This is a genomic window from Buttiauxella noackiae, from assembly GCF_000737905.1.
GTDB lineage: Bacteria > Pseudomonadota > Gammaproteobacteria > Enterobacterales > Enterobacteriaceae > Buttiauxella > Buttiauxella noackiae.
In genome coordinates, this window is the sequence record NZ_JPRU01000002.1 from 1 (window position 1) to 115,343 (window position 115,343).

A 115,343-nucleotide genomic window follows, 5' to 3' on the forward strand; every position below is an offset into this window, starting at 1 on the left:
ATTTGAGTTTTAACCTTGCGGCCGTACTCCCCAGGCGGTCGACTTAACGCGTTAGCTCCGGAAGCCACTCCTCAAGGGAACAACCTCCAAGTCGACATCGTTTACGGCGTGGACTACCAGGGTATCTAATCCTGTTTGCTCCCCACGCTTTCGCACCTGAGCGTCAGTCTTTGTCCAGGGGGCCGCCTTCGCCACCGGTATTCCTCCAGATCTCTACGCATTTCACCGCTACACCTGGAATTCTACCCCCCTCTACAAGACTCTAGCCTGCCAGTTTCGAATGCAGTTCCCAGGTTGAGCCCGGGGATTTCACATCCGACTTGACAGACCGCCTGCGTGCGCTTTACGCCCAGTAATTCCGATTAACGCTTGCACCCTCCGTATTACCGCGGCTGCTGGCACGGAGTTAGCCGGTGCTTCTTCTGCGAGTAACGTCAATCACTGCGGTTATTAACCACAATGCCTTCCTCCTCGCTGAAAGTACTTTACAACCCGAAGGCCTTCTTCATACACGCGGCATGGCTGCATCAGGCTTGCGCCCATTGTGCAATATTCCCCACTGCTGCCTCCCGTAGGAGTCTGGACCGTGTCTCAGTTCCAGTGTGGCTGGTCATCCTCTCAGACCAGCTAGGGATCGTCGCCTAGGTGAGCCATTACCTCACCTACTAGCTAATCCCATCTGGGCACATCTGATGGCAAGAGGCCCGAAGGTCCCCCTCTTTGGTCCGAAGACGTTATGCGGTATTAGCTACCGTTTCCAGTAGTTATCCCCCTCCATCAGGCAGTTTCCCAGACATTACTCACCCGTCCGCCGCTCGTCACCCARGAGCAAGCTCCCTGTGCTACCGCTCGACTTGCATGTGTTAGGCCTGCCGCCAGCGTTCAATCTGAGCCATGATCAAACTCTTCAATTAAAAGCTTGATTTGCTTCAACTCGTGAAGCGGTGCTCAAAAATTAACTTTCGTAATAATTCAACTAAATGAATTACTGCTTGGTCACTCTTCAAGACTTGATATTTTTTGTGATACCCGAAGGTATCTGAGATATCAATCCTGCGAGTGCCCACACAGATTGTCTGATAAATTGTTAAAGAGCAGTGAGTTRSGCGCTTTCGCTTGCTAACTCGAGGTGGCGTATATTACGCTTTCCTCTTTCAGAGTCAAGCGATTATTTCGCGCTTTTCTCCAACTAACCAGCCGGTTTGTAAGCCGTTGTGCCGTGTCAGTGGAGGCGCAGTATAGGGATTTTCTGGAAGCTGACAAGTATAAAATTCAAAAAACTTATCGATTGACTATTTTTCATTCAAAATACATATCGAGGACTCGCTATCGCCTGGTTTTTAAACAAAAACGAGCCCCTCAGGGCCCGTTTTTGTCTTTTCTGTGACTTACTGCACTGCCACAATATGATTATCTTTTACTTCAAGGTGTACCGTTTTCCCAGGAATCAGCTCTCCAGAGAGGATTTGCTGAGCCAGCGGGTTCTCTATTTGCTGCTGGATAGCGCGTTTCAACGGTCTTGCACCATATACCGGATCGTAACCATTCTCGCTAAGCAGCTTCAACGCATCTTCAGAGATAGTGACTTCATAGCCACGCTCTTCAAGACGTTTATACAAACGCTGCAACTGAATCTGCGCAATAGAAGCAATGTGTTTCTCACCTAATGGGTGGAACACCACGACTTCATCTATACGGTTGACGAACTCCGGTCGGAAGTTCTGGCTAACAACACCAAGAATCAGATCCTTCATATGACCGTAGTCCAGCTCGCCGAAGCGCTCCTGAATTAAGTCAGAACCCAGGTTAGACGTCATAATCACAACCGTATTACGGAAGTCGACCGTTCTCCCCTGTCCATCAGTCAGACGTCCGTCGTCCAGCACTTGTAATAAGATGTTGAACACATCCGGGTGTGCCTTCTCAACTTCATCCAACAGAATGACAGAGTAAGGGCGACGACGAACAGCTTCCGTCAGATAACCACCCTCTTCATAACCAACATATCCTGGAGGCGCACCGACCAAACGAGAGACCGAGTGTTTTTCCATAAACTCGGACATATCGATACGCACCATTGCGTCATCGCTATCAAACATAAAGTTTGCCAGCGTTTTGCACAGCTCAGTTTTACCCACACCGGTTGGACCAAGGAACAGGAACGAACCAATCGGACGATTTGGGTCAGACAAACCAGCACGGCTACGACGAATTGCGTTTGATACTGCTTCCACAGCTTCATTCTGCCCGATAACACGAGTATGAAGTTGTTGCTCCATTCTCAGCAGTTTGTCTCGTTCACCTTCCAGCATTCGAGCCACAGGGATCCCAGTCCAGCGTGCCAGTACTTCCGCAATTTCTGCGTCAGTCACTTTGTTACGCAGAAGCCGCATGGTTTTGCCTTCACTCTGGGTTGCCGCCGCGAGCTGTTTCTCAAGCTCTGGAATCTTCCCATACTGCAATTCAGACATACGTGCCAGATCGCCTACGCGACGAGCCTGCTCAATGGCAATTTTTGCCTGTTCCAGTTCTGCTTTAATGGTCTGCTCACCAGAAAGTGAAGCTTTCTCAGCTTTCCACTCTTCTTCCAGCACTGAATATTCACGTTCTTTCTGCCCTAATTCTTCCTCAAGCATACTCAAACGTTTTTGGCTCGCTTCGTCAGACTCTTTCTTCAATGCCTGCTGTTCCAGTTTTAGCTGGATGATTCGGCGATCAAGACGGTCTAACTCTTCTGGCTTCGAGTCAATCTGCATACGAATGCTGGAAGCAGCTTCATCTATAAGGTCGATGGCTTTATCCGGCAACTGACGATCGGCAATATATCGATGCGATAAAGTCGCAGCCGCAACAATAGCCGGGTCAGTAATCTGCACATGGTGATGCAATTCGTAACGCTCTTTCAGCCCACGCAAAATTGCGATGGTGTCTTCGACTGAAGGCTCGGCAACAAACACTTTCTGGAAGCGTCGCTCGAGCGCGGCATCCTTCTCTATATATTGACGATATTCATCAAGCGTTGTGGCGCCAACGCAGTGCAACTCACCGCGTGCCAGTGCAGGCTTAAGCATGTTACCTGCATCCATTGCACCATCGGCTTTACCTGCGCCCACCATAGTGTGCAGCTCGTCAATAAATAGAATGACGTTACCTTCCTGCTTAGAAAGGTCGTTCAGCACACCTTTAAGACGCTCTTCAAATTCACCACGATATTTCGCGCCCGCCACCAGCGAACCCATATCAAGCGCCAGTACGCGACGCCCTTTCAACCCTTCAGGCACTTCACCATTAATAATGCGTTGCGCCAGGCCTTCAACAATGGCTGTTTTACCAACACCTGGTTCACCGATGAGTACCGGGTTGTTTTTGGTACGCCGTTGCAATACTTGAATAGTGCGGCGAATTTCTTCATCACGGCCAATCACTGGATCAAGCTTGCCCTGTTCTGCACGCTCAGTCAGATCGACGGTATATTTTTTCAATGCCTGACGTTGGTCTTCAGCACCCTGGTCATTCACGTTTTCGCCTCCACGCATTTGTTCAATTGCTGCTGTCACATTTGCCGTGGTAGCACCTGCTGATTTCAATAAATCAGTTAATGTTCCGCGCGATTCAAGTGCTGCCAGAACAAATAACTCAGACGAAATGAAGTTGTCATTTCGTTTTTGCGCCAGTTTGTCACACAGGTTTAATGCACGGACTAAATCCTGCGAAGGCTGGACGTCACCGCCCGTTCCTTCAACTTGTGGTAAACGGCTTAAAGCTTGCTCGATATCCGTACGTAGCTTGCCAGCATTAACGCCCGCAGAGGTCAGTAACGGACGCACAGATCCGCCTTCCTGATTAAGCAGTGCGCTCATCAAGTGAAGGGGGTCGATAAATTGGTTGTCTTGCCCGAGAGCTAAGGATTGGGCATCAGCGAGAGCAAGCTGGAATTTATTAGTAAGACGATCCAGACGCATAACTCCTCCCATATACAGGTCAAATTTGCTACTGGAGATTAAATGAGGTCATCCCTCAATTATTCAAGGTTAATGACCTGAAATATTTGGAGCGTTAGTTACCCGCACTGGATCGTCTTGATTCGATAGGTTATATCAGCCAAATGAAACTTGCCATACGGCCTGTGGTTCTGTCGCGCCGATATGAGAAAAAATCACCCGCTTCGCTGTAAGTGCAACGGTCGCCACCATAAATATGGTTAATGCCCGCGGCAGACAAGCGTTGGCGTGCCAACGTGTAGATGTCAGCGAGGTATTTTTCCCCTGACGGACGAAATGCGCTATCAGCCTGAAGGTCTTTAGCCATAAACGCTTCACGCACTTCCAGGCCAACTTCAAATGCTTCAGGGCCGATAGCCGGGCCAAGCCACGCGAGGATATTTTCTGGTGCATCTTTAAAGCAGGCAATGGTTTCTTCAAGCACACCTTCACACAAACCACGCCATCCCGCATGAGCAGCAGCAACCTCAGTTCCTGCCTTATTACAGAATAGCACTGGCAAACAATCTGCAGTCATTACTGCACAAACTGTGCCCGGCGTTGAGCTATAAGAAGCATCAGCGCGCTTAGACAAATATGGCCCGCCCGTGAGTTTCAACACTTCTTTGCCGTGAACTTGCTCTAACCAAACAGGTTTCGAGGGCAACGACGCAGCAGCGTAAAAAAGACGGCGATTTTCTTCGACATCATCCAGGTTATCACCACAGTGGGCTCCCAGATTAAGCGAATCGTAAGGCGGTTGACTCACACCGCCAATACGTGTCGAACTGCAAGCAGCCACTCCTTCAGGAAGCGGCCAATGCGGGACGATCAATTTGCTCATAGCCAGTCCAGTTGATCCTTATGGATTTCTGTATCAGCACGTAATGCTTCAATCAGCTCAACCATATCCTGAGGAATCGGCGCATGCCACTCCATCAACATACCGCTGATCGGATGGTGAAGACGCAGCATAGTTGCATGAAGAGCCTGACGGTCAAACTTACGCAGCACGCTAACAAACTCTTCCGACGCACCTTTTGGCGGGCGTGGACGTCCACCATAAAGCTGATCGCCAACTAATGGATGAGTGATATGCGCCATGTGCACACGAATCTGGTGAGTACGACCTGTTTCCAGACGCAAGCGCAGACGAGTGTGCACGCGGAAATGTTCCATGATTCGATAATGCGTGACCGCTGGCTTACCCATCGGATGCACAGCCATATGGGTGCGCTTGGTAGAATGGCGGCTGATTGGCTCGTCTACCGTTCCCCCCGCGGTCATATGACCAATCGCAACGGCTTCATACTCACGCGTGATTTCACGTAATTGCAAAGCCTCAACCAAGTGAGTTTGCGCAGGAACAGTTTTCGCAACGACCATCAAACCAGTCGTGTCTTTATCCAGACGATGCACGATACCCGCACGCGGTACATCAGCAATCGGTGGGTAGTAATGCAATAGTGCATTCAGGACGGTCCCGTCAGGGTTACCCGCACCAGGATGCACAACGAAATCACGCGGTTTGTTAATCACCAGAATATCGTCATCTTCATAGACGATATTGAGCGGGATATCTTGTGGTTCCCAGCGCGCTTCCTCTTCGATTTCAGCATTGATAGTGACGCTTTCGCCACCCAATACTTTCTCTTTCGGCTTGTCGCTGATAGTGCCATTGACCAGCACACGCTGATCAAGAATCCATTCTTTTATACGCGAACGTGAATAATCCGGGAACAATTCGGCCAAAGCTTGATCTAAGCGTTGACCGAGTTGAGATTCGGAGACAGTTGCGGTGAGTTGTACTAGTTGTGCCATAGACAGCTTCTTCGTTAACGTTGGGTTTTACGGCAATGCCGTTTAATATAGTGTGCTATTGTAGCTGGTCTTTATCGGGAGCTGGTACTGCGAGCCTCCCGGATAACATTCTGAGGAAAGTCAAAACGTCATGACGCGTATGAAATATCTGGTGGCAGCAGCCACGTTGAGCCTGGCTTTGGCTGGTTGCTCCAGTTCCAAGGATGAGGTTCCTGATAATCCACCTTCTGAGATCTATGCGACTGCGCAGCAAAAGTTGCAGGACGGTAACTTTAAAGCGGCGATAACGCAACTGGAAGCGCTGGATAACCGTTATCCGTTCGGGCCTTACTCGCAGCAAGTGCAGTTAGATCTTATTTACGCTTATTATAAGAACGCTGATTTGCCACTGGCTCAGGCAGCGATTGACCGCTTTATGCGCCTTAATCCTACCCATCCAAACATTGACTACGTACTTTACATGCGTGGTCTGACGGACATGGCGTTGGATGATAGCGCATTACAAGGCTTCTTTGGCGTCGATCGTTCAGACCGAGATCCAGCTCATGCACGTGATGCTTTCAACGATTTCTCTAAGCTGGTTCGTGGTTATCCGAACAGCCAGTATGTCACCGATGCCACCAAGCGTCTGGTGTTCCTGAAAGATCGTTTAGCGAAATATGAGCTTTCAGTGGCGCAATACTACACTAAACGCGGCGCGTGGGTTGCAGTAGTTAACCGTGTCGAAGGAATGTTGCGTGATTTCCCTGATACTCAGGCCACTCGTGATGGTCTGAAGCTGATGGAAAATGCTTACCGTGAAATGCAAATGCCAGCCCAGGCTGACAAAGTTGCAAAAATTATCGCGACTAATAGCAACAACACCTGATTCGCCAATTCATCAAAACAAAATGGCAGCCCTATGGCTGCCATTTTTATTGCCTGAAATACGTAAACTGAAACGGTTTAGCGTCAGGTCATCCAATCAAATATGGACGCTATTTCTCACTTCCACAAGCTTTAAAAACAGAGATCCTGTCCTGCCTCACAAAAAGGGTTTACTGACAAAAAGTGACAAAATAATGTGATTTGCATCACACATTTTGACATTCAGAAAGGTATGCTGGAGTTACCAAGACGGGAATGACAAGAGGTAACTTTATGACAATGAACATTACCAGCAAACAAATGGAAATCACCCCAGCTATTCGTCAGCACGTCGCAGACCGTCTAACAAAACTGGACAAGTGGCAAACTCATCTAATTAATCCACACATTGTTTTGTCCAAAGAACCGAAAGGTTTCGTGGCTGATGCCACCATTAATACGCCAAATGGCCAGCTCGTAGCGAGCGCCAAACACGATGATATGTATACGGCTATCAACGATTTGATCAACAAACTGGAGCGGCAGTTGAATAAAGTGCAACACAAGGGTGAAGCGCGTCGCACAGCAGGTTCAGTGAAAGACGTTGCTATCGCGGAAATTGAAGAAGAGTAATCAGTTCGCTTTATCAAACTCAACGCGCCTCCGGGCGCGTTTTTTATTGACAGAGCGAAAACAGACCGAGTACCTTACTTGTCTGACTTATCAGGAATCACCCATGAAACTATTTCCGTTTTTCTTCGCATTCTTTTTTACCTTCCCCTGAATGGGAGGCAATTCGTCGTGTGATAAAGAATGCGAAGACGAACAAACAAGCCTCCCGAAACCCGGGAGGCTTTTTTTATGGAATTCGAAAAGGTAGCGATATGAGTGAGACAAACCCATTGCTGGCACTGCGCGACAAAATTAGCGCCCTGGATGTAAAACTGCTGGCATTGCTGGCGGAGCGTCGCTTATTAGCTGTAGAAGTCGGAAAAGCTAAACTTGCCACTCACCGCCCGGTACGAGATATTGACCGCGAGCGTGATTTACTGGAGCGCCTGATTACTCTTGGCAAAACGCATAATCTGGACGCTCATTACATTACTCGCTTGTTCCAGTTGATCATTGAAGATTCGGTTCTGACTCAGCAAACGCTACTTCAGCAGCATCTGAATAAAACCAATCCGCAATCTGCCCGAATTGCTTTCCTTGGCCCTAAAGGCTCTTATTCTCACCTTGCTGCTCGTCAGTATGCCGCCAGACACTTTGAACAATTTATTGAAAGCGGCTGTGCAAAATTTCATGACATCTTTAATCAGGTCGAAACCGGTCAAGCCGATTACGCAGTCGTGCCACTAGAGAACACCAGTTCTGGTGCAATTAACGATGTCTATGATTTGTTGCAGCACACCAGTTTATCCATCGTTGCCGAGATGACTGTGCCCATAGATCACTGTGTGTTGGTTAAAGGTACGACGGATTTAGACACTATCCACACGGTGTATAGCCATCCGCAGCCTTTCCAGCAATGTAGCCAGTTCATCAATCGCTACCCAAACTGGAAAATTGAATATTGTGAGAGTACTTCTGCAGCGATGGAGAAGGTTGCTCAGGCGAACTCACCTCATGTCGCGGCATTAGGTAGCGAAGCAGGTGGCGCGCTGTATGGCTTACAAGTTCTGGAACGAAACCTGGCAAATCAGACGCAAAACATTACTCGCTTCATCGTACTGGCTCGCAAAGCCATTGAAGTAACAGACCAGGTTCCGGCGAAAACCACTCTGCTGATGGCGACAGGCCAACAAGCCGGTGCGCTGGTTGAAGCCCTGCTGGTGCTGCGAAACCACAACCTGATCATGACAAAACTGGAATCGAGGCCGATTAACGGTAACCCGTGGGAAGAGATGTTTTATCTGGATGTTCAGGCAAACCTGAACGATGAAGCAATGCATAAAGCCCTTCGCGAGCTGGGCGAAATCACCCGCTCAATGAAAGTACTTGGCTGTTATCCGAGTGAGAACGTGGTGCCTGTCGATCCGGTGTAATACTGGCAGTAAGCCAGCGTTATGCTGGCTTACTGACTTTCTTTAAACTTCAGTTTTGGCATTCCCGCCACTGCGACTTTAATCGTAAAAATCGCGCCGGACAGTGGCCTTTCCGCGACTTCCGCATCTTCCATATTTTCTCGCGTAGTCGTGATGAATAACGTTTTCATATCATCGCCACCAAAACAGACCATCGTAGGGCAACGTACAGGCAGCTGATACTCTTCCAGTACATTTCCCGTTGGTGACAAGCGTGCAATACGGTAGCCATCAAATAACGCTGTCCAGTAACAACCTTCTTCGTCAATTGCAGCACCGTCAGGAATCCCCTCCCCCAATTCAAAACGTTTAAACACTTCACGCTTGCCCGGTTCACCTTGTTCATCTAACGGAGTTCTGTAAATCACACGGTTAGGTGTGTCTGATGTGAACATCCATTTTTTATCTGCACTAAACGCCAGGCCATTGGCTCCATGAATATCATGCTGAATGACGTGCGGCGTCAAATCGTTATCCACGCGGCACAATAAAGCCCCGTTGTAATCACCCGGTCCCCAAAATGTTCCGGCATAAAAACGCCCATCCCGGTCAGTTCCCCCATCATTAAAACGAGCTAATGCCGGGTTATTAGGGTTGTCACAGACTTTGCGAGTAATAAGCCCAGTGCGGTTAGTCAGATAAATTCCGCTTCGCAGCGCGACAATAAAACCGCCAGTTTCGCACAATGCAAAACATCCAACCTCTTCGGAAAACTGAATCACATCGTGTTTTTTGCTTTCGATGTTGTAGCGATGCATTTCATTTTCGAGAATATCCGTCCAGTAGAGGCAATTTTCTTCCGCACTCCAGGTGGGGCATTCCGGTAAGTGACCGGTGTAATCGAGCAGAACTTGCGGCTGAGCCATTTTTCTATCCTTCATTGCAAATAAAAAAAGCCATTAGGTTTCCCTGATGGCTTTAGATTATAAGACTATTTTGCAATTACGGTCGGCTATCATTCGCCTGGCGTAATAAAGTGCGGCTTTCACTCTGGAAGCGCTGCGCGTAATCACCAAACCAATGTTCGACTTTACGGAAGCTGTCGATGAACGCTTGTTTATCACCATGCTCAAGCAAGCCAATTGCCTCACCGAATCGCTTGTAGTAGCGCTTGATCAGCTCCAGATTGCTTTCGGAGGACATAATAATGTCAGCGTAAAGCTGTGGGTCCTGAGCGAATAAGCGCCCGACCATTGCCAACTCCAGGCGATAAATCGGTGAAGAAAGCGCCAGCAACTGCTCAAGCTGAACATTCTCTTCGGCCAGGTGAAGACCATATGCAAAAGTTGCAAAGTGGCGCAACGCCTGAATGAACGCCATATTCTGGTCGTGTTCAACTGCCGTGGAGCGATGCAAACGCGCGCCCCAAACCTGAATTTGTTCCAGGAACCACTGATAGGCTTCCGGCTGGCGACCATCGCAATACACCACAACTTGCTTCGCAAGGCTGCCACTATCAGGCCCAAACATTGGGTGCAACCCGAGAACCGGGCCCTGATGTGCTGCCAGCATAGCTTGCAACGGACCGTTTTTTACCGAAGCCAGATCGACCAAAATACAGTCATTTGGCAATGGTGGGAGCTGCGCAATCACCTGTTCGGTGATATGAATCGGGACGCTGACAATCACCATGCCCGCATCAGCCATCAACTCTGGTGCTTTAGCCCAGTCTTCTTTTTCAAGAATTCGAACCTGATAGCCAGACAGCGTAAGCATTTTTTCAAACAAGCGCCCCATTTGCCCACCACCACCGACGATTACAACCGGGCGCAATGCAGGAAATAGCGTTTTAAAGCCTTTGTCATTCTCGCTTGAGTAAGACTCTCGCATTACGCGGCGCAGTACGTCTTCAATCAGATCTGGTGGAACACCTAACGCTTCAGCTTCTTTGCGGCGAGAAGCCAGCATCGCCGCTTCACGTTCCGGAACATAAATCGGTAACCCATACTGGCTTTTGACTTCGCCAACTTCCGCTACAAGTTCCAGGCGGCGTGCCAGTAGTCCCAGCAACGCCTTATCCACTTCATCGATTTGATCGCGCAGCGCGGTCAATTCAGCCACCATAGTAAAACCTCTTATGCCTGACGCGCCGCAAGCGTACCGTTCAAATCCTGATGAATCTCACGCAGTAAAGTCTCTGTCGTTTCCCAATCGATGCAAGCATCAGTTACAGATACGCCATACTTCATTTCGCTGCGAGGTTGTTCTGAAGATTGATTACCCTCATGGATATTACTTTCAATCATCAGACCAATAATCGAACGGTTACCATCTTTAATTTGAGCGACAGCTGATTCAGCTACACCCGGCTGGCGGCGGTAATCTTTGTTTGAGTTGCCATGGCTGCAATCTATCATCAAGGCCGGGCGGAGTCCTGCCTGTTCCATCTCTTTTTCACACTGCGCGACATCTGCCGGGCTGTAGTTAGGTGCTTTGCCACCACGTAAAATCACATGGCCATCAGGGTTACCTTGCGTCTGCAACAGGCAGACCTGGCCTGCCTGGTTGATACCGACAAAACGGTGTGGCATAGAAGCCGCGCGCATTGCATTAATTGCGGTGCCCAGGCTGCCATCAGTACCATTTTTAAAACCAACTGGCATTGAAAGACCAGAAGCCATTTCACGGTGAGTCTGGGACTCAGTGGTGCGCGCACCGATTGCAGACCAGCTGAACAGATCGCCCAAGTATTGCGGACTATTAGGATCAAGCGCTTCGGTTGCCAGGGGCAGTCCCATGCTCACCAACTCTACAAGCAATTGACGAGCAATTTTCAAGCCGCCTTCGACATCAAACGAGCCATCCATATGTGGATCGTTGATAAGCCCTTTCCAGCCCACAGTAGTACGTGGCTTTTCAAAATAGACGCGCATCACGAGGTACAGACTATCGCTAACTTGTTCAGACAAGGTTTTAAAACGACGAGCATATTCAATCGCGGTTTCCGGGTCGTGGATTGAGCAAGGTCCACACACCACTAACAGACGAGGATCGCGGCCAGCGATAATGTTGGAAATCGTCTGACGGGACTGTTCGATCTGCGCTTCCTGAGCGGCGGTCAGCGGGAATTCCGCTTTCAGTTGATCCGGAGTGATTAATACCTGTTCGTCAGAAATATGAACGTTGTTCAGCGCGTCTTTTTGCATGATGGCGATCCTGTTAGCTCGTTTGCGATAGTCGTTTCCTCAGTGAGGATGGCACTACATTACCAGCTTTAGTAAAGATTGCAATCCATATTACGTAAACAATACGTTACATATCCAAAATAATTGCCGTTTAAGGCACATCGACACACATTAAACGTAAACAAAAATATACATCGCGCATAAACAAGCCAGTTTCCTGCACATTCATGCATTCTTTAAAAAATAACGTCATGGGGAACCATAACCACTCTATGCTCAGAGAATACCCTTTGAAATGGATATCGCCAGAATGCGTTACTTAGCTTTGATTCCTGTCTTGTTATTAACTGGCTGCTATGTCGACCCCTATACCCATGCCCCAACGCCCGCCCCCACCGACTGGTATCAGGCTGGATGGGATGATGCGATGTCGGGACAACCTATAAGAAGTAATACTGTCATTGCGCATTTGCATAACGATGAAAATGTTGACCGTGAAGAATGGTTAAAAGGTTATGCCGGTGGCCAGGAGCGGATTTGTGATCCTAAATTCTTAGAGATCCTTGGAGAAAGTGGAAAGTCGTTCCCAGCCAGCTGCGAAACACTTCCAGATGTAGCCGAGCGGCAAGCGCAATGGGAAAAAGCGAGTCGTAAAGGCTTTCAGGAATCCTTCATGCATTAAGCAAAAAAGGGCTGCCAGATGGCAGCCCTTGATATGGATGTCGCGCTAGCGAAATCTTACTTAGTCAGACGCTCTTTAATACGAGCAGACTTACCAGTACGCTCACGCAGGTAGTAAAGTTTAGCTTTACGAACGGCACCACGACGTTTAACAGTAATGCTGTCGATTACTGGGGAGTGAGTCTGGAATACACGCTCAACACCTTCGCCGTTGGAAATTTTACGAACAGTGAATGCAGAGTGCAGACCGCGGTTACGGATAGCGATAACCACGCCCTCAAATGCCTGCAGACGTTTTTTAGAACCTTCAACGACCCATACTTTCACTTCCACGGAATCACCCGGACGGAATGAAGGTACATCCTGTTTCATCTGTTCTTGTTCAATTTGCTTAATAATGTTGCTCATAATTTTGTCTCTTATCCTGGGTAAACTGATAATCGGGGGCTTACGCCATCCCATCATGTTTATGTTGCTGTATTTGCGTGTTCCCGTTGGAACTCCGCCAGCAACCTTGCTTGCTCTTCAGTCAGAGCCAGGTTTTCCAGAAGTTCAGGTCTTCTAAGCCAGGTACGGCCCAGCGACTGTTTCAGGCGCCACCGGCGAATCTGTTCATGGTTTCCCGACAGTAAAACTGGCGGAACCTCCATGCCTTCTAACACTTCAGGACGGGTATAGTGTGGGCAGTCCAACAATCCATCGGCAAACGAATCTTCGATTGCTGATGACTGATGCCCCAGGACTCCCGGAATAAACCGAGAAACTGAGTCAATCAGTACCATTGCTGGTAATTCACCACCACTGAGAACGTAATCGCCGATTGACCATTCTTCATCAATTTCGGTTTGGATTACGCGCTCATCTATCCCTTCGTAACGACCACAAACCAGAATTAACTTCTCATTTGTTGCCAGTTCACTGACGCCTGCTTGATCAAGCTTGCGTCCCTGAGGTGACAGATAGATAACCTTAGCACCTTCCCCTGCCGCTGCTTTCGCTGCGTGGATGGCTTCCCGCAAAGGATTTACCATCATGAGCATACCCGGTCCGCCGCCGTAAGGACGATCGTCCACGGTACGGTGCCGGTCATAAGTGAAGTCACGTGGACTCCAACTCTGGATGCTCAGCAGGCCATTTTTTACAGCCCGGCCAGTTACCCCGAAGTCGGTAATTGCGCGGAACATCTCTGGAAACAGGCTAACTACACCAATAAACACAAGCCAATCCCCATTACGCCGTCTTTTACCGTTTATCCGGAGGTTTTAAAAACCAGGATCCCAATCTACTTCAATCGTTTGAGTAGCGAGATCGACTTTCTTGATAACCTGCCCATCGAGGAACGGAACCAGCCGCTCCTTGATACCGAACGCATCTTTCAGGTTTGCCTTAATGACGAGAACGTCATTTGAGCCGGTTTCCATCATGTCGATGACTTTACCGAGCTGATACCCTTCAGTAGTGACAACCTGGCAACCCATAAGGTCTTTCCAGTAGTAGTCACCCTCTTCGAGATGAGGCAATTGCGTTGAATCGACGACAATTTCGCAATTAGTCAGAAGATTCGCAGCATCCCGATCGTCAATACCTTTCAGTTTGATGACCAGATCCTGATTGTGGTGCTTCCAGCTTTCCAGCTGTACTTGCTGCCACTGACCCGCCTTCTGGATAAACCAGGGCTGATAGTCAAAAATGCTATCGGCGTCTTCGGTGGAGGAAAACACTCTGAGCCAACCACGAATCCCATAGCAGGAACCCATCTTGCCCAACACGATTGGGTTAACAGGAGCCTTTGCAGCGAGTTGATTGCTCATCATGACCACCGTGACAGATTAAGCTGCTTTTTTTGCTGCTTTGATCAGCGCAGATACGCGATCAGAAACGGTTGCGCCTTGGCCAACCCAATGCTCGATACGATCCAGATCCAGGCGAGTTGCCTCGTCTTTTTCACCAGCGATAGGGTTGAAGAAACCAACACGCTCGATGAAACGACCGTTACGTGCATTACGGCTGTCAGTAACAACAACCTGGTAGAACGGACGCTTTTTAGCGCCGTGACGTGCTAAACGAATAGTTACCATAACATCCTCTTTAGTGAATAAAACATCGGGCCCCATCGAGGGATGGAGCCCGGTGTCATATTAAAAGCCCGAAAATTTTACTCATTTCGGCGCAAAATGCAATCTAAATGAGCTTAACGACCTGGGAAACCTGGTGGCATCATACCTTTCATGCCACGCATCATTTTCGCCATTCCGCCTTTCTTCATCTTTTTCATCATGCGTTGCATGTCGTCAAACTGCTTGAGCAGACGGTTGACATCTTGCACCTGCATACCCGCACCCATCGCGATACGACGTTTACGTGAACCTTTGATAATCTCTGGCTGCGCACGCTCTTTGAGCGTCATGGAATTAATAATGGCTTCCATACGTACCAGGACTTTGTCATCCATTTGCGACTTAACGTTATCCGGCAATTGCCCCATTCCTGGCAATTTGCTCATCATACTCGCCATGCCGCCCATGTTTTTCATCTGCTTGAGCTGCTCAAGGAAATCGTTGAGATCAAACCCATCGCCCTTTTTCAGCTTGCTGGCTAATTTCTCAGCCTGAGCACGGTCAACTTTGCTCTCAATATCTTCGATAAGCGACAGAACATCGCCCATTCCCAGAATACGGGAAGCAATACGATCCGGGTGGAAAGGCTCCAGCGCTTCCGTTTTCTCACCCACACCGAGGAATTTAATCGGCTTGCCAGTGATATGACGGATAGACAGTGCCGCACCGCCACGCGCATCACCATCGACTTTCGTCAGTACGACGCCGGTCAGTGGCAATGCTTCGTTAAAGGCTTTAGCTGTATTTGCCGCATCCTGGCCGGTCATTGCGTCAACAACAAACAGGGTTTCAACTGGGTTAATCGCAGCATGAACCTGTTTGATTTCGTCCATCATCGCTTCATCGACGTGTAAGCGACCGGCGGTATCCACCAGCAGTACGTCGAAGAATTTCAGCTTCGCTTCTTTCAGCGCCGCATTTACGATATCAACTGGCTTTTGCCCGACATCGGACGGGAAGAAATCGACACCAACTTGTTCAGCCAGCGTTTCCAACTGTTTGATCGCCGCAGGGCGATAAACGTCGGCAGAAACCACCAGCACTTTTTTCTTGTGCTTCTCACGAAGGAATTTACCTAACTTACCTACGCTTGTGGTTTTACCCGCACCTTGCAAACCCGCCATCAGCACAACGGCTGGCGGCTGTGCTGCAAGATTCAGGCTCGCATTCTCTTCGCCCATCGCTGCAACAAGTTCGGCGCGAACGATTTTGACGAACTCCTGCCCCGGAGTCAGGCTTTTGTTAACTTCATGACCAACCGCTTTTTCTTTTACGCGGCTGATAAAGTCACGCACAACCGGTAGCGCAACGTCCGCTTCCAGCAATGCCATGCGCACTTCGCGCAGTGTTTCTTTTACATTCTCTTCAGTCAGCCGCCCGCGGCCGCTGATATTGCGCAGTGTGCGCGACAGACGGTCAGTTAAATTATCAAACATTGTCTTTTGCCTAACGTGGTAACTTAGGGCCGCGGTACGCGACACAAAACAGAATTTGGCGGATTATACCATGAAGCCGCGTTTGGTGTGATGCAACGGTTAGAGTTGGAGCAGGCGGCAGGTAACGTTATACTGTTTTTTTTCTTCTCTGGCTAATTGACCGACACTTTATATGCCTGTTTTCGCAATCCTTGCGCTTGTAGCCTATTCCTGCAGCCTCGCGCTGATCGTCCCTGGCCTGCTGACAAAAAACAGCGGGTGGCGCCGTTTCGCCATTATATCGGCCGTTATAGCGCTGGTAAGCCACGGCGTGGCCCTTGAAGCACGTATTTTTAATGCCGATGGAGGTCAGAACCTCAGCTTGCTCAACGTCGGTTCGCTTGTCAGTTTGATGATATGTACCGTGATGACCATTGTGGCATCACGCAATCGCGGCTGGCTGCTGTTACCAATTGTTTACGCTTTCGCCTTAATCAATCTGGCACTTGCCACCTTTATGCCTAACGAATTCATCACACACCTTGAAGCTACACCAGGTATGATGGTGCATATTGGTTTGTCACTCTTTGCCTATGCCACGCTGATTATCGCCGCTCTTTACGCGTTGCAACTCGCCTGGATTGATTATCAGCTCAAGAACAAAAAACTCGCCTTCCGTGCTGAAATGCCGCCGTTGATGAGTATTGAGCGCAAAATGTTTCACATCACTCAAGTCGGTGTTGTACTGCTGACGTTAACCCTATGTACCGGTCTGTTTTATCTGAAAAATCTTTTCAGCCTGGAAAATGTCGACAAGGCGGTATTGTCGATTCTCGCGTGGTTTGTCTACATCGTTTTACTTTGGGGACACTACCATGAAGGTTGGAGAGGCCGTCGTGTAGTCTGGTTTAACGTCGCTGGTGCTGCAATTTTGACACTCGCCTATTTTGGTAGCCGCGTCCTGCAACAATTTGTCGGCTAATGTTATCTTTTTAAAGGAACACCCTTTTGGAACAGATCTCAACGACTACGTTGATTGTCACATTGATCATCATGGTAGTCGTTTCAGCGTACTTCTCCGGCTCTGAAACCGGCATGATGACGCTTAACCGTTATAAGTTGCGTCATCTTGCCAAACAAGGCAATCGTGCAGCTAAACGGGTGGAAAAACTTCTTCGTAAACCAGATCGCCTGATAAGTCTGGTGTTAATTGGTAATAACCTCGTCAATATCCTCGCCTCAGCCATCGGCACCATTGTGGGTATGCGTTTATACGGTGATGCCGGTGTTGCTATCGCCACCGGTATTCTCACCTTTGTGGTGCTGGTTTTCGCCGAAGTATTGCCGAAAACCATTGCTGCTCTGTATCCGGAAAAAGTGGCTTTCCCAAGTAGTTTCCTACTCGGGCCATTGCAAATACTGATGATGCCGTTGGTTTGGTTACTTAACGTCATCACTCGCATGCTAATGCGTCTTATGGGGATCAAAAACGTCAGCACCGTAAGTAGCGCACTTAACAAAGACGAATTACGTACCCTGGTGCATGAATCACATTCTAAGATTTCTCGCCGCAATCAGGACATGCTGCTTTCCGTGCTCGATCTGGAAAAAATCAGTGTCGATGACATCATGGTTCCGCGAAATGAAATTGTTGGTATCAACATCAACGACGACTGGAAATCTATTGTTCGCCAACTGACACACTCCCCACACGGGCGCATCGTGCTGTACCGCGACACACTGGATGATGCCATCAGTATGCTGCGTGTGCGTGAAGCCTACCGTTTGATGACAGAAAAGCAGGAGTTCACCAAAGAAACTCTGCTACGTGCCTCTGACGAGATTTATTTCGTTCCCGAAGGGACACCGCTCAGCGTGCAGCTGGTTAAATTCCAGCGTAATAAAAAGAAAGTCGGTCTGGTCGTCGACGAATACGGTGATATTCAGGGTCTGGTCACAGTGGAAGACATTCTTGAAGAGATTGTCGGTGATTTCACTACTTCCATGTCACCAACGCTTGCTGAAGAAGTGACGCCGCAAAATGATGGTTCCGTGATTATTGAAGGCGGCGCTAACGTTCGTGAAATAAACAAAGCCTTCAACTGGACGCTGCCAGAAGACGAAGCCCGCACCGTAAACGGTATGCTACTTGAAGAGCTGCAGGAGATACCGGCTATCGACACTCGCGTGCGCTTAAGCAACTACGATATTGATATTCTTGATGTGCAAGACAACATGATTAAGCAAGTGCGGGTGACCCCGGTGACGCCACTGCGACAAAGTGTTGAACAAAAGTAGATACAAAAAAGCCAGCCTCGAAGGCTGGCTTTTTATTTAAAGCAATTGAGCGAGTTACGCTTTTGCTTTCGCAACAGAAACCATTGCAGCACGCAGTGTGCGACCATTCAGGGTATAACCCTTCTGCATCACCATTAGCACATGGTTTGGTGCCACATCTTCAGATTCAACCATCGCAATTGCCTGATGCACATCCGGGTTGAACGGCACGTTGGTTTCGCCAACCACATCCACACCAAATTTACGCACCACATCCAGCATCGATTTCTGAGTTAGTTCGATGCCTTCAATCATAGCGGCCAAATCAGTGTTGGACTTGTCAGCCACTTCCAGAGCACGGTCAAGGCTGTCGATAACAGGCAGCAGTTCGTTGACGAATTTGTCTAAAGCGAACTTGTGCGCCTTTTCAATATCGAGCTCAGTGCGTCGACGGAGGTTTTCCATTTCCGCTTTGTTGCGTAACGCAAGGTCACGCTCGCGCTGCTGAACTTCTTCCAGTTGCGCTGTTAAATCGGCAATTTGTTCATCGCGCGGATCAACCACTTCGGCACCCTCTACGGCCTCGACTTCTTCGTGGCTTTCCATTGCAATTTCGTCCGAGACTTGCTCGTCTGGTGTTTTTTGATCTTTACTACTCATGAATTTCTCCGCGTTTTTAGCATTCATCTCGCTGGTTCGCTTATTATGGGGATCAGTTTCCTGGATTCAAGGGAACGTGACATATTGTCATAAATGACTGCATCTTTGCGTATAAGGACCATCGGCATAATGAACAAACATTTCAACTGCATTGGTATTGTCGGGCACCCTCGTCACCCCACAGCCCTCACCACGCATGAAATGCTGTATCGCTGGCTATGCACCAAAGGCTACGATGTCATTGTCGAGTCGCAAATTGCCCAGGAACTTAACCTCAAGAACGTGAAAACCGGCACATTGGCAGAAATTGGTCAGCAGGCCGATCTCGCCGTTGTGGTTGGTGGTGATGGCAATATGCTTGGCGCAGCTCGCGTTCTTGCTCGCTATGATATTAAAGTTATTGGCATCAACCGTGGCAACCTGGGTTTTCTAACCGACCTTGATCCGGATAATGCTCAGCAACAACTGGCGGATGTTCTTGAGGGGCATTACATCGCAGAACGTCGTTTCTTGCTTGAAGCCCAGGTTTGCCAACAAGATACTCCAACGCGCCTTAGCACAGCCATCAACGAAGTCGTTCTGCATCCCGGCAAAGTGGCGCACATGATTGAATTCGAAGTCTATATCGATGAGATCTTTGCTTTCTCACAACGTTCTGACGGGCTAATCATCTCTACGCCAACAGGTTCGACGGCCTATTCGCTCTCTGCTGGCGGGCCAATTCTGACTCCATCGCTTGATGCCATCACGCTTGTGCCAATGTTCCCACACACGCTGTCTGCTCGCCCGCTGGTCATCAACAGTAGCAGCACTATTCGCCTACGTTTTTCACACATGGGTAGTGATCTGGAAATCAGTTGCGATAGCCAGATTGCTCTTCCTATACAGGAAGGCGAGGACGTATTGATTCGCCGCTGCGATTACCACCTCAATCTAATACACCCAAAAGATTACAATTATTTCAATACATTAAGCTCAAAGCTCGGCTGGTCGAAAAAATTGTTCTAAAAAATCACTCAGGCTCTTTACTGTATATAAAACCAGTTTATACTGTATGAAAACACAGTCATGTCTTTTCATACAGGAAAGCTATTATGCTGGCACAACTCACCATCAGTAACTTCGCAATCGTTCGTGAACTGGAAATTGATTTTCACCACGGCATGACCGCCATTACCGGTGAGACAGGTGCCGGTAAATCTATTGCGATTGATGCCCTGGGGTTGTGCCTCGGCGGCCGTGCTGAAGCAGACATGGTGCGCCGAGGTGCCAGCCGTGCCGACCTCTGTGCCCGCTTCTCCCTGAAAGATACCCCCGCAGCTTTGCGCTGGCTGGAAGAAAACCAGCTTGATGATGGACGTGAATGCTTGTTGCGTCGAGTTATCAGCAGTGATGGTCGTTCACGCGGCTTTATTAATGGCACTGCCGTTCCCCTTTCGCAGCTGCGTGATCTCGGCCAGATGCTGATTCAAATTCACGGACAGCACGCGCACCAACTTTTGTTGAAACCTGAGCATCAAAAAAATCTGCTCGATGGTTATGCCGGGGAAACTGCCCTCTTGCAGCAAATGGCAGAACGCTACCGCGAATGGCATCAAAGCTGCCGAACTCTTGCACAGTATCAGCAGCTTGCCCAGGAACGCGCATCACGTACTGAACTGCTTAATTACCAGCTAAAAGAACTCAATGAATTCTCACCTGTCGCCGGTGAATTCGAACAAATCGATGAAGAGTACAAAAGGTTGGCAAACAGCGGGCAACTGATTTCCACCAGCCAACAAGCGCTGGCAATTCTTGCAGATGGGGAAGACAACAATCTGCAAAGCCAACTGTATACCGTGCGCCATCTGATGGAAGAATTAGCCGGAATGGACCCAAAACTATCTGGCGTATTGAATATGCTTGAAGAGGCCAACATTCAGATTTCAGAAGCCAGCGATGAGTTACGCCACTATTGCGACCGACTGGATCTGGACCCAAACCGTTTGTATGAGCTGGAGCAGCGGATCTCCAGGCAAATCTCTCTGGCGCGCAAGCACCATATTGCACCTGAAGAATTGCCGGTTTTCCACCAACAACTGCTAGAAGAGTTGCAGCAACTCGATGAGCAGGCCAGCTCTCAGGATGAACTGATGCAAGCTGTCACTCTCCATCATCAGCAAGCACTGAGTATCGCGCATGAATTGCATCAACGCCGTGCACATTACGCAGCCGAACTTTGCGAATTGATTACCGAGAGCATGCATTCGCTATCAATGCCACACGGCAAACTGGCTATCGACGTAGAGTTTAATGAAAATCACCTAACCGCCGAAGGTGCAGACCGCATTGATTTCCGTGTAACGACTAACCCTGGCCAACCATTACAACCACTGGCAAAAGTAGCCTCCGGTGGTGAACTTTCACGTATTGCTCTGGCCATTCAGGTCATCACCGCGCGTAAAATGGAAACTCCGGCCTTAATCTTCGATGAAGTCGATGTCGGTATCAGCGGCCCAACCGCAGCAGTGGTAGGCAAATTACTCCGCCAGTTGGGTGAGTCCACGCAAGTCATGTGCGTAACCCACCTGCCACAAGTTGCTGGCTGTGGGCATCATCACTTCTTTGTCAGCAAAGAAACCGATGGTGAAATGACGGAAACTCATATGCAGCCTTTGGATAAGCGCTCACGCCTGCAAGAGCTGGCTCGTTTGCTCGGTGGCAGCGAAGTCACACGCAATACACTTGCGAACGCAAAAGAGTTACTGGCAGCTTAACGGCTCTTGTCGATACACATTATGCAGTGCATGATATGCATCGTTCAAAAAACAAGCATTCCGCTAGCATATTGTTAATTGAGCAGGTTTTAAGCCAACTTTTTTGCCGAACCAGGGTCAGAGTTAAGCGCCTTAATGTTTTAAACTGCGTAAAGGTTTATTATCATCGGCATATTATGAATGAGCCATGTGCTGCTCGGGCCCGAAAAGGAATCAAATCACTATGCGCTGTAAAACGCTGACTGCTGCCGCAGCGGTTCTTCTTATGCTGACCGCAGGCTGTTCCACTCTGGAGCGAGTGGTTTACCGCCCCGACATTAACCAGGGGAACTACCTGACACAAAACGATGTGTCAAAGATTCGTACTGGCATGACTCAACAGCAAGTTGCGTATGCTCTGGGTACGCCAATGATGACCGATCCATTCGGTACAAGTACCTGGTTCTATGTTTTCCGCCAGCAGCCGGGGCATGAAAATGTCACTCAGCAAACGCTGACGCTGACCTTCAACAGCAGCGGTGTGTTGACTAACATCGACAATAAGCCAAAGCTGGAAAAAGAATAACCAATAAAAAAGGTGCCAATCGGCACCTTTTTTTTGGCTACTTCTGAGCAGCTTTTTCAGCTCTCTGGCGTCTGAGTTCTTTCGGATCAGCGAGCAGAGGTCGATAAATTTCCACCCTGTCACCATCATTAACCGTATCGGTGAGTTTTACCGGTCGGCTAAAAACTCCTACTTTGTTCTTTGCCAAATCGATATCGGTGCGCAGTTCGAGAATGCCCGACGCGGCAATTGCCTGTTCAACAGTGCTGTCCTGTGCCAGTCGAACCTTGAGCAAGTACTGCTTTTCCGGTAGCGCGTAAACCACTTCGACCTTAATTTCAGGCGACACTGTAGACCTCTTTGGCGCGAACGGTAAACGCCTGAACCATATTCCCCGCAAGTTCCTTGAAGATACGGCCAAACGCCAGTTCGATCAGTTTGTTAGTAAATTCAAAATCAAGCTGGAACTCGATTCGGCATGCTTCGGCGCTCAGCGGCGTAAACTTCCAGCCCCCCATCAATGACTTGAATGGCCCATCGACAAGATGCATCAGAATGCTTTGATTGCTGGTAAGTGTATTTCGCGTAGTGAAGGTCTTGCTGATACCAGCCTTAGAAACATCGACCGCTGCCGTCATCTGATCATGCGACGCATCAATCACCCGGCTGCCAGTGCAACCCGGTAAAAAATCTGGGTAAGATTTCACATCGTTCACTAATTGATACATCTGCTCCGCGCTGTAAGGCACTAGCGCAGTACGGGTAATCTGAGGCATAGCATTTCCTGAGAGTCACAAAACGGGCAAATAATAACATTTATCATCACGCAAAGAAAAACTCTTAGGCCAGAGCCGTGCTAAGATATGCCTTCATCCTCGCAGCGAAGCGGGGTGTATTTGAACTCCTGGATTACTTATACTGAGCAGCACTATGACAAAGAAAAAAGCATTCAAACCAGGTTCAGCCACCATTGCGCAAAACAAACGCGCCCGCCATGAATACTTTATCGAAGATGAGTTTGAAGCGGGTCTCGTGCTACAAGGCTGGGAAGTAAAATCGCTACGTGCAGGGAAAGCCAACATCGGTGACAGCTACGTCATTTTGATCGATGGCGAAGCCTTCCTGTTTGGCGCAAACTTTACCCCGTTAAACGTGGCATCAAGCCATGTGGTCTGTGACCCTACGCGTACCCGTAAACTCCTGCTTAACCAACGTGAACTGGATAATCTTTACGGCCGTATTAACCGAGATGGTTATACCGTCGTGGCGCTGTCGATGTACTGGAAAAATGCCTGGTGCAAAGTGAAAATCGGCGTTGCAAAAGGTAAGAAACAACACGACAAGCGTAATGACCTGAAAGACAAAGAATGGGCGGTGGATAAAGCGCGCATTATGAAACATGCAGGTCGATAAGCACGTCTATAACTTCCTGAAATCTTTACTGGCCCTTGCTGCAAAGGGCCAGCACTGTTAAACCTTGCTAATGCTTCATTAATAGTTCATCTGAAATACATCTTCTTAATGCTAAATTAGTTTCGTTAAGTAATTATCTTTAAAAATAGATTTCTTCATCTTATTAGAAATGTGCTACTCAGTAAAAAACCTCATTATATATTTCATATTCTCCCTTTCTGTTTTATATATAAATTATAAAAAACCCATTCCCATTAACATCTTTTACTTCACCAAAGAAAACAATTAATTACCCTCGCCAGAATAACCACCCAAATACAATGGATATTATATTATTGATGACGGGACATTCAAAAATAGACAGAAAAACCTTCAATAACTTGAATAAATACATAAAAATCAAACAGATAACACGGTAACCATCTATTTTTAACTATAACAAAAACTCATGGATTATTGGCATCTCGTTAAAAAACTCTCTTATTAACCGATTCTAAAACATTTACTTAGGGTCCCTTAATTTGCGCTTTCATGTTTTCCTGTCTATATCTTCATTATCCCCGAAAAGAAATGATACAAAAGTATGAATTTTACATTTAAATAAAGTGACACTCCGGTAGAAAGTAAACACATATCAATAATGTTAGTCGTCAATATTCTGATGTCCGGATTCGTTCGCTTTAAATTTTATAAATGCGTGAGATTGCTATAACAATTTGTTCCGGGGAAATTATTCGCAAGATTAAGCATTTCTAAAGACTACCCCTGTTCACACCGACTGGAGTGATAACAATGCGTTCAATATCAATCATCTCAAAACTTACTGGCGTAACGAACAATGTTGAAGCCTCTGAAATTACGCTAACAGCTCCTTCTATTGTCGAACTTAAAGCCGAACGCTCTGATATCGCCAGCATCGCTCGAACTAACCAGGATATGGTTATCACTCTTCGTGACGGCGAAGTCATTACCGTTAAAAATTTCTATGCTTATGCCGATCAAGGTGGCAACCAACTGGTGCTCGAAGACAGCAAAGGCGCATTGTGGTGGGTGCAGGATACAGATTCAGTTTTTCACTTCGAGCATATCAACAATATTGATGATCTGATGGTTGCCACTGGAGCAGAAAACCACGGCGGCGCAGCTATTTGGCCGTGGGTTTTAGGTGGCGTAGCCATTGCCGGGGGCATTGCGCTAGCCGCAGGTGGTGGCGGCGGCGGCGGTGGCAGTGATAACTCGAACAATGGTGGTAATTCAGCAGGTACACCAAATCCACCACCTCCAACAGGTGATACCACGCCTCCTACGGCGCCGACAAATTTGAATGTTTCAGCAGACGGTAAAACGATCACCGGCAAAGCGGAACCCGGCAGCACGGTGACAATCACAGATCCCAATGGTCAAATTATCGGAAAAGGGACCGCTGGCAGCGATGGCACTTTCACTATCCCGCTAAAGAAACCACAAATCAGCGGTGAAGATCTGACAGCTCATGCTACCGATCCCTCCGGAAACACTGGCCCTGATGCCACGGTCATTGCACCTAATATTCCATTACCGGATGCACCTACACTCACCAATGTAGTGGATGACGTCGCACCAGTACTCGGCACCGTCCCGAAAACTCAATCCACTAACGATAATACCCCAACGCTTCAGGGCACTGGCCAGGCCGGAACAACCGTTCATATTTATGATGGCGACAAAGAAATTGGCACCGCAGTCGTTGATGTTAGCGGCAACTGGAGCTATACCCCAACTACCGCGCTATCTGATGGCTCTCATTCATTTAGTGTTACGGCAACCAATGCCAAAGGTGAAAGTACTCACTCGGCAAGTTACACGGTTACCATCGACACCGTTGCACCCGAGGCTCCCGCAATCAATCAGCTACAAGATGATGTCGGTAGCATCAAAGGGTCCATTGTTAGCGGTACATATACCGATGAAACAGCCCCAGTAATCCACGGTACCGGAGAGGCCGGTGACAAAGTCACCATCTTTGATAACGGTATTCAGATCGCTCAGATCATGGTTGGCAGTGATGGAAAATGGAGTTTCACACCTTCCCAACCGCTCGCTGACGGCAGTCACACCATCACTCTGATTCAAACCGATGCTGCAGGTAACGTAAGTAAAACAACGACCAGTCCGACATTTATCGTCGACCACACCCCTCCTGATGCTGCCAAAATCACTAATGTGAGCGAGGATGGCACCAAAGTGACGGGAACTGCCGAGCCAGGAACAACAGTTACTATCACAGGTGCCAATAACGTTGTGCTTGGAACCTCAGTAGTGGGTGCCAATGGCAGCTTTACTATTATCCTCACCCCTGCTCAGACGCACGGTGAATCATTAACCGCAAACATTCACGATCGCGCTGGTAATGTCGGGCCAGATACCAACTTTGATGCATCTAACTCTAATTTTCCAACCGTACCGGTACTTGCTACCGTGGCTGACAATGCCGGAACAATTACCGGCAACCTAACAAACGGCCAGGCTACAGACGATAAAACTCCGACGCTAAGCGGAACGGCTGAAGCTGGAACGACAGTCACTATCTATGACAAAGGTATATCGATAGGAAGTGTAACGGCTGACGGCACGGGGCACTGGACATTCACTCCTACTGCGTTGCCTGACGGCCAACACGTCTTTACCTTAACCGCGACCAACAGCAGTGGCACCAGCGGAACCTCGTCTGGGTTCACCGTTGCAGTTGATACAGCAGCCCCCACAGCTCCAACAGGTCTGGTTGTTTCAGACGACGGTTCGCATGTCACTGGTAGTGCCGAAGCTGGCAGTACCGTCACCATTACCGATAGCAATGGAGATCCTATTGGCAGTGCTATAACCGGTGCTGATGGCAAATTTAATGTCACCATCAACCCACCACAGGTCAACGGTGAAACACTGGAAGCGACGGCTACCGATCCTGCGGGCAACACCAGTGGGCAAAGCTCCGTCATAGCACCCGATCACACCCCGCCGAGCATCCCGATCATTACCGAGCTATTGGATGATGTGGGCACAATTACGGGGCCCATCGCCAATAATGGCGTGACTAATGATGCCCAACCCATGCTTACCGGTACGGGGGAAGCGGGCGACACCATTACGATCTTCGACAAAGGAACACAGATTGGTCAGGTTACGGTAGGCAATGATGGTAAATGGAGTTTCACCCCAGGTACGCCACTGACAGAAAGCGAGCATGTACTGACAGTGCAGCAAAGCGATGCTGCGGGCAATAAAAGCCCCCTCGTCATCGGCCCAACGTTTACGGTTGACCTCACACCACCAACAGCCGCAGTTATCGACAGCATTAGCCTGAACGGGACAACGGTTAGCGGGCATGCCGAATCGGGCAGCACAATCACTATTTTTGATGCCAGTAATAAGTTACTGGGTACGGCTTTGGTCGGCGCTGATGGCAAATTTACTGTCAATATTTCTCCTGCGCAGACACACGCTGAATCACTGAGCGCACATATTCAGGACGCTGCAGGTAATGCAGGCCCTAATACGCCTTTTACTGCTTCTAACTCTCAATTCCCAACTGTGCCTGAACTGGACACCGTTACCGACGATGCGGGAACAATAACTGGCACGCTAAACAACGGGCAATCAACCGATGATAAAACCCCGACGTTAAGCGGTTTGGCTGAAATAGGAAGTACCGTAACTATATATGACAATGGCATTCTCTCCGGAACCGCTACAGTTGACGGAACTGGCCACTGGAATTACACACCACCAGCAATACTCGATGGCCAACACGTCTTTACTTTAACCGCGACAAATAGCAGCGGTACCAGCGGCGTATCCCCTGCGTTTACCGTCGTCGTAGATACCCAGGCGCCACTAGCACCAAATGGTCTGGATGTCTCGGCTGATGGCACTATCGTCACCGGTAGCGCAGAAGCTGGCAGTACAGTCACCATAACTGACAGTAACGGTGACCCTATTGGTAGTGCTACAGCCGGCAATGATGGCAAATTTAGCGTTACCATTGATCCGCCGCAGCTTAACGGAGAAACGCTCGGTGCTACAGCAACCGACGCGGCTGGAAATAAAAGTCCTAATGCCACGGTTGTTGCAGAAGATCACACTGCTCCACTCGCACCAACCAATTTATTGGTTTCAGCCGATGGCGAACATGTCACAGGTAATGCTGAACCAGGCAGCACGGTAACCGTCACAGACAGTAAAGGCGTGGTTTTGGGTACGGGCACGGCTGATGTCAACGGAGACTTTGATGTTACTCCGCTCGCACCTGCACAACTCAACGGCCAACCGCTGCTGGTTACTGCTGCTGATGCCGCTCATAACACCAGCCCAAGTGCTACCGTCGTGGCACAAGACCACACCGCACCTGATGCCCCAACAAATTTACATGTAAATGAAGAAGGGACAGTCGTTACCGGGAGTGCCGAACCAGGCAGTACCGTTAAGGTTACCGATGCTAACAATGTTGAATTGGGAAGTGGTACTGCGGGAGGTGACGGTACGTTTATCGTATCGATTACCCCTCCACAAACCAACGGTGAAATACTCGGCGTTTCAGCAACAGATAACGCGGGTAACCTCGGGCCTAAAGCACCTGTTGACGCCCCAGATACAACAGCACCATTAGTACCTGTTATCACTCATGTCATTGATGATGTTACCGCTCATACGGGCGATTTGACCAACGGCCAGACCACCAACGACAGCAAACCAGAAATTCAGGGCACTGCCGAAGAAGGCTCGACGGTAAAAATTTATGACAACGGCGTATTCCTGGGCAGCACAATTGTGGGGGCTGGCGGGGTCTGGAGCTATACTCCAACAACGGTTCTTGGCCAGGGCTTGCACAACCTGACGGCTACCGCGACCGACGCCGCCAATAACACCAGCCCGTCCGCCTCGTTCAGTGTGGTTGTTGACACGATTGCACCGCAGGCTCCAGCCATCACGCTGGTTAACGACGACGCAAGCCCGATTACCGGCCCAGTCCAGAACAACGGCTCGACAAACGATCAAACCCCGACCATTCACGGCACTGGCGAACCCGGTTCAGTCCTCACGCTTCTGGATGGCACAACAACACTCACCACGCTGACGATAGACTCGTCCGGCACCTGGAGTTTTACCCCAACAAGTCCGCTGCCCGTTGGTGGTCACACTTTCACTGTCGTTGCCGAAGATGCGGCGGGTAATATCACGACTCCATCAGCCGGATTCACCATCACCGTTGATATCGCGCCCCCCGCCACTCCCGTCATTACTTCGGTTCAGGACAACATCGGCACGGTTACCGTACCAGTGGCACAAAATAGCGCTACAGATGACACTAAACCTCAGGTTAACGGCACCGCAGATGTGGGTTCAACGGTCACCTTGTATGATGGAACAACGCCTGTCGGTAGCGTCGTTGTGGGCAGCGATGGCACCTGGAGCATCACACCTGCCCAGCCATTGAGCGAAGGGCCGCATACGCTTAATGCTATCGCCACCGATGCGGCCGGTAACGCAAGTCCTGCCGCCACTTATAACCTGACGGTGGATACAACACCGCCTGACGCGCCGTTTATCCTTTCCGCAGAAGGTGAAGTCGGTGGAAATACCGCCACACTAACCAGCGGCGGCAGCACACAAAGCGGCAGCCCAACACTCACCGGTACTGGCGAGGTCGGGGCCACAATCACTATTTATGATAACGGCGGTACCACGCCGATTGGCACGGTGAAGGTTCCCGCGGGTGGAACCTGGACATTTACCCCAACGCTTGGCGAAGGCGACCATACGCTAACCGCCGTAGCGACAGACCCTGCGGGTAACGTCGGCCTGCCGTCTGCCGGATTTGTCCTGACCGTTGATTCTCTTGCTCCAACCGCACCGGGCATCCCAACAGTTACCGATGACCAGGCTCCGGTGCTGGGCGCAATCAGCAATAACGGCAGCACCAACGACACCACGCCGACCATCTCCGGAACAGGCGGCACGGCTGGCGATACCATTACAATACTGGATAAAAACTCGCCAATCGGCACCACCGTTGTGAGAGCAGATGGGAGCTGGAGCTTTACACCCACTACGCCAATCAGCGGGCCAGCTCATTCTATTAGCGTGACTGAAACCGACCTGGCCGGTAACACCAGTCCGAAATCCGGCGCGGTGGCTTTCACCCTGGACACCACCCTACCCGATGCGCCAACCATTACCTCCGCAGATGATAACGTCGGCGCAGTGCAGTTGCCGCTGGGAACAGGAAGTACCACCGATGACAACACGCCGACATTCCATGGCACTGGCGTAAATGGCGATACCATTACGTTGTATAGCGGTAGCACAGTTATCGGGACTGCAACGGTATCTGGTGGAACATGGGCGATCACCACAACAACACTGCTTGACGGTGCGCAGACAATTACGGCAAAAGCCACCGATGCTGCGGGTAACGTCAGCGATCCTTCAGCCAACTTTACGTTGACGGTTTACACCACGCCGCTCGCCGCCCCGGTTGTGACAGAAGTTGTTGATAATGTCGGTGTGATTCAAACACCGTTGGTGAATGGCAGTTACACCGACGACACAACGCCGACATTCAACGGCACAGGCACCGTTGGCAGCACCGTGTCTGTTTACGACAATGGCGGAACTACGCCGATTGGTACTGCAATCGTCAAGGCGGATGGCACCTGGACCATCACGCCAACGACCGCGCTCCCAACAGGCGTAAGCGATCATGCGTTTACCTTTAGCGCTACCGATGCTGTCGGGAACACGGTGGCATCACCGAATCCCATTCTTTTACATATTGATACGGTTGCGCCAAATCCGCCGCAGGTTAATGCGCCAGATCCAACGGGTACGCTGGTGAGCGGGACTGCCGAACCTGGCTGCACGGTGATTATCAGAGATGCGGGTGGTGTCGAAATCGGCAGAGGACTTGCCGATGGCACAACAGGAGCATTTACCGTAACCGTTTCTCCGGCACAAACCAGCGGCCTGCAGCTCTCCGCCATTGCGCAGGATCCAGCGGGTAACCAAAGCCTGGAAACCGACTTTACCGCTTCCAACTCTGGCCTGCCGCAGCCACCGGTTATTACCCAAGTGGTGGACGATGTACAACCAGGAACAAGCGATCTGTTGTCAGGGCAAAGCACCAACGATAACCAGCCGACGATCCACGGAACGGCGGCGAACGGTGCCCTGGTGACTATCTACCTGGATGGAGAAGAGTTTAGTGAAGCTATCGCTGATGCCACCGGGAACTGGAGCTTTACCCCCAACGAGGCATTGAGCGACGGGCCACATACCTTCGAAGTGATCCAGACAACCACGGACGATCAGACCAGCGGTCGGTCGCCAGGCTTTACGCTTAACATCGACACCGCCGCGCCGACGATCCCGGAAATCACCTCCGTCACTGACGATGTGGCCCCAATAACGGGCAACGTCACTAGCGGCCAGGCGACTAACGATCCGCGCCCAACTATCACCGGATCGGGCGAAGCCGGTTCAACTATCACGATCCTTGATAACGGCGCTTCAATCGGCACCGCTGTAGTCGGTGCTGGCGGCACATGGACGTTTACGCCGTCAAACGATCTGACTAACGGCTTGCATCCAATAACCGTCACCTCAACAGATGCCGCCGGAAACGTAAGTGTCCCTTCTGCCGGTTTCACAGTCAATGTTGATACCGTCACAACTGCGCCAGTCATCACGACGGTGACAGATGACGCAGGCACACCAGGCCCGGTGGTGTCCGGCGTACCGACCAATGACAGCACGCCGACCTTTACCGGCACGGCGGAGGCAAATTCCACCGTAACCATCCGCGACAACGGCACGGTCATCGGCACAGCCACGGTTGATGGCACGGGTAACTGGACTTATACCCCGACCCCACCGCTAACGAATGGCAGCCATACCCTGACTATTACTGCCACCGATTCAGCAGGTAATGTCAGCCCGGCAACCACATTTAATGCCGTTGTCGATACTATCGCGCCCGTCGTCCCAGCCATTACGCTGGTTGTGGATGACCAAACGCAGCCGGGCACTGACCTGACATTAACCAACGGTCAGTTGACCAAAGACACCCTCCCCACCATCAGCGGCACCAGCGAGGCCAATGCCACCATCACCCTGTACGATGGGACAAACGCCGTCGGCACCGTCCAGGCAGATGGCACTGGCGCATGGTCATTAGTCCCTAATGCACCACTGCTTCAGGGCAGTAATACTTTGACCGTTACCGCTACCGACGCTGCGGGCAACATCAGTAATCCGTCGTCGCCATTCGTTGTACAGGTGGATTCTGTCGCACCAATCGCGCCAGTCATTTTGACCGTGACTGACAACACCGCACCGAATATTGGGCCAATCACTAGTGGGCAGCCGACTAATGAAACGCGACCAGCGATAACCGGTTCAGGCGAAGTCGGTTCTACCATCACCGTTTACGATGGCAACACGGCACTTGGCACGGCAACTGTTGGTGCCGGTGGAAACTGGAGCTTTACACCGCAGACTGCACTGAGTAGCGGCCCGCATAATCTGACCGTCACAGCCACGGATGCAGCAGGGAATATTAGTGCGCCATCTGCTGGCTTTAACGTGCTGGTCGATACCTCTACGCCTGTCGCGCCAGCCATAACTACTGTTGCTGACGACGTGGGTTCAGCTACCGGTAATTTAACCAGCGGGCAAGTTACGGACGACACACGTCCATTGATTAGCGGAACAGCGGAAGCGGGGTCGACGGTCAATATCTACGACAACGGCACGTTAATTGGCACCGCAGTTGCAACAGGAGGCGCATGGAGCTTCACACCACCAGCAGGGGCACCATTAGGTAACGGAAACCACACCTTAACGGTCACTGCCACCAACTCCGCAGGCAATGTCAGCCCACCATCTGCTGCATTCAATATCGTTATTGATACAGCGGCTCCTACCGCACCGATTGTTATTCAGGCTTTTGATGATGTTGGCCCGGTCACTGGGCCATTGGTCAGTGGGCAATCCACTAACGACAACAAACCGACATTGAGCGGAACGGCGGAAGCTAATTCCACGGTCAAGATTTACGATAACGGAATCTTCCTTGGCACCACAACCGCCACAGCAACCGGCACATGGAGCTTTACACCGACGAATCCACTGCCGGATCTCGTTCATGTTTTCACTGCCACCTCTACCGATGCGGCAGGCAACCTTGGGGCTGTATCAGGCAGTTTCACACTGACTATCGACACTGGAACGCCAAACACGCCAGTGCTGACGTCAGTGGTTGACGACGTTGCCGGCGGGGTATTTAACAACCCGCTGAACAACGGACAGGTCACCAACGATGCCCGCCCAACGCTGAACGGCACTGCCGAAGCGGGCAGCAACGTCGCCATCTTTGACGGGGCGACACAAATTGGCACCGTGACAGTTCCTGCGGGCGGCAACTGGACATTCACGCCAACCACCCCACTTACCACTGGCCTGCATACGTTCACCATTACTGCAACGGACGCAGCGGGTAACGCCAGCACCGCATCCACCGGCTTTGCCATTACGGTAGATACCACCGCGCCAACGCAGCCGGTTATCACGTCGATTGTTGACGATACTGGAACCGTCACCGGCCCGGTCGCCAATAACCAGGCGACTAACGATACCCTGCCAACGCTTAACGGCACGGCAGAAGCGGGCTCGACCGTGGCTATTTATGACAACGGCACATTTGTGACCAACGTTACCGCCAGCGGCACAGGTGCCTGGACTTACACCCCAACCGTGCCTCTGCCAGAGGGCAGCCACTCATTCACCGTTACCGCAACAGATCTGGCGGGCAATACCAGCGCCCCTTCTCTGGCTGCGGCGATTTTGGTGGACACCACACCACCAGCATTACCGACCGGAATGACGGTAAACGCAACCGGGACAACCGTCACGGGGACAGCCGAAGCGGGCAGCACCGTGACGATTACCACCAGCACCGGAACAGTTCTCGGCACTGCAACGGCTGACGGTACAGGCATTTTCAGCGCGACAATAACGCCTGCGCAAACCAACTCCCAGGCGCTGCTCGCCTACGCCACGGACAGCGCAGGTAACCAGGGGCTTTCCGCAGGATTTACCGCACCATCAACCGCGCTTCCAGGTGTGCCGGTCATCACCAGCGTTGTGGATGATACGGCTCCTGTAACCGGAACCGTGGCGAACGGGCTAAGCACCAACGACAACACGCCAACGATTAACGGCACCGCGGATATCGGCGCGACCGTCAACGTCTATAACAACGGCGTGTTGATGGGCACTACGGTTGCGGGAGCTGGCGGCATCTGGACTTACGCCCCAAGCGCACTCAGCGAAGGAACGCACAACTTTACCGCGACAGCTACCAACGTGAATGGCACCGGCAGCCCGTCAGTAGTGGCGACGGTCATCGTTGATACCATTGCGCCACTCACTCCAACGGCAACCATCAGCGCCGATGGCTTCACCATCAGCGGCTCCGCCGAAGCCAACAGCACAGTGACAATTACTCTGCCTGGCGGCGCAACGGTAACAGTAACCGCCAATGGCAGCGGAACCTACAGCGCAACCCTGCCCACTCGCGAAATTGGCGGCGAAGTGCTCACCGTTAAAGCCACCGATGCGGCGGGCAACGTCTCGCCATCCGTCAACGCAACCGCACCGATTCTGCCGCTTGCCGCAGACGATAACGTCATCAATCTGGCGCTCAACAGCACCGCAACCGTTACGCCACCGGTTCATTACAGTGACTACGGCACTCTATTGGTCGGCGCATTGGGCAACACGTTGTCCGTCCTCGGCAACGACACCGCACAGGTTGGGTTTACAATTGCCGCTGGCGGAACCGGGAATATCACGATTGAAGCCGCAGCGACGGGCATTGTGCTTACTCTGCTCAACACGCTGGAAGTCGCCGTTCAGAAATATGATGCTGGAACAAATAGCTGGAGTACGGTTATTGACTCATCGTCACCGCAGTTTGCGAACCTGCTCACGCTGGGGGCCAGCGGCGTGACGATGAACATCACCGGTCTGGGAGAAGGCACCTACCGCGTGGTGAGTTACAACACCAGCTTGCTGGCAACCGGTTCACTGACCAATCTTGATGTGAGCGTCGAGCAAGTCAGCGGGGGAACAATCACTGGCGGGACGACGCATCCAGGTAACGTGATTACCGATATCGACCCGAACAGCGGCCAGGACACCGCGCCTGTGGGAACAGTCGTCACCTCAGTGACTAACGCACAGGGCGCAATTACGGCGGTTGGAGCAGGCGGCGCGGATATCCAGGGGCAATACGGCACGCTGCATATTAATCAGAACGGCAGCTATACCTACACCTTAACCAACACGTCGGCCTCGGTGATTGGACACACCGAAAACTTCACCTACACCATCACTTACAACGGCACGACCGCTTCGGCTCAACTGGTTGTAACGCTGGGTAATCCAACGCCAGCCAGCACGGTGACCGCCACGGATAACACGGCGTCGTTGGCATACAGCACAGATGTTGAAGCGGTGAACCACGGCGCTTCGTCGCAAAGTGGTTTGTCCGTGCTTAGCGTTGGCGTGGGCAATGTGTTGAGCGCGAATCTGCTCGCCAACATGTCCAACCCGATAATCTTTAATGTCGATGAAGGCTCGACACGCACCATGACACTACAGGCGAGTGTTGGCGGGGTGGCGCTACTGTCCACTTTTGATCTCTACATTTATAAGTTCAACGATATAACCCAGCAGTTTGAGCAGTATAAGGTACAAAAAACCTGGCTTACCGCGCCGTTGCTGGGCGGGACTTCAGGGCAATTAACGTTAACGCTGCCGGGCGGCGAATATCTGTTCCTGCTCAATAACGCCAGCGGCGTGTCGGTGCTGACGGGCTATACGCTCAATATCCTGCAAGATCATACCTATACCGTTGAAAGCGAGAGCGCCACGACGACAGGTAACGTCATGCTGGATGATGTCGTTCCAGTAAATAGCCACATCACCCAGGTAAACGGCGTTTCCGTCGCCGCCACAGGGACGACAACCATCAACGGCGAATACGGCGTGCTGACCATTGATGCCAACGGCAACTACACCTATAAGCTGAATGCGGGTGTGGGCGCGGATAGCATCAAAACGCCGGATAGCTTCGTTTATACCGTGACCGCGCCAAACGGCGATACCGGCACCGCATCGCTGAATATCACCGCAACGCCACACGCGGTAGATGCGGTTAACGATACCAGCGCGTTAATGGCGGTAAATACGGCGCAAAATACGGCGGTTTATTCGGATACCACCCTCGGCCAGGCGCAGTGGAATGCAGCGCTGCTGGCAACTACGCATGGCAACGGCAGCGGTACTTTTGTGGTGGATACCAATACCGTCCTGCACAACCCGGTGCTGCACTTTGCCGTCGCCTCGCTGTTGGCGCTGGGCGGGCTGTCGGTCAACTGGTCTATCACAGATGGTTCAGGCACGGTGGTGAGATCCGGTTCGTTTAACGGCAGCATCCTGTTGGGAGGCACGGCGAACATCGATCTCAGCGGGTTGGATCTCCACTCCGGCACCTACACGTTGAGCTACACCGGCAACATGGGACCACTGGCGGCTGGCGGCATCACCGTCACACCAACGATCACCGGCATCGCTCTCGATCTGGACAGCTACTCAACGCTGGCTGGCAGCACCGTTCACGGCAATATCTACGACGGTACTGATGCCTCTGGTGCAGTAGATCAGTTGGGCAGCGTTCACACGCTGATGAGCATTACCGGATACAACGGCGTCACCACCACACTTGATCCGCTGACCAACAGCAGCTCTACCGCTACGATTCAGGGGCATTACGGCACGCTGGTGATGGGCATTGACGGCTCGTACACCTACACGCTGAACGCTGGGATTTCGCCTGCGGCAATTACATCGAAGGAGACATTTAATTACTCCCTGAACGACCAGAACGGCCATACCGACAGCGCCACATTGACCATCAACATGAACCCGCAGTTTGTCAGCACCGCGCAAAGCGATGTGATTAACGGCTCGGCCTACGGCGACACGCTGGTTTATCACCTGCTAAACAGCGCGGATGCCACAGGCGGCAACGGCGCAGATACCTGGAGCAACTTCACGCTGGCGCAGGGCGACCAGATAAACATCCACGACCTGCTGGTGGGCTGGAACCCTGCAACATCAAACATCGCCAACTATCTGACCGTCACCACCAGCGGTAATAACACCGTTATTTCCATTGACCGCGACGGCACCGGCGCAACCTACCACGCCACCACACTTGTCACCCTGGAGAACACGCATACCACGCTCGATGAACTGGTACAGCAAAACCATATTGTTACCTGATAGTCAGCACAAAATCCCCGGGCGCAAAGATGCCCGGGGAAACAAAAACATAATCGGTGGATGGCGCTGGCGCTTATCCCCCCAACAACACCGATTAGGTGGTCGGATAGGCGCAAGCCGCCACCCGACATTAAACATTTTATAGGGATAAAATATGGGAAGATTACAGCCGGTCGCGTTATGGCTGGCATGCAGCCTGTGTGTAGCCCAGACGTATGCCGATGACACTCCACAGTTCATTTCCACGCAGGGACTTGCCGAACAACAAGAACTCCCTGCACTTGACGGCTCTTCTTCACTGCCGCTAAACGCCCCCGCGCCCGGCACTCTCACCCTAAACGATGCGGTAAACCGTGCTGTTACCTGGCACCCGAGTATTCACGAAGCCATCGGCAAACTCGCAGGCCAGTCTGAACAAGTCAACGTCGCAAAATCGAAATACTATCCACAAATCAGCGCGGGTATGAACAACGGCTATAGCAACAGTTACACAGACAGCGGTTTTAGCCCGTCATTAGTGTTGTCCATTTCCCAGATGCTCTATGACTTCGGCAAAGTCTCAAGCCAGGTGCGCGCTGAAAGCGCAGGTGTTGCCCAGGAGCAAGCCAACGTACTGGTCAGTATTGATAACGTCGGCCACGATACCTCCGTCGCAATGGTTCAGGTGCAGATGTGGCAGCAGATGGTGGACATTGCTAAAGAACAGTTAGATGCCTTGAGTGCGATCGGCCATTTGACCCAGCAGCGTAACGATGAAGGCGCCACGTCAATGTCAGACGTGGTGCAAACCAATGCACGTATTGAGTCCGCACGTTCACAGCTGATTCAATATCAGGCTAACCTCGACAGCTCTCAGGCCACATTAATGAGTTGGCTGGGGTGGAATAACCTCAACGGTATCAGCAACGAATTCCCCGACAAACTTGGCAAAAGCTGTGATGTTGCCAAACCGGACGACCGCCTGGTGCCCGCCGTTCTGGCGTCCTGGGCACAGGCAAGTGTTGCACAGGCTAACCTCGATTACGCCAATGCGCAGATGACACCGACTATCTCGCTGGAGCCTCAGGTTCAGCACTATCTGAACGATAAATACGCCAGCCATGAAGTGTTGGATCGCACCCAATACTCTGCGTTTATCAAAGTCGAAATGCCGCTTTATCAGGGTGGCGGTTTGACCGCACGCCGCAATGCCGCAAGCCATGCGGTTGAAGCGGCGCAATCCGGCGTTCAGCGTACACGCCTTGATATTCGCCAGAAGCTCATGGAGTCGCGTAGCCAGGCTCTTGGCCTGATGGGGGCAATTCAGGTTTTACAACGCCAGGAAGAGTTAAGTGCGCAGACGCGCGAGTTGTACCAACAGCAATATCTCGGTTTAGGCTCACGCCCACTGTTAGATGTGCTCAACGCCGAACAGGAAGTCTTCCAGGCGCGTTTCGCTCAGCAACAAACACTCAGTCAACTTCATCAATTGCAGCTCAACTGCCTGTATAACAGCGGCCGGTTGCGCAATGCATTTGGTCTGGAACATCGCACCATCCAGTCACTGGAGATCCAGCCATGAGCAACATACCCCCACCGGTTGATGAACAACTTACCGAACAAGCACTGAGCAACTGGGCGCATGCTATCAGCCATGTTGCTGCACACTATCGCGTCGTATGTTCGCCAGGCACTATTCAGGCTAACGCGCCGTGGTTTAAAGATAAGGGCCTGCTTTCGGCCCTGACACAGTTATCGCGCCAGGCCGGGCTTTCATTTCACCTATTGAGCGCTCCTGAACTCGCAATTGCACAATGGCGACTGCCCGTTATTGTCGACTTAAAAAATGGGCAACTGGCGGTTATCGAACATTTTGACGGTGAGGATACCGTTGATATCTGCGTGATTGATAATGAACGCCAGACCAACCGTGTAGCACTCAGTGAACTCCTGCCAGAAATCCGCTTTGTTGCTGCTCTGCGCCCACTTTCAGCGCTTAAAGATAGCCGTGTAGATGCGTATATCTCGCGCTTTAGCCCGGACTGGCTAAAACAGCTGGTGATGCAGGATTGGCGGCCCTACGGCCCGGTGATGTTCGCGGCGTTCCTCGTCAATGTGTTGTCACTTTCCGGCATTATTTTCTCGATGCAAGTCTACGATCGGGTGATCCCGGCGCAATCATATCCCACCCTTTATGTGCTTGCGTCCGGCGTGATGCTGGCGGTGGTATTTGGTTTTTTGCTGCGCGTGGCGCGTGGCCATATTATGGATGTCCTCGGCAAGCGTGCAGATATGCGCGTTTCCGACCGCGTTTTCAGCCATGCGCTGCGCCTGCGTAACAGCGCGGTTCCCCGCTCTACCGGCAGCTTTATTTCTCAGCTTCGCGAGCTAGAACAGATCCGCGAAATGATCACATCATCGACGATCTCAACGATCGTCGACTTACCGTTCTTTTTCATGTTTATCATCGTTCTTGCGATCATCGCGCCACAGTTGGCATGGATAGCCCCGGTCGCCGCGGTCTTGATGGTGCTGCCAGGTATTCTGCTGCAAAAAAAGTTGGCTATGCTTGCCAACCAGTCGGCGCATGAATCGACCTTACGCAATGCGGTGTTGGTCGAGAGCGTGCAAGGGCTGGAAGATATTAAGCTCATGCAGGCGGAAAACCGCTTTTTGCAGCAGTGGAACAGCTACATCCGCATTACGGCGGAATCCGGTCTGCGCACCCGCCAACTGTCACAAGGATTGATTAGCTGGGGAATAACCATTCAAAGCCTGGTGTATGCGGCAGTAATTTTGTTTGGGGCGCCACTGGTCATTGAAGGTGATATGACAACCGGCGCAATGGTTGCCGCCTCTATGCTTGCATCGCGCATGATTGCGCCGATGGCAAACCTGTGTGGCGTGCTGGCCCGCTGGCAACAAGTCAAAGCGGCGAAGCAAGGGCTGGACAGTATTATGCAGTTGCCTGTGGAAACTCAGCGCGACGAAAGCCTCGTGCACCAGGACATCTTTCACGGCCATTATCTGTTTGAAAACGCGCAGTTTCGCTACCATAGCGACGACCAACGCATTCCTTTACGCATCACTCGTTTAGAGATCCAGCAAGGTGAAAGAGTGGCGGTGCTGGGGCGCAACGGCGCAGGCAAATCCACACTCTTGCAGGCTTTAGCTGGCGGGGTCGATTTAGTCAGCGGTGACGTGCGCCTCGACAATCTGAGCATGACGCAAATTGATATGGCTGATTTAAGGCGCAACATCGGTTTCCTGAGCCAGAACGCTCGACTGTTTTACGGCACGCTGCGTGAAAACCTTACCCTGGGCGCACCGCATGCCAGCGATGAAGCCATCTTCGAAGTGCTTGAAATTAGCGGCGCAGGCAACTTTGTAAAGCATCTGCCAAAAGGGCTCGACCACGCCATTATGGAAGGCGGAACCGGGCTTTCAGGCGGCCAGCGTCAGTCTATCCTGTTGGCCCGCATGTTATTACGCTCACCCAATATTGTGCTGCTCGATGAGCCCACAGCTTCGCTTGACGATCATACCGAACGCGAATTTATTCAGCGCCTGGGGCAATGGCTCGGTAATCGCACTTTGATAGTCGCCACACACCGTGTACCGATGCTGGAGCTGGTGGAACGTGTGCTGGTACTTAAGGAAGGACAACTGGTGATGGATGCACCAAAAGCGCAGGCTCTGAGTAATAGCCGCGCCGCCGCGCAAGCAAACGGACGGGAGTGGAAAAATGAAAATCAGTCAGCGTGATGCCGCCATTGACGACCCGGATATTCAGCGAGAAAGCGAGTTTTCCGGGGCAAGCCGCATTATCATCCTCAGCGTTTTACTGTTTATTTTGCTCGGCGTCTGGGCGTGGTTTGGCACACTTGATGAGGTTTCGACCGGTACCGGGAAAGTCGTGCCTAGTTCACGTGAACAAATACTCCAGTCCCTCGACGGCGGTATTGTCACTGAAGTATTAGTGCATGAAGGCGACAAAGTTCAGGCAGGGCAAATTGTTGCCCGGCTTGACCCAACACGCTCAGAATCAAACGTTGGCGAAAGTGCCGCACGTTACCGCGCATCGCTTGCCTCCAGCGTGCGGCTTAATGCGGAAGTAAGCGATCTCCCGCTGGTCTTCCCTGATTCACTCAAAGCCTGGCCGGATCTCACCGCTTCCGAAATGCGCCTGTATAAAAGCCGCCGCGCACAACTCAATGACTCTACAGCGGATATACAAGATGCGCTGGTATCGGTTAACAAAGAGCTGGCGATAACTCAGCGCCTGGCAAAAAGCGGTGCCGCCAGTAACGTTGAAGTGCTGCGCCTCCAGCGGCAAAAAAGCGACCTGCAACTCAAAATCACCGACCTGCGCTCGCAATATTATGTGCAGGCACGTGAAGAGCTTTCCAAAGCGAACGCCGAAGTAGACATGCTTTCCGCAATTATCAAAGGCCGCGAGGATTCAGTGAGCCGCATGACAGTGCGCGCCCCCATGCGTGGCATCGTAAAAAATATCCAGGTGACCACCATCGGCGGCGTTATCCCCCCCAACGGTGAAATGATGGAAATCGTCCCGATTGATGACCATCTACTGATTGAGGCTCGCCTCTCGCCGCGCGACATCGCGTTTATCCACCCAGGGCAGCGCGCGCTGGTGAAAGTCACCGCCTATGATTACGCCATTTACGGCGGGTTAGAAGGTGAAGTAGAGACTATCTCCCCGGACACCATTCAGGACAAAGTTAAACCTGAAATCGTCTACTACCGGGTATTTATACGCACCCAACAGGACTACCTGCTGAACAAAGCTGGACACCATTTTTCAATTTCGCCAGGTATGGTCGCCACCGTCGACATCAAAACCGGGCAAAAAACCATCGTCGATTACCTGATTAAACCGTTTAACCGCGCCCGTGAAGCGCTGCGCGAGCGTTAACAGGGATGAGGGGTAGTCAGTGGAGCTACAACTCTGTTATACTTACAAAACACTTGTGGGGCTGATTCTGGATTCGACGGGATTCGCGAAACCCAAGGTGCATGCCGAGGGGCGGTTTGCCTCGTAAAAAGCCGCAAAAAAATAGTCGCAAACGACGAAAACTACGCACTAGCAGCTTAATACCCTGCTTAGAGCCTTCTCTCCCTAGCTTCCGCTCTTAAGACGGGGATCAAGAGAAGTCAAACCCAAAAGAGATCGTGTGTAAACCTTGCCTGGGGTTGAAGCACTAAAACTAATCAGGATAGTTTGGTAATGGCGTGTCTACCCGCAGTTGCCCGGCGAATGTAAAGATAGACTAAGCATGTAGTACCGACGGCGTAGTAATTTCGGACGGGGGTTCAACTCCCCCCAGCTCCACCAAAATTCTTTGTTGATGGTCACCAGAGCCTGATATGAAGTCCTGAAAGCCCGCACAGCGTAAGCCTTGCGGGCTTTTTTGTATCTGTGATTTGTGCTGTTTACCCTTCCCATAAAACAAAAAGCCACCAGCAAATGCCAGTGGCCATCTATAAACTCAGAAACAATTAACGATGATTGCTCTTAACTACCCCGGTAAGTTGAGTAACCGTATTGACTCAACAACAAAGGGATATGGAGCTTTTGATTCGTACTGGTGACGTTGAAAATCACAGGAACTGATGGGAAGAATGTTCCCTGATTATTTGCCTTGAAATAATCCCCCACTTTAAAGGTCACTTTATAGATGCCTGGTTCCATATCACCATTCGTCGGGAAAAGTGATTTGATTCTGCCACCGGTATCCGTTTTTGAAGTCGCAAGATGCTTCCAGGAAGAACTCTCTTGTTTGTCCAGTTCCACGACTACGCCCTGGGAAGGCAAACCAGTCTGTTGATTGAGAATGTGAACACTCAGTGTTCCTTCTGGTGCTGCAAGTGCACTGATGCTAATCAGGGAGAGAATTGAAGCTGCTAAGATTTTCATTGCGTTAACCTGTTGTGAATTTGTTAACGAATTATATGAACCTACACGCATAATAAAATTAAACTTTTTGTTATATGTCTGCATCTTTAAGACTGAAATTGCCGTTCATTACAGAAAACTCTGCCGTAAGAAAATCATCAAGGGTTAGAGGGAGTGCGTGAATAGTCTGCAACTTATGTAACCCATAAAATTCTTTGGAAAACAGCTCGCATTCCGTCTGTTAGTGGGTTGGTTAACATTTCCGATTTACGTTATAGTCAGCGCCGCTGCGGCAAAATCCGCAGCCGGGTTTCGCAGCCTGGAAAAACTATAAGGATTCACTTGATGTTATGCATTGAGTGTCAATGTCTCCGCGCACCTGTTGGATGCACAGTTCAAAAACTGTACACACCAACTTCAATGGTGGCTCAGGCAGGGCAGCCTTCGGGCTGGCCGGTGTCCTTGTAGGCCGGTACTGCGAACCCTGTCTGGGCTACCACCAAAAGAGTTTCGCAGCTCCGGTGGTAGTCGTTATCACTACAAGGAGATGTAAATGACACTTTCACACAGCCCCACCTTCCTACCTTTTCAATCAGACTGGCACAAAGCCGATATCATCGCCGCACTGCATAAAAAAGGCACTTCACTGGCTGCCGAATCACGCGCAGCAGGATTAAGTTCCACAACTCTTGCCAATGCGCTGATACGCCCATGGGCGAAAGGGGAACTGATAATAAGCAAAGCCATTGGCGTACCCGTCGAAACCATCTGGCCGAGCCGCTACTTTAATCCCCAAACCAACGAGCCGATCGTCAGGCTAATGCGCACACGTCATCCGAAATAAACGATTAGCGTCATCTACCAGAATCTCTGCGTAGGTGACGCTGTGATTAGCTTGAATGATTTCAGAAGAAGAAATGAAAATATTACAGGTGTATTTTCAACGATGATCAGAATAATGCATATAACACCGCCAGAATCATTACCCTATAAAGAACTTGTGATATTATAAGAGTGTTTTTGTATAAAAAAACCAAATGTTAACAAACACAAGCAAATGAAAAAAAAGAGTAATTATATTATGAATTATGATGATGCCATTGGTGAAGAGAGACGCAAAATGATCTCTCTCAGTGGCGCATGGTTTATTGTTGTGACATTAACATTGTCTGCCTTTGTTTTGTTTTATGCCTATTTCCTGGATGACAACAAATATATAACAGCAAATATTTACAGTAAGAATTTTGCATTTATTTATGTATTATTTATATCCACATTATGGGTTGTTCGCACATTAAACCCTTCTTATCTCGATAAAAACTGGATGAGAAACGCATCAATACTCATTTTTATTAATGGAATGATATGGGGAGGCGTCGTTTTTTGTTATATCATGGAGAACCGTCTTCTCGGGCCAGTTTTTCTTTGCTTAATTGTATTATTTTGTGGTGTAGTATCTGGTTATACATTAAAACTTATTACTGTTTACTGCTTACCTATTTTTAGTTCATTATTGCTGGCGACATTTTTAAAAAATGGATTACTTCAAACCGTATATATGTCGATTATACTCTCAGGGGTTTGGTTCATTATCAAAACCAGCGATTCTTTAATTAAAAAAAGGATAAATAAGGAGATTGCGACTTCATTAATTTTAGAAAAAAAAGCATATAATGCACACCATTATGCCCAAACAGATTATCTGACAGGTGTTTTTAATCGACGTGGTTTTGAGAACGAGTTTAAAAAAGCAGTTTCTAATTGTTTGATTCAACAAAAACCCTTTGCAATCATACTTGTTGATATCGATTTCTTTAAGAAGATAAATGACACTTTTGGTCATATTGCTGGCGATGACTGTCTTATTACGGTTGCTGATAAAATCAAAAGCTGTATTAAATTTTACGCATCCAGTGTTTCTCGCTATGGCGGAGATGAATTTATTATCATCATCAATGATGCAACCTCTGCAAAGGTCGAGATGATTTGTCATGATATCAAAAAATCCATTAATGAAAGTAGCTTAAAATTGATAGGGGAAAGGTGCATTTCAGTCACTCAAGGTGCGGCTATTTGCAATAATATCAAGAGTGTAAATGATATTATCAATTATGCAGATAAGGCTCTTTATGAGGCAAAGGAAAATGGAAGAAACTGCTACCGAATCGCTGAATAACTCCTATCTACCAGAAGGAGATAATCATTCATGGTAATGACTACATCCGTAATAAGAAGAGTCAGCTGATATAGGATGGTCTATCTTTATCATGTACCGCAAAATTTATCATTATTGACTGGTGCAAACTGCTGATACGGCCCCCTTGTTTATGGAGAAGGAATTAATGAATCAGTCATCACTCCTTCCACATTCTTTCCCTATGCCAGAAATCCCGGGCGTTACCGTGACGCATGACGGGCTGCATTACCTGCAACCTGAATTGCTACTGGATTTTATTAGCGTCTCGGCGCAACCGCTCGCTTCTGTCACCCCGGTTGCTGTGCTCTACGCCGATATCGGTGTCTTACAGCGCATTGATTTACGTAAAATCCCTGTCCCTATCAAAGGGCGCATTGTTTACCCTGTTAGTTCTCAGGCACTTCCCAGTCTGCGCGCAAGGCTCATCATTAACGGGCCGTTCAAGAAGCTAAAATTCCAGGGCACTCTGATTGCTGCAACGACGGAACCGTCGGTGCAAAACATGACGCTCATTGGCCTGGCGCTAGAATTTACAACCCTTCAGTCCTGACTTATGGCGACGTCCCACAGCCATAAATTCAGAAACGACAACGGACCAAATCACACCCTACAATGACTGAATTGTGGGCTCTGTCTCACTCTTAACGCTATGTTACGCCCTACACAAAAACGGGCTATAAACCGATTTCCCCCTCTCTTAATTCGGGTTACAATCAATTGATTACTGTATAAATGAACAGTTTAATTGCTATGATCTGGCTTTAAATGGCGAAAAGATTGGTCGAACTGGGTAACCTGGATGTGCGGGGTCTCGATTTACAAGGTGTTAAACGGGATAATTATCAGCTAGCCCAAATGATAGAACGCCTGGGAATCACAATTATCGGCCAGGCTCGCTGTATGGTATATGTTCAGTAAAATGTTCGTCTGCAGACAAGCAATAAAATACATATAGTTACGTTATCCCTACCGATTCCGCCAGAAAATCATCCACATTTTCACGTATCATCAACGGTGTTATTGGTACGAAAAGCGGCTGAAATAAGGTATAAAGCGGCATGAAAATCCCAAATAGAATCCAACCGCTGGTTGATGATGGCCTGATCGACGATGTGCTTCAACGGCTGAAAAGCGGCAAGGAAGCTGACGTTTACACCGTTTTATGCGGTGACAAGATCCAATGTGCCAAAGTGTACAAAGAAGCTACACAACGTAGCTTTAAACAGGCTGTGCAGTATCAGGAAGGGCGAAAAGTCCGTAATACGCGTAATGCCCGTGCGATGCAAAAAGGCTCAAAATTCGGGCGCAAGCAGCAGGAAGAAACCTGGCAGACAGCCGAGGTCGAGGCATTGTTCCGCCTTGCTAACGCCGGGGTGCGCGTACCACAGCCATATATGTGCATTGACGGCGTTCTATTGATGGAGCTGGTCACAGATGCTGAAGGCGCTGTGGCTCCACGTCTGAGTGATGTGACTCTGGATGAAGAGAGCGCTGTCGCTGATTTCAATACCATGATCCGCAATATCGTGCGCATGTTGTGTGCAGGCATTGTGCATGGCGATTTGTCAGAGTTTAACGTGCTGCTTGATGCGCAAGGGCCAGTTATTATCGATTTGCCTCAAGCCGTCGATGCCGCCGCAAACAACCATGCTGAATCTATGTTTGAACGTGATGTGAATAACATCACCGAATACTACGGCCAGTTCGCACCGCATCTGCTTCAGACACGGTATGCAAAAGAGATCTGGGCGTTATATGAAGATGGGAAATTAACCCCGGAAACACCGCTCACCGGTCTTTTCGTTGAAGAAATTCATGACGTGGATATGGATTCATTGATTGATGAAATCATTACCGCAGAGGATGAGTATTACGATCGTCAGCGGGCAGCCAAAGAACGCGACCAGCAGTACGAGTGATGGGGTTAAAAGTGGCTGGCGTGGAAAAATAACCATCAAGGTATAAATATTGGATATCGAAACGGTTATTTACGCAGTTTATAGCCGTCATATTTCACGTTGTTGATGCGTTGGCTACTCCTCTTCGCTCCAGTCACCAGATTAACTATGCTCATTGCACTATGAGCCTCTTCCATGAGGCTCACCCTTCAGGGCAGCGCTTGCCGCCTGCCCATAACTCGAATTATTTTGGGTATATATTTGTCATAATTGAGAGGGTATGAATGTGCAGAGTAAGAAATATAAAAGGTTAAACTGATTTAGGTATGAGGTTTTCGCTGACGCTGTAATCCAATAAATGCCAGTTAAGAGTTTGCCCCGAGTGATAAGGCATAACACTTCCTTTCTCAACACTGACGACCTCCGTCATCGCATTGACAGCAGCACTCCACACACCGCTTTGTTGGCAGATTGTTCCGCTGTACTGGGTATAGCCTAATGGCTTCCGGCTCTCGCCCTCCTGAGAACCGTCAACATTGAAGCCAGAACCATAATGATAAAGGGAACTGTCTATCTTCATTATGTAACCTCCTGGAAATTAATAAGTGGCTACTAATAAATGCGACACAATTCTTGAACAAATTAATACCGTGGGGAAACTTTTTAAACACCAACTTTGCGTGATTTTACTGATGTCACAGTAGCTATTTTTAGCTCTTCAAAGCGACGGGAGCCTTCCGTATATCCCCACGCCGCCACAAGCTCAGCTTTACCAGGAATGTTTGTTGCTTCGCCACCCGCCTGAAGAACAATTTTTGCTGCTTGCAGCCGTTGACTTAATGACTGACGTAACGCTTTTAATTCCGTCGGGCTCATTAAACTTGCCTGCATAGAGAACACTGATTTGCCTGGTATCGCCTGGGCGATGGTTTGAGGCGTCTGTTTGGTTCCGGGAAGGTTCTCAAGCCCCAGGGCTGAAAATATCCCACTGCTAATCACGTTTTCATCAAACGGGATGGTGCCGTTTTCATGGCGAATAATCGCTTTGCTTAATGCACTCAATACCGAGGGAGCAGTAAGATCCAGCCGTTGATGAGGAGAAACCCCCAGAGCCTGGCTTACTTTGCTGATATAGCTGGAAGTGTCGTTGTTGTCTGAAGCTGGGGCCCAACGGGAAATCACCTTGCTAATGGTATCCAGCCCGCGACGATGGTAAGAAAGCAGGTTCATCCCCAGTGCGCGTATACCGTGTTCCGGGGATGAAAACTTAGCAAAACGCCCGTCATTGCCCGTTTGCCCCTGCCATTCAAATAGCTCACTGGCTTCGAGATTGCCCGGATTATTGTTACGAATGCCGCGAATATTCCCCGCATCCGCGGCACGCGCCGTTAGGCCGTTCTCACGGACTTCACGCGTTGCTGTGCGTGAAACAGTTTGCCCGCTTTCGTTCCAGGGTTTGCCAGTGCGGCTGTTTTTACGCAGCGATAACCGTTTCATGAGGGAGATTTGCTTTTCGCTCCATCCCTGGCTTTTGGCAAATTTCACCAATTGTTCAAGCGTTGGCGTTGTGCTGGCTGTCGAAACAGGACGAGCCGTTTCAGAGCGTGGTGGTGGAGCCGCAGCTTTCACATTTTCCGCTTGTTGTTTTTGTAAGGCGGAAAGCGCCTGCTGAAAAGATGCCGTACTGGCAGGCGCCGTGCTTACGCTTTTAGCAGGCTCAGTATTTGCCGCAAAGGCTGCAACAACCGGCTTTTCCACAGGCGAAAGGGTATTTTTTGCTTGTTGGCGGTAATAATACTGGGCAATAACCGACATGAGTTCCTCTCAAAATACGCCGGCGGGATCCCTGATACCGCCGGAAAGCAAATTAGTGCGCAGTTTTAGAACCACTCACAGGTTGCACCACATCCACACCGTGTGTACCAAAGAATTGATATAGCGAGTCCGCAGCCGCGTGGGTTAACACCATGATCTCAATGCGGCGATTCGCCGCACTAAGTGGTTGATCCGGTTTAAGCAGCATTTTGTCTGCCATCGCATTCACCTGAATCACTTTGTCTCCCGCCATTCCGCCTTGCTCTAACGCTATTCGCGCAGCCAGGGCGCGGTCACCAGACAAATTCCAGTTGTTATAACGCGTCTGATCCCGATACATGGAAGAGTCCGTATGGCCGGTGATGATCACTTTGTTATCAATTTTATTAAATACCGGTGCTAGCTGAGTCAATAAACGCTGGAAGAAGGGTGTCAGGATCGCACTACTACGCTGGAACATTTCCCGTTTCTGATCGTCCTGAATCAAAATCCGTAACCCCTGGGGAATAATTTCCATCTCAAGGTTTGATTGCGCGTCAAAAGCTTTCGTGATTTCCGTAATGACGCGCGCCAACTCGATCATTTCCTGTTGTGAGCGTTTGTTCACATCTTCCAGCGACTCCGCTGATTTGCTCGCCTGAGCCAGTTGTTCAAGCTGATGGGTCAGCTCTTCCGTGGACTGTGCTCCACCCTGCATGCCGGGCATGATCATATTCGGGCCATTAATCGCTTTCCCACCGGAAGAGAGCGGCGACACCACCATGCCATCAAAAATAGATTCGCCTGTAAGTCTTGCAACCACCTCTTTACGCTCTTCTTCGGTCACCGAACTCATGATCCACAGCACCATAAACAGGGCCATCATGGCGAGAGTAAAGTCTGCAAACGCCACTTTCCACGCGCCACCGTGCGGTGCGTGATGTTCGCGGCGTGAAGCGCGTTTTATGATCGTGGTGTGCGCCTGTTTCTTGCTACGCATCAACCTTCACCAATCAGTTCATTAACCCAACCATCAAGGGTGGCAAACGTGGGTTTAGTATCCATTGGCAGCATTTTACGCCCGGCGTCCACGGCCAGCAGCGTCGGTTTCCCGGCTACCTGGTTCACCAGCACCGTACGCACACATTCAAGACCAGCCATCTGTTTTTTAGTCTGCTGTTCCATAGCGTTAGCTAATGGGTCAAGCAGGCAGTAACAGATGAATACGCCGAGGAAGGTCCCCACCAGAGCCGCCGCCACTTTCACACCGATAATTGCAATAGAACCGTCGATGGATTGCATGGTGATGATAATGCCCAGTACCGCTGCGCAAATCCCAAAGCCAGGCATGGCTTCTGCTGTACGCTGCATTGAGCGAGAGGGTCTGAGAAGCTCTTCCTCCATCGCGCCCAGTTCCTGTTCAAGAATGCCCTCTAACTCATGCTCGTTAATCTTGCCCATCGCCATCAAACGGAAGTTATCGGAGATAAAGGTAATCAACGCGTGATCTTCAAGCACTAGCGGGTACTTGAGAAATAACTCACTTTTTTCAGGCACTTCAATGTGTTCATCCAACACTTTCAGCCCGCCGTCCTGAACCAGTTCCAGCAGTTCATAGAGCAGCATTAGCAACTGGCGCTGATATTCGGCGGTATAGCTATTTTTGCGCATAGCGCTTTTGACCTGACGCCACATCTCGATCAACACCGGTTTCGGGTTAGCCAACACTAAAGCCCCGATCCCGGCACCAATAATAATCAACAGTTCGCCCGGCACCCAAAATGCGGCCAGTCGTCCACCTGATTCAAGAAAGCCGCCCACTACACAGCCAAAAATGATCAATAGTCCTAGTAATTTTTGCATTGCTGTCTCACTGCGCTACGGCGTCTTTAATTTTTTGCGTGATTTTCTTATTCAGCTGGCAAATCCTGGCCTCGGTGAGATCCAGAACCAGCGCGATTTCTTTCAGGCTCATTTCATGTTGGTAATACAGACTCAGGATCAGCTGTTCGCGCTCATCAAGCCCGGCCAGAGCCGCACGCAATGAATCGCTGATAATGATTTCATCTTCCAGATTACGGCTGTTAAAGCTGAGGTCAGAATCCGTGGTGAGCATGTCATCAAGGCTATGGATAGCACTGGCGCTATCGAGCAATAAATACTCCTGATACTCTTCAGGAGTGATCTCCAGATGTTGCTTTATCTCTTCAAATTCAACTTCTTTACCAAGTTTGCGGCTGAGCTCTCTGATAGCGTCATTGAGCTTGTGCGCTTTCTGGCGCAAACGACGAGGCCGCCAGTCCAGCACGCGTAACTCATCAAGTATCGCGCCGCGTACTCGTTGAGCCGCAAAAGCGGCAAACTGCTCATCAGGTCTGCCGTAGCGGCGCAGCGAACTGAGCAAACCCATCAGGGCAATTTGCTGCATATCTTCGCTGTCGATAACGCTCTGAGCCTGCCATGAAAGCTGTTTTACAACTCGCTTTACCAAAGGCAGATATTGGGAAACGTAACGCGACTCTTCCGCGGGCGTTAGCGTTTCACTGGAGATAAAGGTGCTGCATTCCATTGTGCGTTCCTTTCCGATCGTTACTGCAACAACATTTTGCTAATGATCACATCGTTAAATGGCATCTCGTTTTTGAGCTGTTTAAAACGCTCACGATAGGCATTCATCAATTCATCGTGTAAATCATTCACGCTCAGGGTGCGAACCAGGGCGTAATCCTTTTCGGTCAACAATGCGACGGTAGCCCCACGAATCGCAGGGATCATCATCTCGGTTTGTTTAACCGCGTCTTCTGTGGCTGCCGTTAAGGCCAGCTCAAGCAACATGTAGCGCTCTTTGCCACCATCATTTTTCAGGGTGATCATGATGTTGTTAATTTCAACAAACAGGACCTGAGTCTCTTCTTCAGACGAAGAAAACATCTCTTTGACTTTGTGCCAGGATGACGGCGCGGGCACCGCATCAGGTTCAGCGGCTTCCGTCGGCTTAGCAAAGTGCATCGTTCCCATCACGGCCAGCACAGAAGAGATAAGGGCGATTGCCAGAGCCATCGAAAAGGTTTTAATCGTCATAGTGTTAGTCAACTTCTTATACTGTCATCAAAATAGATTTATCGTCCCGAGAGCGAGTCTCGCGCGTGTTATCCGGTTGTTCATTTGCCAGAATGAGTTCATTTTCACGGCCAGCATGGTGCTGACGCTGACCTGGTTGTTGCTGCTGATTCTGGTTCGACAAACGGACGTCAACATCAACAAAATGCTGTTCCGTCAGCGCCTGGCGTAGTTCGTTACTCACTTGCTGTAATGCCCGATAAACGTCGCTTTGCCCGGCGTTTATTTGCACCTGAATTTTCCCGGCCTCTATCTGCACAACAATCTCGATCCGCCCCATATCAGGCGGATCGAGGCGGATTGTTGCATGCTGAATCTGGTTATTAATTTGCAGATTCAAACGTTCGCCTAACGCATGTTGCAGCTGCGTTGATAATGGCTGGCCGCTGCCATCGACACGCATCGGGGCGTTAACCTGCGCCTGTGGTTGCCCGGCGGAGATAACAGGAATATTGGGCGCCGGTGCCGTGTTCAGTCCCGCCAGGCGTAGTGTTTCTGCCGTTACCGGGGTGAAGGATTTTTTAGGCACCACAACTTCTGCGGGTTCCGTCGAAGCAACCCGAACATGGCGCAGATATGCATCAGGCGCGTGCGCCGTAGTCTGCATGTCCATTGAGGCAGGCTCGGTGTTATCCGCCTGTACTTGCACATTGAGCGGGCGAACGACCGGCTGCTCTGCTGCTGGCAACACGACTGGCGCAGTCATGAGCATCGGCACATCACGGTTTACCAAAGTCGCCAAAAATTGCTGGGCCATTTGCTCAACTTGCTCATCCGGCAGTTCTGGCAGAAGTGCATCCAGCGCGACATCTTCTTGCACTTCAACAACCTCTTCGTCCGTGGTGATTGAAACCGAGCTTGTGGCTAACAGCAGTTCTTCAAATAACATCTCGCCAGCATTTATATGCTGCGTTTCATCGACTTCCAGCACAGACGTTGTTGCCAGAGGCAGCAACGTCTGTGGGTATGCAGACTGCTGAAGTAAACTCCCGGAGTCCGATGCCGTGTATGAGAGAAAATCACTCATTGACGACCCTTCCCTCATCCAGTTCTCTATCCATAAACTGAGCGTAAGAAAGCGCCCCTTCACGCTGATTGCGCTGTTGAGTCATTTCTTTACTCAGCTCATCGCGTTTCTGGCGTACTTGCTGATGCACCTGCTGATGGACTTTCTGGAGTTTGTTTAGCGCTTCGCGCTTTTGTTCGCTAATTTCGCGGCCATGCAGGCTGATAAGCAATGCGGAGATATCGCTATCCAGTTGCTGGATTTTTTCCCAGTCCTGGCGCTTGCCTGCCGCTGCCAGCACACGCATCTGCCAGTCAAGTAGCTGCAAATCATCCATGGCGTTTACCCATTTCATCCCAGCCTTCGCGCAGTTCACCGAGGATGGTTTCAACTTCTTCAATGGCAGAAACAGAGAGGTTATTGCTGCCGTCGTATAAGCGATAAACGCAGTAGTCGTATAAATTCGCGAGATTTTTTGCCAGCTCCCCACCTTTCTCGTAGTCCAGCGCACTGGTCAATGCATTGAGAATATCAATGCATTTATTGATGCTTTGAGCTTTGCGTTCGTAGCGTTTTGCTTCGATATGGCTTTTCGCTCGCACCAGCTCATCGGTTAAACCGTTAAAGAGCATAAGCACCAATTGATGTGGCGTTGCCGCAGCGACCTGTGCTGCCATATCGGACTGGTAATACTCGCCGTAGCCTTCTTCACTGTTTCCGTACATTTCCGTCTCCTTCCTTAGACTAAGCCAAACATACTGGCGGTGTTGTTCATCTGCTGTAACACGCTCTGCATGCGGGTGAACTGCTGCAAATAGCGGTTATAGGCTGTGTCATAACGGGTGCTGATTTTGTCACTGCGATCGCTTAATTCCGTTTCACGACGGCGGTTGGTTTCTTCGCGGCTTTTGATGTCGCCGTTAGAGATGTTGAGCAGCCGGTCCATGGATTTATCCATTTTTTTCAGTAAGCCATCGTTGCCGTTAAACAGCGCATTAAGCTTGCCAGGATCGTCTGTCAGCTTCTCTTTTAGCTTGTCGCTGTCGAGTTTTAGCTTGCCGTCTTTATCAGCGGACAGGCCAAACTGGGTGATATCGAGCCCGTCGATGGATGTGCGCAGCATGCTATTGAGTTCACGACGCAAACTGCTGATGCTGGCGTCGCCAGCAAAAGCGCCGCGATCGGTGCTGCTGGTACCCGAAGTGGTGAGTGAACCTAAAGAGGTCACTAGTTTGTTATAAGCACTGACAAATGCGTTCACCTGAGATTCGGTTTCTTTGGAATCCACGCCGACATTGATACGCAGTAAAGCATCGCCACTTTTATGCGCCTGGTTAACTTCAAGCGTTACGCCATCAATCAAATCAGTAAAGGTGTTAGTGCTATTGGTGATCTTCATTCCGCTAGCCTGGTCGCCGAGATAAACAACGGCATCCTGGGCTGCTGAAATAGTGCGTACGCTGCCACTCATGGCTGCTGGCTCGCCTGTCAGAGTGATAGCATTTTCTGCACCGCTTTTATCGCTGCTAAGCATCAGGCGCACTTCGCCGCCAGTGCGTACCAGTGATGCGGTCACGCCCGGATTACCATCCTTGCCGTTAATCGCTTTTGCCAGACCCGCCAGGTTTTCAACACCGTCCATATCGATATCAATCGATTTACCATTAAGCTCAATGGTCATGCTGCCTGTCGCATTTTTGACGTCATCATCTTTCAGGCCGTCATAGGCTAGCTGATGCGAAGAGGCGAGTTGTTCAATAAACAGGTTATAGGTGCCTTTGCGCGCATCGGAGGTGGTGGTAGCAGTGGCCATATTCTCAACGCTCATACTGGCGCTGGTTTTCAGCATCCCGCTGCTGCTTTTATTCAGATTGGTGAGCGCGGTGCGAAAATCCGTCAGGTTACTTTTCAGCGATTTGAGCGCGTTTTGCTGCGCGGTCAAGCGAGCTTTTTGCGTTTTAAGTTGGCTTTGCAGCGTTTGTACATCAAAGCCGGCAAGCTGGGTCGCCATTGACTGCGGGTCAATGCTGCTGAAATCGGTCATGCTTCCTCCCTGGCATAGAGCTATGTCCTGAAGTTATTGATAGCAATAGTTATGCCAATTTTTAATTTGTTTTAATTCAATGAGTTAAATCGAGATGGGAAATACATCTTCCGCATGAGCGGAAGCGGTATTGAAACTCATGGCAAACATCTTCGTAGGTCGGATAAGCACAGCGTCATCCGACGCCACTGGCGCAAAGGGTGGATGGCGCTTTGCTTATCCACCCTACAAAATCTGTTTAGTGCCATTTGTCAGCAATGTAAAACACCGCCGAAGCGGTGTTTTAATCGGGAAAGGATTAGCCCAGCAGGGACATCACCATACCGGACATGCTATTTGCTTGTTTCAGCATGGACATACTGGTCTGCGCCAGCATCTGGTTACGGGTCATATTAGTGGCTTCGGTGGCGAAATCCGCATCGCGGATATTGCCCAGCGCCAGGGTGGTGGTGTCTTTCATGTTAGACAGGTTTGCTGCTGTGTGGCCCAGGCGGTTGATATTGGAACCTAGAGCTGAACGTACAGAACCGATTGACTCAAGTGCTTTTTCGATAGTGGTGATCCCGGAGTTATCTCCGTTGGTCAAATCAACTGCACCTACCCCTGCGCTTTCAGAATATTGCTTCGCAGCAACTTCTTCGATAGCTTTTAGAGGAACGAATGCAACCTGGGCATCGTTATAGGTCTTCGTAAGGCCAGTACCAGCATCACCAATTTCAACTTTTATAGCAGCAATTTTATCTGTAATCGCTTGAGGTACATTAGCTGGAAGGTCAAACCCACCAGCAATATCTTCATATGATTTTAATTCTGTATTCTTGGCGTCCAATGCTTTTTTTGCGTCATTATATATATTTTCTGGACCCTTTAAATCATTCCTTGCCTTTTCTAATGCTTTTCCTTTCTGAGTAGCATCAGCAGTGAGACCAAAAGTATTTGCTAAATCTTTAATCAAATTTTTGCTACTATCGCCATAGCTCGTCAGATCAAATGTTAATGTTTCTGCAGCACTGGCACCAATCTGGAATGACATGGATTGACCCAACTTGGAAGTCGCCGTGTCACCATCTGTACCAAAAATCAGTTTTTCGCCACCAAATGAGGTGTTGGTCAGAATATTTTTTAGTTCTGCATTTAACTGATCAACTTCACCTTGCAAGGCTGTACGATCGTCTACACTATTCGTGGCATTAGCAGACTGCGTCGCCAAATCCTTCATACGGTAAAGAATATTAGTCACTTCATCGAATGCACCTTCTGCTGTTTGCAGCATCGCTGTCGCATCGGCAACGTTACGCTGAGCAACGCCCATACCGTTAACCTGGCCCTGTAAACGGGTGGCAATTTGCAGGCCAGCCGCATCATCAGCCGCAGAGTTAATACGTTTACCGGTACCCAGGCGTTCCATCGCTGTAGACAGGATGCTGTTAGATTTGTTCAGAGCGTTGGTGGAAGACATTGCCGCGCCGCTGGTGAAAATTGAAAGTGCCATGTTGTTCTCTCCTTGAGGATTATGCTTTTAGGCAGTGTTTGCCTGTGTACTAAGAGAAAACGACACGCTTGATATAGAAATTAAATGCCTATGAAAAAAATATTCATATGAAGTTTATTTCATTTCATCTGAGCGACGAATAAGTGAAACCGGAAAGAATAATTTCCACAAAATTGGACATTGTTAAAGTGAACGCATTAGATATAACAATGCGACAAATTTATCTTCGGACTTAAACTCCAACTAATAAAAAATGCATAATTTTATATAAATCCCATCATTTTATTTAACAGATGGAATTTATTTCAAAAAATACATTTAACTAACTGTATTTAAATGGTTTTTTATTTTAATGCATATTTAAAATACATCAAATATAATAGCCACACAAAAACAACCGCATACTTAATAACTGAAGATTTTTACTATCAGCAAATCATAAACATTAGCTAAAACCACTATGAAAGCCCCCGAAAAACGAGCATGTAAACCTGTTTTTCCTATCTATTTGTAATTGATATAGCACACCTAAAACTTTAAAATTTATGAGTAAACCTCGCTATTCTGTTAATAACTGGTTGCTGGATTTCACATCAGGCGCCATTATCCATCGTCAGTCCGGGGAAATCCGTCGGCTCGGTGAATATCAGCTCAAGTTATTAGATTGTCTAATTGAGCATGCCGGGCAAACTTTATCACGCAATGAACTGACGAGCCTGGTATGGGAACGCAGAGTGATTGGTGATAACAGTTTGTCGAATGCCATTCACGCCCTGCGCGCAGCACTCGAGGATGACGGTAAGCAACAGCGGGTAATCAAAACGATTCCAAAGAAGGGCTATCTGCTTGATCCTGAATTTTGCCAGCTGATCGAACCAGAAGCGGACATTGTTTCTTCGCCTGCACCTGTTTCAAACACAACAAAATTGCCTGAAGGAAAATACTTAATACAGCCGGAGATGTCAGAAACAGTCACAACGAATACTGTTTCTGTGAATGACGAGATTACGGTGCCTTTGGCTGCTAAGCGCATAGGTTATTCCTTGCCTCCATGGTCAGTCCTGTCATTGTTATTATTGATTTGCGTGATAACACTCAGCGCCTGGTTAATATTTTTCCACAAGAATTGCGACGAAATGGTCGCTCAAGAGCAACAAAAAAATCAGTACAGCAACATCCGGGTTTTCCGCATAGCCGCCGCCGTAGATGAGATGAACGATGAGGACATCGTTAAATTAAAACCCACGCTTAAAGCATTGAATCAAGAGCTTATCGCCCATGATGCCTGGATGACGGTTTATTACAGAACCGATGAACAGGTGCTGAATTACACCTTCTCCATTGAAACCACCTGTGCTAACCAGCAACTGGCAATGACGCTTTATCACTGGCGGATTGATAACCTGAAACTCACTAACACCATTTTTGGCGAGACCGAGAGAAAATTAAATGAAATGGCCGTTTGTACGAAACCTTAATCTCACGCTGGCCGCAATCCTGATTGCTCTACTTTTTGGTGGCATATCACATCTGCATGCCAGCTCTGCGAAAGCTAAAAGTAGCCCGATAAAAGGAACAATGGAGATAGGTTTTTACGATTTAATGTCCGATCAGCGCGAAGTGTATCAGGCGCAGATCATGGATATGGATGAAGCACTGCTGTTCACATTAACGCGCAAAGATGATGCGATGTTTGTACTTCGCGGCAAGCTTGATGAAGTTATCCGTAAGCGTGGACGCGTGTTTTATGACTACGTCCCCATTCGTTATAGCAATCCAGGAAACCACAAACTGATTTTCAGTTTTATCGATTTCCTGCGCCATAACACAGTGTGGGTTTACCCAATGACCGTGAACAAAAAACCGTTAGTCATTGGGCAAAGTGGGATGATGCTTTTGTTTCCCCTGAGTCAGTGATGGCCCGTTAACGCAGTAAATTACTCACCGTACCCTGTCGCAAATTTGCCTGTGCGCCTAACGCTCTGGCAGTTGCGGCATAATCCTGGTGGCTGTTTTGTAAATGCTCTCGTAGTGCGCGGGCATGTTCCAGTGCCTCCGTAGGGCGGTATTGCGTCGCCATCTCATTGATTCTTCGGCGCACATTGTCCTGGTGGTTGTACAACTGGCCACGCTGTTGAGTCACTTGCTCCAACGCCTGCTGTACTTCCCCTTGATATTCACGCATCAGCGCGGGTTGCTGCGCCAACTGGCTCAGCGTGTCGGTCACTGCGGGTTCAGGGCGTGCCAGCAATGCGGTGAATTCATTAGCGGAAAAACGCTTTCCTTCCCCACGAACGCTTAACTGGCTACTGACCTGTGGCCAGCTTTTTTCATCCACGCTAAATGCCAGTGACTGCTGCTTATCAACACTGGCATGAATACCAAATCGCCCCAACCCCTGATTTAAACGCATAACATTCTGACGAGGTGTGGCACCGGCTTCGAGCGATACCGCCACCATTTCACGCCGCTGCCCGGCAAGAGAAAAAATCAACGTTTCGCTTTCATCATTCTGCAAAATTCGCCCAGCCGCTGGCAGCGTAAAATGCACCTGAGCGCTCTGCTCCGGGTCTACATCCAGATGCCTGTCAACAGTACCCGCCGTTAAATCCGGACGGTTATCCAGGAGTACAGAAAGGGAACGGGCAGCCTCATGAGCAACATCCCCACGCAGTGAGCCGTGGCCAACCGCATAACGCAGCTGTAAGAGCTGGTTTTCAACCTGCGATAAATAATTATCCGCCTGCTGGACTGAAGTCAGCTGCTGATTAAGCTGCACGTTATAACGCAGCGGGCGCGTAGAAATCAGCGGTGATTCAGGGAAACGGTTCTCAGTATTTTGCGCACGCGGTTGTGTCTGCTTTGACACCGCCGCGGTATGTTTCACTCCCCCGAGGTTCGAGGGAGTGCTTAAAGGAAGTCCTGCCTGGTTTAATCCAACCTGCATAATGATTACATCTGATTAAAGAGAGAAAGTTGGCTTATCATCATGAACGACTTGTTCGACGCCTGAACCGCCTGCGTGTAGAGCTGGATATTGACATAACTGGTGGCGGCATCAAGTGACGACAATTCCTGAATGACCTGCTCATGGGAAATTTTGATATCAGAATGAGCATCATCGATAAGCGACAGGCGGTTTTGCTTTCCACCCAACTCGGTATAGACCCCCGCCACTTTGTCGCTGGCAGTTTTAGTCTCCCCCAACAAGAGCTTTAAATCATCCCGATAATCTCCGCCAGGGGTCGCCATTTTATCGCTCACACTTTTAAGCAAATTCAGCATGCTAAGATCGTTGTCGCTGCCAGAAAAAGCTTTGCTGATGCTAGTGTTTTCCGCAATCTCAATGCCATTTGCTACAGTCGTGGAACGCGTCGCATCATTCCCGGCATAACTGTAGGTTCCTGTCTTTTCATCAAAAACAACCGGTTGGACGTTGGTTTTGGTGCCTGCAAAAATGTAATGCCCATCTTCATTTTTAGCATTCATCGAAGACACCAGCGATTCCAGCATTTGGGCAATTTCATTTGAAAACCCGGCCATATCTTTGTCGCTGTGCGTGTCATTGCTGGCCGCCAGTAATTTGTCGCTCAGCGCCAACAATTGGTCACTCATTGCGGTCACGTGGGATTCCTGAATGGACAGGTTGCCAGACAAACGCGTGATGTTACTTTGATACTGTTCGATTGCCGACTGCTCACGGTTTAATTGCACCAGGCGGCTACTGGCAACGGGATCGTCTGAAGGCACATTGACGCGTTTTTGCGTCGCCATTTGTTCCATCAATTTACTCAGTCGCGCTCCGTTCTGGTTCATCTGGTGCAACATGGCGGACGAGTGGTAAAGACTGCTGATACGCATGATAAATTCCTTTTTCTGTTATCAGAACAGCATCAGTAAATCGCTGAAAATCTGGTTGCCGGTGGCGATCACTTTCAAGTTGGACTGATACGCCTGCATATAAACCTGGAGGTTCATGGCCTCTTCATCCTGGTTCACCGCACTCAGATTATCGCGCTGTGTTTGCGCCTGATATGAGACGGCGGTGGCCGCATCCAGCTCAGTTTTATTCTGGCGGCTGGCAATTCCCACGGTGCTGATAATCGCAGCAGCGGCTTCATTCACGCTCATATTGCCCATATTACCAATGGAAATATCTTTGTTTTTCAGATCAATAAGGGCTTTAAGGTTGGTGCCGTTGCCGCTTTCATCTGCTTTATCCGAAAGCGCCAGTTCATCTGCTTTCAGGTCGCTGATTTGTAGCATCCCTTTGCCGCTAGTGAGATCAAAGACAAACAATGGCTTACCCGGCTGCCCGTTCAGATCAAAACCACTGGCCAGTTGCGCGTTAAACTCTTTGGCAAATTGCTCGGCCATATCCCGCACCGCGCTTTGCATCGTTTTTAGCGTGCCCTGCTCATAATCATTGAGTGCACCTAACTGCCCACCAATCGCCGATGAAACACCAAAAGTGGTATTGAGGAATTCCAGCGACACTTCCTGCTCACCTTGCTGATTCATGGTGGATTTGAGCTGCCCGAAATGGCGGCCATTGACCAGCGGTTGGCCGTCGTTTAAGGAAACGTTATAGCGGCCAGATGCATCCTCTGAAACTTTAACGCTGACCATGCTGCTCAACTCTTTTACCAGCTCATCGCGCTGGTCACGCAATACACTGGCATTGCCGCCTGTCGCTTCCTGGTCGGCGATTTGCTGGTTGTAACTGGCGATGTTTTTACTGAGCACATTAACGTTACCCACCAGTGCATCACGCTGCGTATTAATCGAAACTTTCTGGCTACTGATAAAGCTGTCAACGTTGTTAAAACGGGTCGCCAGAGACTGGCTTTCATTGAGCAGTTGCTGGCGCAGCGCCGGTGAATCTGGTTGCGTGGTCAACGCATTGAGTGCTGCGAAAAATTTGTCCAGCCCGCCACCAAGACTCGTGCTGTCGGTGCCAATGACGCTTTCCAGCGCTCCTAAATATTTCTGTCCGGCATCGTAATATTCCGCACGCGTGTTGCTGTGCCAGACCTGATTTACCAGATACTGATCGGAAATACGGCGAATGCTGTCTACACGAACACCGTTACCTGCGGAAAAACTGTCGCCATTGGTGCCAATGGAACTTTGAATAATGCCCTGACGGCTATAACCAGGCGTAAGGTAGTTTGCCACGTTCATTGACGTGGTACTCATGCCCTGCCGCGCAGCCTGCGCCCCCGAAAAAGCGATATTGATAATGTTCATTATGATCCTTGCTCTGAGCGCGTCATGGGCGGAGTCAATTCCTTCTCTTTAACAGGTAAAGCGACCTGTTGCCCGGTTAACTTAAGCGCGCGGTCCATGCCTTCGGTCTGCGGCCCCAACTGCTTTATGATCAACGATGCAATACCGCTACTACGTTGTGAAGCCAGCAAAGAAGCGAGCTTGTCATCATAAAAATCGCGCATCATCGTTTGCTGCTTGCTGGAAAAAGGATTGTCCCCTTCCGATAACACATCCGAAGCCTTGCGCATCTGGCTGAACATGGAACGTAAAAAAAGCGCTTCGAACTGTTCCGCCGCCTGCTCAAGGTTCTGAGCTTTCTGCGTTCCGGTAAAATCTCCCGGAATGGTGTTAGTTCTTGTGGTCAGCGAATCGATCATTATCTTTCCTTAAATCACTACCAGTTCTGCATCCATTGCACCGGCTTCGCTAAGCGCCTGCAAAATCGCCATCGTGTCATCAGGGGATGCACCAAGGCTGTTTAGCGTGTTGACGATATTTCTCAGGCTGGTTCCGGCAGGCACCATCACCATCTGCCCACGTTCGCGGTTCACGCTAATATTTGAATTAGGTGTTACGGTCGTGTTTCCCTGCCCAAATGGCGCAGGTTGGCTGACTTGAGGGGTTTCCTGAATGGAAACCGTGAGGTTGCCATGAGACACGGCTGCTGCACGAACCACCACGCCATCGCCAATCACAATCGTGCCGGTTCTTGCGTTAAACACCACGCGCGGTTGCTGTTTGCCAGTGCTGATTTGCAAATCTTCGAGGTTCGACATAAAGGCTACTCGCGCACCGGGTTGATCTGGCGCTCGTACCATCACGTTAGTGGCACTTTGCGCAGTCGCAATGGAGCCAAATGCCTGGTTAATTGCCATCGCGACATTGTTGGCAGTTTTAAAACTTGGCCGCTTCAGGTTGAGCACAACCTGGCTGTTGGCTTGAAAATCGGTAGGAATTTCCCGCTCGACGCTCGCTCCGTTAGGCACGCGGCCTACGGTTGGGGTATTCATGGTGATGCTTGAACCGCTATCACCTTCAGCCTTAAAGCCGCCAACCACAACGTTGCCTTGCGCCAATGCGTAGACTTCGCCATCGGCACCGCGTAACTGAGTCAATAAGAGTGTGCCTCCGCGCAGGCTTTTCGCATCGCCAATCGAGGAGACTGTAATATCAATTGATTGCCCACGGGCGTACATCGGCGGCAGCGTCGCGCTGATTGCCACCGCCGCCACGTTTTTCACCTTCGGGTCAATTTTGGCCGGCATCTGGACGCCAAACTGGCGCAACATGTTGGTTACCGACTGGCTGGTGAATTTGACCTGGTTTTTATCCCCCGTCCCATCCAACCCGACCACGAGGCTGTATCCCACCAGTTGGTTGCCACGAACACCCTGAATATCAACGATATTCCCCAACCGTTCTGCATGAACCTGTCCGATAAAAACGAGCAGGAACAAAAAGCCTGATACCGCGTTACGCATGCTTTTCTCCTGTTAAATCGGGAACAGTGGGTGGTTAAAGAAGCGCGTCAGCCATCCTGCCGCATTTGCATCACTGAGCGCGCCACGCCCGGCATACGAAATACGCGCATTAGCAATACGTTGGGACGAAACCGTGTTGTCCTGGGACACATCTTCTGGCCTGACCAGGCCAGACACTCTCATGTATTCGTCGCCCTGGTTGAGCGTCAGCCATTTTTCACCACGCACTTCCATCACGCCATTGGGTAAGACTTTATGCACCGCAACGGTAATGGCGCCGCGCAACATGTTTTGCTGTGCAGAATTAGCCGCACCTTTGAAGTTACGATCGCCACTGATAGAGGCGCTGGCTTTATCCAGCGTTTTACCGAACACTTCCGGCACGCCTATCGTCACGTCGTTTTCTTTACCAAAATTGGTGGTGGCCTGCTTGCTGGACTGGGTGGATTCATCCAGGTTGACGGTCAGAATATCCCCCACACGATAGGCGCGGCGATCCTGAACTAAGGACCAACTGTAACCGCTGTTATACAAGCCGCCGCCTGAAACAGCAGGCGTTACTGCCGCCAGTTCCTCCGGTGGTGCGTAGGCCGCATCGTCTTTCTTAACGAAAAGAGCCGGGCTTTCACACCCCGCCAAAACCAGGGCCAACAGCCCAACAAGCATTTTCTTTTTCATTTCCATTCACTTCTTAATCGCAATCCCTGCGTTTTATAGCGTTTGTGTGACGAACTTCAGCATGTCATCAGCCGCGGAAACCATTTTGGCGTTCATTTCGTAGGCACGCTGAACGGTGATCATATCGACCATCTCTTCCACCACTTGCACGTTGGAACCTTCCAGTGTTCCCTGCTCAAGTTGCCCTAATGCTTCTTCACCTGGAACACCTTCAACGGGCGCACCACTGGCAGCGGTTTCACGATACATATTGCCGCCAATTGCTGAAAGACCGGCCGGGTTCACAAAGTTAACCAGCGTGATTTGCCCAAGTTCCACCGGGTCCACTTCATCAGCCACCAGCACAGAAATGGTACCGTCTTTAGCGATGTTCACCTCTTTGGTGTTCACTGGCAGTTCGATCTGTGGGATCAGTGGTTGCCCTTGTGCCGTCGTGACAACCCCTTCACTGTTCACTTGCAGATTGCCCGAACGGGTATAGCCCACGGTGCCATCCGACATTTCAATCTGGAAGAAGCCTTGACCGGCAATCGCCACATCCATTTTCTGGTTGGTGACTTGCATACTGCCCACGGTAAAGGACTTCTGCGTCCCGACCACTTTTACCCCGCTGCCATACTGCATGCCGCCCGGTGTCGCGGTGTCTTGATTTGCCTGCACGCCAGGCGCACGCATGTTCTGATAAAACAAGTCTTCAAAAACGACACGGTCGCGTTTAAACCCGGTGGTATTCACGTTAGCGAGGTTATTGGAAACCGCATTCATTTTGGCGTCCTGCGCCGCAAGGCCGGTTTTACTGATCCATAATGCTGGATTCATTCTTTATTCCCTTAATAGTCAAATCAGGTATTACGGAGTACGCGATTCCCAGCTTGTGCAAGATCCTCTGCCACTTTCATCATTTTGATCTGCGCCTCAAAACTACGATTGAGGGACATATTGGAGATCATTTCGCTGATGGCAGAAACGTTGCTGCTTTCCAGATGTTTGCTGGCAAGCGAAACGGTTTCACTGCGTGGTTCAGTGCGGTTGCTGCTTATCAAAAAACCGTTGTTATCTTTGCTTAGCTGGTTAGTTGCCACATCAACCAACTTGATACGGTCAACATCCATTAACGCGTTAATATCCCCGTCCTGAGGTACGATGGAAATTGTGCCGTCGTCAGCAATAGAGACTTGTGCAAACGGTGGCAGCACAATTGGCCCGCCCTCGCCTACCACCGGCTGGCCATTAATCGTCAGGTCACCATCCTCACTGACATCAATATGACCGTTACGGGTATAGACCTCTTTGCCGCCCATTTGCAGGGCAATCAGCCCATTACCCACAATACCGACATCCAGATCGCGCCCGGTTTCTTCAAGCGACCCTGATGCCATATCTACGCCGCCGCTGGCGTTTTGCACCATATAACGGGAATCATAACCACTGCCTGAAACCTTCGAGGACATTGCTTTATCCAGGTCGCCACGAAAGCCACTGGTATTCACGTTGGAGAGGTTATTGGCGTGTACCTGCTGCTGCATCAGGCTGCGGCTGGCACCACTCATCGCGGTATAAATGAGATGATCCATTACACAGCCTGCATTAGAGCGTTCATCATGTTGTCATTGGTGCTAATCACTTTAGTGTTAGCCTGGTAGTTACGCTGAGCACTCATTAACCCAACCAGTTCCGAGGTCAAATCGACGTTGGACTCCTCCAGCGCATTGGATTTGATGTAACCCAAAAGACCGCTGCCTGGCGCACCAACTAATGGAGCACCAGAAGTACCGGTTTGTGCCCAGGTGGTGCCATCTTGTGATTGCAGACCGTTCGGATTAGCGAAGTTGGCAATGATGAGCTGGCCCTGCAACATACGCTCTCCGTTGGAGAAGGTGGCATAAACGTTGCCTTTTTCATCGACCTGCTGCCCGGTACGCTCACCCGATGCGTAACCATCACCCTGGTTGCGGCTTACGGAGAAATCAGAGCCATATTGGGTGGTGCCGGCATAGTTCAGCTTGATGTCAATTGGTGCAGCGCCAGTTGGGTTATAGGTCAGATTGGTCGACGTGGAACCATTGGCAAAGTTCGCCATGCTGCCGTTGGTGCCGAAATTGATGTCATTCGCACCGATGCTGTTGCCATCCATGTAATAGTGAACTGTCCATTGGTTATCAACGGTGTCACTCTTAACAAAGTATTGCGTCAGTGTGTGCTCACGACCCAATGAATCAAACACTTGTGTGGTATAGGTATTGTTATAAGAAGTGTCGTCTGTGGTATCGAAGGTCTTGCCCGGCGCTTTAGCATTTGCGTCAAAGTTGGCGGTAAAGCCGACGCCCGAGGTCGCTTTCGCCGGAATAGAACCGCTCATAATGCTCAGATTACTGACCGTACCCACCTGCAAATTACCGTTAGCATCGACAGGATAACCCTGCATGTTCATACCGAGGTTATTGACCAGGTTGCCGTCTTTGTCAGTACCAAAATAACCAGCACGGGTGTAAGAGGTGGTGCCGGTGGTATCGCGCACCACAAAGAAACCGTTACCAGAAATCGCCAGATCCAATGAGTTGCTGGAACTAATGATATTGCCGCCGCGGGTAATACTTTGCGTGACGCCAGTCACGCCCACGCCCAAAGGCTGAGACTGTGCATAAAGAGCGGAAAACTCCGCACGCCCGGACTTGTATCCCACCGTTCCGGTGTTGGCGATATTATTACTGATGGCCCCAAGCTGCTGGCTAATAGCGTTAAGACCTGACGTTGCGATACTAAAACTCATGATTTCATCCTGATTACAAAAGTTGTTACGTCCGACGTGTGCCGGAAGCCTGTCCACCAAACTGACTGATACTGCTGTACGGGACTTCTCCAAGTCCGGCGATTTTCAGCATCGTGACGCCGCCTTTTAATGGGATACGCACGTTGCTGACTGTGCCGCCAATTTCCACAGGAATGGATTTTTCGGCGGTATCGGTCACAGCACTCAGAGTGTATTTGCCTTCCGGCAGACCCAGTTTTTTAGCATCGAGTGTGAAATCCACCAGCCCGGCCTGTTGGCGGCCCAAATCAATCTTGTGTTCGTTGCCGCTGGCGTCTTTAACATGCACCGTTACCGACGATGCCGGGTGTTCCAGCGTCAGACGGCCATTGAGTACCGAGTCGCCCTGCAATTCCACACGATCGGTTTGCACCATCACGTTTTGGCCGACCAGATTGGCCGTAGTCAGCGTCTGCAAGTTGTCCATCATGATGCTGCTGTTTTGCATCAGACTGGCGACCTTCTCCATCGACTGCACCTGAGAAAGCTGTGCTAGTTGTCCGACATATTCCGTACCATCGGTTGGGTTGAGCGGGTCCTGGTTTTGTACCTGAGCTACCAACAATTTCAGGAACATGTCATTCATACCTGATGCTGATTGCCCATTAGGGGAAATAGAACTTCCGCTGGTGTCAGTCGCGTAAGTTGAGGTATCCGTTACATTCATCAATTACACCTCGCCCAGACGCAGCACGCTTTGCTGCATGCTTTTGACATTGCTGAGCACTTCAGCGCTGGTTTCAAAACCGCGAGATGCCGACATCATGTCTGCCATCTCTTCCACCACGTTGATATCCGGGTAATAAACGTAACCTTCGTTGTTCGCCATCGGGTGATGCGGCTCGTAGCGTGAAACAGCCTGGCCGGTTTCTACCACGTCCATAATCTGCACACGGGCACCTGCAAAGGCGTTATTTCCGGCGAGTTGGCTATTCTGGTAGATAGACGCAAAAACGGGGCGGCGTGCTTTATACACCGTGTCGGCACTTGCCGACGCGGCATCGGCGTTAGCCATGTTACTGGCGATGGTGTTCAACCTGACGGTTTGCGCCGTCATCGCAGAACTAGAGATTCGATAAATGTCCGTAAAAGCCATACTTTCTTCCTGAACGAATTATTTGCCTTCGATGGCAGCCCGCAATCCCGAAAATTTCATTTTCAGAAACGTCAGGCTCATTTGGTAGTCCATGCTGTTCTTCGCGAATGCAGCCTGTTCTACATCCAGCGCCACCGTATTCCCATCCGCAGACGGTTGATAAGGCAGACGATATTTCACCTCGGTTTGCGCTCCCGGAAACAACGACTGTTTTGAACGTTGCATCTGCGCGGCAAAATCAATATCTTTAGCCTTGAAATTAGGGGTATCCACGTTGGCAAGATTGGTGGATAACAGCTCTGCCCTGGTCAGTCTGAGCTGCAATGCCTGTGGATGTACGCCTAATGCCTTGTCAAAACTAATGCTCACTGTCACTCCTTACAGTCTTGCGTCCTCTGTACTCCTGGCGCAGATTTCTCTCAGAGGAATCTTGCAATCAATGACATTTAAAGCAATTAACATGCCAGGTTTATAACAACATGATTTTCAAACGGATAACTTCATCCCCCTCACCAATGAGGAAAAACCTCTTCCGCCTGCTTTTTATCGGGCTGAGCCTCGTATGCAGTGCATCGCATGCCGCAGATGCGACTCATCAGTTGGATAAAATCGCCAGAAAAAGTGCCCAGGCGGAAATCAAAGAGATGGCGCAAAATCAAGGCTGGGGGAAATATGACTTACAGCTTGAAACGGTTCTTCCCACTGAAGCTTCAACATTGCCAGTATGCAAAAAAAATCCTGTAGCAACGCCGACTGCCAGACGCACGTTGTACCGGCTTCGCTATGATGTCACCTGCCCAGACGCACAAGGCTGGACGCAGACGGTAGCAGTAAAAACAGTTGTCAATCTGCCTGTCGTTATTGCCATAGAAACGCTGGAACGCGGACGTGTGATTGATACAAAGGATGTGACTCTTAAGGTTCAGGATATTGCCCCACTCAATGCCCAGTTCTTTACCACGACAGATGAAGCTATTGGCCAAACGGTGAAGCGCCGTATTACATCCGCGCAGATTGTAAATTCCGCGCAGTTAGAACAGCCCGTCATGGTTGAGCGTGGACAAAGTGTGTTGATGGTGGCTCGCCAGAACGGCATCGAAGCCAGTACTTCGGGAGAAGCTATGAAACAGGGGCGTAAAGGGGATGTGATTCGAGTGAAGAACATCAGCAGCCAGCGCACCGTTGATGCAGTAGTGGTATCGCCTGGTGTGGTGCATATTCTTGTCGCTACTCGATAATCGTCATTTTTTATTGAAAGATTAAAGTTTTCGGTAATTTCCGTCGCTTTATACTGACAGAAGAAAATCTTTGCAGATGAACCTGGTTTACCTCGGGAGAGAAAAATGAAAATTAACCAAAACCACTACTCGCAAATCCAGCCGACGCAAAACAGCCAGGCCACCAAAGAATTAGGCGAAACGAAAGCGTCAGCACCTCTGCGCAGTACACCTATTGCAGCCGTTGACCCTGTTTTGGGTGATGCTCAGAAAGCCCTGCAAAACCTGCCAGAAGTAGACATGGCGCGCGTAGCGGAAATGAAGCAAGCCATCAGCAGTGGGCAATTGCACGTCAATCTTGATGACTTGACGCTTTCTATTCAGAAATACTTTCAACGGTAACGAACATGACAACAACAGGCCAACGGATGACCGCTTTGTTGCAGGATATGGTGCAGGACAGACAGCGCTATATCTCGCTAAAGAATTTACTGGAAGAGCAACGCACACTTTTGCTTGAGCGCAATAGTGAGCAACTTAACCGTGTGAATCAGGAATTGATGCAGATTTACCAGCTGCTTGCTGATAGCGCAACGGCTCGCCAGCAGTCATTGCAGACGCTGGGTTTTAGCGCCGATAAAGCAGGATTACGGCAGTTCATTCAGCGTTTGCCCGAACAGCATCAAGGGAAAATTAGTGCGCTTTGGGAAGATCTTCAACGCCATGCCCAACTCTGCCAGCAGTTAAATGAACGCAATGGCATGGTGCTGCATATGCAGCAGCAAGTTATGGAAAATGTGGTTAATGCAGGCCAGCCCGCAGACTGGCTGTATTGAGATAATCAAGGGCGTATACGCCGCATCCAGCTCTGAGTAGACATCGCATCGGTGGTTTTCTGATCTTTACGCGCTTCTTCACTGGCAAACTTGTCCTGCCGTTGCTCAAGCACCAGTTGATACCCGCGCTCACGGCGCGCTTCATGCAGTAAATTCTGTTGGATCTCCTGCATTTTCATATCCGCAAGCGCCTGTTCTTGCTTTTGCCAGTTAATAATACGCTGGATGTTTTTCTTATAATGCGCCTGATTTGTCATCATGGCGGCATGGGTATTTCCTGCACCCGCTGGCGAAACCGCCAGGTTATTCAACGCCTGTATATTGTTTTCATAACGCTGACACAGCTGCTGTTGGGACGATAATTTTCCGCTGAGATCTTTCACCGTCCGGGCACGCATTTGAACCAGGTGTTCAAGCGTTCTGATGGTTCTTGGCATCCTTTACCTCTTTATCAGTCGGTTTAACGCTGAACCAACGACTGTAAGTCCTCGATGGTATTTTCAAGCGTCGCACCAAAGCCAACTTCCTGTTGTAAATAATGGTGGATAGCGGGAGCCATCCCCACCGCACGATCCACCAGCGGATCGCTACCGGCTACGTAGCCCCCAAGCGGCAGCATGGGTTTGATATTCATGTATTCGCCATACAGTTGCTTTAAAGTCCGCGCGGCGCGCTGATGGTCGGTAGTGACGATCTGCGACATACAGCGGCTGATCGACTGAGAAATGTCGATAGCCGGGTAGTGTCCGGCTTCCGCCAGGTGCCTTGAAAGCACAATGTGCCCATCCAGGACCGCACGAGCGCAGTCGACTATCGGATCTTGTTGATCGTCACCTTCAGCCAGTACGGTATAGATTGCGGTCATCGTGCCCTGCCCCTCGCTGTTTCCAGCACTTTCCACCAGTTTTGGGATCAGGCCAAAAGCAGACGGCGGGTAGCCTTTTGTTGCAGGAGGTTCACCAAGGGAGAGCGCAATTTCACGCTGCGCCATCGCATAACGAGTCAGAGAATCGACCAGCAACAAAACATCCAGACCACGATCGCGATAGTAGGTGGCAATGGCGTGGCACAGTTCCGTTGCTTTCAGGCGCATCAGCGGGGATTCATCCGCCGGTGCGGCGACAATCACTGACTTTGCCAGCCCGGTTTCACCTAGCGAATGTTCGATAAACTCTTTAACTTCGCGGCCACGCTCGCCGATCAACCCCACCACCACCACATCTGCGCGGGTATAGCGGGTGATCATGCCCAGCAGCACGCTTTTGCCAACGCCGCTGCCAGCCATCAGGCCAACACGCTGCCCTTTACCAATGGTCAGCAGCCCGTTGATAGCGCGAACGCCCACATCCAGCGGTTCATCAACCGAGCGGCGGGTAAGCGGGTGAATTTGCGCGATATGGCGGGGTAACGGGGTTTCCCCCTGCAATTTACCTTTTTGATCCAGAGGTTCACCCAGGCCGTTGACTACGCGCCCGAGCCATTGCATCCCCACCATCACTGATTCTTCTTTTTCGGCTGGGTAAACTTTAGCGCCAGCAATCAGCCCGACCGGGTGCTTAAACGGCATCAGGTGAGTGATTTCTCGGTCAAAACCCACGACCTGAGCATCCATCATGTTGCCATCAACGCTTTCAATACGACAATGCTGACCAATAGCCAGCACACAGCCGACGCACTCCAGCAGCATGCCATTGACTCGAACAAGGCGCCCCGCTACACGGGCGAGGTTAATATTCTCGATCGATTTGAGCGCCTGTTCGAAATCAATCTTATGCATCCTGCGCCTCCGGCAGGAGGGTATCTTTTAGCACGTCCATGCATTGTTCCAGGCGATGCTCACAACCGATGTCCATTTCAGTGGTTTCGGTTACTACCCGGCATTCCCCCGGCTGCATTTGCGGATCGGCACACAGTCCCCACTCTTTCGAGCGTTCAGGTTCCGCTTCGCTAATGCGGCGATACTCTTCCGCATTCAGGCAAACTTTCAGCTGTTCCGGCGTTTTCGCAAGACTGCCGATGGCTTCTTCCACCAGCGTAAGCAGTTGCGTTGGGTGCAAAGTCAGTTCACAGCGGATCACCTGGCGGGTGACTTTTTCCACCAGTTGCAGCAACTCATTGCGCCGCCGGGTTTCATAATCAGCCAGATACTGCTTAAGTTGCTCGGTTACGCCATCGAGTGGTTGCGATGCATCAATAAACAGTTGGTGCCCGGCAGCTTTACCTTCGTCATGACCTTTACGCATGCCTTCGTCAAAGCCCAGACGCACACCTTCCTGGTAACCTTCCCCACGCCCCTCTTCCAGACCCTGTTCAAACCCTTGCTTCATGCCTTCCTGAAAACCGTCCGCAAGCTGTTGTTGTAGGCTGGCGTTATCCAGAAACGGTGCATTAAACCCGGCATCACCCATCGCGCCATCCAACAGTTGGCGGTTGCGATGCAGCGGCGGGAATTTATGCACTCTTGGCCTTGCAGTTGCCGGTTGGGCAAGAGGTTTGGCAAATCGTGATTTCGTCTGCTGGCTCATCCGTTACTCCATCGTCACTTCAGAGAAGAGACGAACCTGAATCTCGCCTTCTTCTGCCAGTTCACGTACGGTCGCCATAATCTCTTTGCGTACCTGTTCAACACGGCTTGCCGGAACCGGCCCTAAACGGGTGCCGGTACTTTGTAATAGTTGAACCTGACGTTTTGGCATCGCACTATAAATCGCCTGACGCAGAACCGGCTCGGTGCCTTTGAGCGCCACAGCCCACTCTTCAATCGGGATTTCATCCATCAGGCGTTGCAGCACCGCAGGAGTCTGGCGGCTGAGAATAAAGAATTCATACATCTGATCTTTAAGCTCGTTAACCACATCCTCGTCACGGATACGCAGTTGTTCTAACAGTTCCTGCTGGTTAGATGGAATGCGATTGACGATGTCGGCCGCATGTTTAATCCCCACCAGTTTTGAACCGTGTTCAGACAACACCGCCACACCGCGTTCGATAATGCGATCCAGCTCGTCAATCACATCACGGTTTATGTCATCGAGCCGAGCAATACGATAGATAATTTCATCACGGCGCGATTCTTCAAGGCAGCTCAATACGTTAGCCGCCACATCCGGTGGCAAGAATGCGAGGAAAACGGCCTGAAGTTGTAAGTGTTCCTGATCAATAAGGCTTGCAAGCTGCGGAGTATCAACCCATTGCAACCGCGCCATGCGGTAACGCATTTCATCACCGTAGATGCCATTAATCACGCTGCGAGAAATCTCGCTGCCCAGTGCTTTATCAAGAATATTCTTCAGATAGGTACGGGAAGCGCCATTAATGCCGCTTTGCTCCCGGTAATCCTGGAAGAAATTATTCATCGCATTTCGGGCATGGGTGACTTTGATGCCGTGCAAACGCGCCATCGTTTCACTCACGCGCACCACTTCTTCACGGCTCAATTTAGCCATGACTGTCGCGGCGGCTTCTTCGCCAATGCTGAGCAGCAAAATTGCTGCTTGCTCCAGTCGGCTGCGCCCATTATTGGCAGCGCTTGCCGCAGTGCGGTTAGTCTTGTTTGCTTGCGGTTGCGGCTGCGCTAGTTCGCTCATTGCTATTTATCCATTGTTTTAACACTTCAGCCACGCGCTCGGTTTCACCCTGCGCCAGCGTCTGTAAGAATTCCACTTTCGTCTCAAGCCCTGAACTTTGCGGCGGCAGATTATCCTCAACCTGGAAGGAGGACTTAGGCAAAGCCTGTACCAGCGAATCTTCTTCGCTTGAGGTTTCGCCTTCCAACAGCACACCGCTGTTTTCATCCTGCAAGTTGGCAATCTGTTGCGGCGAATTTGTCGTGAACCGACGTGCCAGTGGGCGAACCCCAAGCAGCAGGAGCAGCAAAGCCAGGAAGCCAATACCGCCCATCTGCCCCCAATCGCGAATATCCGGGTCCTGCCACCATTTCATTGATGGGATATCCAGAGAATCCGCAGGTGTAAAGACCAGGCGATCGAGAGTCAGTGAATCTCCTCGTTGCTTGTCCACACCAGCGGCATCTTCTATCAACTTATTCAGAGCGGTGAATTGTTCCGGTGTCCACTTCTCCAGTGCCGGTGCCGACTGGTTCAACACCACGGCAATAGACATTTTTTCGAGCTTATAGAGCGGATGCTTGATATGCCGTATATCGCGGTCATAAGCATATTTACGCTGAGTCTGACTACGGCTGGAGAGCGCTTGCGGTGTGGTCGAAGGCGCTCCAGGAGTTGTGGTTGCCGCAGGAGTAGCTGCTGGTTGGGCCGGAGCCGCCGTTGGTGCGCGGTTACTCAACGAACCAGGAATGCCCATCGCTAACTCATCGGTGGAGTTTTCCTGGTTAACGCTTTCGTCGCTGACGCGCGGGTCACCCGCATAACGTTCTTGCGTCTCTTCAACAGCGCTGAAATCCACTTGCGGTACGACGCTGGTACGGAAATTCCCCTGTCCAACGATAGAATTTAGCAAGTTAGCGATGTTCTTTTCGGTTTCGCTTTTGATCTGCTGGCTGATGTCGCGAACTTTGGTGATACCCGCCATCTGGCCGTTATCTGTTTCGATACCTTCAGAAAGAAGATTGCCGGTTTGATCAACAACCCGCACCTGGCCTGCATTCAAACCAGGAACGCTGCCAGCCACCAGTTGCACAATTGATGCCACCTGCTGGTCGTTGAGATGCTGCCCTGCCCGTAAGCGCACCATTACAGAAGCACTGCTTTCTGGTTGGTTAGTGAGTACAAACGAACTGGACTCCATAAGCCCCAGATGTACTCGGGCGGCTTCCACAGGATCAAGCCCCATTATGCTTTGCGCCAGTTCACCTTCGATACTGCGCTTATAACGGACATTCTGAATAAACTGGCTGCTGCCGAGCAATTCGTCTTTATCCATTAATTCGTAGCCGCCAGGCATAATGGCCGTGACACCTTGTTCCGCCAGCGCCATGCGTGCTTTCGGCAATTTACTGCTGTCGACCATGATGATGCCGCTGGCAGGATCGATACGGTAATCAATGGCCTGGCTACCCAGAACATCAACAACCTGCTTCACGGGCACATTTTCCTGGGAGCCAAACAGCGCCACATAATTGTGATTGGTCATCCACAAAGACGTGACGATAGCGCTGGCAAGTACCAGGCCCGCAGCGCCCAGCAACATATTTTTCTTGTTTCCCGTTAGCCCATGCTCAAAGGTCATAGGGAATCGTTGTTTTATTTTATCAATCACATCAAAACCTTACACAGCCATATTCATGACTTCGTCGAGGGCAGAAGTGAGCTTGTTGCGCACCTGTACCATCGCCGAAAACGCGACACTGGCTTTCTGACTTTCCACCATTGCCCCCGTCAAATCATCGCTGATCCCTGTTTCCACGGCGGTCTGTTTAGCTGCCGCACTGTGCTGCATGGCATCTACGCGATGCACGGCTTCATTCATCATTTGGCTGAACGAGCCCGCGGATGAGCCAGAAAGGGAAGAGGCAGAAATTTCACCGCCGATTTGCTGCGCTGGGGCAATAATGCCTTGTGAAGAAGTGAGCATGTTTTGCTGCATCCGTTGCAGCATTGCATGCTGCGCGGAAGAGAAAGCAACCAACTGAATTTTATCCATTTATTATTTCTTCCTGTGAAACTTAGAGCCTGTTCCAGTCGGTGCTATTGAGGCAGCCAGATGGGTCACGGGCAGTGCGTACAAATCAGAACGTGAGCGTACTGAGCACTGTCAGGCGTAAATACCGTCGCCACGCATGGTTGCCAGGCGATAACGTAATGCACGCGGAGTAATACCTAGTGACTGCGCTGTTCGCGATTTATTACCGTTGTGTTGTTTAAGTAAATCAATGATGTACTGATATTCCGCCAGTCGTCCGTGGACTTTCACTCCACGAATCGCATCACACATCGGAGTGACCAGAGTCTGGATACCACTACCCCATGTGCTATTTGCACTGACGTTTTCGTGAGCAACAGGCAATGACAAATCCTGCGCCTGAATCACATCACTGCTGCTCAGAATCAATCCACGTTGAATAACATTTTCTAATTCTCGAATATTCCCTGGCCATGAATATTTTAATAATGCAAAACGTGCATCATCACTGAGCTTTTTATTTTGTAGATGTTTCGATTGATATTTCTTTATGAAATTCAATGCTAATGGAATGATATCTTCTGGTCTTTCACGCAGAGGGGCAACATGAATAGGAACCACAGCCAGACGATAATATAAATCCTGGCGAAAGCGTCCTTCGGAAATTTCTGTAGGTAAATCTTTATTGGTAGAAGCGATAACACGAATATCGAGAGGGATTTTTTTATGGCTTCCCAGGCGCTCAACTTCCTGCTCCTGTAAAACTCGTAATAATTTAGCTTGTAAACTTAATGGCATATCACCGATTTCATCAAGCAATAAAACACCATTATTTGCCAGCTCAAATTTCCCTGGCATGCTACTAAGTGCCCCCGTAAAAGCACCTTTGACGTGACCAAATAAAATGGATTCAAGCATAGTTTCAGGAATTGCTGCACAGTTTACCGCAACATACGGAGCATTCTCACCCACACTATAATGATGGATGGTACGTGCAATACACTCTTTACCGGTTCCTGTTTCACCCGTAATAATAGTAGCGACATTAAATTCGGCTACTCTCCTGGCCAGATTGAAAGCATTCACACTAGCAGCTGCGTGAGCAATAAATCCGTGGCTGGTTGAAATGCTATCCTGAGTTAAACTATCCATATCTAAATCCACAAGTATCTCGTCGCATTAATGGGCGTCTAAATGACTAACTGACCATCCCGGTCAATAATGCTTAGGCTATCAATAAAATTGGGTTTCAAACCCTAATAGGAATTTTCCCAAGAGAAGTATACCTAAGTGATTATACTTGTCCTCTCATTAATCCCCTTTAAAGAACAATTAACAAAAAACACAATTAAAACCATATAAATCAATCAATTAACAATAAATTAATGCAGATTAATTAACCAAAAACTTAAATAATTAATACATTAATGAGCCGCCAATACTTGAACTAAACATAACCAAAAGACATACTTTACGCCTGTAACATAATTCTGCATACGTAACCTGCAACACGTCAAAACAAAGTAATCATCCTGTATTATGATTACTTATTTCTCGTCAGCATAAAGTCGCATCTTAAAGAAGCGCTTACGTAAGCACACTGAATGATAATGGACACATCATGCAGAATGCACCGCATAGAATTCGTGTTTATCAGGCTTCTGATTGTCCTGAACTCACGCGACTGGATGTCAGTAAACTAGGCAGGGCTTATCACAAGATACCCAAAATAATCAGCACGAAATTTGACAGTATTGAAGCCAGGTTAGGTATTTTCTTTTTAAAGAAATACCGTCTCAATGCTCTATTGAGCAATCTGACATTTGATATTGATTATCATTGCAAGAATGCACAAATATTCTCCACACCTTATGGAAGTATTGGCTTCGATATTAATCGAAAGTTTTTACTGAGTATTTTGCATACCTATTATGGACTGAGCAAAGAAGGGAATACCGTCTCTTTAGATCTCACCCAATCGGTAACAAAAACTGAAGACCGGTTAAAAATAAAACTTGGCCAGGAGCTTTTACAGCTGACTATGGTCAAGGAAGTATTAAATGAAACGCTTGAACTGAAGAATGATTACACCTCTATTATTCATCAATGGCCTTATTCTGTTCGGTTCTGGCTCGAAGGTTATGATGAATATTGCTTTTCTATTTTGCTGGATGCGAATCATGTTGATTTGCTTCTGGCCACTTCACGTGTCGATAGCGAGAGCGACGAGCCAAAAGCTAAAAATCTCTCTTCTGAACAAATTGAGCATATGTTTAACAATATGCCGCTGACTCTCACTGGCCGTCTGGTATCCATTAATCTCACCGTCGCCCAACTATTAAATATTGGACCAGGTGACATCATTCCCGTTTCGTTGAATGAACCGTTACCGGTTTTTATTGAAAATGAACAGATTTTTAGCTCAGTCGTCGCTGAAGAACGAGGACGGTTATATCTTTCTGAATTTAATGATAAAACTCCAGAGATGAAGTATGAGTGATCAAAATGACCTGTCCATTGATTTTAATCTGGACGAAATAGACCTGCCGGAAACTGCCGGGCATGAAGCTGACATTTCCGCCGCTAAATCTGTGGAGAAGAGTGCAACTGAAAGCCGTAGTGAACAGTTGCGCAAAATGGCCCTGTTTAGCCGTATTCCGGTAAACCTGACGCTGGAAGTTGCTTCGGTAAGCATTTCTTTGGCTGAACTGATGACGATTAGCAACGACAGCGTGATTGAGCTGGACAAAATGGCAGGTGAACCGCTGGATTTAAAGGTGAATGGCATTCAGTTCGGTAAAGCTGAAGTGGTGGTGCTTAACGAAAAGTACGGCCTGCGTATCATCGAATTTAGCAACCACGATTTAGGCAAACTGACGCAATGAGTCGCAATTTTCGCAGCAGTGGTCTGGGGTTATTGCTGCTAACCGGGCTGCTTATTTCGCCTCACTTGCTGGCTGCGAACGGGGATATTACCCTACTCAGCACCACCAGCAACGGCAGCGACCAGGATTACAGCGTTAAGGTTGAGATTCTGATTCTGATGACCCTGCTCGGCATTTTGCCGATCATGGTGCTGATGATGACCTGCTTCACGCGCTTCATTATTGTGCTGGCTATTTTGCGCCAGGCACTTGGCTTACAGCAAAGTCCACCGAATAAAATCCTGACGGGAATTGCGCTCGCATTGACCATGCTGGTTATGCGCCCGGTATGGACCACGGTTTATGATCAGGCCATTGTTCCCTACCAGAATGATGCTATTTCGCTTAAGCAAGCCCTGACGACCGCTGAGCAACCGCTTAAGAAGTACATGCTGGCGCAAACCAGTAAAACATCGATGGCGCAAATCATGTCTATCGCGGGTGAGAAAGGCGATCCGATGGAAATGGATCTGAGTATCGTGGTACCGGCTTTTGTGCTCAGTGAGCTGAAAACGGCGTTCCAGATTGGCTTTATGATTTACATCCCGTTCCTGATTATTGACCTGATTGTCGCCAGTATTTTGATGGCAATGGGGATGATGATGCTGTCACCGCTGATTGTTTCTTTGCCATTTAAGCTGATGCTGTTTGTGCTTTGCGATGGCTGGAATCTGATTGTCAGTACCCTGACCACCAGCGTACAAGGGGTCTCGGGATGATGACTATGGACACCGCTGGAGAGATTATGTCCGGCGCCATCATGCTGGTTCTGATTATTTCTGTGGTCGCAATTGTTCCAAGCCTGCTCGTCGGCCTGGTGGTCAGTATCTTCCAGGCAACGACGCAAATTAACGAACAAACACTCAGCTTTTTGCCGCGCCTTGTCGTTACGTTACTGGTTCTGGTGGTGGCTGGAAAATGGATGCTGATTAAACTGTCTGATTTCACCATTGAAATTTTCCACCAGGCTGCACGGTTGGTTGGCTAAATCATTATGGGCTTTGACATCCAGACACTGATCGCCCCATTGATGGCTGCTTTTCTGCCGTTCGTGCGCATACTGTCGTTTATCCATTTCAGCCCAGTATTTGATCAACGCTCTATTTCTCGGCGCATCAAAATTGGCCTCGCCATTGCGCTCACGGCGGTCATCTCCCCGATGCTGCATCAAGTTGTGGTGCTAACAGAATTGCTGTCAATGCGCAGTATTGTGCTGATTGGCGAGCAGATCCTGTGGGGTTTTCTATTTGGTGCCATGTTGCAGTTGGTTTTTGTGGCTCTCCAGACTGCGGGACATATTCTTTCAATGAATATGGGCCTCGGTATGGCAGTCATGAATGACCCCAGTAACGGCAACTCCACCACGGTGATATCCCAGATTATTTTTGTTTACAGCGTGCTGCTTTTTTTCACCATGGACGGACATCTGCTACTTGTGACCATCATCTATAAAAGCTTTACCTATTGGCCACCGGGACAGGCAATTACTTCGCTTTCGCTACAAACCTTTGTACAAAGCCTTGGCTGGCTGATTTCGTCAGCCGTGTTAATCGCGCTACCTACCGGTTTTGTGATGTTAATGGTGCAAGGCTCGTTCGGTTTACTGAACCGTATCTCACCCACGCTGAACCTGTTTTCGTTAGGTTTTCCTATCAGCATGCTGTTTGGCCTGCTGTGCCTTGCATTGATGGTCAGTAACATTCCTGAACACTATCTCAGTCTGACGAATTACATACTGGGCAAACTTGATTCGATACGGGTTTACTGATGTCAGGCTCGGGAGATAAAAGCGAAAAGGCCACCCACGGCAAGCTTCGTAAAGCGCGTGAAAAAGGGGATATTGCGCGTTCAAAAGATCTCACTATGGCCGCAGGCCTGGTCACATCGCTGATCACTTTGATGATCTTTTTCCCGTTCTACCGCCAGTTGGTTCAGGACTCCTTTTTTTCCGTGGCGACCATGGCAGGTAAGCTAAACGACGATGCGGCCCTCGAACAGTTCCTGATGCATCATGTCTGGTTGCTGCTGAAATTCGTCCTGACGCTGGTGCCGATTCCATTTGTTTGCGTGATATCTACGCTCATCCCCGGCGGATGGATTTTTACACCTAACAAGCTGATTCCTGACTTCAAAAAAATAAGCCCTATCAGTGGTCTGAAACGCATGTTTTCTGCAAGCCACTATGTTGACGTTCTGAAAATGCTGCTGAAATGCAGCGTGCTAATGGCCGTCTTATGGTCTTTGATTCAGGATAATTTGCCGGAATTACTCGGCTTGCAGCGCATATGGTTACGCCAGGGCATTGAGGAAGGTTTGCTGATTTTACGTCAGTCATTCTGGTGGTTACTTGGCGTGATTATCATCTTCGCCTTCATTGATGTGCCGTTATCCATTTTTATGTTTATGAAAAAGATGCGCATGACCAAGCAAGAAGTGCGCGATGAACATAAAAATAATGATGGAAACCCACAAGTAAAAGGGCGAATCCGCCAGTTGCAACGGCAAATGGCACAGGGGCAGATTAACAAAGTCGTTCCGACGGCTGACGTGATTTTAACCAACCCGACTCACTATGCCGTCGCGTTGAAATACGACCCAAATAAAGCACAAGCTCCCTATATTCTCGCCAAAGGAATGGACGATATCGCTCTGTATATTCGCGAAGTCGCCACTCAGAACCAGGTTGAAATCGTTGAGTTTCCGCCGCTCGCTCGTGCCATTTACTACAGCACGCGCGTGAATCAACAAATTCCTTCCCAGCTATTTCGCGCCATCGCACATGTACTGACTTACGTGATGCAAATTAAAGAGTGGCGCAATGGACGCCGCGATATAAAGCCGCAATTGAACAAGCATATGGATATCCCAAAAGAGGTAATGAAAACAGATGGCAAACGGTAAATTTACAGGTTACTTCAACCTGATTCGGCAAAGTAATCTGGGGATTCCTCTCCTGATACTCTGCGTGCTGGCAATGATCATGCTGCCGCTGTCGCCGTTAATCCTCGATATTTTGTTTACCTTCAATATCGTGCTGGCCGTCATTGTGTTGCTGGTTTCGGTTAACAGTAAACGCCCGCTCGATTTTGCGATTTTCCCGACCATTTTGCTGATAACCACGTTAATGCGTCTGACCCTGAACGTCGCATCCACCCGCGTGGTGTTATTGCATGGCCACGAGGGCGAAGGTGCCGCCGGTAAAGTCATTGAAGCCTTTGGCCAGGTCGTTATTGGCGGTAATTTTGTCGTCGGCTTTGTGGTGTTTGTGATCCTGATGATCATCAACTTTGTGGTGGTCACCAAAGGTGCGGAGCGTATTTCCGAAGTCTCAGCACGATTTACGCTTGATGCGCTTCCAGGCAAGCAAATGGCGATTGATGCCGACCTGAATGCGGGGTTGATTAATCAAGAACAGGCACGGCTGCGCCGTCAGGATGTCTCCGGTGAAGCGGATTTCTTCGGTGCAATGGATGGCGCATCGAAGTTTGTGCGCGGCGATGCCATTGCCGGGATTATGATCCTGATAATCAACATTATCGGCGGTATCTGTATTGGTGTATTTGCCCATAATCTCGATGTGGGTCACTCTTTCCAGCAATATGTTTTGTTGTCCATCGGTGATGGCCTGGTCGCGCAAATACCTTCTCTGCTGCTTTCTACTGCTGCGGCAATTATCGTGACCCGCGTTGGTGATGGTAACGACATCAGCACCGAAATTAATACGCAGTTACTGGCGCGCCCTTCCATCCTCTATACAGCTGCACTTGTCATGTTCGTACTGGCTATTGTGCCGGGTATGCCACACATCGCCTTCCTGAGTTTTACCGCGCTACTGATTTTTGCTGCGTGGAAACAGAGCAAGCGAGTGGCTGCACCACAGCCGGTGATAGAAATTGAAGCCATCAATGAGGCTATTTCCCACGACAATCCGCCCGTTATTGATTGGGACAGCATTCCACAGGTAGAGCCGATTGGCCTGAATCTGGGATATAAGCTGGTGACTTTGGTGGATACCACGCGGGGAAGCCCACTGTCTCAACGAATTCGCGGTGTGCGTCAGGTGATTTCTGAAACATGCGGCGTACTGTTGCCTGAAATACGCATTCGGGAAAACTTCCGCCTGAAGCCTTCTCAATACGCCGTTCATATCAACGGTATTCGCATTGCGACCGGAGAAGTCCATGCCGACAAATTAATGGCAATTCCAGGGGCAGAACTGTACGGAGAAATCGATGGGGTGCTGGATACCGATCCCGCTTATGGAATGGCGATTACCTGGATTTTACCCGAGCAAAAAGCGAAAGCGTTGAATTTAGGTTATCAGGTGGTGGATTGCGCGAGTGTCGTCGCAACTCACGTTAATAAAATTGCGCGTAATTATTTACCTGAATTGTTTAACTATGACGATATCACTCACCTGCATCATCGTTTGAGCCAGCAGGCGCCAAAACTGGCAGAGGATTTAATTACCCAACTTAACTACAGCCTGCTGCTACGCGTTTATCGCCAGTTGTTGTTGGAGCAGATTTCACTAAAAGATATTAATACGATTGCCGCTACGCTGCTTGAAAGTGCTGCATTGACGAAAGATCCAGTGCTATTAACCTCCGATGTGCGCTTCGCGCTGCGCCGCGCCATTATCCATAATATCAATGGCGATAAGCGCACTCTTCAGGCTTATACGTTAGATAATGAACTGGAAAACATTCTGCTCAACGCGCTCAACCACGCGCAGCAAAGTGGAAAAGTTGGACTGGATAACTTCCCGGTTGACCCGAATATTCTGACGCAGTTACAAAACACGATGCCAATGATTCAGGAACATATGAAAGCGCAGGGAATGGCGCCATTGCTGCTGGTAACACCGCAATTACGCCCACTCATTTCTCGCTATGGTCGCCTGTTTGCATCCGGCCTGCATGTGTTGTCTTACAACGAAGTACCTGATGAAGCAGATCTGAATATTGTGGGGACGCTGGCCTAATGAATAGCCCAGCGCTATAGATAACAAGGCGTTGGGCTATTTATGATTTGCGAATATAAGTAGTGACAAAATCTATTTTTTTCAATGGACGGGAAAATAGATACCCCTGAGCCAGTTCAACATTGTGTTTTAACAACATCGACGTTTGCGCCATTGTTTCAACCCCTTCAGCAATAATGGAGGCATTATTTTTATGTGCCTCCATAATGAGTTCAGGGGTTTTCTCACTATGACCATTCTTAAGGCAATCGCGATCCAGCTTAATATAATCACACGCCGACTGAGCGAGCTTATTTTGAACGTCATCAATGCTGCCTACATCATCCCAGGCAAAAGCAAACCCAGCATTTTGCAATCGCTGAATATTTTCCTCGCCGCTTTCTGCTAATTCTTCTGTGGACTGCGTTATCTCAAAAATCACTGATTTTGGCGATATAGCATACTCAGCCTGTAGCGAAATAATGCTTTCAGCAAAGCGTTCATCATTGAGTTGATGTGGTGCCAGATTGATGCTGAGAAAGAAATCAGGTTTCTGCGGTAAAACCGATTGCTGTAGAAACTCAAAAGCTTTACTAATAATATATTTTCCAACATTAATAATGCCGTCATTTTCTTCAAGCTGCTGTAGAAATTTTGCAGGCTGGACAATATTTTGACGGTGCATACCACGTAATAATACTTCGGCACCGACACACTGAAAAGATGATAAATTAAAAATTGGTTGGACGTAAAAATCCACCACATTAGAAAAATCACTATGGGATATTTTTTTAATAATGAAATTTGAGCCAATATCGCTCATGTTATGACCTCTTTATAATATGGAGTGGAGATACACTACGCAGGTGGACTCGCACTAACAAAATGGGTTTACGCGCAGATATATTTCTGTGCAAAAACCTGAGTATTTACGGGAGGGGAATAATAGTATCCCTGGCAAGCAGTAACGCCTTGTTCAAGCAACCAGTCTCGCTGCCAGGCATATTCCACACCTTCGGCAACCAGCTGTAATTTTTTCATCTTACATAACAAGATGATTTCACGAGCTAATGGCAAACACTCTTCATTCAAAAGGCTGCGATCAAGTTTAATCACATTGCTACAAAATTCACGGCTATTTTTACTCAAATCATCGAGATGACTAATATCATCCCAGGCAATGACAAAACCTTGCTGCTGCAGCCATTTGGCATTCTGCTGCCCTTGTAGGCTGAGTGAGATATTTGTTTCAGTAATTTCAATTGTCACTTTATGGGTTGGGAAGTCTGCGGCATCCGTTATACGTTTAATTTTTTCAACAACACTACGGTCATTGATTTCAATAGGAGAAAAATTGCTGCTAAGATTAAAGTCATTCTGCCGATGAAGACCATATTCTTTACTGAACTCAATTGCATGCTGCAGTACAAAAACACCCAGTTTACGAATATCTTTATTTTTCTCCAGCAGGCTAATGAAGCGGTCCGGGAACACAAGCTTGCTATCAACTAGTCCTCGAACTAATGCTTCAGCTCCCAGACAACGGCCATCGACCATATTAATAATCGGCTGTAAATAAACGGTGAGGGACCGCTCAGGATTTCCCTCTGAGATATTGGTCAGTATTTTTCTGATATCATCATTATCAACCGTCATATGACTTTCCTTTCACGATAAAAACAAAATAAATTGTGGTCTGCTGCTGCATAATTCACCTTGTTATTTAATCATTTGCAGAGTGAATTGCATTTTTCCCTGAGTGTTTCGCCTTATATAGTGCTTTATCTGCTTTGGTTATAATATCCTGCGCACTTTCACCTGGTTTCCAGCATGCAATACCACAGCTAAAGGATACATGTAATGCCGTTTCTCGCCATTGACGTTGACATATAGTCATGCGCCAGGTTTCCATCAATTCAAAATAGAGATCATATTCACCACCATGGAACAACACGACCAACTCTTCACCACCAAATCGATAAATCTCATAGTCAGGTTCAATAATCGCTTTACCAGCCTTACTGACATATTTCAATACCGAGTCACCTACTGCATGACCAAACGTATCGTTAATTTTTTTAAAATTATCCAGATCCAGGATTGCCAGATAAAATGGTGAATTACTAGTAATTAGCTCAGCCATTCGGTCATCAAATTTTCTCCGGGTGCCAATTCCTGTCAATGCATCCTCACCATTTTGACGGCGCACTTCTTTAAGTTCAGTCTGGCTGTTTTTTATCTTAGTATAAATTCTTTCCAGATCCTGCGTTTGACCATCATAGCTAATACCATTGACGCCCATATAAAGACGACTAATTATCTCTCTGATATACACACGGCATAAGCAAATCAAAATAATATAAATGATTAAGCAGACTACAATAATATAGATTAGTTCTTGCGGAGCATCATTAATAAAATCATTATATTTCTCATCATCAACAATCGTAAATGCGACCCAGTACGGATCGGAAAACGAGCGATAAAAAATATGTTTTTTTGTTTCTTTGTCGTAGAAATGCCCTTCTAAATCGACAGCATTTTCAATCCATCGTGATGGCACTGACTCATGAAAAATATCTTTAATGTTTGCATTCATAATAACAACGCCATCTTTCGCGGCGACCAAAAATTTCCCATCAAAAGGGACAACTACATTTTTTAATGCCGCACTCATAGTGTCCAAATCCAGGTCAAAACCTATATTGCCATATTTTTGTAGCTCTTCATCAAAGAGGTTCATACTCACAGTGATAGTTCGATCTTCAGGATCACCAGATTCGGCTAGAATATCTGAGTAAGGCTCAGAATAGTGAACTCCTTTCTGGTTTTTAACCGTAGGATACCAGGGACGTTTGCTCGGTATATAATTGTCCCATCTAACCTCAGGATATGTACGGTAATTATCCTCAATATTAGAAATAATAGCAGTATCAAAAAATGATAATGTATTGACAATAGAAGCTATAATTGAATGAAGAATCCCCTTCTCTTCATTTATAAAAAACTGAGTACCTTGAGGTGTCATTCGGCTATTAAGAATCTGGAAAACAATATCAATCTCTTCCAACTGCCGATTAATACTTTCCATTGCAGTATTATGTGTAAATCGTGTAAGATTTTTATTAAAAGCTTGTATATTACTTTTGTGTATATTATCAAACGACCAGATCGAAACCATCATAAAAGGAATTAGCATCACTACGAATAATACCGTCAATAAACGATTAACTGTGCCTGACTTTTTACTCACTTCCATGTCTGAAATCCATTTAACAATGTCATAACGTGATGCTGATGCCTTGACGCCAGATCCTCACACTTCATCAGAACAAAACGACTCATGAACTGAAATTCTTAAATTTGCCGGAAAAAAACCTGCCAAAAATCTCGTGCATTCCTCTTTCTTTTATCGTCTCCTTAGTTGAGTAAAAGCACGCTATTGCCAATAGGAACAACATGACTATCGAGACTATTTCCCCCGCTCAAGCCAAAATTCTGGTCGCGCAAGGTGCTGCGCTAATTGATATCCGCGAGCGTGATGAGTATGCCCGGGAAAATATTGCCGAAGCGCACTTGCTGTCACTTTCGTCCATCGAAAATGGTGACCGACTTGGCCCATTTGATCCTTTCGATACGGTGATTTTTCATTGCCAGTCAGGTATGCGTACTGCGCAAAATGCCCAAAAGTTGGCGGATGCTGTGGCTCCGGCGAAAGTATTGCTGCTGGAAGGTGGATTAAATGCCTGGAAGAAAGAGGGGCAGGAAATTCTTACCGATAAATCACAACCATTACCTTTGATGCGTCAGGTACAAATTGCTGCTGGTACGTTAGTGCTTACAGGCGTAGTGCTGGGCTATGTGGTACATCCAGGGTTCTTCTTACTCTCCGGTTTTGTGGGGGCAGGATTGCTCTTTGCAGGCGTAAGCGGTTTCTGTGGCATGGCGCGCCTACTCGAAAAAATGCCGTGGAATAAACCTTAGGTTAAATCGACATGTATTCTGCCGCTTTGGGCTATGGTTAACATTAGACGTTGTTGATTTATCTTCAATGAATGAGGCTAATTATGTTCAAACCAGGCGATCTGGTGCAGCCCAAAAAAGGCGGCCCAAAATATGAAGTTCTGGATGTTCAGGGAGATACTCTGTTCTGTACGCCCAGAAGCATTTTGACCGGTGAAACCGTCACCTTAAAGGCAGAAGACGTTGTGCTATATAAAGAAGATGACGATTTTGGTGTGTGCTAGGGTTTATCTCAGGCGGGTCTTGTTTTGCCCGCCAAACGATTGTTCTCAGTAACCTCTTTCATAACCCGCAAAAAAACATCTCACTGCGGTATCTGCATTCACTTCTTTGAAAAAATCAGCCACGAGTTCTTTGTCGAGGTTGTAGCGACGAGTTAATACCCCTGCTTCCCATGCTGCCCGTTGGCGGTCGCCAGTTTGTTCTGAAATACGATGACTAAACCCCAGCACAAACCCACGTTTATAGTCCGAGCAAAAGCGAGTCACCCTGGTGACACTGTCAGCTTCACGGGCTTTCAGCCCTGCCATCAATCCCTTCCCAAAATGATTATCCACGTGAATGCTCCTGTTGATTAAATCGTTATATAACAAATTATATAACGTTTTTTCCAGCACTGGATAGCCTTAAAACTGAAGCAATGAATGAAAAAATTAACCATATGATTTTAAATAGAAAATCTATAACCGAACGACAAAATCAGGAAACTCTGCCTGATATGTCTCATTTAGCGGATTTTATTGAGGAAATGCCTTTAAATAAAAATTTATCACTAATTGTCCAATTTAACGCAGGCATATAATCTATCACTCACAAACAAGTCATCTATTAGCACTACTATTACCCCTTAAGAGTAGTGTATATCGCTAATTATCATGTGGAGTTGGAATAATGTTTTCTCCTGAGTCACGCCTGCGCCATGCAGTCGCAGATACTTTTGCGATGGTAGTGTATTGCTCGGTTGTGAACATGATGATTGAAGTTTTTCTCTCAGGTATGAGCTTTGAGCAGTCACTCTCTTCGCGCCTGGTCGCCATTCCCGTAAACATCCTGATTGCCTGGCCATACGGTTTTTACCGTGATGCGTTTATGCGGTTTACCAAACGCTACAGTCAGGCCAGTTGGGCGAAAAATCTCGCCGATATACTGGCTTACGTGACTTTCCAGTCGCCTGTATACGTCGCGATTCTGTGGTCGGTTGGAGCAGACTGGAATCAAATAGTTGCTGCGGTAAGTTCAAATATCATCGTCTCGATGCTTATGGGGGCTGCGTATGGCTACTTTCTTGATTATTGCCGTCGTTTATTCCGTATCAGCGGTTATCGAAACGCAAAAGCAGAGGTGTAATAGCGTTGAGGCATTAACCCAACAACGCCTCATTCGAATTAGTGCTCGCCAAATAAGCCAGACAAGTAACGTTCCAGGGCAATGCGTGAACTAAATCCATGCGGAATACCGTAATGCTGATGAGTTTCACCAGCCAGATAGAGTGGAAATTGCTGATAATGATCGCAGGTTTTTACATCTGTCGCAGGCTCTGCCAGAGTCTGGCTACGTTCTTTTAACGTGGGGTGAATGATCAAGGCTGTTCGCCCCATTCGCGCCTCACGATTCACATAAACGTAGTTTTCCCCACGTCGGTATCCGTAGGTTTTCGGTGTCACTATATCCATGGTAAAACCGGCTTTTTCAAGAACGCGGGCCACCTCATCAGGTCGTAAATACATATTTTTTCCTCGTCATCTTCTATTGCAGCGCAACCTTACAATAACCAGCATTAGCAACGCTTTCAGATTAGTCCATAAAGACGGTGAAAGAGAGTGAACTGACTCATTACTAAAAATTATGGTCTACACTGAGTAGTACATCGCAAAAAGGGAGAAACAAATGTTTAACCGCGTAAATCGAAATGATGTAGACGAAGGCGTTGATGATATTAACCGTGACGTGAACCAACTGGCTGACACGCTGGAAGAGGTTCTTAAATCGTTCGGTAGCGATGTTAAAGAAGAAGGGGAAGCTGCCCGCAAAAAAGCGGAGTCTCTGCTTAAAGAGACAAGAGCCCGCCTTCATGGTCGCACCCGTGTAAAACAGGCCGCTTGTGATGCGGTAGGTTGTGCCGATACTTATGTGCGCGATAAACCATGGCAGAGCGTGGGTATCAGCGCTGCTGTAGGTATTTTCATCGGGGCTTTATTAGCTTCCCGTCGATAATCCCGAAAGTGTAGTGATAATAAATATGCGTCTAACCCCGGAGCCACTTCCGGGGTTTTTTATTTCAGGAAATAGCCTCCCGTAATTGTTTCACGGCCTGATGAGCCATCGCCTGGGAAGTTAAATTTGTAAAACACATCAAAATCCCCCCTTCCCCTTGTGAAACCATGCGCCAGTCACTTAATGCCTGCACGGCAAGCCCGGCCTTGCGAGCCTTCGCCACCAGCGCGCGGTCATCACCACTCACGCGCATCACCAGCTGAATCCCCCCCGCCTGCGGTACAACATCAAAACCCTGCTGTTGCAATGCCTGTTCCAGCCATAACCGCCGCTCGCTATAGCACAGGCGCATCTTTTTCAAATGCCGCCAGAAATGCCCTTCGCGAAGGAAATCGGCGATGGTTTGCTGAATCAGTAACGGGGCGGTGCATGGTAAGTAATGTGTATGCTGAGCGAAATCTTTAACGTGCTGTTGTGGAACCACTAGCCAGGCAACGCGCAACGCTGGAAAGAGTGATTTACTGAATGTTCCGGCGTAGATAACGCGCTGCGGGCCATCAAGACTTTTTATCGGCGGCAGTGGTTTCCCGTGGTAGCGAAATTCGCTGTCATAATCATCTTCAATAACCCAGCTTTCGTTAGTGGCCGCCCAGTCCAGCAACTGGCGGCGGCGAGTGAGTGATAACGCCACGCCAAGCGGGCTTTGGTGTGCCGGAGTCAGTAGGGCAAAACGCGCGTCAGGGAAATGATTGATACCGTAATCAATTTGCATCCCCTCGTCATCGACCGGTACTGGGTGCAACGCCATTCCGGCTTCAGCAAAAACCGGGCGAACATAACGATAACCAGGGTCTTCCAGCCAGATCCCATCGCCGGATTTCGCCAACGTGTGCGTCACCAGGCGCATCGCAGCCTGAAAACCGGCAGTGATAAAAACCTGCTCTGGCTGGCAGTCGATGCTGCGTGAAAAGCGCAGATAGTCGGCAATTGCCTGGCGCAATGTGGACTCGCCGTTGGCTTCCGGTAGCACTAAATCATAACGTGTTTGCAGACGAAGACGCCGCCCCATAATCCGCGCCCACAATGCGCGTGGGAAAGCATCCAGCGCGGGTAACCCCGCCTGAAAAGGCAACGGCACGCCTTGCGGTTGGCTACTCGAAAACGTTGGGTTATTTGCCCCGGTGGTGACTGACGGACTGACAAAAGTTCCCGCCTGCCCACGCCTCTCCAGCCAGCCCTGGGCGACCAATTCTCCATAAGCGTTTTCCACCGTCGCCCTCGCCACACCCAACTCAAGCGCCATGGTGCGGCTCGATGGCAATCGGCTCCCGGCGCTTAGTTCGCCGTCGCTGATGGCTTGTTTAAGTTGCCTTGCGATTTGCTGATAACGCGGTATTGAATGGTGAGCACTTACTACAGGTTCAATTGACCTTGCCATTATGGCCTGCTTTATTAGTTAATTTATGGCTCTCTTTAGTAGTCCATCATAGTGCTAAATTGCCCTCACACCAATACGAGGATTACACCATGATCGAAATACGCCAACCTTACTTTGACCTCTCTCCAGCAGTCTTTAAACCTATGCTTCAGGCGCTAAAAGGTCTGGAGTCAAGCTCGCTCGGTTCGACACTGATTGAACTTGTTTTCCTGCGCGTTTCGCAAATTAACGGCTGCGCCTATTGCCTCGAGATGCACTCAAAAGCACTGCGCAAAGATGGCGTAGACCAGACCAAGCTTGATGCATTAGCAGGCTGGAAAGTGAGTAATCACTTCAGCGACAAAGAGCGAGCTGCGCTAGCCTGGGCCGAAGCAATAACCTTAATTACCGAAGGTGGTGCAGAAGATGCGGTCTACCAACCGTTGCTGCAATTCTTCACCGCACAAGAGATTAGCGATCTGACGTTCACCGCAAGCCTGATGAATGCGTTCAACCGCCTGGCGATCAGTATGCGTATGTAGTTTTTCGCCGGGTTGGCTCTTATACAGAACTCCGTCTGGTAACTTGCCAGGGTGGAATCTGTAAACCTCACTGATTTTCCGTTCACCCGAACGTCTGGTTATCTCTGCAAGCGTTGTTAACGGTGAACGTGCCAGGGGGATTACGACATCCCCCTGGCGACCCCGTCGCCCGGTGATTAAATTGCCGCTTCGCGGTAAACCCCAGCTTATCCCCAACGTTCAAGGTCGTTCGCGACTCGCTCCCGGCGATCGCTCTCTTTCGCTGCTCCCGGCAGCTCAACCCTGACTTATGGGGAACACTGGGGCAATTTATACCGGGGACAAGGTCAAAACCCAAACCGATTTTGACTTTGATCTTCGCTTTTGACGTTGGCCTTTAGTCCAGCATAAATCGCCTTTGTTTTGACTGGGTACCTTCCCTCAACTTTGTGTATAAGAGACAGCCTCAGGGGAGTTGGCCATGGTGATCAACTCATCCCCCCATATCGAAAATACTATATCTTGTATGGTTGATTATTTTTGCACCCACATCTAGTATTCATATTCTCAACCACAGAGAGAATAAGAATCATGCGCATTACCATATACACTCGAAACGACTGTGTCCAATGCCACGCAACCAAACGCGCAATTGAAAGCCGCGGGTTTGCTTTCGACCTGATTAATCTTGATTCAAACCCGGAAGCCGCCGACGAATTACGCGCGCTGGGTTATCGCCAGTTGCCCGTAGTGGTTACAGAACAAGAAAGCTGGAGCGGATTCCGCCCGGATATGATTAATCGCCTACACATACGAGCCAGTGCATGAGCAACCTCGTCTACTTCTCCAGCACCTCGGAAAATACCCTGCGTTTTGTCGAACGCCTGGCATTACCCGCGCTGCGTATTCCGCTGGATTTCAAACAGCGGATTGAAGTGACGGAACCCTACATTTTGATTGTGCCAAGCTACGGCGGTGGCGGAATTGCCGGTGCCGTTCCCGCGCAGGTGATTCGTTTTTTAAATAACCCGGTTAACCGGGGACTGCTGCGCGGCGTGATCGCCAGCGGGAATCGTAACTTCGGCGAAGGGTTTTGCCGGGCGGGCGACGTGATAGCCCAGAAATGCCAGGTGCCGTATCTCTATCGTTTTGAGTTACTCGGCACCGGGCAAGACATTGAAAACGTGCGTAAGGGAGTCAAAGAATTTTGGCAACGACAGAAGCTATCAGCGTAATGGCGACGGAAAGCGCGGATTATCACGCACTCAACGCCATGTTGAATCTTTATGATTCCGAAGGCCGTATCCAGTTTGAGAAAGATAAGCTGGCGGTAGAGCAATTCCATCAACAACATGTGCTACCCCGCTCGCGCCAGTTTCCCCACCAGCAAGCCCGCCTCGACTACCTGGTGGCAGAAGGTTATTACGACAATGCCGTCCTCCAACGCTATGACAGCCGTTTTGTCGTCGCATTGTTTGAAAAGGCTCTCAACAGCGGTTTCCAGTTCCAGACATTTCTCGGCGCATGGAAGTATTACACCAGCTACACGTTGAAATCTTACGACGGTAAAGAGTACCTGGAACATTTCCCGGACCGTGTGTGCATGGTGGCGTTAACGCTGGCGCAGGGTGACGAAAACCTCGCCATGCAATTGATGGATGAGATGCTCAGCGGCCGATTCCAGCCTGCCACGCCCACTTTCCTGAACTGCGGCAAAATGCAGCGCGGTGAACTGGTGTCCTGCTTCTTGATGCGTATTGAAGACAATATGGAGTCAATTGGCCGCGCGGTAAATTCAGCGCTACAGCTTTCTAAGCGTGGCGGTGGCGTAGCTTTCCTGCTCTCCAATTTGCGTGAAGTTGGCGCACCGATTAAACGCATCGAAAACCAGTCATCTGGCGTAATACCTGTTATGAAAATGCTGGAAGATGCATTTTCTTACGCCAACCAGCTTGGCGCACGCCAGGGTGCTGGCGCGGTTTATCTGCACGCGCACCATCCCGATATTTTGCGTTTCCTCGATACCAAACGCGAAAATGCCGATGAGAAGATCCGTATTAAGTCACTTTCCCTTGGCGTGGTGATCCCGGATATCACGTTCCAGTTGGCGAAAGATAACCAGCCGATGGCGTTGTTCTCGCCTTATGATGTCGAGCGTATATACGGCAAGCCGTTTGGTGATATTGCCGTCAGCGAACTTTACGAAGAAATGCTGGCGGATGCGCGTATTCGCAAAACCTTTATTAATGCGCGTGATTTCTTTCAGACGTTGGCCGAGATCCAGTTTGAGTCCGGTTACCCGTATATCATGTTTGAAGATACGGTAAATCGCGCAAACCCAATTGCCGGGCGTATTAATATGAGCAACCTGTGTTCAGAGATCTTGCAGGTTAACAGCGCCTCGACTTATGACGAAAACCTCGATTACCAGCAAACAGGTAAAGATATTTCCTGCAATCTTGGCTCACTAAATATCGCCCATACCATGGATTCCCCCCATTTTGGCCAGACTATCGAAGTTGCAATTCGCGGTCTGACGGCAGTTTCCGATATGAGCCACATTCGCTCAGTGCCGTCGATTGAAGCAGGAAACGCCGCGTCACACGCCATCGGGCTTGGCCAGATGAATTTACATGGTTATCTGGCCCGCGAAGGCATTGCCTATGGCTCGCCAGAAGGTCTGGATTTTACCAATTTCTATTTTTATACCGTGACCTGGCATGCAATACGCACGTCAAACTTACTGGCACGAGAACGTAAACAGCGCTTCGCAGGTTTCGAGCAATCACGTTATGCGAATGGCGAATATTTCCGCCAATATCTGGAAGAAAGCTGGCAGCCAAAAACCGAGAAAGTGCGCGCGTTATTTGCCAAAGCTGGCGTCGCTATTCCCACTCGTGAACAGTGGCAACAGTTGCGTGACGACGTAATGGAATACGGGCTATATAACCAGAATTTGCAGGCTATCCCGCCGACAGGTTCAATCTCTTATATCAACCATGCAACATCAAGCATCCACCCGATTGTGTCGCGTATTGAGATTCGCAAAGAAGGCAAAATCGGACGTGTTTATTATCCGGCTCCGTTTATGACTAACGACAATCTGGAGTATTACCAGGATGCCTACGATATCGGCCCTGAAAAAATTATCGACACTTATGCGCAAGCCACTCGCCACGTTGATCAAGGTTTATCGCTGACGCTATTTTTCCGCGACACAGCCACTACTCGTGACATTAATAAAGCGCAGATTTATGCCTGGAAAAAAGGCATTAAAACTTTGTACTACATTCGCTTGCGCCAGATGGCACTGGATGGAACGGAGGTGCAGGGCTGTGTGTCCTGTGCTTTATAAGGAGAAAATATGACTCAGTTAACCCGCGTAAGTGCCATCAACTGGAACAATATCGAGGATGAGAAAGATCTCGAAGTGTGGAATCGCCTGACCAGCAACTTCTGGTTGCCCGAGAAAATCCCACTGTCGAACGATATTCCGGCCTGGCAATCGCTTAGCGACGAAGAACAGCAACTGACTATCCGCGTGTTTACCGGATTGACGCTACTGGACACCATTCAGAATACGGTGGGCGCACCGGTATTAATGAATGATGCGATTACGCCGCATGAAGAAGCCGTTTTGTCGAACGTGAGCTTTATGGAAGCGGTGCACGCCCGCTCTTATAGCTCGATTTTCTCAACGCTTTGCCAGAGCAAAGATGTGGATGCGGCCTATGCGTGGAGCGAAGAAAACCCGCCACTACAACGTAAGGCGCAAATTATCCTCGCTCATTACCACGCTAATGATCCGTTGAAGAAGAAAATCGCCAGCGTATTTCTGGAGTCTTTCCTTTTCTATTCCGGCTTTTATTTACCGATGTATTGGTCGAGCCGCGGCAAGTTAACCAATACTGCAGATCTGATTCGCCTGATTATTCGTGATGAAGCCGTTCACGGTTATTACATCGGTTACAAATTCCAGAAAGCCCTGGCCCAGCAATCCCCGGAGAAACAAAGTGAGCTGCAAAACTTTGCGTTCGATTTGCTGATGGATTTGTACGATAACGAAGTGGCTTATACCGAAGCGCTGTACGCCGGCGTTGGCTGGCAAGAAGAGGTGAAAGCCTTCCTTTTCTATAACGCGAATAAAGCGCTGATGAATCTCGGTTACAACGCGCTATTCCCGCCAGAAATGGCAGAGGTGAACCCGGCGATACTGGCCGCACTGTCGCCTAACGCGGATGAAAACCATGACTTTTTCTCGGGTTCTGGCTCATCGTATGTGATGGGGAAAGCGGTGGAAACGCAGGATGAAGATTGGGATTTCTAATCCCCTATTAAACCGTAAATTAATCCAAATATTTCACCCATTTTTTTCGGTGATATTTCCCGTAAATCAGACAAAATAGCTGCTTACATTATTGCCTGAATATTACCCTGTTCAGGCAAATTTGAACTTACCTTTACAAAAATATCATCTTTCTCTGATTTGCTCTCAGCCCTTTACTCATGGGAAATTCCGGCCATCCTCACCCCACTGATATTGGATATATCGGAAATCGAGGGTTGTCTCAGATTCTGAGTATGTTAGGGTATATGCAGTGAATATTTCCATCAGGAATTGTGTATAAATATATAAACACAGGAATAACTTTATTGCATGGCAATTAAACTAGAAGTAAAGAATTTATATAAGGTATTTGGTGAGCATCCACAGCGCGCATTTAAATATATTGAAAAGGGTATTTCGAAAGCTGAATTACTGGAAAAAACAGGGCTGTCGCTTGGCGTGAAAGACGCCAGTCTGGCAATTGAAGAAGGCGAGATTTTTGTCATCATGGGGCTATCCGGTTCGGGTAAATCTACCATGGTTCGCCTTCTCAATCGCCTGATTGAACCAACCCGTGGGCAGGTACTGATTGATGGTGTTGACATCGCCAAAATATCAGACGCACAACTGCGTGAAGTGCGTAAAAATAAGATCTCAATGGTATTCCAGTCATTTGCTCTGATGCCCCATATGACGGTGTTAAATAACACTGCCTTCGGTATGGAGTTAGCTGGAATTCCATTAAAAGAACGTCAGGAAAAAGCACTTGATGCATTGCGTCAGGTTGGGCTTGAAAATTATTCTCACGCTTATCCTGATGAGCTTTCTGGTGGTATGCGTCAACGTGTTGGTTTAGCCCGCGCATTGGCAATTAATCCCGATATATTATTGATGGATGAAGCCTTCTCCGCACTCGATCCATTAATTCGTACTGAAATGCAGGATGAATTAATTAAATTGCAGGCTAAACACCAGCGCACCATTGTATTTATTTCCCACGATTTAGATGAAGCAATGCGTATTGGCGATCGAATTGCCATTATGCAAGGTGGTGAAGTAATACAGGTAGGCACACCGGATGAAATTCTCAATAATCCGGCGAATGATTATGTACGCACCTTCTTCCGCGGTGTGGACATTAGTCAGGTATTTAGCGCCAAAGATATTGCTCGCCGAAGCCCTGCTGGCCTACTGCGTAAAACCGCCGGTTTTGGCCCAAGATCCGCGCTGAAATTGCTGCAAGATGAAGACCGTGAATTTGGTTATGTCATCGAACGCGGGCAAAAATTCCTCGGTATTGTCTCGACAGACTCCCTGAAAGCGGCTCTGGCTGCAGGCGAGGGTCTGGACACCGCTTACCTCGAATCTCCAGCGGCAGTTTCCGCTGAGACGTCACTGAGCGATCTGCTCACCCATGTAGGTCAGGCACCGTGCGCGGTTCCGGTCATAGGTGAAGAGAGTCAGTACGTGGGCATCATCTCAAAAGGGGTGCTGCTTCAGGCGTTAGATCGTGAGGGGGTAAGTCAATGAGTGCATCAAATCCATGGGATACCGGCAGTGCGGCTGCCGACGCCACAACCAATCAGGCCGTAACAACTGCTGATGCCTGGGGAAGCCAGGCGGCATCCACACCAGCGTCAAGTGGCAGTGCAGACTGGCTGAATTCAGCACCTGCGCCACAGGTTGAACATTTTAATATTCTTGATCCTTTCCATAAGACACTGATCCCACTTGATAGCTGGGTAACTCACGGTATCGACTGGGTGGTGACGCACTTTCGCCCGGTGTTCCAGGGGATTCGCGTGCCGGTGGATTATATCCTCAGTGGCTTCCAGCATTTCTTGTTGGGAATGCCAGCGCCGGTTGCGATCATTTTGTTCGCACTGATTGCCTGGCAGATGTCGAGCTTCGGTATGGGCGTTGCAACGCTGATTTCACTGGTGGCGATTGGCGCGATTGGGGCCTGGTCACAAGCTATGGTGACTCTGGCACTGGTTCTGACCGCCCTGCTGTTCTGCATGATAATCGGTTTACCGCTCGGCATTTGGCTCGCCCGCAGTGAACGTGCCGCGAAGATAATTCGCCCGCTGCTCGATGCGATGCAAACCACTCCGGCGTTTGTTTACCTGGTGCCAATCGTGATGTTGTTTGGTATCGGTAACGTACCGGGGGTCGTCGTGACGATTATCTTTGCCCTACCGCCGATTGTGCGCCTGACGATTCTGGGGATTAAGCAGGTACCGGAAGATCTGATTGAAGCATCACGATCGTTTGGCGCAAGCCCGCGTCAGATGCTGTTCAAAGTTCAGCTGCCGCTGGCAATGCCGACCATTATGGCGGGCGTTAACCAGACACTGATGCTGGCGCTTTCGATGGTGGTTATCGCCTCGATGATTGCCGTTGGTGGTCTGGGCCAGATGGTTCTGCGCGGTATTGGTCGCCTCGATATGGGGCTTGCGACCGTCGGCGGCGTCGGCATTGTGATTCTTGCCATTATTCTTGACCGTTTAACTCAGTCCATTGGCCGCGATTCGCGCAGCCGTGGCAACCGCCGCTGGTTCAATACCGGCCCAATTGGTCTTTTGACCCGTCCCTTCATCAAATAAACATGATGGCGGCATTCGTGCCGCCTCACGCCCCATCACCAATAAGGAAGCATGATGCGACACACAACTATTCTCGCCGCAACTCTTGCCACACTGGTCACCACCAGCGCTTTCGCCGCTGATCTACCGGGTAAGGGCATTACCGTTCAGCCCGCGCAAAGCACCATTTCAGAAGAATCATTTCAGACATTATTAGTTGGCCGAGCCCTTGAAAAGCTGGGTTATACCGTCAGCAAGCCAAGTGAAGTGGATTACAACGTAGCGTATACCTCAATGGCCGCAGGTGACATTACGTTTATCGCCACCAACTGGAAGCCATTGCACGACGATATGTATGAAGCTGCTGGCGGTGATAAGAAATTTTACCGTGAAGGGACCTTCGTTCAGGGTGCCGCTCAGGGCTATTTGATCGATAAGAAAACTGCCGAGCAGTACAAAATTACCAATATTGAGCAGTTTAAAGATCCGAAAATAGCCAAGCTGTTTGATACCAATGGCGACGGCAAAGCTGACCTGACCGGTTGTACGCCGGGCTGGGGTTGTGAAGCGGTTATCAACCACCAGATTGGTGCGTTTGGCCTGAGCAATACCGTGGAACATAACCAGGGTAACTACTCGGCGATGATTGCCGACACCATTACGCGTCACAAAGAAGGCAAACCGATTCTGTACTACACCTGGACCCCATATTGGGTAAGTGATGTGATGGTGCCGGGTAAAGATGTGGTGTGGTTGCAGGTGCCGTTCTCTTCAATGCCTGGCAAGCAGAAAGATGTGGATACCAAACTACCGAACGGTGCGAACTATGGTTTCCCGGTGAACACCATGCATATCGTGGCAAACAAAGCCTGGGCCGAGAAAAATCCACAAGCGGCGAAACTGTTTAGCCTGATGAAACTGCCACTGGCGGATATCAATGCCGAGAATGCAATGATGCATAACGGAAAATCGTCAGAAGCAGATATTCAGGGCCATGTTGATGGCTGGATTAAAGCCCACCAGGTCGAGTTTGATGGCTGGGTGAAAGAGGCTTTAGCAGCTAAGTAAGTCTTTGTATTGATCTGAGGCCGAGCCTTCTCTTCAGGAGAAGCTGAAAACCTAACCCTCTCCAGGTGTACAATCCGGAGAGGGTATTCCCACCAAAACAAATCGCACAATCCGACTCCTGCTTACGTTAATTTTCGTTATTATTCCCGCACCATCATCGCAAGTTGAAGAATAAGAATGAAAAATACCGCCCCTGGACTTAGCCCCGCGCTTATCGTCCTGATGTCAATTGCCACGGGTTTGGCCGTTGCCAGTAACTACTACGCGCAACCGCTACTCGACACCATCGCGAATGCATTTTCCCTTTCGATTAACCAGGCCGGATTTATTGTCACCGCCGCACAGCTGGGTTATGCGGCCGGTTTGTTGTTGCTGGTGCCACTAGGCGATATGTTCGAGCGCCGTGGTCTGATTGTCTTTATGACGCTGCTTGCCGCAGGCGGCATGGTGATTGTCGCCTTAAGCCAGACTCTGTGGATGATGATTCTTGGCACCGCACTCACCGGCTTGTTCTCGGTCGTGGCACAGATTCTGGTGCCACTTGCGGCAACGCTTGCTGAGCCTGCAAAGCGCGGCAAAGTCGTGGGCACGATTATGAGTGGCCTGCTGCTCGGTATTTTGCTGGCGCGAACCGTTGCCGGGTTACTGGCAAGTCTCGGTGGCTGGCGCACCGTTTACTGGGTTGCCAGTGTGCTCATGGTGTTGATGGCTTTAGCCCTGTGGCGCGGCTTGCCAAAGGTGAAATCTGAAACGCATCTGAATTATCCGCAGTTACTGTCATCCGTATTTGGCTTGTTTATCAAAAACCCGCTATTGCGTACTCGCGCATTACTGGGCTGTCTGACGTTTGCCAACTTCAGTATCCTCTGGACATCGATGGCATTTCTGCTGGCATCGCCACCTTTTAACTTCTCCGATGGGATGATTGGCCTGTTTGGCCTCGCGGGCGCCGCGGGTGCTCTTGGCGCACGTCCGGCGGGTGGATTTGCAGATAAAGGGAAAGCGCACCTCACCACCACAATTGGGTTGGTGCTGTTGCTACTGTCATGGATTGCGACCGCAATGGGGCAATATTCAGTCATCGCGCTAATCATTGGCATCCTGGTACTGGATTTAACGGTTCAGGGCGTGCACATCACTAACCAAACCGTTATCTATCGCATGATGCCAGATGCAAGAAATCGCCTGACCGCCGGTTACATGACCAGCTACTTTATTGGTGGGGCCGCAGGTTCCGTCATTTCTGCCAGTGCTTATCAACATGCTGGATGGAATGGTGTTTGTGCAGCAGGTGCCATCATTGCCCTACTAAATTTAGTAGTGTGGTGGCGTGGCTATCACCGCCAGCCGTGATGGCACTAATCCTTTACATTCCCCTTGAATAATTTGGGGTATTAAGGGTCGTACCAGTCTGTTAAGGTTATCCCTGTTTGTTCATTCGAGTGACATTAACGTCAGAAATAGATAAATAGTTAATATGGATAGTCCTGCAGAAGTTCCATTAAATAATAATCAAAACGATGCTACCTGGGCTGAAGGGCTGAAAGACAGTTTACCGATTGTCATCAGTTATATCCCGGTAGCATTTGCGTTTGGGTTGAATGCCACAAAGCTAGGATTTACCCCATTCGAAAGTCTATTTTTCTCGTGCATTATTTATGCAGGCGCTAGCCAGTTTGTTATTACCGCATTACTGGCCGCGGGTAGCTCGCTCTGGGTTGCAGCATTAACAGTAATGGCAATGGATGTGCGCCACGTCTTATATGGCCCCTCCCTGCGCCAACGAATCACTCGCCAGTTAAGTAAACCTAAAACCGCAATTTGGGCCTTTGGCCTGACCGATGAAGTGTTTGCTGCCGCAACTGCGAAGCTGGTCCGCGATAATCGTCGCTGGAGCGAAAACTGGATGATCGGTATCGCTTTCAGCTCCTGGTTTTCATGGGTGCTGGGTACGGCCCTGGGTTCCTGGTCCGGAAATGGCTTGCTGGATAACCTCCCGGCAGTAGAGGCGGCGCTGGGTTTTATGCTGCCAGCCCTATTCCTGAGCTTCTTGCTGGCATCATTCCAGCGTAAGCAATCCTGGACCGTTACCGCATCGCTTGCTGGCGCGCTGTTGGGTGTCACGCTGGTATCGATTCCAGCGGCCATCCTCGCAGGTATTGTCTGTGGATGCCTGGCAGCACTGATTCAGGCGTTTTATCAAGGAGAACCGGGATGAGTACACAAGTACTTTTGCTGGGTCTGCTGGTCGGGCTTGCAAACTATCTGTTCCGCTATTTGCCGCTGCGTATCAGGGCAAATTCGTCGCGCCCAGCCAAACGCGGTGCGACAGGCGTGCTGCTCGATAGTATTGGCATTGCATCAATTTGCGCCCTGCTGGTGGTCTCAAGTGTGCCTGAGATCATGCATGATGCGCAGCGTCTGGTCCCAACGCTTATGGGCTTTATCATTCTTGGACTGAGCTTTTATAAAACTCGCAGCATTATTATCCCGACGTTATTAAGTGCTCTGGGTTATGGATTAACCTGGAAACTCATGATGGTGATATTCGTCTGACGATTAAAAAACGTATCAACAATACATTTACTTTATTTGTCACCATCGTTATTATATCGACCGCAACTAATGAGGTTATGCCAAAATGGATAGTTCGTTTACGCCCATTGAACAAATGCTAAAATTTCGCGCCAAACGCTACGACGAATTCCCTTATCAGGAAGTTCTGCTGACGCGCCTGTGCATGCACATGCAGGGCAAGCTTTTGGAAAACCGCAATAAAATGCTGAAGGCTCAGGGGATTAACGAGACGCTATTTATGGCGTTAATTACTCTTGAATCTCAGGAAAGCCATAGCATTCAGCCTTCTGAACTAAGCTGTGCTTTAGGTTCTTCTCGTACCAACGCGACCCGAATTGCCGATGAACTGGAAAAACGTGGCTGGATTGAACGTCGTGAAAGCGATAACGATCGCCGCTGCCTGCATCTGCATTTGACCGAAAAAGGCCAGGAATTCTTGCGTCAGGTGTTACCACCTCAGCACCACTGCTTACATGAACTGTGGTCTGCACTGAGTGGTTCGGAAAAAGAGCAACTGGAACAAATTACCCGCAAATTGCTCACCCGCCTTGATGAAATGGATGAAAACCAGACTGTACTTGAAGCTGTGCGCTAAGTGCCGTCATCGCGTGAAATCGTAGTAACCCAAAAAAGATGAATACTGACAGGCCAGCAACTCACCTTGCTGGCCTGTTGGGTCTAACAGGTCGGCTCAGCCGATCACTATAATAAAAAAGTGTGGAGATAAGCATGAGCGCACATGCGGAGACTCAAACCCCGCAACAGCCGGGTAACAAGAAAGGCAAACGTAAAGGTGCCTTACTTGTGTTGACCCTGTTGTTTGTAATTATTGCTGTGGCATATGGGATTTATTGGTTTTTGGTGTTACGTCACTACGAAAATACGGATGATGCGTATGTGGCCGGTAATCAGGTACAGATAATGTCCCAGGTTTCCGGAAGCGTAACCAAAGTTTGGGCTGACAATACCGACTTCGTTAAGCAGGGCGATGTTCTGGTGACGTTAGACCAGGCTGACGCAGAGCAAGCTTTTGAGCAGGCACAAACCGTGCTGGCTTCAAGCGTACGCCAGACTCGTCAATTAATGATCAACAGCAAGCAGTTGCAGGCCAATATTGAGCTGCAAAAGACTTCGCTTGCTCAAGCTCAAAGCGACCTGAATCGCCGCGTACCTTTGGGTAACGCAAACCTGATTGGCCGAGAAGAATTGCAACACGCCCGAGATGCCGTCGCGACGGCTCAAGCGCAGCTGGATGTTGCCATTCAACAATACAACGCCAACCAGGCCATGATCCTTGGAAGCAAACTCGAAGAGCAACCAAGTGTTAAACAAGCGGCTGCCGAGTTGCGTAACGCTTGGATGGCACTGCAACGCACCAAAATTATCAGCCCAATGACCGGCTATGTTTCCCGCCGCGTTGTTCAGGTTGGTGCGCAAATTAGCCCAACAACACCTCTGATGGCTATCGTGCCTGCCAGTGGTTTGTGGGTAGATGCTAACTTTAAAGAGACGCAGCTCGCGCATATACGTATCGGACAACCTGCAACGGTTGTCAGTGATATTTACGGCGATAAAGTTGAATACACCGGCAAGGTCGTAGGCCTCGACATGGGCACCGGCAGCGCGTTTTCACTGCTACCGGCACAAAATGCTACCGGCAACTGGATCAAAGTCGTTCAGCGCCTGCCTGTACGTATTGAGTTGGATGCGAAACAACTTCAAGAACACCCGCTACGTATCGGCCTGTCTACTTTAGTTACCGTGGATACCAGCAATCGTGAAGGCAGTATTCTGGCTAACGAGACGCGTAACTCTCCGGTATATGAAAGTAACGCGCGCGAACTCAACCTGGCACCAGCTAATGAGTTGATTAATCACATCATCCAGGCCAATGCGGGTTAACAAAGCGGAGCTTGTATGAAACAGCAAATGCCGCAAAAACCGCTAGAAGGCGCTCCGCTGGTCATAATGACCATCGCTTTGTCGCTTGCGACCTTTATGCAGGTGCTGGACTCCACCATCGCCAACGTGGCTATTCCGACCATTGCCGGCAACCTTGGCTCGTCACTGAGCCAGGGGACTTGGGTTATTACTTCATTTGGGGTGGCGAACGCGATTTCCATTCCTATTACCGGGTGGCTTGCTAAGCGTCTCGGTGAAGTGAAGTTGTTCCTGTGGTCAACGATTCTGTTCGTGCTGGCGTCGTGGGCGTGCGGCGTGTCCAATAGCCTGGAGATGCTGATCTTCTTCCGCGTGATCCAGGGGATTGTTGCCGGGCCGCTTATTCCGCTGTCGCAAAGTTTGCTGCTCAATAACTATCCGCCTGCCAAGCGAAGTATCGCGCTGGCGCTGTGGTCGATGACGGTTATCGTGGCACCGATCTGCGGGCCAATTCTCGGTGGTTTTATCAGTGATAACTACCACTGGGGCTGGATCTTCTTTATCAACGTGCCTATCGGTGCTCTGGTGGTCCTGCTGACGCTGCAAACATTGCGTGGGCGTGAAACCAGAACCGAGCATCGTCGGATTGACGCCATCGGCCTTGCGCTGTTGGTGGTGGGGATTGGTAGCCTACAAATCATGCTCGACCGCGGAAAAGAGCTGGATTGGTTTAACTCAACCGAAGTGGTGGTTCTGACAATCGTCGCGGTGGTGGCGATTAGCTTCCTGATTGTCTGGGAGCTGACGGACGATAACCCGATCGTTGACCTGTCGTTGTTTAAGTCGCGAAACTTTACCATTGGCTGTTTGTGTATCAGCCTCGCCTACATGCTCTACTTCGGCGCGATTGTTTTGCTGCCGCAGCTATTGCAGGAGGTATATGGCTATACGGCAACCTGGGCAGGTTTGGCATCGGCACCGGTCGGGCTGCTGCCGGTATTGCTGTCGCCGATTATTGGGCGCTTTGCTCATAAACTGGATATGCGCAAGCTGGTGACGTTCAGCTTTATTATGTACGCCGTCTGTTTCTACTGGCGCGCCTATACCTTCGAACCGGGGATGGATTTTGGCGCCTCGGCCTGGCCGCAGTTTATTCAGGGCTTCGCCGTGGCATGCTTCTTTATGCCACTGACGACGATTACGCTTTCCGGATTGCCGCCTGAGCGTATGGCCGCTGCATCGAGTTTGTCGAACTTTACCCGAACGCTTGCCGGTTCAATTGGTACATCGATAACCACGACGCTGTGGACTAACCGCGAGGCAATGCACCACGCGCAGCTAACGGAGTCCGTTTCGCCCTTTAACCCGAATGCGCAGCAGATGTATTCGCAGCTAGAAAGTCTGGGTATGTCAACGCAACAAGCCTCTGGCTATATTGCGCAGCAGATTACTAATCAGGGACTGATTATGTCAGCCAACGAGATTTTCTGGGTTTCGGCGGGGATATTTATTCTGCTGCTGGGTCTGATATGGTTCGCCAGACCGCCATTTGGTGCCGGTGGCGGAGGCGGTGGAGCACACTAAGTTACTAAGAATGTCAGAAATACAAAAGGGGCCAATTGGCCCCTTTTTGCTATTGGCGTTTGCGCCCAATCAAAACTAGATATGCAGCTCTTTGAGTGTCTCTTTCGGCAGAGCCAACTCTTCATTGCTGTTTACGCTCACACCATGCTCAAGGATATGACGTGCGATATCCTGCGCTTCTTGCAGCGAGTGCATGTGGTAAGTGCCACATTGGTACACGTTCAGCTCAGGGATCTGGTTTTGCTCTTTCACCTTCAGCACATCTTCCATTGCCGCTTTCCATGCATCAGCAACACGAGTCTCTTCCGGCACACCAATCAGGCTCATATAGAAGCCTGTACGGCAGCCCATTGGTGAAATATCAATAATCTCAACGCCATTCCCATTCAGGTGGTCACGCATAAAACCAGCAAACAGGTGTTCAAGAGTATGAATCCCTTTTTCTGGCATCACTTCCTTGTTCGGGATGCAAAAACGCAGATCAAATACAGTGATAGTATCGCCATGAGGCGTATGCATCGTTTTCGCTACACGCACTGCTGGTGCGCCCATGCGGGTATGGTCAACTGTGAAGCTATCCAACAACGGCATCTGATCACCTCCGATAAGTGATTTTTTTAAAAATAAAATGAACCATTCTTTCTCACACTACTCTGAGTATATGAAAGACGCGCATTTGTTATCATCATCCCTGATTCAGAGATGTATATTTTGGCCACATTGATTGTGGCCTTTTTCTTTTGTACTAAGCGTGTTTCGCAAGCCACACATCAAATGGCTCGGTATCACTCGCTTCGATATCACGCTGGCGTTGCCATGAAGCATCATGCTCTTTCTGCAACACGTCTTCGGTCAAAATCTCCAACGGCTCTTGTACCAAAATCTGACGATACTGCTCAGCCAGGGCAAGACCTGTGCCGCCAATACCATTATCAATCATAGACCGCAGAATACGTGCTGAGTACGTTAATTCCGGATCGTCGAAGCATGCAACCAGTTGGTCACACACATCCTGATATTCACTATTCCCGGCGATGCCATCGAGCGTTTCGGCAACACGACGTAAATCTGTGAACAAATCTTTGCCCACTTTAGCCAGCGGATGCTGTGCAGTTTCACAACCGATCCCCAGTGTCAGGCCCGGTTTGCGCCCTTCCAGAATCACACGATTCCAGTTTGTACGGGTGCAAAGCAATTCGTCACTGCTCATTTCCGGCGCGTCAGCCAACACGCACCAGATCATGAATAAATCGAGGAAACGAACCTGCTGCTCATCAACACCAATTGGTGAGAACGGATTGATATCAAGCGAACGCACTTCAATATATTCAATCCCACCGCGCATCAATGCATCAGAAGGCGACTCACCAGGCCCTGTAACGCGTTTAGGGCGAATAGGTGCATAGAGCTCATTTTCAATTTGCAGCACATTGGTGTTGATTTGAAGGCGCTTGCCATCTTTCTCAACGCCCATCTTCACGTACTCTTCCGATGGCGTTTTAATCGCGCGCTTCAACCCGGCGACATAAGTCTCCAGATCGTTGAACGTAATACCAAGGTTACTTTGGGATTTATTGGTATAGCCCAGGTCGCTCAGTCGCAATGAAGTCGCATACGGCAGGTAATTCATGCCACATTCGGTTTTTTCAAATGGCAGTGCGCTTTCTTTCCCTTGCAGGAAGGAAGAACAAATCGCCGGCGATGCCCCGAACAAATATGGAATAACCCAACCAAAACGGTAATAGTTGCGAATCAGGCGGAAGTATCCGGCAGAAATCGCTTCTTTGCCGCTTTCAGCATCTTCGACACCCAGACGCGCCTGCCAGAACTCAAGCGGCAGCGAAAAGTTGTAGTGCACGCCCGAAATAGTCTGCATCAACGCACCGTAGCGGTTCTTCAAACCCTCACGATATAACGTTTTTAAACGCCCGTTGTTGGAAGAGCCATACTGCGCCAGCTCAATATTCTGACCATCGTTGATATAACACGGCATGCTCAGCGGCCACATACGCTCATCACCCAACTCACGGGCTGTGTGGCGATGTAGGTCGCGCATGAATGTCAGCATATGGTCGATATCACCATCAACTGGAGTAATAAACTCCAGTAGTGCTTCCGCAAAATCAGTCGTGATCCATTTGTGTGTCAACGCTGAACCAAGGCTTTCCGGATGACCCGTTGTTGCCAACTGACCATCTGGCGTGACTCGCAGCGTTTCACGCTCAAGACCACGACAAATACCTTTAACTGCCTGAGGATGCTGTTCCAGCCAGGCCAGCGCCTGTGATACGTTCGGGATCAAATTGACCTCCCGCCTGTCGAATTCATTTTTATTAAGCATAATTGTTTTAAATGGCGATGATAATTATACCCTTTAGATTTCAAGTTGCAGGAAGGCGGCAAGAGAGCAAATCCCCAGGGGTTTGCGAGTGCAGCCAACAAACATGCAGCTTGAAAGATAACGGGTATATCAGGTCACCCAATTAGTGCCACCACACAATGCCCTGTACCGTTGCAGCCGCTACAACGATATAGCGAAGCGCTTTACCAAGGCATAAAAAAAAGATTACCGGTCCCCAGCTCATTCGTAATAAGCCAGCTAACAGGCACAGCAGATCGCCGACTAAAGGCATCCAACTGAGTAATAATGTTGCCGGGCCGAAACGTACCAGCCAGCCAGTTGCTTTCCCATGCCAGCGCGATTGTTCCCGCAATGGAAAAAAACGCCCCAGAATAACGTTAGTTAAGCCGCCAAGGCTATTACCCATTGTTGCTATTAAGATGAGTAACCAAGTCGGCCCGGAGCCTGCAACCAATAGCGCTACCAGCACCACTTCGGAACTACCTGGCAATAACGTAGCGCTTAGAAAGCTACTGGTAAATAATGAAAAAAGTGATAGTGCTTCACTCACAGCAAACGGACGTCCACGCCATCCATTCCAGCCGCTCTTGCGGCTTCCAGGCCAAAATCTGCATCTTCAAACACCACACATTTATTTGGTGCGACACCCATTAATTCGGCGCACAGCAAAAAAGTATCGGGGGCGGGTTTGTGATTTTTGACATGGTCTGCGGCGACAACGGCAGAAAAATACTGCCGTAAGCCCAAATGGTTGAGCAGTGCTTCAGCGATATCGCTTTCACTGCCCGTCCCTACAGCCATTGGGCGGCGCCCATGCCAGGATTTGACAACATCAATGAGGGGAAGTGGGCGCACCGTATCAAGAAGCATAGCTCTCACGGCCTGCGTCTTTTCTTGCGCCAGGCGATGAGGGTCAAGATCTGCACGATTGAGTTCGATAATTGCCTGCGCAATACGCCAGGTCGGTGAACCATTCAACGCAACCATTGCTTGTTCGTCGAACTGCATACCATAGCCTGCCAGCGTTTCACGCCACGCCTTGCGATGTGTAGGTTCGGTATCGAGGATGGTTCCGTCCATATCGAAAATTAGACCTTCGTAACGTTCGTACATCTCATCCCTCACATCACTCAATATTGAGGCGTTACTTTATCGTAAACCAATAATATTGTCGCTTATTTGTAATTGAGATAGTTCAGAAGGTAACTAATGGGTAAATATGGGGTTACTGGGGATTTTATTTTTAAAATTCAGGAGGTAAAACTTGAAGGGGAAAATATGGTGCACCCAGGAAGATTACTCGCCGTGGGCTCGCCCTAAAGGGCCGTTGCTAAAGCAACGTTATCTTCCTTGGTGCTTGCTGAGAAATTGAATTTCTCTGAAGCGTTATCATTACTGATAGTTGAGGAAAATATGGTGCACCCAGGAAGATTCGAACTTCCGACCGCTCGGTTCGTAGCCGAGTACTCTATCCAGCTGAGCTATGGGTGCATCGGGGTTACTGCTTTTTGCTTCTGACTCAATATTACTAAACTTACCGTAATATCGAAGAAGAATGGTGCACCCAGGAAGATTCGAACTTCCGACCGCTCGGTTCGTAGCCGAGTACTCTATCCAGCTGAGCTATGGGTGCATCGGGTTACTGCTTTTGACTTCTGACTAAATATTACTGAACTTGCCGTAATATTGAAGAAGAATGGTGCACCCAGGAAGATTCGAACTTCCGACCGCTCGGTTCGTAGCCGAGTACTCTATCCAGCTGAGCTATGGGTGCACAGGATTACTTCTTTTACTGCTGACTTAATGCTGTTTGTTGTTCTAAACAACATCAAACTAGATGGTGCATCCGGAGAGTTACTCGCGGTGCTTGCCCTAACGGGCCGTTGCTAAAGCAACGTTTTTCTCCCTGTTGCTCGCAAAGAAATTAACTTTCTTTGCGAGCACTACCGGCGCAAAGTGGTAGTAGGAAGAATGGTGCATCCGGGAGGATTCGAACCTCCGACCGCTCGGTTCGTAGCCGAGTACTCTATCCAGCTGAGCTACGGATGCAAAATGGCGGTGAGGCGGGGATTCGAACCCCGGATGCAGCTTTTGACCGCATACTCCCTTAGCAGGGGAGCGCCTTCAGCCTCTCGGCCACCTCACCACACGCCTCTTTCGAGGTGTACCGTTGAACTTGTTTCTGCTCATCGGCACTGCGTGGCGCACATATTACTTTCCTGCACTTATAAGTCAAACAATTTTTCCCAACTAATAATCAATTGCACACTTCACACACAATCAGGCCGAATTGACAGCAAAAAGAGTGTTTTATCAACAGACAGGATAAGGGTAATAGCGAAAAGAAAGCGTTCGGGATGAATAAGAAATTATGGTGATAACGAGAAATGAAGGAAGTATTGCGAGATAAAGCGAAGAAAATGGGGCGCTAAAGGAAGCGTCTCGCTAGTGATTAGCGAGACGCAGTAACTTTAGTAACTCGTTTGTTGCGATTTTTCAGCCTGGATACGTTGGTAGATCTCTTCACGGTGAACAGAAACTTCCTTAGGGGCATTAACACCAATACGAACCTGGTTACCTTTTACCCCAAGCACTGTCACGGTCACCTCATCCCCAATCATGAGGGTCTCACCAACTCGACGAGTTAGAATCAGCATTCTTTGCTCCTTGAAAGATTAAAAGAGTCGGGTCTCTCTGTATCCCGGCATTCTCCATCATATACGCCAAAAAGTAAGTGGTGACAAACACATAAACTGTCAATGACCACGACATTACCTTCTGTTATGACTAAGTCTAGCCGATATACGCAACTTTAACCTGACTTTATCATTATTGAGTGTGTGCAGATTAAGAAGACGCCATAACCTGAATGAGTTATGGCGTCTGTCTGCACTTTATTTTTTTACTTAGAGCTTAGCCGCGACCCAGGCTTCAACACCGGCCAGAGCACCAGGCAATGCTGCCGTGTCTGTACCACCTGCCTGAGCCATATCTGGACGACCGCCCCCTTTGCCTCCGACTTGCTGAGCGATAACTCCAATCAGCTCCCCCGCTTTCACACGGTCGGTCACATCTTTAGATACACCCACAATCAGAGAAACTTTACCTTCTGATACCGTCGCCAGAACGATGATTGCCGAACCCAGCTGATTTTTCAGATCATCAACCATAGTACGCAACATCTTCGGTTCAACGTTGGCGAGCTCACTCACGAGGAGTTTCACGCCTTTTACATCGACAGCTTTGCTGGAAAGGTTTGCACTCTCCTGCACAGCCTGCTGTTCTTTCAACTGCTGCAACTCTTTCTCAAGCTGACGGGTACGCTCCAGTACCGAACGCACTTTCTCGTTCAGGTTCTGGCTGTCACCTTTAAGCAGTTGAGCAATATCCTGTAGTTGTTCGCTTTGCGCATGCAGGTTTGCCAGCGCACCTTCACCTGTGACAGCTTCGATACGACGTACGCCCGCAGCAGTACCGGATTCCGCAACAATACGGAACAGGCCAATATCACCAGTGCGATTTGCGTGAATACCACCACACAATTCAGTTGAGAAATCACCCATGCTCAGCACGCGCACATGGTCATCATATTTCTCACCAAACAGCGCCATTGCACCTTTAGCTTTAGCAGCTTCCAGATCCATGACGTTGGTTTCGATTGGCAGGTTGCGACGAATCTGCGCGTTGACGATATCTTCTACCGCACGCACTTCTGCAGGTTTCATGCCCTCAAAATGAGAGAAGTCAAAACGCAGACCTTTATCGTTAACCAATGAACCTTTCTGCGCGACATGCGTGCCAAGTACCTGGCGCAGTGCAGCGTGTAGCAAGTGAGTCGCAGAGTGGTTTAGACGAATACGCGAACGGCGCTCTTCATCAACTTCAGCTTTTACGCTATCGCCCACTTTCACAACACCAGAAACGAGCTTGCCCAGATGACCGATCGCCTGACCATATTTCTGCGTATCGTTAACAGCAAAGTCTATGCCGTTACCCTTAATCGCGCCTTTATCACCGACCTGGCCGCCAGACTCGGCATAGAATGGGGTCTCATTGAGCACCACCACAGCTTCTTGCCCGGCAGTAATTTGTTCAACAGGTTTGCCATCAACAAATAGCGCGGTGACTTTAGCAGTTAAATCAGTGTGATCGTAACCTTTAAACGCTGTGGCTGAATCAACGCGGATCATACTATTGTAGTCAGCACCAAAACCGCTGGACTCACGCGCACGACGGCGTTGTTCTTCCATCGCAGCTTCAAAACCTGCTTCATCAACTTTCAGGTTACGCTCACGGCAAACATCCGCCGTCAGATCAACCGGGAAACCGTAGGTGTCATACAGACGGAAAGCCGTTTCGCCATCCAGAGTATCACCCTTCAGATTAGCCAGTTCTTCATCCAGCAATGCCAGGCCACGCTCAAGCGTGCGAGCAAACTGCTCTTCTTCGGTTTTCAGAACTTGTTCAACCAGCGCTTGCTGACGATGTAATTCTTCACCCGCAGCACCCATGACTTCAACTAATGGGCCAACCAGCTTGTAGAAGAAGGTTTCTTTCGCGCCCAGCATGTTGCCATGGCGGATTGCACGACGAATGATACGGCGCAGCACGTAGCCACGGCCTTCGTTCGACGGAGTCACGCCATCAGAAACAAGGAATGCGCAAGAGCGAATATGGTCAGCGATAACACGCAGCGATTTGCTAGTCAGATCGGTTGCACCTGTCACTTTAGCAACAGACTGGATCAGCTTACTGAACAGGTCGATTTCATAGTTGGAATTAACGTGTTGCAGGACTGCTGCAATACGTTCCAGCCCCATACCAGTATCAACAGACGGCTTAGGCAGTGGCAGCATAGTGCCATCCTGCTGACGGTTGAACTGCATGAACACGATGTTCCAGATTTCGATATAGCGGTCACCATCTTCTTCAGCGCTGCCCGGAGGGCCGCCCCAAATATGGTCACCGTGGTCAAAGAAGATTTCGGTACATGGGCCGCATGGGCCGGTATCACCCATTTGCCAGAAGTTGTCAGATGCATATGCAGCACCTTTATTATCGCCAATACGAATAATACGCTCGCGCGGCACGCCAACTTCTTTTTCCCAGATTTCAAACGCTTCGTCGTCAGTCTCGTAAACCGTGACCCACAGACGATCTTTTGGCAGATTAAACCACTGTTCGCCAGTCAATAATTCCCATGCGAAGTTAATGGCATCATGTTTGAAGTAATCACCGAAGCTGAAGTTACCCAGCATTTCAAAGAAAGTATGGTGACGGGCAGTGTAACCGACGTTTTCCAGATCATTGTGCTTACCACCAGCGCGGACACAACGCTGAGACGTTGTTGCACGGGAATAATTACGTTTGTCGAGACCAAGGAATACATCCTTGAACTGATTCATCCCGGCATTGGTAAACAGCAAAGTAGGATCGTTATTCGGAACCAGGGAGCTACTCGCTACAACCTGGTGACCTTTACTATGGAAAAAATCGAGAAACGCCTGACGGATCTCAGCGGTGCTCTTGCTCATAATTATCCTGAAATCAAGCTAACGAGGAGTTGTAAACCGGACATAGCCCATTATTATGCTTGGCCGTGACCTGTTTACCTGGAAAAAGTGGGAATAAGATAAGTTTTCTTATCAGGGAAGTAAAATCTCTCTTGCGGCTATTCGGCAAAATTTCGCTATTTATGCCGAATAGAGGCTCTGGATATCTTCCATATAGAAGCCGCGATACTGAAGATAACGCTGCACTTTAGCTCGCTCTTTCCATTCTGTCGGAAGCTGCTCGCCAAATTTTCGCTCGGCAATGTCTCGAGCCATCTCTTGCCAGTCTATTTCGCAATTTTCCATTGCGGCGTCGCTCAGATCACGCGCGATACCTTTGCCCTGCAATTCCTGGCGGATACGTTGTGGGCCATAACCTTTGCGGCTGCGGCTTGCGATAAAACGTGAAGCAAATTGAGCATCGTCCAACCAGCGGTGTTCATAACACCAGGCGATGACTTTTTCGATATCTTCAGGCGTGAATGGATCTTCTTCAGTTCGTGGTTTTCCGGGAAACGTGGGCTGCGCCGCAAGTTTACGGCGAAGTTCTTGTTCACTGTGATCGCGCATCGCCAGGATGCGAGTGGCTTTGTCTAGTAAGCGAGAATAAGGACTGCGGCGGGAAGTCGATTCGGCAGGCATAGCGGATAACCTGTTTAAAAGAAAATGTAGTAAAACAGAAACAAATAAGGGCTGCCGTAGCAGCCCTTATGGGATTTAGAAGTCTTCTTTGGATTCAGCAACGTCGTTGTCGTGGTCATCAGCAACAAAGTCCGGTGTACCATCTGGATTATTCAGCAGCATATCACGCAGTTTCTTCTCGATTTCAGCAGCCATTGGCTTGTTTTCTTTCAGGAAGTTACTGGAGTTTGATTTGCCCTGGCCAATCTTCTCACCGTTGTAGCTATACCAGGCACCTGCTTTTTCAATCAGCTTGTGCTTCACGCCTAAATCAACCAGTTCGCCGTAGAAGTTGATACCTTCACCGTACATGATCTGGAATTCAGCTTGTTTAAATGGTGCGGCAATTTTGTTTTTCACCACTTTAACGCGAGTCTCACTACCCACCACGTTATCGCCATCTTTCACCGCACCAATGCGACGAATATCCAGACGTACGGAAGCGTAGAACTTCAGTGCGTTACCACCAGTTGTGGTTTCTGGGTTACCGAACATCACACCAATTTTCATACGAATCTGGTTGATGAAGATAAGGAGCGTATTGGACTGCTTCAGGTTACCCGCTAATTTACGCATTGCCTGGCTCATCATACGTGCCGCAAGGCCCATATGAGAGTCACCGATTTCGCCTTCAATTTCAGCTTTCGGCGTCAGCGCGGCAACGGAGTCAACAACCAGTACGTCTACTGCACCGGAACGAGCCAGCGCATCGCAGATTTCCAATGCTTGTTCGCCAGTATCTGGCTGTGAACAAAGCAGGTTGTCGATATCTACGCCCAGTTTCTTAGCGTAAATCGGGTCCAGAGCATGCTCGGCATCGATAAACGCACACGTTTTACCTTCACGTTGAGCGGCGGCGATAACCTGCAAAGTCAGCGTCGTTTTACCAGAAGATTCTGGCCCGTAAATTTCAACGATACGGCCCATTGGTAAGCCACCGGCCCCAAGCGCAATATCCAGTGAAAGTGAACCGGTAGAGATCGTTTCCACATCCATGGTACGGTCTTCACCCAGACGCATGATGGAGCCTTTACCAAATTGTTTTTCAATTTGGCCAAGTGCTGCCGCTAACGCCTTCTGTTTGTTTTCGTCGATAGCCATTTTTACTCCTGTCATGCAGGGTGAT

At 49.3% G+C, this 115,343-nt stretch carries 108 protein-coding genes, 5 tRNA genes, 1 rRNA gene, 1 other RNA gene, 2 pseudogenes and 1 other annotated feature; of the genes and pseudogenes, 52 read left to right on the forward strand and 65 right to left on the reverse strand.

Features of this window, described 5'->3' with window-relative positions; translation table 11 throughout:
• The 4 genes from IX31_RS08500 to rluD form a co-directional block, all read right to left on the reverse strand.
• Positions 1 to 914: ribosomal RNA gene (locus IX31_RS08500) — 16S ribosomal RNA — on the reverse strand; the annotation flags it as partial.
• A gap of 474 nt (positions 915 to 1,388) precedes the next feature.
• Entirely contained in the window at positions 1,389 to 3,962 is a 2,574-nt protein-coding gene (gene clpB / locus IX31_RS08505; protein ID WP_034457294.1) for an ATP-dependent chaperone ClpB, read from the reverse strand.
• Between the two features lie 130 nt (positions 3,963 to 4,092).
• On the reverse strand, positions 4,093 to 4,824 hold the full coding sequence (yfiH, locus tag IX31_RS08510) for a purine nucleoside phosphorylase YfiH (RefSeq protein WP_034457296.1): 732 nt from the start codon (positions 4,822 to 4,824) through the stop codon (positions 4,093 to 4,095).
• Positions 4,821 to 5,801 (reverse strand): 23S rRNA pseudouridine(1911/1915/1917) synthase RluD, encoded by a 981-nt coding sequence (rluD, locus tag IX31_RS08515; protein WP_034457298.1) that lies wholly within the window; start codon positions 5,799 to 5,801, stop codon positions 4,821 to 4,823. The genes yfiH and rluD overlap by 4 nt, the downstream gene beginning before the upstream one ends.
• Before the next feature lie 130 nt (positions 5,802 to 5,931).
• On the opposite strand from rluD, the gene bamD reads away from it, so the two are divergent.
• The 4 genes from bamD to pheA all read left to right on the forward strand — a co-directional run bounded on the left by bamD (position 5,932) and on the right by pheA (position 8,692).
• Complete coding sequence (bamD, locus tag IX31_RS08520) at positions 5,932 to 6,669, forward strand: outer membrane protein assembly factor BamD (RefSeq protein WP_034457300.1); 738 nt, start codon at positions 5,932 to 5,934, stop codon at positions 6,667 to 6,669.
• Positions 6,670 to 6,941: 272 nt separating this feature from the next.
• Positions 6,942 to 7,280, forward strand: coding sequence for a ribosome-associated translation inhibitor RaiA (gene raiA, locus IX31_RS08525; RefSeq protein WP_034457302.1), 339 nt, complete (start codon positions 6,942 to 6,944; stop codon positions 7,278 to 7,280).
• A 102-nt stretch (positions 7,281 to 7,382) separates the two neighbouring features.
• Positions 7,383 to 7,510: a sequence feature (Phe leader region), on the forward strand.
• Positions 7,384 to 7,431, forward strand: a complete 48-nt coding sequence (pheL, locus tag IX31_RS23495) for a pheA operon leader peptide PheL (protein ID WP_193216298.1) — start codon at positions 7,384 to 7,386, stop codon at positions 7,429 to 7,431. It overlaps the preceding feature by 48 nt.
• A gap of 21 nt (positions 7,511 to 7,531) precedes the next feature.
• The gene (gene pheA, locus IX31_RS08530; protein WP_034457304.1) at positions 7,532 to 8,692 is read left to right on the forward strand and encodes a bifunctional chorismate mutase/prephenate dehydratase; all 1,161 of its coding nucleotides are present in this window, start codon (positions 7,532 to 7,534) and stop codon (positions 8,690 to 8,692) included.
• 29 nt (positions 8,693 to 8,721) lie between these two features.
• Here the strand turns inward: pheA and IX31_RS08535 are convergent, their stop codons facing one another.
• From IX31_RS08535 to aroF, 3 genes are all read right to left on the reverse strand, one after another.
• Complete coding sequence (locus IX31_RS08535) at positions 8,722 to 9,597, reverse strand: SMP-30/gluconolactonase/LRE family protein (RefSeq protein ID WP_034457306.1); 876 nt, start codon at positions 9,595 to 9,597, stop codon at positions 8,722 to 8,724.
• A gap of 76 nt (positions 9,598 to 9,673) precedes the next feature.
• Complete coding sequence (gene tyrA / locus IX31_RS08540) at positions 9,674 to 10,795, reverse strand: bifunctional chorismate mutase/prephenate dehydrogenase (RefSeq protein ID WP_034457308.1); 1,122 nt, start codon at positions 10,793 to 10,795, stop codon at positions 9,674 to 9,676.
• Positions 10,796 to 10,806: 11 nt separating this feature from the next.
• A complete protein-coding gene (aroF, locus tag IX31_RS08545) occupies positions 10,807 to 11,877 on the reverse strand; it encodes a 3-deoxy-7-phosphoheptulonate synthase AroF (RefSeq protein WP_034457310.1) in 1,071 nt (356 codons plus the stop codon).
• Positions 11,878 to 12,166: 289 nt separating this feature from the next.
• Here aroF and IX31_RS08550 point away from each other — a divergent pair, with 289 nt between their 5' ends.
• The gene (locus IX31_RS08550; RefSeq protein WP_034457312.1) at positions 12,167 to 12,538 is read left to right on the forward strand and encodes a DUF2799 domain-containing protein; all 372 of its coding nucleotides are present in this window, start codon (positions 12,167 to 12,169) and stop codon (positions 12,536 to 12,538) included.
• 56 nt (positions 12,539 to 12,594) lie between these two features.
• Here the strand turns inward: IX31_RS08550 and rplS are convergent, their stop codons facing one another.
• The 5 genes and pseudogenes from rplS to ffh form a co-directional block, all read right to left on the reverse strand.
• Positions 12,595 to 12,945 carry a 50S ribosomal protein L19 gene (gene rplS, locus IX31_RS08555; protein ID WP_034457314.1) on the reverse strand — a complete coding sequence of 117 codons (351 nt, stop codon included), beginning with the start codon at positions 12,943 to 12,945 and terminating at the stop codon, positions 12,595 to 12,597.
• A gap of 40 nt (positions 12,946 to 12,985) precedes the next feature.
• Positions 12,986 to 13,754, reverse strand: a pseudogene (trmD, locus tag IX31_RS08560) (tRNA (guanosine(37)-N1)-methyltransferase TrmD).
• 45 nt (positions 13,755 to 13,799) lie between these two features.
• Positions 13,800 to 14,348 carry a ribosome maturation factor RimM gene (gene rimM / locus IX31_RS08565; RefSeq protein WP_034457318.1) on the reverse strand — a complete coding sequence of 183 codons (549 nt, stop codon included), beginning with the start codon at positions 14,346 to 14,348 and terminating at the stop codon, positions 13,800 to 13,802.
• A gap of 18 nt (positions 14,349 to 14,366) precedes the next feature.
• Positions 14,367 to 14,615: a 30S ribosomal protein S16 gene (rpsP, locus tag IX31_RS08570; RefSeq protein WP_034457320.1), complete on the reverse strand. Its 249-nt coding sequence runs from the start codon at positions 14,613 to 14,615 to the stop codon at positions 14,367 to 14,369.
• Positions 14,616 to 14,728: 113 nt separating this feature from the next.
• On the reverse strand, positions 14,729 to 16,090 hold the full coding sequence (gene ffh / locus IX31_RS08575; RefSeq protein ID WP_034457322.1) for a signal recognition particle protein: 1,362 nt from the start codon (positions 16,088 to 16,090) through the stop codon (positions 14,729 to 14,731).
• Positions 16,091 to 16,262: 172 nt separating this feature from the next.
• On the opposite strand from ffh, the gene IX31_RS08580 reads away from it, so the two are divergent.
• The gene (locus IX31_RS08580) at positions 16,263 to 17,051 is read left to right on the forward strand and encodes a cytochrome C assembly family protein (RefSeq protein WP_034457324.1); all 789 of its coding nucleotides are present in this window, start codon (positions 16,263 to 16,265) and stop codon (positions 17,049 to 17,051) included.
• A gap of 26 nt (positions 17,052 to 17,077) precedes the next feature.
• A complete protein-coding gene (locus tag IX31_RS08585) occupies positions 17,078 to 18,367 on the forward strand; it encodes an HlyC/CorC family transporter (protein WP_034457326.1) in 1,290 nt (429 codons plus the stop codon).
• Between the two features lie 54 nt (positions 18,368 to 18,421).
• On the opposite strand, the gene grpE is transcribed toward IX31_RS08585, so the two are convergent.
• Positions 18,422 to 19,006 carry a nucleotide exchange factor GrpE gene (gene grpE / locus IX31_RS08590; protein WP_034459893.1) on the reverse strand — a complete coding sequence of 195 codons (585 nt, stop codon included), beginning with the start codon at positions 19,004 to 19,006 and terminating at the stop codon, positions 18,422 to 18,424.
• A gap of 129 nt (positions 19,007 to 19,135) precedes the next feature.
• Here grpE and nadK point away from each other — a divergent pair, with 129 nt between their 5' ends.
• From nadK to bamE, 3 genes are all read left to right on the forward strand, one after another.
• Positions 19,136 to 20,014, forward strand: a complete 879-nt coding sequence (gene nadK, locus IX31_RS08595) for an NAD(+) kinase (RefSeq protein ID WP_034457328.1) — start codon at positions 19,136 to 19,138, stop codon at positions 20,012 to 20,014.
• 86 nt (positions 20,015 to 20,100) lie between these two features.
• Positions 20,101 to 21,762 carry a DNA repair protein RecN gene (gene recN / locus IX31_RS08600; RefSeq protein WP_034457330.1) on the forward strand — a complete coding sequence of 554 codons (1,662 nt, stop codon included), beginning with the start codon at positions 20,101 to 20,103 and terminating at the stop codon, positions 21,760 to 21,762.
• A 223-nt stretch (positions 21,763 to 21,985) separates the two neighbouring features.
• Complete coding sequence (gene bamE / locus IX31_RS08605) at positions 21,986 to 22,327, forward strand: outer membrane protein assembly factor BamE (RefSeq protein ID WP_034457332.1); 342 nt, start codon at positions 21,986 to 21,988, stop codon at positions 22,325 to 22,327.
• 37 nt (positions 22,328 to 22,364) lie between these two features.
• On the opposite strand, the gene IX31_RS08610 is transcribed toward bamE, so the two are convergent.
• Positions 22,365 to 22,655, reverse strand: a complete 291-nt coding sequence (locus tag IX31_RS08610) for an RnfH family protein (RefSeq protein ID WP_034457333.1) — start codon at positions 22,653 to 22,655, stop codon at positions 22,365 to 22,367.
• Positions 22,645 to 23,082, reverse strand: a complete 438-nt coding sequence (locus IX31_RS08615) for a type II toxin-antitoxin system RatA family toxin (RefSeq protein ID WP_034457334.1) — start codon at positions 23,080 to 23,082, stop codon at positions 22,645 to 22,647. Before IX31_RS08615 ends, IX31_RS08610 begins: the two co-directional genes overlap by 11 nt.
• A gap of 154 nt (positions 23,083 to 23,236) precedes the next feature.
• Here IX31_RS08615 and smpB point away from each other — a divergent pair, with 154 nt between their 5' ends.
• The 6 genes from smpB (at position 23,237) to ssrA (ending at position 42,437) form a co-directional block, all read left to right on the forward strand.
• Positions 23,237 to 23,719, forward strand: a complete 483-nt coding sequence (smpB, locus tag IX31_RS08620) for an SsrA-binding protein SmpB (protein ID WP_034457335.1) — start codon at positions 23,237 to 23,239, stop codon at positions 23,717 to 23,719.
• 792 nt (positions 23,720 to 24,511) lie between these two features.
• Positions 24,512 to 37,102 (forward strand): BapA/Bap/LapF family large adhesin, encoded by a 12,591-nt coding sequence (locus tag IX31_RS08625; protein ID WP_034457336.1) that lies wholly within the window; start codon positions 24,512 to 24,514, stop codon positions 37,100 to 37,102.
• 154 nt (positions 37,103 to 37,256) lie between these two features.
• On the forward strand, positions 37,257 to 38,663 hold the full coding sequence (locus tag IX31_RS08630) for a TolC family outer membrane protein (protein WP_034457337.1): 1,407 nt from the start codon (positions 37,257 to 37,259) through the stop codon (positions 38,661 to 38,663).
• On the forward strand, positions 38,660 to 40,846 hold the full coding sequence (locus tag IX31_RS08635) for a type I secretion system permease/ATPase (protein WP_034457338.1): 2,187 nt from the start codon (positions 38,660 to 38,662) through the stop codon (positions 40,844 to 40,846). The genes IX31_RS08630 and IX31_RS08635 overlap by 4 nt, the downstream gene beginning before the upstream one ends.
• Before the next feature lie 7 nt (positions 40,847 to 40,853).
• Positions 40,854 to 42,017: an HlyD family type I secretion periplasmic adaptor subunit gene (locus tag IX31_RS08640; RefSeq protein ID WP_122974029.1), complete on the forward strand. Its 1,164-nt coding sequence runs from the start codon at positions 40,854 to 40,856 to the stop codon at positions 42,015 to 42,017.
• 57 nt (positions 42,018 to 42,074) lie between these two features.
• Positions 42,075 to 42,437, forward strand: a transfer-messenger RNA (tmRNA) gene (ssrA, locus tag IX31_RS22290).
• A gap of 180 nt (positions 42,438 to 42,617) precedes the next feature.
• Here ssrA and uraH read toward each other — a convergent pair.
• Entirely contained in the window at positions 42,618 to 43,019 is a 402-nt protein-coding gene (gene uraH / locus IX31_RS08645) for a hydroxyisourate hydrolase (RefSeq protein ID WP_034457340.1), read from the reverse strand.
• A 532-nt stretch (positions 43,020 to 43,551) separates the two neighbouring features.
• Here uraH and IX31_RS08650 point away from each other — a divergent pair.
• The 5 genes from IX31_RS08650 to IX31_RS08665 all read left to right on the forward strand — a co-directional run bounded on the left by IX31_RS08650 (position 43,552) and on the right by IX31_RS08665 (position 47,114).
• The gene (locus tag IX31_RS08650) at positions 43,552 to 43,842 is read left to right on the forward strand and encodes a helix-turn-helix domain-containing protein (RefSeq protein WP_051880639.1); all 291 of its coding nucleotides are present in this window, start codon (positions 43,552 to 43,554) and stop codon (positions 43,840 to 43,842) included.
• Between the two features lie 237 nt (positions 43,843 to 44,079).
• On the forward strand, positions 44,080 to 45,174 hold the full coding sequence (locus IX31_RS08655; RefSeq protein WP_157837365.1) for a GGDEF domain-containing protein: 1,095 nt from the start codon (positions 44,080 to 44,082) through the stop codon (positions 45,172 to 45,174).
• Positions 45,175 to 45,340: 166 nt separating this feature from the next.
• On the forward strand, positions 45,341 to 45,745 hold the full coding sequence (locus IX31_RS08660; RefSeq protein WP_034457342.1) for a hypothetical protein: 405 nt from the start codon (positions 45,341 to 45,343) through the stop codon (positions 45,743 to 45,745).
• A gap of 215 nt (positions 45,746 to 45,960) precedes the next feature.
• Positions 45,961 to 46,113 carry a hypothetical protein gene (locus IX31_RS23410; RefSeq protein ID WP_157837366.1) on the forward strand — a complete coding sequence of 51 codons (153 nt, stop codon included), beginning with the start codon at positions 45,961 to 45,963 and terminating at the stop codon, positions 46,111 to 46,113.
• 140 nt (positions 46,114 to 46,253) lie between these two features.
• Positions 46,254 to 47,114 (forward strand): PA4780 family RIO1-like protein kinase, encoded by an 861-nt coding sequence (locus IX31_RS08665; RefSeq protein ID WP_034457343.1) that lies wholly within the window; start codon positions 46,254 to 46,256, stop codon positions 47,112 to 47,114.
• A gap of 289 nt (positions 47,115 to 47,403) precedes the next feature.
• Here the strand turns inward: IX31_RS08665 and IX31_RS08670 are convergent, their stop codons facing one another.
• The 11 genes from IX31_RS08670 to IX31_RS22790 form a co-directional block, all read right to left on the reverse strand.
• On the reverse strand, positions 47,404 to 47,673 hold the full coding sequence (locus IX31_RS08670; RefSeq protein WP_034457344.1) for a hypothetical protein: 270 nt from the start codon (positions 47,671 to 47,673) through the stop codon (positions 47,404 to 47,406).
• Between the two features lie 83 nt (positions 47,674 to 47,756).
• Positions 47,757 to 48,908 carry a hypothetical protein gene (locus IX31_RS08675; protein WP_051880641.1) on the reverse strand — a complete coding sequence of 384 codons (1,152 nt, stop codon included), beginning with the start codon at positions 48,906 to 48,908 and terminating at the stop codon, positions 47,757 to 47,759.
• A gap of 52 nt (positions 48,909 to 48,960) precedes the next feature.
• On the reverse strand, positions 48,961 to 49,887 hold the full coding sequence (gene lafU / locus IX31_RS08680; protein WP_034457345.1) for a putative lateral flagellar export/assembly protein LafU: 927 nt from the start codon (positions 49,885 to 49,887) through the stop codon (positions 48,961 to 48,963).
• Positions 49,887 to 50,750, reverse strand: a complete 864-nt coding sequence (gene motA / locus IX31_RS08685) for a flagellar motor stator protein MotA (protein ID WP_034457346.1) — start codon at positions 50,748 to 50,750, stop codon at positions 49,887 to 49,889. Before motA ends, lafU begins: the two co-directional genes overlap by 1 nt.
• Positions 50,751 to 50,757: 7 nt before the next feature.
• On the reverse strand, positions 50,758 to 51,456 hold the full coding sequence (locus IX31_RS08690) for a FliA/WhiG family RNA polymerase sigma factor (RefSeq protein WP_034457347.1): 699 nt from the start codon (positions 51,454 to 51,456) through the stop codon (positions 50,758 to 50,760).
• A 20-nt stretch (positions 51,457 to 51,476) separates the two neighbouring features.
• Positions 51,477 to 51,968: a flagellar basal body-associated FliL family protein gene (locus IX31_RS08695; protein ID WP_034457348.1), complete on the reverse strand. Its 492-nt coding sequence runs from the start codon at positions 51,966 to 51,968 to the stop codon at positions 51,477 to 51,479.
• Between the two features lie 16 nt (positions 51,969 to 51,984).
• Entirely contained in the window at positions 51,985 to 53,034 is a 1,050-nt protein-coding gene (locus IX31_RS22050) for a flagellar hook-length control protein FliK (RefSeq protein WP_051880642.1), read from the reverse strand.
• Positions 53,027 to 53,368, reverse strand: coding sequence for a flagellar protein FliT (gene fliT, locus IX31_RS08705; protein WP_157837367.1), 342 nt, complete (start codon positions 53,366 to 53,368; stop codon positions 53,027 to 53,029). Before fliT ends, IX31_RS22050 begins: the two co-directional genes overlap by 8 nt.
• The gene (gene fliS / locus IX31_RS08710; RefSeq protein WP_034457350.1) at positions 53,343 to 53,738 is read right to left on the reverse strand and encodes a flagellar export chaperone FliS; all 396 of its coding nucleotides are present in this window, start codon (positions 53,736 to 53,738) and stop codon (positions 53,343 to 53,345) included. The genes fliT and fliS overlap by 26 nt, the downstream gene beginning before the upstream one ends.
• A 14-nt stretch (positions 53,739 to 53,752) precedes the next feature.
• A complete protein-coding gene (gene fliD / locus IX31_RS08715; RefSeq protein WP_034457352.1) occupies positions 53,753 to 55,057 on the reverse strand; it encodes a flagellar filament capping protein FliD in 1,305 nt (434 codons plus the stop codon).
• 298 nt (positions 55,058 to 55,355) lie between these two features.
• Positions 55,356 to 56,549: a flagellin N-terminal helical domain-containing protein gene (locus IX31_RS22790; protein WP_034457353.1), complete on the reverse strand. Its 1,194-nt coding sequence runs from the start codon at positions 56,547 to 56,549 to the stop codon at positions 55,356 to 55,358.
• A gap of 578 nt (positions 56,550 to 57,127) precedes the next feature.
• On the opposite strand from IX31_RS22790, the gene IX31_RS08725 reads away from it, so the two are divergent.
• Both IX31_RS08725 and IX31_RS08730 read left to right on the forward strand, forming a co-directional pair.
• Positions 57,128 to 58,027 (forward strand): winged helix-turn-helix domain-containing protein, encoded by a 900-nt coding sequence (locus IX31_RS08725; protein ID WP_241767179.1) that lies wholly within the window; start codon positions 57,128 to 57,130, stop codon positions 58,025 to 58,027.
• Entirely contained in the window at positions 57,999 to 58,466 is a 468-nt protein-coding gene (locus IX31_RS08730) for a hypothetical protein (protein ID WP_034457356.1), read from the forward strand. The genes IX31_RS08725 and IX31_RS08730 overlap by 29 nt, the downstream gene beginning before the upstream one ends.
• 7 nt (positions 58,467 to 58,473) lie before the next feature.
• On the opposite strand, the gene IX31_RS08735 is transcribed toward IX31_RS08730, so the two are convergent.
• From IX31_RS08735 to IX31_RS08790, 12 genes and pseudogenes are all read right to left on the reverse strand, one after another.
• On the reverse strand, positions 58,474 to 59,418 hold the full coding sequence (locus IX31_RS08735; RefSeq protein ID WP_241767180.1) for a hypothetical protein: 945 nt from the start codon (positions 59,416 to 59,418) through the stop codon (positions 58,474 to 58,476).
• An 83-nt stretch (positions 59,419 to 59,501) separates the two neighbouring features.
• Positions 59,502 to 60,410, reverse strand: coding sequence for a flagellar hook-associated protein FlgL (flgL, locus tag IX31_RS08740; RefSeq protein WP_072009435.1), 909 nt, complete (start codon positions 60,408 to 60,410; stop codon positions 59,502 to 59,504).
• A 21-nt stretch (positions 60,411 to 60,431) separates the two neighbouring features.
• The gene (flgK, locus tag IX31_RS08745; protein WP_034457359.1) at positions 60,432 to 61,799 is read right to left on the reverse strand and encodes a flagellar hook-associated protein FlgK; all 1,368 of its coding nucleotides are present in this window, start codon (positions 61,797 to 61,799) and stop codon (positions 60,432 to 60,434) included.
• 113 nt (positions 61,800 to 61,912) lie between these two features.
• Positions 61,913 to 62,197 (reverse strand): annotated as a pseudogene (locus IX31_RS08750) (rod-binding protein); the annotation flags it as partial.
• Positions 62,198 to 62,206: 9 nt separating this feature from the next.
• Positions 62,207 to 63,301: a flagellar basal body P-ring protein FlgI gene (locus tag IX31_RS08755; RefSeq protein WP_051880644.1), complete on the reverse strand. Its 1,095-nt coding sequence runs from the start codon at positions 63,299 to 63,301 to the stop codon at positions 62,207 to 62,209.
• 12 nt (positions 63,302 to 63,313) lie between these two features.
• Positions 63,314 to 63,979: a flagellar basal body L-ring protein FlgH gene (flgH, locus tag IX31_RS08760; RefSeq protein WP_034459909.1), complete on the reverse strand. Its 666-nt coding sequence runs from the start codon at positions 63,977 to 63,979 to the stop codon at positions 63,314 to 63,316.
• Positions 63,980 to 64,012: 33 nt separating this feature from the next.
• Positions 64,013 to 64,798: a flagellar basal-body rod protein FlgG gene (gene flgG / locus IX31_RS08765; RefSeq protein WP_034457361.1), complete on the reverse strand. Its 786-nt coding sequence runs from the start codon at positions 64,796 to 64,798 to the stop codon at positions 64,013 to 64,015.
• Positions 64,799 to 64,821: 23 nt separating this feature from the next.
• Entirely contained in the window at positions 64,822 to 65,553 is a 732-nt protein-coding gene (locus tag IX31_RS08770; protein WP_034457362.1) for a flagellar basal body rod protein FlgF, read from the reverse strand.
• Positions 65,553 to 66,749, reverse strand: a complete 1,197-nt coding sequence (gene flgE / locus IX31_RS08775) for a flagellar hook protein FlgE (RefSeq protein WP_034457363.1) — start codon at positions 66,747 to 66,749, stop codon at positions 65,553 to 65,555. The genes IX31_RS08770 and flgE overlap by 1 nt, the downstream gene beginning before the upstream one ends.
• A gap of 25 nt (positions 66,750 to 66,774) precedes the next feature.
• The gene (gene flgD / locus IX31_RS08780) at positions 66,775 to 67,455 is read right to left on the reverse strand and encodes a flagellar hook assembly protein FlgD (RefSeq protein WP_034457364.1); all 681 of its coding nucleotides are present in this window, start codon (positions 67,453 to 67,455) and stop codon (positions 66,775 to 66,777) included.
• A gap of 3 nt (positions 67,456 to 67,458) precedes the next feature.
• Positions 67,459 to 67,884 carry a flagellar basal body rod protein FlgC gene (flgC, locus tag IX31_RS08785; protein WP_034457366.1) on the reverse strand — a complete coding sequence of 142 codons (426 nt, stop codon included), beginning with the start codon at positions 67,882 to 67,884 and terminating at the stop codon, positions 67,459 to 67,461.
• An 18-nt stretch (positions 67,885 to 67,902) separates the two neighbouring features.
• The gene (locus IX31_RS08790) at positions 67,903 to 68,253 is read right to left on the reverse strand and encodes a flagellar basal body protein (RefSeq protein ID WP_034457367.1); all 351 of its coding nucleotides are present in this window, start codon (positions 68,251 to 68,253) and stop codon (positions 67,903 to 67,905) included.
• Between the two features lie 275 nt (positions 68,254 to 68,528).
• Between IX31_RS08790 and flgA the strand changes: the two genes are divergently transcribed.
• The 3 genes from flgA (at position 68,529) to flgN (ending at position 69,937) form a co-directional block, all read left to right on the forward strand.
• Positions 68,529 to 69,122, forward strand: coding sequence for a flagellar basal body P-ring formation chaperone FlgA (flgA, locus tag IX31_RS08795; RefSeq protein WP_277813400.1), 594 nt, complete (start codon positions 68,529 to 68,531; stop codon positions 69,120 to 69,122).
• Between the two features lie 105 nt (positions 69,123 to 69,227).
• The gene (flgM, locus tag IX31_RS22300; RefSeq protein ID WP_034457368.1) at positions 69,228 to 69,503 is read left to right on the forward strand and encodes a flagellar biosynthesis anti-sigma factor FlgM; all 276 of its coding nucleotides are present in this window, start codon (positions 69,228 to 69,230) and stop codon (positions 69,501 to 69,503) included.
• Between the two features lie 5 nt (positions 69,504 to 69,508).
• Positions 69,509 to 69,937 (forward strand): flagellar protein FlgN, encoded by a 429-nt coding sequence (gene flgN, locus IX31_RS08805; RefSeq protein WP_034457369.1) that lies wholly within the window; start codon positions 69,509 to 69,511, stop codon positions 69,935 to 69,937.
• Between the two features lie 5 nt (positions 69,938 to 69,942).
• Here the strand turns inward: flgN and fliJ are convergent, their stop codons facing one another.
• The 7 genes from fliJ to IX31_RS08840 all read right to left on the reverse strand — a co-directional run bounded on the left by fliJ (position 69,943) and on the right by IX31_RS08840 (position 76,690).
• Positions 69,943 to 70,374: a flagellar export protein FliJ gene (fliJ, locus tag IX31_RS08810; RefSeq protein WP_034457370.1), complete on the reverse strand. Its 432-nt coding sequence runs from the start codon at positions 70,372 to 70,374 to the stop codon at positions 69,943 to 69,945.
• 23 nt (positions 70,375 to 70,397) lie between these two features.
• Positions 70,398 to 71,714 carry a flagellar protein export ATPase FliI gene (gene fliI / locus IX31_RS08815; RefSeq protein ID WP_034457371.1) on the reverse strand — a complete coding sequence of 439 codons (1,317 nt, stop codon included), beginning with the start codon at positions 71,712 to 71,714 and terminating at the stop codon, positions 70,398 to 70,400.
• On the reverse strand, positions 71,707 to 72,462 hold the full coding sequence (gene fliH, locus IX31_RS08820; RefSeq protein WP_034457372.1) for a flagellar assembly protein FliH: 756 nt from the start codon (positions 72,460 to 72,462) through the stop codon (positions 71,707 to 71,709). Before fliH ends, fliI begins: the two co-directional genes overlap by 8 nt.
• Before the next feature lie 3 nt (positions 72,463 to 72,465).
• Entirely contained in the window at positions 72,466 to 73,524 is a 1,059-nt protein-coding gene (locus tag IX31_RS08825) for a flagellar motor switch protein FliG (RefSeq protein ID WP_034457374.1), read from the reverse strand.
• On the reverse strand, positions 73,481 to 75,175 hold the full coding sequence (gene fliF, locus IX31_RS08830) for a flagellar basal-body MS-ring/collar protein FliF (protein ID WP_034457375.1): 1,695 nt from the start codon (positions 75,173 to 75,175) through the stop codon (positions 73,481 to 73,483). The genes IX31_RS08825 and fliF overlap by 44 nt, the downstream gene beginning before the upstream one ends.
• A gap of 9 nt (positions 75,176 to 75,184) precedes the next feature.
• Positions 75,185 to 75,559 (reverse strand): flagellar hook-basal body complex protein FliE, encoded by a 375-nt coding sequence (gene fliE, locus IX31_RS08835; protein ID WP_034457377.1) that lies wholly within the window; start codon positions 75,557 to 75,559, stop codon positions 75,185 to 75,187.
• Between the two features lie 111 nt (positions 75,560 to 75,670).
• On the reverse strand, positions 75,671 to 76,690 hold the full coding sequence (locus IX31_RS08840) for a sigma-54 interaction domain-containing protein (protein ID WP_034457379.1): 1,020 nt from the start codon (positions 76,688 to 76,690) through the stop codon (positions 75,671 to 75,673).
• 469 nt (positions 76,691 to 77,159) lie between these two features.
• On the opposite strand from IX31_RS08840, the gene IX31_RS08845 reads away from it, so the two are divergent.
• The 7 genes from IX31_RS08845 to IX31_RS08875 are packed head-to-tail and all read left to right on the forward strand — an operon-like array spanning position 77,160 to position 83,446.
• Positions 77,160 to 78,038, forward strand: coding sequence for a FliM/FliN family flagellar motor switch protein (locus tag IX31_RS08845; protein WP_034457381.1), 879 nt, complete (start codon positions 77,160 to 77,162; stop codon positions 78,036 to 78,038).
• The gene (locus tag IX31_RS08850) at positions 78,031 to 78,423 is read left to right on the forward strand and encodes a FliM/FliN family flagellar motor switch protein (RefSeq protein ID WP_034457383.1); all 393 of its coding nucleotides are present in this window, start codon (positions 78,031 to 78,033) and stop codon (positions 78,421 to 78,423) included. Before IX31_RS08845 ends, IX31_RS08850 begins: the two co-directional genes overlap by 8 nt.
• Positions 78,420 to 79,181 (forward strand): flagellar type III secretion system pore protein FliP, encoded by a 762-nt coding sequence (gene fliP / locus IX31_RS08855; protein WP_034457385.1) that lies wholly within the window; start codon positions 78,420 to 78,422, stop codon positions 79,179 to 79,181. The genes IX31_RS08850 and fliP overlap by 4 nt, the downstream gene beginning before the upstream one ends.
• On the forward strand, positions 79,178 to 79,450 hold the full coding sequence (gene fliQ, locus IX31_RS08860; RefSeq protein WP_034457387.1) for a flagellar biosynthesis protein FliQ: 273 nt from the start codon (positions 79,178 to 79,180) through the stop codon (positions 79,448 to 79,450). Before fliP ends, fliQ begins: the two co-directional genes overlap by 4 nt.
• A gap of 6 nt (positions 79,451 to 79,456) precedes the next feature.
• On the forward strand, positions 79,457 to 80,230 hold the full coding sequence (gene fliR, locus IX31_RS08865) for a flagellar biosynthetic protein FliR (protein WP_034457389.1): 774 nt from the start codon (positions 79,457 to 79,459) through the stop codon (positions 80,228 to 80,230).
• Complete coding sequence (gene flhB, locus IX31_RS08870) at positions 80,227 to 81,363, forward strand: flagellar biosynthesis protein FlhB (RefSeq protein WP_034457391.1); 1,137 nt, start codon at positions 80,227 to 80,229, stop codon at positions 81,361 to 81,363. Before fliR ends, flhB begins: the two co-directional genes overlap by 4 nt.
• The gene (locus IX31_RS08875; RefSeq protein WP_034457393.1) at positions 81,350 to 83,446 is read left to right on the forward strand and encodes a flagellar biosynthesis protein FlhA; all 2,097 of its coding nucleotides are present in this window, start codon (positions 81,350 to 81,352) and stop codon (positions 83,444 to 83,446) included. Before flhB ends, IX31_RS08875 begins: the two co-directional genes overlap by 14 nt.
• 40 nt (positions 83,447 to 83,486) lie before the next feature.
• Here IX31_RS08875 and IX31_RS08880 read toward each other — a convergent pair whose 3' ends face one another.
• From IX31_RS08880 to IX31_RS08890, 3 genes are all read right to left on the reverse strand, one after another.
• Positions 83,487 to 84,248, reverse strand: a complete 762-nt coding sequence (locus IX31_RS08880) for an EAL domain-containing protein (RefSeq protein WP_034457395.1) — start codon at positions 84,246 to 84,248, stop codon at positions 83,487 to 83,489.
• 68 nt (positions 84,249 to 84,316) lie between these two features.
• On the reverse strand, positions 84,317 to 85,081 hold the full coding sequence (locus tag IX31_RS08885; RefSeq protein WP_034457397.1) for an EAL domain-containing protein: 765 nt from the start codon (positions 85,079 to 85,081) through the stop codon (positions 84,317 to 84,319).
• Between the two features lie 67 nt (positions 85,082 to 85,148).
• Positions 85,149 to 86,684 carry a sensor domain-containing diguanylate cyclase gene (locus IX31_RS08890; RefSeq protein ID WP_034457400.1) on the reverse strand — a complete coding sequence of 512 codons (1,536 nt, stop codon included), beginning with the start codon at positions 86,682 to 86,684 and terminating at the stop codon, positions 85,149 to 85,151.
• A gap of 200 nt (positions 86,685 to 86,884) precedes the next feature.
• Between IX31_RS08890 and IX31_RS08895 the strand changes: the two genes are divergently transcribed.
• Both IX31_RS08895 and IX31_RS08900 read left to right on the forward strand, forming a co-directional pair.
• Positions 86,885 to 87,409, forward strand: a complete 525-nt coding sequence (locus IX31_RS08895) for a rhodanese family protein (protein ID WP_034457402.1) — start codon at positions 86,885 to 86,887, stop codon at positions 87,407 to 87,409.
• A gap of 83 nt (positions 87,410 to 87,492) precedes the next feature.
• Positions 87,493 to 87,672, forward strand: coding sequence for a hypothetical protein (locus IX31_RS08900; RefSeq protein ID WP_034457404.1), 180 nt, complete (start codon positions 87,493 to 87,495; stop codon positions 87,670 to 87,672).
• 45 nt (positions 87,673 to 87,717) lie between these two features.
• Here the strand turns inward: IX31_RS08900 and IX31_RS08905 are convergent, their stop codons facing one another.
• Positions 87,718 to 88,005 (reverse strand): DUF2623 family protein, encoded by a 288-nt coding sequence (locus IX31_RS08905; protein ID WP_034457406.1) that lies wholly within the window; start codon positions 88,003 to 88,005, stop codon positions 87,718 to 87,720.
• 83 nt (positions 88,006 to 88,088) lie between these two features.
• Between IX31_RS08905 and IX31_RS23525 the strand changes: the two genes are divergently transcribed.
• Entirely contained in the window at positions 88,089 to 88,250 is a 162-nt protein-coding gene (locus tag IX31_RS23525) for a hypothetical protein (protein ID WP_157093245.1), read from the forward strand.
• A gap of 89 nt (positions 88,251 to 88,339) precedes the next feature.
• Entirely contained in the window at positions 88,340 to 88,795 is a 456-nt protein-coding gene (gene alaE / locus IX31_RS08910) for an L-alanine exporter AlaE (RefSeq protein ID WP_034457408.1), read from the forward strand.
• Between the two features lie 38 nt (positions 88,796 to 88,833).
• Here alaE and IX31_RS08915 read toward each other — a convergent pair whose 3' ends face one another.
• Complete coding sequence (locus tag IX31_RS08915; RefSeq protein ID WP_034457410.1) at positions 88,834 to 89,175, reverse strand: DUF2002 family protein; 342 nt, start codon at positions 89,173 to 89,175, stop codon at positions 88,834 to 88,836.
• 160 nt (positions 89,176 to 89,335) lie between these two features.
• Here IX31_RS08915 and IX31_RS08920 point away from each other — a divergent pair, with 160 nt between their 5' ends.
• A complete protein-coding gene (locus IX31_RS08920) occupies positions 89,336 to 89,662 on the forward strand; it encodes an ElaB/YgaM/YqjD family protein (RefSeq protein ID WP_034457412.1) in 327 nt (108 codons plus the stop codon).
• Between the two features lie 64 nt (positions 89,663 to 89,726).
• Here IX31_RS08920 and pdxR read toward each other — a convergent pair whose 3' ends face one another.
• Positions 89,727 to 91,058, reverse strand: a complete 1,332-nt coding sequence (pdxR, locus tag IX31_RS08925; RefSeq protein ID WP_034459914.1) for a MocR-like pyridoxine biosynthesis transcription factor PdxR — start codon at positions 91,056 to 91,058, stop codon at positions 89,727 to 89,729.
• Between the two features lie 131 nt (positions 91,059 to 91,189).
• Between pdxR and IX31_RS08930 the strand changes: the two genes are divergently transcribed.
• The 14 genes from IX31_RS08930 (at position 91,190) to emrB (ending at position 105,622) form a co-directional block, all read left to right on the forward strand.
• Complete coding sequence (locus tag IX31_RS08930; RefSeq protein WP_034457414.1) at positions 91,190 to 91,621, forward strand: carboxymuconolactone decarboxylase family protein; 432 nt, start codon at positions 91,190 to 91,192, stop codon at positions 91,619 to 91,621.
• A 570-nt stretch (positions 91,622 to 92,191) separates the two neighbouring features.
• Positions 92,192 to 92,428 (forward strand): glutaredoxin-like protein NrdH, encoded by a 237-nt coding sequence (gene nrdH, locus IX31_RS08935; RefSeq protein WP_034457417.1) that lies wholly within the window; start codon positions 92,192 to 92,194, stop codon positions 92,426 to 92,428.
• Positions 92,425 to 92,835 carry a class Ib ribonucleoside-diphosphate reductase assembly flavoprotein NrdI gene (gene nrdI, locus IX31_RS08940; protein WP_034457419.1) on the forward strand — a complete coding sequence of 137 codons (411 nt, stop codon included), beginning with the start codon at positions 92,425 to 92,427 and terminating at the stop codon, positions 92,833 to 92,835. The genes nrdH and nrdI overlap by 4 nt, the downstream gene beginning before the upstream one ends.
• A complete protein-coding gene (nrdE, locus tag IX31_RS08945) occupies positions 92,808 to 94,955 on the forward strand; it encodes a class 1b ribonucleoside-diphosphate reductase subunit alpha (protein ID WP_034457420.1) in 2,148 nt (715 codons plus the stop codon). The genes nrdI and nrdE overlap by 28 nt, the downstream gene beginning before the upstream one ends.
• 9 nt (positions 94,956 to 94,964) lie before the next feature.
• A complete protein-coding gene (nrdF, locus tag IX31_RS08950) occupies positions 94,965 to 95,927 on the forward strand; it encodes a class 1b ribonucleoside-diphosphate reductase subunit beta (RefSeq protein ID WP_034457422.1) in 963 nt (320 codons plus the stop codon).
• Between the two features lie 330 nt (positions 95,928 to 96,257).
• Positions 96,258 to 97,457, forward strand: a complete 1,200-nt coding sequence (gene proV / locus IX31_RS08955; protein WP_034457424.1) for a glycine betaine/L-proline ABC transporter ATP-binding protein ProV — start codon at positions 96,258 to 96,260, stop codon at positions 97,455 to 97,457.
• The gene (gene proW / locus IX31_RS08960; RefSeq protein WP_034457426.1) at positions 97,454 to 98,533 is read left to right on the forward strand and encodes a glycine betaine/L-proline ABC transporter permease ProW; all 1,080 of its coding nucleotides are present in this window, start codon (positions 97,454 to 97,456) and stop codon (positions 98,531 to 98,533) included. Before proV ends, proW begins: the two co-directional genes overlap by 4 nt.
• Before the next feature lie 54 nt (positions 98,534 to 98,587).
• Positions 98,588 to 99,580 (forward strand): glycine betaine/L-proline ABC transporter substrate-binding protein ProX, encoded by a 993-nt coding sequence (gene proX, locus IX31_RS08965; protein WP_034457428.1) that lies wholly within the window; start codon positions 98,588 to 98,590, stop codon positions 99,578 to 99,580.
• 177 nt (positions 99,581 to 99,757) lie between these two features.
• A complete protein-coding gene (locus IX31_RS08970; RefSeq protein WP_034457429.1) occupies positions 99,758 to 100,933 on the forward strand; it encodes an MFS transporter in 1,176 nt (391 codons plus the stop codon).
• A 124-nt stretch (positions 100,934 to 101,057) separates the two neighbouring features.
• On the forward strand, positions 101,058 to 101,798 hold the full coding sequence (locus IX31_RS08975) for an AzlC family ABC transporter permease (RefSeq protein ID WP_034457430.1): 741 nt from the start codon (positions 101,058 to 101,060) through the stop codon (positions 101,796 to 101,798).
• Positions 101,795 to 102,136 (forward strand): L-valine transporter subunit YgaH, encoded by a 342-nt coding sequence (gene ygaH / locus IX31_RS08980; protein WP_034457431.1) that lies wholly within the window; start codon positions 101,795 to 101,797, stop codon positions 102,134 to 102,136. The genes IX31_RS08975 and ygaH overlap by 4 nt, the downstream gene beginning before the upstream one ends.
• An 85-nt stretch (positions 102,137 to 102,221) precedes the next feature.
• Positions 102,222 to 102,752: a transcriptional repressor MprA gene (gene mprA / locus IX31_RS08985; RefSeq protein WP_034457432.1), complete on the forward strand. Its 531-nt coding sequence runs from the start codon at positions 102,222 to 102,224 to the stop codon at positions 102,750 to 102,752.
• Between the two features lie 134 nt (positions 102,753 to 102,886).
• Positions 102,887 to 104,059 carry a multidrug efflux MFS transporter periplasmic adaptor subunit EmrA gene (gene emrA / locus IX31_RS08990; protein ID WP_034457433.1) on the forward strand — a complete coding sequence of 391 codons (1,173 nt, stop codon included), beginning with the start codon at positions 102,887 to 102,889 and terminating at the stop codon, positions 104,057 to 104,059.
• A gap of 27 nt (positions 104,060 to 104,086) precedes the next feature.
• Positions 104,087 to 105,622: a multidrug efflux MFS transporter permease subunit EmrB gene (gene emrB, locus IX31_RS08995; protein WP_034459917.1), complete on the forward strand. Its 1,536-nt coding sequence runs from the start codon at positions 104,087 to 104,089 to the stop codon at positions 105,620 to 105,622.
• 75 nt (positions 105,623 to 105,697) lie between these two features.
• On the opposite strand, the gene luxS is transcribed toward emrB, so the two are convergent.
• From luxS to recA, 13 genes are all read right to left on the reverse strand, one after another.
• A complete protein-coding gene (gene luxS / locus IX31_RS09000; RefSeq protein WP_034457434.1) occupies positions 105,698 to 106,213 on the reverse strand; it encodes an S-ribosylhomocysteine lyase in 516 nt (171 codons plus the stop codon).
• A 154-nt stretch (positions 106,214 to 106,367) separates the two neighbouring features.
• Positions 106,368 to 107,924 carry a glutamate--cysteine ligase gene (gene gshA / locus IX31_RS09005; RefSeq protein WP_034459919.1) on the reverse strand — a complete coding sequence of 519 codons (1,557 nt, stop codon included), beginning with the start codon at positions 107,922 to 107,924 and terminating at the stop codon, positions 106,368 to 106,370.
• A 181-nt stretch (positions 107,925 to 108,105) separates the two neighbouring features.
• Positions 108,106 to 108,534, reverse strand: coding sequence for a YqaA family protein (locus IX31_RS09010; protein WP_034457435.1), 429 nt, complete (start codon positions 108,532 to 108,534; stop codon positions 108,106 to 108,108).
• A complete protein-coding gene (yqaB, locus tag IX31_RS09015) occupies positions 108,531 to 109,097 on the reverse strand; it encodes a fructose-1-phosphate/6-phosphogluconate phosphatase (RefSeq protein WP_034457436.1) in 567 nt (188 codons plus the stop codon). Before yqaB ends, IX31_RS09010 begins: the two co-directional genes overlap by 4 nt.
• Before the next feature lie 301 nt (positions 109,098 to 109,398).
• Positions 109,399 to 109,475 (reverse strand) — tRNA-Arg (locus tag IX31_RS09020).
• Between the two features lie 65 nt (positions 109,476 to 109,540).
• A tRNA-Arg gene (locus IX31_RS09025) sits at positions 109,541 to 109,617 on the reverse strand.
• A 64-nt stretch (positions 109,618 to 109,681) separates the two neighbouring features.
• A tRNA-Arg gene (locus IX31_RS09030) sits at positions 109,682 to 109,758 on the reverse strand.
• A 198-nt stretch (positions 109,759 to 109,956) separates the two neighbouring features.
• Positions 109,957 to 110,033: transfer RNA gene (locus IX31_RS09035), tRNA-Arg, on the reverse strand.
• A 4-nt stretch (positions 110,034 to 110,037) separates the two neighbouring features.
• Positions 110,038 to 110,130 (reverse strand) — tRNA-Ser (locus IX31_RS09040).
• A 325-nt stretch (positions 110,131 to 110,455) separates the two neighbouring features.
• On the reverse strand, positions 110,456 to 110,641 hold the full coding sequence (csrA, locus tag IX31_RS09045; protein WP_013574027.1) for a carbon storage regulator CsrA: 186 nt from the start codon (positions 110,639 to 110,641) through the stop codon (positions 110,456 to 110,458).
• Positions 110,642 to 110,890: 249 nt separating this feature from the next.
• The gene (gene alaS, locus IX31_RS09050; protein WP_034457437.1) at positions 110,891 to 113,518 is read right to left on the reverse strand and encodes an alanine--tRNA ligase; all 2,628 of its coding nucleotides are present in this window, start codon (positions 113,516 to 113,518) and stop codon (positions 110,891 to 110,893) included.
• A gap of 159 nt (positions 113,519 to 113,677) precedes the next feature.
• Positions 113,678 to 114,178, reverse strand: a complete 501-nt coding sequence (locus IX31_RS09055) for a regulatory protein RecX (RefSeq protein ID WP_034457438.1) — start codon at positions 114,176 to 114,178, stop codon at positions 113,678 to 113,680.
• A 75-nt stretch (positions 114,179 to 114,253) separates the two neighbouring features.
• Positions 114,254 to 115,318 carry a recombinase RecA gene (recA, locus tag IX31_RS09060; protein ID WP_034457439.1) on the reverse strand — a complete coding sequence of 355 codons (1,065 nt, stop codon included), beginning with the start codon at positions 115,316 to 115,318 and terminating at the stop codon, positions 114,254 to 114,256.
• Positions 115,319 to 115,343: the final 25 nt, after the last annotated feature.

What these genes read in the sequence shown, in the direction of transcription:
- IX31_RS08755 (WP_051880644.1), bottom strand. Translation starts at nt 63,301, where the DNA reads ATGCGTAACGCGGTATCAGGCTTTTTGTTCCTGCTCGTTTTTATCGGA.
- IX31_RS08840 (WP_034457379.1), bottom strand. Translation starts at nt 76,690, where the DNA reads ATGGATAGTTTAACTCAGGATAGCATTTCAACCAGCCACGGATTTATT.
- IX31_RS08875 (WP_034457393.1), top strand. Translation starts at nt 81,350, where the DNA reads ATGGCAAACGGTAAATTTACAGGTTACTTCAACCTGATTCGGCAAAGT.
- IX31_RS08550 (WP_034457312.1), top strand. Translation starts at nt 12,167, where the DNA reads ATGCGTTACTTAGCTTTGATTCCTGTCTTGTTATTAACTGGCTGCTAT.
- IX31_RS08675 (WP_051880641.1), bottom strand. Translation starts at nt 48,908, where the DNA reads ATGTCGGTTATTGCCCAGTATTATTACCGCCAACAAGCAAAAAATACC.
- IX31_RS08580 (WP_034457324.1), top strand. Translation starts at nt 16,263, where the DNA reads ATGCCTGTTTTCGCAATCCTTGCGCTTGTAGCCTATTCCTGCAGCCTC.
- IX31_RS23525 (WP_157093245.1), top strand. Translation starts at nt 88,089, where the DNA reads ATGAATGAAAAAATTAACCATATGATTTTAAATAGAAAATCTATAACC.
- aroF (WP_034457310.1), bottom strand. Translation starts at nt 11,877, where the DNA reads ATGCAAAAAGACGCGCTGAACAACGTTCATATTTCTGACGAACAGGTA.
- nrdI (WP_034457419.1), top strand. Translation starts at nt 92,425, where the DNA reads ATGAGCAACCTCGTCTACTTCTCCAGCACCTCGGAAAATACCCTGCGT.
- flgL (WP_072009435.1), bottom strand. Translation starts at nt 60,410, where the DNA reads ATGCGTATCAGCAGTCTTTACCACTCGTCCGCCATGTTGCACCAGATG.
- recA (WP_034457439.1), bottom strand. Translation starts at nt 115,318, where the DNA reads ATGGCTATCGACGAAAACAAACAGAAGGCGTTAGCGGCAGCACTTGGC.
- IX31_RS08890 (WP_034457400.1), bottom strand. Translation starts at nt 86,684, where the DNA reads ATGGAAGTGAGTAAAAAGTCAGGCACAGTTAATCGTTTATTGACGGTA.
- bamE (WP_034457332.1), top strand. Translation starts at nt 21,986, where the DNA reads ATGCGCTGTAAAACGCTGACTGCTGCCGCAGCGGTTCTTCTTATGCTG.
- smpB (WP_034457335.1), top strand. Translation starts at nt 23,237, where the DNA reads ATGACAAAGAAAAAAGCATTCAAACCAGGTTCAGCCACCATTGCGCAA.
- IX31_RS08845 (WP_034457381.1), top strand. Translation starts at nt 77,160, where the DNA reads ATGCAGAATGCACCGCATAGAATTCGTGTTTATCAGGCTTCTGATTGT.
- yfiH (WP_034457296.1), bottom strand. Translation starts at nt 4,824, where the DNA reads ATGAGCAAATTGATCGTCCCGCATTGGCCGCTTCCTGAAGGAGTGGCT.
- yqaB (WP_034457436.1), bottom strand. Translation starts at nt 109,097, where the DNA reads ATGTACGAACGTTACGAAGGTCTAATTTTCGATATGGACGGAACCATC.
- ffh (WP_034457322.1), bottom strand. Translation starts at nt 16,090, where the DNA reads ATGTTTGATAATTTAACTGACCGTCTGTCGCGCACACTGCGCAATATC.
- flgG (WP_034457361.1), bottom strand. Translation starts at nt 64,798, where the DNA reads ATGAATCCAGCATTATGGATCAGTAAAACCGGCCTTGCGGCGCAGGAC.
- IX31_RS08880 (WP_034457395.1), bottom strand. Translation starts at nt 84,248, where the DNA reads ATGAGCGATATTGGCTCAAATTTCATTATTAAAAAAATATCCCATAGT.
- recN (WP_034457330.1), top strand. Translation starts at nt 20,101, where the DNA reads ATGCTGGCACAACTCACCATCAGTAACTTCGCAATCGTTCGTGAACTG.
- IX31_RS23410 (WP_157837366.1), top strand. Translation starts at nt 45,961, where the DNA reads ATGGCGAAAAGATTGGTCGAACTGGGTAACCTGGATGTGCGGGGTCTC.
- IX31_RS08655 (WP_157837365.1), top strand. Translation starts at nt 44,080, where the DNA reads ATGAATTATGATGATGCCATTGGTGAAGAGAGACGCAAAATGATCTCT.
- bamD (WP_034457300.1), top strand. Translation starts at nt 5,932, where the DNA reads ATGACGCGTATGAAATATCTGGTGGCAGCAGCCACGTTGAGCCTGGCT.
- flgD (WP_034457364.1), bottom strand. Translation starts at nt 67,455, where the DNA reads ATGAATGTAACGGATACCTCAACTTACGCGACTGACACCAGCGGAAGT.
- fliP (WP_034457385.1), top strand. Translation starts at nt 78,420, where the DNA reads ATGAGTCGCAATTTTCGCAGCAGTGGTCTGGGGTTATTGCTGCTAACC.
- IX31_RS08850 (WP_034457383.1), top strand. Translation starts at nt 78,031, where the DNA reads ATGAGTGATCAAAATGACCTGTCCATTGATTTTAATCTGGACGAAATA.
- fliH (WP_034457372.1), bottom strand. Translation starts at nt 72,462, where the DNA reads ATGAGCCAGCAGACGAAATCACGATTTGCCAAACCTCTTGCCCAACCG.
- IX31_RS08915 (WP_034457410.1), bottom strand. Translation starts at nt 89,175, where the DNA reads ATGTATTTACGACCTGATGAGGTGGCCCGCGTTCTTGAAAAAGCCGGT.
- IX31_RS08650 (WP_051880639.1), top strand. Translation starts at nt 43,552, where the DNA reads ATGACACTTTCACACAGCCCCACCTTCCTACCTTTTCAATCAGACTGG.
- nadK (WP_034457328.1), top strand. Translation starts at nt 19,136, where the DNA reads ATGAACAAACATTTCAACTGCATTGGTATTGTCGGGCACCCTCGTCAC.
- emrB (WP_034459917.1), top strand. Translation starts at nt 104,087, where the DNA reads ATGCCGCAAAAACCGCTAGAAGGCGCTCCGCTGGTCATAATGACCATC.
- IX31_RS08970 (WP_034457429.1), top strand. Translation starts at nt 99,758, where the DNA reads ATGAAAAATACCGCCCCTGGACTTAGCCCCGCGCTTATCGTCCTGATG.
- nrdF (WP_034457422.1), top strand. Translation starts at nt 94,965, where the DNA reads ATGACTCAGTTAACCCGCGTAAGTGCCATCAACTGGAACAATATCGAG.
- IX31_RS08695 (WP_034457348.1), bottom strand. Translation starts at nt 51,968, where the DNA reads ATGACGATTAAAACCTTTTCGATGGCTCTGGCAATCGCCCTTATCTCT.
- IX31_RS08660 (WP_034457342.1), top strand. Translation starts at nt 45,341, where the DNA reads ATGAATCAGTCATCACTCCTTCCACATTCTTTCCCTATGCCAGAAATC.
- flgM (WP_034457368.1), top strand. Translation starts at nt 69,228, where the DNA reads ATGAAAATTAACCAAAACCACTACTCGCAAATCCAGCCGACGCAAAAC.
- fliS (WP_034457350.1), bottom strand. Translation starts at nt 53,738, where the DNA reads ATGTACGGAAACAGTGAAGAAGGCTACGGCGAGTATTACCAGTCCGAT.
- luxS (WP_034457434.1), bottom strand. Translation starts at nt 106,213, where the DNA reads ATGCCGTTGTTGGATAGCTTCACAGTTGACCATACCCGCATGGGCGCA.
- IX31_RS08690 (WP_034457347.1), bottom strand. Translation starts at nt 51,456, where the DNA reads ATGGAATGCAGCACCTTTATCTCCAGTGAAACGCTAACGCCCGCGGAA.
- fliD (WP_034457352.1), bottom strand. Translation starts at nt 55,057, where the DNA reads ATGACCGATTTCAGCAGCATTGACCCGCAGTCAATGGCGACCCAGCTT.
- flgC (WP_034457366.1), bottom strand. Translation starts at nt 67,884, where the DNA reads ATGGCTTTTACGGACATTTATCGAATCTCTAGTTCTGCGATGACGGCG.
- flgH (WP_034459909.1), bottom strand. Translation starts at nt 63,979, where the DNA reads ATGAAAAAGAAAATGCTTGTTGGGCTGTTGGCCCTGGTTTTGGCGGGG.
- proX (WP_034457428.1), top strand. Translation starts at nt 98,588, where the DNA reads ATGCGACACACAACTATTCTCGCCGCAACTCTTGCCACACTGGTCACC.
- IX31_RS09055 (WP_034457438.1), bottom strand. Translation starts at nt 114,178, where the DNA reads ATGCCTGCCGAATCGACTTCCCGCCGCAGTCCTTATTCTCGCTTACTA.
- tyrA (WP_034457308.1), bottom strand. Translation starts at nt 10,795, where the DNA reads ATGGTGGCTGAATTGACCGCGCTGCGCGATCAAATCGATGAAGTGGAT.
- IX31_RS22790 (WP_034457353.1), bottom strand. Translation starts at nt 56,549, where the DNA reads ATGGCACTTTCAATTTTCACCAGCGGCGCGGCAATGTCTTCCACCAAC.
- ygaH (WP_034457431.1), top strand. Translation starts at nt 101,795, where the DNA reads ATGAGTACACAAGTACTTTTGCTGGGTCTGCTGGTCGGGCTTGCAAAC.
- nrdH (WP_034457417.1), top strand. Translation starts at nt 92,192, where the DNA reads ATGCGCATTACCATATACACTCGAAACGACTGTGTCCAATGCCACGCA.
- csrA (WP_013574027.1), bottom strand. Translation starts at nt 110,641, where the DNA reads ATGCTGATTCTAACTCGTCGAGTTGGTGAGACCCTCATGATTGGGGAT.
- fliQ (WP_034457387.1), top strand. Translation starts at nt 79,178, where the DNA reads ATGATGACTATGGACACCGCTGGAGAGATTATGTCCGGCGCCATCATG.
- rluD (WP_034457298.1), bottom strand. Translation starts at nt 5,801, where the DNA reads ATGGCACAACTAGTACAACTCACCGCAACTGTCTCCGAATCTCAACTC.
- fliJ (WP_034457370.1), bottom strand. Translation starts at nt 70,374, where the DNA reads ATGCCAAGAACCATCAGAACGCTTGAACACCTGGTTCAAATGCGTGCC.
- fliR (WP_034457389.1), top strand. Translation starts at nt 79,457, where the DNA reads ATGGGCTTTGACATCCAGACACTGATCGCCCCATTGATGGCTGCTTTT.
- rplS (WP_034457314.1), bottom strand. Translation starts at nt 12,945, where the DNA reads ATGAGCAACATTATTAAGCAAATTGAACAAGAACAGATGAAACAGGAT.
- IX31_RS08900 (WP_034457404.1), top strand. Translation starts at nt 87,493, where the DNA reads ATGTTCAAACCAGGCGATCTGGTGCAGCCCAAAAAAGGCGGCCCAAAA.
- IX31_RS08895 (WP_034457402.1), top strand. Translation starts at nt 86,885, where the DNA reads ATGACTATCGAGACTATTTCCCCCGCTCAAGCCAAAATTCTGGTCGCG.
- motA (WP_034457346.1), bottom strand. Translation starts at nt 50,750, where the DNA reads ATGCAAAAATTACTAGGACTATTGATCATTTTTGGCTGTGTAGTGGGC.
- IX31_RS08930 (WP_034457414.1), top strand. Translation starts at nt 91,190, where the DNA reads ATGATCGAAATACGCCAACCTTACTTTGACCTCTCTCCAGCAGTCTTT.
- flgE (WP_034457363.1), bottom strand. Translation starts at nt 66,749, where the DNA reads ATGAGTTTTAGTATCGCAACGTCAGGTCTTAACGCTATTAGCCAGCAG.
- IX31_RS08920 (WP_034457412.1), top strand. Translation starts at nt 89,336, where the DNA reads ATGTTTAACCGCGTAAATCGAAATGATGTAGACGAAGGCGTTGATGAT.
- raiA (WP_034457302.1), top strand. Translation starts at nt 6,942, where the DNA reads ATGACAATGAACATTACCAGCAAACAAATGGAAATCACCCCAGCTATT.
- fliI (WP_034457371.1), bottom strand. Translation starts at nt 71,714, where the DNA reads ATGCATAAGATTGATTTCGAACAGGCGCTCAAATCGATCGAGAATATT.
- IX31_RS08630 (WP_034457337.1), top strand. Translation starts at nt 37,257, where the DNA reads ATGGGAAGATTACAGCCGGTCGCGTTATGGCTGGCATGCAGCCTGTGT.
- IX31_RS08625 (WP_034457336.1), top strand. Translation starts at nt 24,512, where the DNA reads ATGCGTTCAATATCAATCATCTCAAAACTTACTGGCGTAACGAACAAT.
- clpB (WP_034457294.1), bottom strand. Translation starts at nt 3,962, where the DNA reads ATGCGTCTGGATCGTCTTACTAATAAATTCCAGCTTGCTCTCGCTGAT.
- IX31_RS08635 (WP_034457338.1), top strand. Translation starts at nt 38,660, where the DNA reads ATGAGCAACATACCCCCACCGGTTGATGAACAACTTACCGAACAAGCA.
- pheA (WP_034457304.1), top strand. Translation starts at nt 7,532, where the DNA reads ATGAGTGAGACAAACCCATTGCTGGCACTGCGCGACAAAATTAGCGCC.
- fliT (WP_157837367.1), bottom strand. Translation starts at nt 53,368, where the DNA reads ATGAAATGGGTAAACGCCATGGATGATTTGCAGCTACTTGACTGGCAG.
- emrA (WP_034457433.1), top strand. Translation starts at nt 102,887, where the DNA reads ATGAGCGCACATGCGGAGACTCAAACCCCGCAACAGCCGGGTAACAAG.
- flgA (WP_277813400.1), top strand. Translation starts at nt 68,529, where the DNA reads ATGGCGCAAAATCAAGGCTGGGGGAAATATGACTTACAGCTTGAAACG.
- IX31_RS08665 (WP_034457343.1), top strand. Translation starts at nt 46,254, where the DNA reads ATGAAAATCCCAAATAGAATCCAACCGCTGGTTGATGATGGCCTGATC.
- alaS (WP_034457437.1), bottom strand. Translation starts at nt 113,518, where the DNA reads ATGAGCAAGAGCACCGCTGAGATCCGTCAGGCGTTTCTCGATTTTTTC.
- IX31_RS08770 (WP_034457362.1), bottom strand. Translation starts at nt 65,553, where the DNA reads ATGGATCATCTCATTTATACCGCGATGAGTGGTGCCAGCCGCAGCCTG.
- IX31_RS08825 (WP_034457374.1), bottom strand. Translation starts at nt 73,524, where the DNA reads ATGAGCGAACTAGCGCAGCCGCAACCGCAAGCAAACAAGACTAACCGC.
- grpE (WP_034459893.1), bottom strand. Translation starts at nt 19,006, where the DNA reads ATGAGTAGTAAAGATCAAAAAACACCAGACGAGCAAGTCTCGGACGAA.
- mprA (WP_034457432.1), top strand. Translation starts at nt 102,222, where the DNA reads ATGGATAGTTCGTTTACGCCCATTGAACAAATGCTAAAATTTCGCGCC.
- IX31_RS22050 (WP_051880642.1), bottom strand. Translation starts at nt 53,034, where the DNA reads ATGAGTGATTTTCTCTCATACACGGCATCGGACTCCGGGAGTTTACTT.
- IX31_RS08670 (WP_034457344.1), bottom strand. Translation starts at nt 47,673, where the DNA reads ATGAAGATAGACAGTTCCCTTTATCATTATGGTTCTGGCTTCAATGTT.
- IX31_RS08885 (WP_034457397.1), bottom strand. Translation starts at nt 85,081, where the DNA reads ATGACGGTTGATAATGATGATATCAGAAAAATACTGACCAATATCTCA.
- rimM (WP_034457318.1), bottom strand. Translation starts at nt 14,348, where the DNA reads ATGAGCAATCAACTCGCTGCAAAGGCTCCTGTTAACCCAATCGTGTTG.
- lafU (WP_034457345.1), bottom strand. Translation starts at nt 49,887, where the DNA reads ATGCGTAGCAAGAAACAGGCGCACACCACGATCATAAAACGCGCTTCA.
- IX31_RS08535 (WP_034457306.1), bottom strand. Translation starts at nt 9,597, where the DNA reads ATGGCTCAGCCGCAAGTTCTGCTCGATTACACCGGTCACTTACCGGAA.
- alaE (WP_034457408.1), top strand. Translation starts at nt 88,340, where the DNA reads ATGTTTTCTCCTGAGTCACGCCTGCGCCATGCAGTCGCAGATACTTTT.
- proV (WP_034457424.1), top strand. Translation starts at nt 96,258, where the DNA reads ATGGCAATTAAACTAGAAGTAAAGAATTTATATAAGGTATTTGGTGAG.
- flgK (WP_034457359.1), bottom strand. Translation starts at nt 61,799, where the DNA reads ATGAACATTATCAATATCGCTTTTTCGGGGGCGCAGGCTGCGCGGCAG.
- rpsP (WP_034457320.1), bottom strand. Translation starts at nt 14,615, where the DNA reads ATGGTAACTATTCGTTTAGCACGTCACGGCGCTAAAAAGCGTCCGTTC.
- uraH (WP_034457340.1), bottom strand. Translation starts at nt 43,019, where the DNA reads ATGAAAATCTTAGCAGCTTCAATTCTCTCCCTGATTAGCATCAGTGCA.
- flgN (WP_034457369.1), top strand. Translation starts at nt 69,509, where the DNA reads ATGACAACAACAGGCCAACGGATGACCGCTTTGTTGCAGGATATGGTG.
- fliE (WP_034457377.1), bottom strand. Translation starts at nt 75,559, where the DNA reads ATGGATAAAATTCAGTTGGTTGCTTTCTCTTCCGCGCAGCATGCAATG.
- proW (WP_034457426.1), top strand. Translation starts at nt 97,454, where the DNA reads ATGAGTGCATCAAATCCATGGGATACCGGCAGTGCGGCTGCCGACGCC.
- IX31_RS08975 (WP_034457430.1), top strand. Translation starts at nt 101,058, where the DNA reads ATGGATAGTCCTGCAGAAGTTCCATTAAATAATAATCAAAACGATGCT.
- IX31_RS08730 (WP_034457356.1), top strand. Translation starts at nt 57,999, where the DNA reads ATGAAATGGCCGTTTGTACGAAACCTTAATCTCACGCTGGCCGCAATC.
- IX31_RS08615 (WP_034457334.1), bottom strand. Translation starts at nt 23,082, where the DNA reads ATGCCTCAGATTACCCGTACTGCGCTAGTGCCTTACAGCGCGGAGCAG.